Here is a 113276-nt window from a genome sequence, read left to right as displayed (position 1 = left end):
GGCGGGGGGCTGCGGCATCAGGGGGTGTCCTGCCTTCTGCTTGGTACGTGCATCCACTGGTACGTGGTCGGGCACTCGTCACTGTGCAGCGTGGCGGGGTGGCGTGTCTGCGTGCGCCGGCACGAAGTACGGGGTGGGGGTGCTGTGGGCCGCCACAAGGAACGGCGGACGGGCACGCGCGCGTGGTGCGTGCGCACGACAGTGGGTGGGCGGGCGTGGTGGCGAAGCACCATGCGGGCGATCGCGCGGGGGTTCACGGCAGCGGGATCAGCCCGGCCCGCCGCAGCCCGAGCTCGACCACGAGCCGTACGTCGGGATCGCCGAGGTCGAACCCGCCCAGCTCACGAGCCCGGCGCAGCCGGTACCGCAACGTATTCGCATGGATCCCCAGATACCGGGCCGTGGCCCCGGCGTCCCCGAAGAACGCCAGATGCGCGGCGACCGTGCGCGGCAGATCCGTCCCGTGCCGCTCGTCGTGCGCGAGGAGCGCCGCCACGGCGTCCCCGACCGACGGCACCTGCGCGGCGACGGCGTCCGACACCCGCAGCGCGTCCAGGGCGAACCGCACGTCGTCGGCGCCCGCCACCTCGGGCTCCCCGCGCTCGCACAGCACCCGCAACACCTCGCCGGCCCCGGCACGCGAGTCCACGGCATCCCTCAGCCCGCCGACGACCGGCCCCACGGCGACCAGCGGCTTGACCCCGGCGCCGCGCAGCACGGCGGCGAGGTCCTTGGCGAGCCGCTGGGCGGCGTCGGGCCGGGGGTCGCTGAGCAACACGTCGAACCGATCGGCATCACTTCCGGCCCCGCCGACGTCTGCATTTCCAGCCCCTGGGGCGCTTGAGGAGCGGGGCCCGGGGCGGAGCCCCGAGACCGGGCCACGGAGAGCCGCCCCGTACGCCGGGGCCAAGCCCCCCGCCACCCGATACGCAAACGCCGGCAGGCCATACGCGGCAACCCGCAACGCCACCGCCCGCAACGCCCTCTCCCGCACCTCCGGCGCCACCGCCCCCACGACCACGGCCGCCAGCACGGCACACGGCTGCCCCGGATCGACGCCGAGCGCGGCGCCCGCCGCGTCCACATCGGGCGACGGATCCTCGAACAGCGCCCGCACCGCGTGCCGACGCCGCCCCTCCGCCGACCGGGACCGCAGCCGGTGATGCAGCAGATGCGGCACGGCGATGGCGGCAGCCTGCCGCAACGCCTCCCGCGCCCCCGCCGGCAACGGCTCCCCGTCGGCAGCCGCCCACAGCGAACCGAGGACCTCCTCCCCCGCACGCACAGCGACAGCCAGCCGCTCGGGAAACCGCCCGTCCGCGGCCCGATGCACGACATCCCCCGCCCACAACGCCGCGAGGAACCCGCTCTCGGCCAGCTCCTCGACCCGCCACCGCGGCACCCGCCGCCCGAGGATGGTCAGCCGCCGCAACGGGTCGGCGGTGTCGGCGGTGGGCGAGTACGCCAGCACGTTGGACTCGGGGTCCTCGATGGTGATCGCGCCCCCGACGAGCGCGGCGAGCGCGGAGGCGAGGGCGGGCAGATCGCCGAGCCCCACGTCGACGCCGGGTTCGGGCACCCGCGCCCCACCCGCCGCGAGCGCGGCCCGCAGCAGCCCGATCAGCTCGCCCCAGTCCACCCACGGGGCACGGGCGAGCAACGCGGTGGACACGCCATCGGCGACCTCACCGAGCAGCGGCGCCACACCTTCAGCACCCCGCCGCACCACAAGCGCGGCAGCCCCGGCCCGATCGGCGGCACGCAACACCTCAGCAGCAGCGGGATCAGAGGTATCGACGCCCACGGCGATGAGCACCCGCCCCCGCTCCTGGAGGCTCTCGCCGGAGTCGAACACCCCGACCCCGCCCACGGCCACGTCCGTCCCGCACGGCGCCCGCACGACCTGCACGACGTCCCGCCCCACGACCTCGACGACCTGCGCCAACGTGGGGCCCGCGCCCGGAGCGGGATTCTCGGGCTGCGGCCTGCCGGACGCGGAAAACTCCATGCCCCCAGTCTCACCGATCACGTGCGGACCGCCGGATGTGACGAACAAGGCACCACAAAAGGTGCACTTGTGAGCAACAGCACCTGCCGCCCACGTCCAATCGACCTTCCACGCCCATACGTTGGACGGATGTCCCCTCTTGCCCGGGTGAGCGCGGCGTACGGCCCGCGCTTCGCCGAATTCGCCTTCGAGCCCGCCTTCCTGGCCGCGGTCGACCAGCACGTGGCGGAGCTCCGCGAACGCCTGGAGGCCGGCTCGGCCGACCTGCACCCACCGGCTCCCGACGCCGAAGTGCTCGCCGACTACTCACTCGGCTTCCTCGACGCGCTCACCGAGACCGGCTGGCTCGAACCCGTGGGCCACGACTACGCGGTGTGCCGCCTCACCGCCATCAGCTGGCTGGCGAGACGGCACAACCTGGCCTAGGTCACTGGTTGTCGAACCGCTCCCGCTCCTGCGCGGGCTGATTGGTCAGCGCGTCCTCACGCCCGGCCTGATAGGCACCGGCGCCACCGCCGAGGTTCCCCTTCGCCTTGGCGGTCTCCTCCTCGGCCATGTTCAGCCACCGCTCCCAGCGCTGCCGCATCGGCCCGATGAGCCCGCCGCCGACACCGACGATCAGGATCCCGGCCCCGGCCGCGAGACCGGCGATCAGCACCGGCTGCGTGACGGACGTGGCGATGCCCGCCTGCCCGAGCGCGGCGATGGCACCGAGGACCACGATGCAGGCCCACACGATGGTGCCGATGGTCTTCCCGTACGACACACCGGACAGGGCGTTGGTGACGATGTCACGCACCAGGTTGGCGACGGCCATGGCCACCACGATCAGGACGACCGCGACGATGCCGCGCGGCAGCCAGGCGACGATGCCGTTGATCATGTCGGACACGGGGTTGTCGCCGAAGACACCGAAGCCGAGCTGGAGCACGATCAGCATCAGGGCGACGTAGACGACCTTGCAGAGGATCGCGGTCGTGTCGTACTTCGACCCCTCGAGCATCTTCGCCGAACCGGCCCGCTCGGCGAGCCTCTCCGAGCCGATCTTCCTGAGCCCCCGGTCGAGGAGCTTGGTGATCATCTTGGCGATGAACCACCCGATGACCATGACGACGACGAAGCCGAGAAACTTCGGCACGAACTCGGCGACCTTCGACCACGCGTCGTTCAGCCCTTGAGTGAAGTCGACAGCGAGTGTGCTGGGGGCTGGGTTCTGGAGCATGAGTGGCCCTCCACTCAGTGGGGCCGGACACCACAACACGGCATCCGACGAGACGTGTCCCCCCTCGTTTCCCTACGTCCCTCCGGCTTAACAGCCCCAGCCGCCCCCGGCCGCCCCACATCCCCCATTGGCGTGACGCACGGCCACCCCCACACCCCGAACCCGATCCGCTACGCTGTTCACGCGCCTTCGTAGCTCAGGGGATAGAGCACCGCTCTCCTAAAGCGGGTGTCGCAGGTTCGAATCCTGCCGGGGGCACCAGCGCAAAGGCCCCGGACCGATCATGGTCCGGGGCCTTTGACATCTACAGCTGACATCAACGCGGGCGGTCACTGACGACCGCGACGGGTCCTGAGCAGCCGATCCATGTGGCTCATCGCCTCACGCTGGGTGTCCTGGACGACGTGCGTGTACACGTCCATGGTGATGCTGATCTGGCTGTGCCCGAGGATCTCCATCACGACACGGGGCGCGACTCCGGCCGCCGTGAGGAGGGTGGCCGTGCCGTGCCGGGCATCGTGGAGGCGGATGACGCGGATGCCGGCCGACTCGGCGACGCGCGTGAACGAGCGGTACAGGTTGCGCGGCTCGACCGGGCGGCCGTTGCGAGTGGCGAACACGTAGTCCGTTCCAGTAGCCCAGCTCTCCCCCGCCTTGGCGCGAGCAACTGCCTGCCGCATCCGGTGCCAGCGCAGGGGCGCGATGCAGAGGCCGGGCAGCGGGACGGCTCGACGGCGGCGGCTCTTGGGGTCGTCGTCGTACAGGACGCCACGACGGCGCTGCGTCTGCTGGCGCACGTAGAGGACGCGGTTTTCGAGGTCGAGGTCCGACCAGCGCAGGCCGACGATCTCTCCTCGGCGGAGGCCCATCGCGATGGCGAGGACGAAGGCCGCGTAGAGCGGGTCCTTCCGGGAGGCCGTGAGGAAGTCGAGGGTCTCGTCCAGAGTCCAGGGGTGCAGCTCTCGTGAGTCGGTCCGGGGCGGCTCGACGAGCTTTGCCACGTTGCGCGTGATCAGCTCCTCGCGGCAGGCGGAGGAGAGTGCCGAGCGCAGCACGCGGTGCGACTCCTTGGCAGTCGCGGCGGTGGTCTGCTTCTCCAGGCGGACGAGGAAGCGGCGCACGTCGGCGACGCCCAGGGATTCGAGCCGCTTCGCACCGAGGATCGGCGACAGGTAAAGCCGCGTGTGGGCCTCGTACTTGTCGTACGTGCTGAGCTTCCGGCGCGGCTTGATGACGTTGTCCAGCCAGTACGGCAGCCACTCGGAGAGCTTGGCCGAACGGGTCGGGACGGGCACGCCCTGGTCGACCTTGTCGAGCAGCTCCCGACGCTTCGTGTCGCACTCGGCCCAGGTCTTGCCGTAGGCGAACTTCCGGGCCCGCGTGCCGTCGGGCTGGAGGACGTACACCGCGCACTGGTAGCGGCCGTCCTTGCGCTTGGTGATCGTGCCAGCACCGTTGGGGTTGCGCTTGCGCTGACCGGCCATCAGGCGGCCTCCTCGATCTGCCCGAGGACGAAGTCCCGTACGGCGTCGGCCGGGATGCGTCGCGCGCCATCAATCTTGATCGAGACCAGGCGGTGCGAGCGGATCAGGTCGTAGACCTTGGAGCGTCCGAGCTTGAGACGCGTCATGACCTCGGGCACGGTCAGCAGTTCGGAAGCTGCGGTGGTCACGGGGTGGTTCCTTCCATGTCGAGTTGTGCGGGCAGTTCTTGGCGGGCGAGTTCGCGGTTCTGCTCGATGTCGCGGCGGACGTTGGCCGCCAGCCAGGACTCCCCGGGGGTGTGGCCGTGGCCGGCATAGGTCCAGTGGGCGAGCGTCAGCGTGGTCTCTTCCGGGATCTCGTCGGGGTCGGGCAGGCCGAGCGCGGCGCGGTGTTGGGCGGCGCGGTAGTCGGCGCGGACCTGGCGCAGGGCGCCGAGGGTGGTCGAGTAGCGGCGGGACTTGGTGGAGAAGTGGCCGCGGAAGCCGAGCATGTGCGCCCAGTCGCGCAGCTTGCGATCGGGGTAGGCGTCGTGAAGGTCGAGGCAGGCCTCGATGAGGCGGCGCGGGTGATCCGGCACATCGAGGAGCGTCAGCGCTTCCTTGTTGCCGATGCGGCGGTCCACAGTGCCGGTGGTCTCGGCCGCCTTGGTCGCGTACTTGGCCACGTACGAGGCGACCGCAGCCTCTGTGATCTCGGAGCCGTCGCCGAACGCCTTGATCTCTTGGATGTCCAGGCGGTCGCCCCAGCACAGGACGCGGGCGGGGTGGTCGCCGGAGGCGTCCAGGTCGACGCGGACGCGAGCAGCTGCGGCACGGATCGCGTCGGTGAGGAGGTCGACGGTTGCCCAGTGCGGTGGCGGGGAGTCCGGGCCTTCGGGGCCGTCGAAGCGGATCACGGCGTGGAAGTGGATGGCGCCGCGCTTTTGGTACTCGGCGACCTTGCCGAAGGAGAGCCGGGACTGTTCCTTGGCCGCCTTCTGCGTGAGCCCGGCGCGGGCGGCGATCTCGCGGCGCAGGTAGATCGTGAAGTAGCGCCACAGCTCGGAGGCGTGGTTGTTCCACAGGACCGCGCCCGCGTAGTCGTACGTGGCCGGGTCGAGCGGGGTGCCCAACTCGGGTGCGTCCTCCGGGTGTCGGGTGCCGCAGCGGCAGGGCCGGGTGCCGGGCCGGTTGTGGACCGGGCCGAAGCTCGGGGCGGTGAGCGTGGCGAAGACGCGGGGGTGTTCGCGCACGGTGGGCGGGGTGCCCTTGGCCGGGTCGCCGACGAGGCCCGCGCGGATCAGGTGGTAGGTGTCGCCCGCGTAGGTCCAGGCGCAGGCCGGGCAGCGCGAGGCGCGGCGGTTGCCGCAGGCGATCCGGAGTCTGCCGCCGGGCTCGTTGTCGGTCGAGTAGGAGTAGAGGGCCTGGCCGGTGGCGCGGTCGCGGGTGACGGTCGAGCCCTGGATGTGGATGGGGTCGGAGCAGCCGCCGGTGCGGCGGATCTGGTCTTGGATGCGGTCGAAGCCGGGGGACCCGGCCACCCTCAGCACGTCGGCGAGGGTGGCCGGGTCCAGGCCCGCCGTGGTGGCGGTGTTGGTCACGCGCTCACCTCGGCAGAGGTGGCCATGGTGTCGAGGATCTGCGCGGCCTCGTTGAGGCGGGCGGCCAGGTCCCGCAGCGCCTTGGACGTGTCGGGCGAGGCCAGCAAGCTGATTTCCACGTTGCTGCCGCCGACGCGGACGACGACGAAGTCATCGAAGGTGGCGAGCCGCGAAGCGCTGTCCGGCTCCATGTGGGCGGAAACGGTCAGGGACTTCATGCCGTCACCCCCACGCGGGCAAGGGTGCGGACGGACGTGACGCCGGAGCCCTTGCAGGTGCGGCAGGTGACCTTGATGACGTGCAGGTGTCCGGCATTGTCGCGGCCGAGGTCGGAGGATACGGCGACGGTCGGGAAGCCGTCGCAGTCTCGGCAGACGCGCGAGCGGGCAGGGGTGGGCTGGGCCATGATGAGACTTCCCTTTCGGGTCCGTGGGATCTGGAGGGGCGGAGCCGTCCGGGGCGGCGGAAGTTTGGCGACCGAGGCCGCCCCGGAGGGCGTTACTTGCGCTCTTGGTTGAGGACCGAGCGGACGACGAGTGCGACGATCGCGAGCGATCCAGCGGTGATCGCGACCGCGAGGAGCATGGAGACGAGCACGGTCCCGATGACGAGGACCGCGGCCGTTCCACCGCCGACGAGGAGCGCCAGCGAGCCGGGGGTGAGCTGCACCGTGGGCCGCGTGGGGGCGACCGGGGCGGGCGCCGGGACCTGGTGGTGCTCAACGGCGGCGCCGCTGAGCGGGATGGTCTGGCCGGTCGGCTGGTCGTTGACCGGGATCTTCGGCGTGAACACGAGCGGACTCCTTTCTGAAGTCGATCAGTTGACGAGGGAGCCGACGGCGGGGCCGAGGAAGCTGTGGGCTATGAGGTAGCCGCCGAGCAGGAGCAGGATCACGAGCCAGATCGGCGGCCGGGTGAGCTTGATGCCGAGGACTCCGACGACGATCACGGCGAGCCAGAGCGGGACGTCCACGAGGTCTCCTAGGCCGAGCAGCGGTGGGTTCGGGCGGCGAGTTCGGCGGCGGAGCGGTCGTTGTACTCCGTGGAGAAGTCGCAGCGGGGCGCGGTGCAGGCGGCCGTGTGGCGGTCGCGGCCGCGTCCGTCGTAGAAGGTGGCGACCTGGACCGGGCCGAACTTGCGGACGTTGCGGAAGCGCCGGTAAGCGGTCATGAGGGTGGTGCTCCTTCCTGGTCAGGTGAGTTGGAGTTGCGCGGCGATCGAGTCGACGACCGGTGCGGGCAGCCCGAGTTGGGCGCGCAGGCTCGCGGCCGGGAGCGGGGTGCCGGTGGTCGCGTGGTGCTTGTCGGCGAGCTTGCGGGCGTGGTCCAGGAGTGCCGGCGGAACGCTCACCGGGTCCGACTTCGGCTCCGGGGTCGGGGTCGGTTCGGCGACCGGGAGTTCGGCGGGCTCGGCCGGTTCCGGGCGCTCGTCGAGTTCGGGCGTGGGCTCGGCGCGGTGCACGTCGACCGGGGCCGGTTCCTCGGTCGGCTCCGGCGCAGACACCTCGGCCGGTGTGTGCACGAGGAGCGTGCCGCCGAGGAAGGCGAGCGCGGGCCATCCGGCGACGACGATGCGCAGCCAGGCCGGAACGTGGTCGAGGTCGAGGAGTCCGGCGGTCGCGATGTTGGCGCCGAGTGAGGCGAACAGCGCGATCACGAACCAGGCCCATGCGGCGCGGTCACCGCGAGCGGTGCGCAGTCGGCGCCAGGCCGCGACCAAGAGCAGGTCGACGCTGATCGGGTAGGCCCAGGCTTTCCAGCCGGACTGTCCGGCGGCTTCGGCCAGGTCGTGCAGGTGGGAGAAGGACAGGGCTCCGGCGATCACGGCTTGGATGAGCACGGCGTCCAGGCGGATCGAGCGGTTCACCGTCATCACCTCCTAGCGGGGGTCGGGCCCGGACAGGCGGTCAGCGGTTGCTGCGGGGGTAGCCGTGGCCGGGCGGCGGGTACATCGCGGGCTCGTAGGCGCCGTACAGGGCGACAGCCAGGCCGTACGCGGCGACCTCGACGAACTCGGGGTCGGCGTCCGGGGTGTTGGCGTAGTCGCTCAGATCGGAGATGAGGGCGGACGTGATGCTGAGGTCGGCGCAGGTCGAGCACATGAGTGTGGTTCCTCTCTCGGATCAGACATGGGCGGGGTAGGGACCTGGCGCGAGACGGTCACGCCAACCGGGGTTGAGGGAGCGTCAGCCGATCGCGGGGGCCGTGGTCGGCCGGGGCGGGATCGTCGACGCGGGAACCGGCGTACTCGCCGGGCGGAACGGATCGAGGGCCGGAAGGTCCGGTGCCAGGTGGGCGAACTCGCGGCACACGGCGACGGTTTCGTCCACGGTGGTCAGCGGGGTGCGGATGCGGCCCCAGCCTCCGGAGGAGTCCGCAGCGACGGCCTGTCCGGGCCGGTCGGCGGGGATGGTGCACGCCACCGGTACCGACTCCGGGGCCACGTCGTTCAGCCCCATCTCGGCCGTCTGCTTGTCGTTGACCCGGTGCACCACGCGGCCGGTGAGCTGAGCGCGGAGCATGGTCGCGCCCTTGCCCAGCTCGGAGCCGAACCGCTGCCCGCAGATCTCCAGGTAGAGCCCGACCGCGCGGGACAGTTGGGCCAACCGGATCAGGCCCGTGACGATCCGCTCGCGACGCTCCTCATCCTTCTTCGAGGAGATCAGGAACAGTTCGGCGATCTCGTCGACCAGGACCACGATCGGATCCGGACGCAGGTCCTCGGAAAGCTCCCACAGGTCCGAGACGCCGTGCTTGGCCAGCAGATCGAAGCGGTCCTCCATCTCCGCCACCAGTACATCGATCAGCGAGGCGGCGTCGTCGGGGTTGGTCGCCAGGGCGGACAGGCGCGGGGCGTAGCGGTTCTGCTCGACCCCGCGCTTGCAGTCGATGCCCACCAGGGCGACGGGCAGTTGGGCGAGTCCCTTGATCAGGTTGCGCTGGTACATGGACTTGCCGGACTGGTTCGCCCCGAGGGTGAGCGCCTGGGGGATCTCGCGGTAATTCCGCTCGTACACGGTCCCGTCGTCCCGGATCGCGACCGGCACCACGAGGCCGTGCGGCGCGGTCTTCTTCGGCATCTGCACCCGCTTGAGCAGGTCGAAGCCAGTCATGCGCAGTTCCACATATCCCGGCTTGGTCGGGCGGACGTGGACCGCGTGGACGCCCCAGGCGTGCCGCAGCCGCTCGGAGGCCGCCGCGATATCGGCGGGCTCCATGCCAGCAGGCAGACGAAGCGTGACCCGCAGGCCGGTCGAGGTGCCCCGCACCCGGCGGATCTTCGGCGCCACCGGCTGAACCTCACCACGGGCGATCCGGCGGGACATGAACGCCCGCAGGCCGGACGGCTGCACCGTCAGCCCGCACACGTCCATCGTGTTCTTGTACGAGAAGGAGAACCGGCCCCAGGCCATCGGCAGACCGATCGTCGCCCAGTACACGCGGGGCGCACGGACCTTGGCGTAGCCGACGCCACCAGCACCCGCTATGGCGCCCGTCGCCTCAAGCCACATGGTCAGGTCGGCCATGATCAGGCCACCGTGGTCAGCGCGGCCGCACGGAACGCGATCCCGTGCCGCTTCTCGCCGTTGAACGTGTTCTCCCAGTCGCGAGCCTTCAGGCCGATCACGCTCACCGGCATGCCCGGCGTCAGGCCCTCGGGAAGACCCGTCTCCGGGATGGTCACCTGGTAGAGGTTTCCATCGCCCTCGTCCGAGACCAGCAGGCCCACCGTCGACAGCGGCGCGTCCGTCTCCCGGTCCACGGCCCGCTCACCCGTCTTCTTGTTGACCAGCTTCGGCTCGGGGGTGGTCGCCACGAACACAACGGCAGTCGAAACGTCGATCTTGAAGGACGGCATTGCGTCTCCTCTAGTAGAGTTTCGCTCCTGCACTCATGTACAGGAGTTATGAGTACGAGAGTGCCCAACTCATGTACATGAGTCAAGCGCTAGAGGCCGAGAGCGTGTCGAGTTGGCCGAAAAAGAGGCCCGCTAGTCAGTCCCTCGCGGGGAACCGATAGTCGAGAACGAACTGGTCAGCGGCCATGATCGTGTCGCAGACCTCGACCACACGGCCACTGTCTGAAAATGCACTGCGGACGAGGTGAATCACCGGAGCACCGGGACTCAATGCCAAGGCCGTCCCCTCGGCCTTCGTCGCCAGACGGGCACTGACGGTTTCCGTGAACTCCGCGAGCTGGTGACCGTGCTCCTCAAGTCGCGCGTAGATTCCGCCGCCTCCGGGGTTCTCGGCGAACATCTCGGGGATGTCCTTCACCACGTCCCACGGCAGGTACGACGTCGCCTCCTCCGTGGGGGTGCCGTCGCGGAAGTACCGACGCTTGCGCGCGAGGACCTTCGAACCGGCCGGCACTTCGAGCCGTTCGGCGATCTCCTCCGGCGCATCGACCGGGCCGACGAGCAATACGTTCACCGAGGGGACGCCGCCGGACTGTTCGGCCTCAGCGAGGTACGCGGCCTTTCCGGCCTTGCGGTGCGCCCTCCGGAAGCGGTCGGAAGACTTGCGCTGAACCGGCGGACGCGAACGCACATAGGAGCCTCGGCCGTGGTGCGTCTCGACCAGCTGGGCCGCGCGGAGTTCCGCGATGGCCTTGCGGACCGTGCCGGAGGCGGCCCCGTACCGCTTCATGAGGTCGGTCTCACTGGGCACTGGGGCGCCGGGCGCCATCATGCCCGACTTGATCTGCGCGGCCAGGTCCTCCGCGATCTGTAGGTACTTCGCCTTGTCCGAAGACGACACGCTGCCACTCGCCATAGTCCTACAGTCTCTCCTATCCTCCTGTACATGAGTAACAGCGACGCCCAAAAGCCGTCAACGCCTCTCCACTCGGTATCCGTGGCAGGCGTCGTCGTGCGCGAGAACGGACGCGTGTTGGTGATCCGTCGCGCCGACAACGGGCGGTGGGAGCCGCCGGGCGGAGTGCTGGAGCGGGACGAGGCGATCGAGGATGGGGTGTGCCGCGAGGTCTTCGAGGAGACCGGGATCAAGGTGCACGTCGAGCGGCTGACCGGGGTCTACAAGAACATGACGGTCGGGGTCGTCGCGATGGTCTTCCGGTGCAGCCCGGAAGGCGGGACCGAACAGCTCTCGGACGAGTCGACCGCCGTCACCTGGCTTGCCCCGGACGAAGCCATGGCCGCGATGAGCGAGGCCTACAGCATCCGCATCGCAGACGCCCTCACCGACGACATGGCGCCCCACATCCGAACCCATGACGGCCGCAAGCTCACCGACCCGGCAGGCAACTAGTCCAACCGACCAGGGCTCAGGGGTTGTTACAGGTTTCTCTACCTCATCAAGCCCCGGCTGCGCTCCGCTCCGCCGGGCGCGCTTCCCGGCTCCACTGCCCTTCGCGCTCATGCCTTCGGCCCGCGCTACGGGCGCTGCGCCGACGCGCGCCCACGTGTGATTAGGCCGGGACCATGAGTCGAGCACCCGACACACACCGGCCACGGTCAAAGACGATGCCTCCGGCGGGGGATCGGCCGGCACCGGGGGCCGGGGGTAGCGCTGCCGAGTGCGGGCACGTCGTTGGTTGCGAGGAGCTCCCATCCCGTCCACCGTCGACCCAGGCAAAGCCGAGCAGACGTGGCCCCTGGTGTCCAGGTCGTTCGTACAGTGGCGCGCTCCACCTGGACACCAGGGGCCACGCCCGCTCCACTGCGTGTGGGTCGACGGCGGACGGGATGGGAGCTTGGGTTGGGTGGTGGGTTGGCTAGGCATGGGAGCTGCCAGTTACGCGAATGCGGGGGCTGGTCGCATGCCCGCGATCAGGAAACGCCGATGGCGCGCCCCAGGTCCCTAATCAGCTCAGCGGCGGCACCACCTGCTACGCCCATGACTGCTGGCCCTGCAGCCGCAGCCAACTGTGCCCATGCGCGGCGCAATCGCCCGACGTCCGGCGCGCGGTCTTCCCGGCGTGCTAGCTCCACCTCATCGTTCATATCGCGGAGCTGCACCAGCACCACGTTTCTTTCTGAGGCCGCATCTTCGGCGATAGGCGCCTGGCTAAGGACCTCCAATGAGCGCGAAATCAGCTCTTGTATTTGCAGGACGTCCGCGGTAGAGAGCCCTGTCCTGTTGTCTTGCAGATTATTGTCCCCCTGCTGGGCGTTGCCTTGGATCTCTTGGCGATCAATTCGCCAATTGCTCAATTCGTCCACCACCCAATTATCTTGTCGCCCGACCCGGCCGTGAGCCATTACGTTCATGGTGACGGTCGAAGCGTAGACACTCGCGGAAGCACGGTTGTGATCTGCGCTAACCCGTGCATCGTCGTGCACTTCGGAGACTTCCACTTCTCCGGAAACCGCGAGGACCTCATGCAGGCGAAGTCCCCACCGCTCAGCTCTGGGCTTGATCGCAGTCGTCACATCCGCAGCAAGTTGAGCGAGCGAAGCACGGTCTGGTTGAGTCGACAGCTTCGACAAGGCATGGCTGATTTCGTACAGTGTGTGCCGCTCCAGGGCTGCGATATAACTAGACACCCCGTACGTCGCCTTTTCCGGATCCTGGACACTGTATTGAACTACGAGTTCGACGGGAAGATTTGCGCCGTCACGAGCAGCGACAACTCGGACTGGGAAGGGGATTGTCTGCTCACGTAGGTCGAGACGATTCCGCAGGCTATCCGCAAACGGGATCGTAAAGTTAAGTCCCGCCTGTAGAGTGCGGTGATATCTGCCGAACCTTTCCACTACAGCAACTGACCCCTCGGGGACAACAAAGCAGTGCTCGCGGAAGGTGCGCAGAGCTGCAGCCCCGGCAGCCACCATGGCTCCCCTGACCCACAACTGGCGGCGCGTAACCACTAGATCCCCCGGGTGTACTCCACGACTCTCGGAGCGGCAAAACAGCAGGCTCAACTGTACGGTACGACTGCGCAGTTACCTCCAGGGAATGCGACTGCGTCTTCGAAACGGAGAGAGCAGGGCAGACGTAGGTGGCGCCCGACCGTACCGCAGCCGACCCCATCCGGCAGCGACCGTGGAGAGCCGTCGAGCAACGGCTTCGACCGTTGTCGTCCGTCCCACATAGAGCTACGGATCAGAAGGCTTCTGACATCCACGGCTGACATCAACGACGTCGGACAGGGGTGTACACGTACGCTCCTGCCCGGCCCTCAGAACGTCAGGATGCAGCTCAAGGTCCGCCCGCTGATCGAACTCCTAAAGCGGGTGTCGCAGGTTCGAATCCTGCCGGGGGCACCAGTCCAGAAGGGGCCCGCCTACGGTTTTCCGTAGGCGGGCCCCTTCTGGCATCGGGCAGTACTCTCCCGCCCATGACTGCATCACCAGCGGGACCCGATACAGTCCGCGTCCCGGTCGCCTTGCGCGGGGTCTCCTTGGCTTCGCTGGGGGTCTGCCTCATGAGCTGGGCGCTTTGCTGGGTGAACGCGTACGCCGTGAATGACGACCTGCCGAACACCAGTGGCGACCGGTTGGAACCGGCTACCGGGTTCGTGTGCGTGCCACACCACCCGCGCTCTTCCTCGCGTCCAGATGCGCAGTGATGCGCGTGATCGTCCGTGTGTTGTCCTCGAAGAGATGCGCCTGCATGCCCGCCGTCCGGGCCGCCTCGATGTTGGCTGGGACATCGTCGATGAACAGGCAGTCCTCCGGTCGCACGGTCAAGCCGGCGCATGCGGCGTCGAATGCGCGCAGGTCGGGCTTCTCGATGCCGATTTCGTGCGAGTAGACGATCTGCTCCACCAGTTCGTCGAAGTGGTACAGCGTCGTCTCGCGCTCGCGGGCGCCGACGAAACTGTTGCTCAGGATGCCCAGCCTGCAGGTCCCCCACAGCCCTCGTACGTAGTCGATGAGCTCGTCGTTCGGCGTCCCCAGGTACTCCGTCCAGAGATCCGCCATGAACGCTTCGGCCAGGGGGCCATCGAGCCCCAAGCGGGCCGACACCTGCTGCTGGACCTCTCGCTCGCTGATGCTCCCGACGCTCCCGGACCGCCAGACGTCGTGCATCCGCTCTGGCTAGAGCCGCCGGAAGTAGACAGTCACCGGGTTCGGGGTGCAGCCGAGTTGCTCGTAGAGGGCTCTGGCGGGTGCGTGGAAGGGGTCTCCGCCTGTGGCGATTTCGACGATCTCCGCTCCGAGCAGGCGCATCTGCTCGAAGGCGTGCTCGCACAGGGCCGTACCCACGGCGTGGCGGCGGTGCTGGGGCGAGACCGCGAGGATCACGACTTCGCCGTGTCCGCGGTCCGGGTCGACGACCCACGCCACGTAGCCGGCGATCACGCCTGCCACCTCGGCGACAGCGACGTACGAGTGGCGCTCGGGGGCGTGGAGTTCCGCGACCTGGTGTCGGTAGTCGTCGCGCCAATTGCCGTGCTGGACAGTGAAGATGACCTCGCCCATCAAGGGGCGGAAGACGTCCTCGAAGAACGGTCGGAACGTGTCGATGGTCAGGTCGGTGAGTGGAGCCAGGTCGTCGTGGGTGAATGCGCGGATTCGCATCGAGGTGTGTGCGCCTTTCGGGCCGGGGCTTGGGACCCAAGGGGAACTGGGCATGGGTCGGCCCGCTCCCGCCCGGAAGACCAGAAGAAGGGGCGGCGAGCCGGGCCCTCAGCCCCGCGTGCGCCCAGCGGCAAAGCACTCCATGCACCGGATCGTAGCCCCGCCGGATGGCGGGCCGCCCCCACCCGCTACGGCCGCTGCCGAAGTGACCCCACCGTCCGGAGCACACGGTCCGCTCGTTCCCGGAGTTCCGGGTGGGCGAGGACCGTGTTGCGGAGGCCGCGGACCGGGCGGCGCCAGAGGCGGTGGGCGGCTGCGGCGGGGTGGGGGCGGGTCGCGAAGCCCTCGGCCACCCGGAGTTCGCGGGTCTTGAGCCAGTCCTTGTACTCCTTCTCGCCGCGGCCCCAGTCCATCAGCCGGATGCCGTGCCGGCCCGCGGCCTCAACCATCCGCAGGTGCATGAGGAGGCCCGGCGAGTAGTAGGCGAACTCTGGGTCGTATGCGGTGAACCAGGCCGCGAAGACCGTCTTGGAGGTCGGGCCGAAGTGGGCCGCGACGGGGCGGTCGCCCGCGTAGATGACCGAGAGGACGCCCGTGAAGTGGTCCTCGCGGACCTGGAAGAGGTGGTCCGTGAGGTGGACGATCCAGGGGCGGGCGAAGCGGTCCATGCGGCCGGTGCGGCGGTACTGGGCCGATTTCCAGCGCATCAGCTGGCGCAGGACGGCCGGGTCGCGCTCGTCGTAGACGAAGCGCATCTCCCCCACGTTGCGGGTCAGGCGGCGCTCCTTCTTGAGCGTCGTCTTGGCCTGACCCGGATACGTCGCCTTCAGCCACTCCTCGTACGTCTCATGGCTGCCGTCCTTCAGGTCGAGGACGGGTGAGGCGAAGGTTCCGGTGACGTAGCGGCCGAAGGGTCTCTGTTCCTCGACGAGGTGGTCGAACTCGAAGACCGACAGGCCGCAGGCGCGCAGGAGTTGGCGGGTGTCCCAGGTGACTCCCGGGCGGTGCACCAGGCCCTGGCAGTCGGACAGGCCCATGCCGATGGCGCGGCCGATGCCCCCCGGCCCCTTCTCGTACGGGAAGAAACCGACAGGTTCGGACCCCTCCCGCAGCACCGCCACGTGCGCCCGGCCCTTGAACCTGGCGACGCCCTCCGCGAACTCCGGTGCCAGGAACGGGTTCTGGAAGTCCGGGGACTGCTCCATCGTCTCGTGCCAGGCCGTACGCAGGGACGCGCTGAGCTCGTCGGCTCTGTACGTCGTGATGTTCAACGTCGGTTCGACCGCCCTTCACCGCGGGTGCATGGGCCGGCGCTCGGACCGGTAACCGGACAGGTGCGTTGATACGCGAGCATGCAGCTCATGGGCCCCCCTCTTCCCCCATGGGGCTCAAAGGTCGCGAAACAGTACGCACGCTGTCAAGAGTCCATCGGGGCAAGTAGGGCACTCAACATGGGTATTCGGGCTACGAGTTGATCCGCGTGTGGACGTGCATGTCGTGCCAGCCGTCCGTGTGCAGCGCGGAGCTGCGGCGGGTGCCCTCCAGCGGGTAGTCGGCCTTGAGCGCGACCTTGCACGAGGGCTCGTTGCGGGTGGAGTGGAGGAGGTCGATGCGGTGGAAGCCGACATCGAGCGCCCAGTCGGTCATCGCCGCCAGCGCCCTGGGAGCGACGCCCAGGCCGCGGGCGGCCGGCAGCACCCAGTAGCCGACCTCGGCGACGCCCTCCATGAGGTTCATCTGGCGCAGCGCCATCCTGCCGAGCGGGGCCCCGTCGGCCGCCCTGGCCACGAACCACTGGGCGGCCGTCTCCTCCCGCCACCCCTCGTGCGTCGACGCCACCCAGTCGCGGGCCTCGTCCACGGACTCCATGCCGCGGATGTGCCAGTAGCGCAGGGTCGGGTCCTGGAAGGCGTCGTGGATCGCGGGGGCGTCGGTGAACTCGGGTGTGCGGAGGACGAGTTCACCGTCGGAGGAGTGGAGGGTCGGCTGGGGGCCCGACGCCAAGGTGCCCGGCTTGATGATGTGCGGGATGTCGATCGGCATGATCCGCATCATGGCCGGACGCGGTCGCGACGCGCATCCGGATAACGCTTCGGGACTCCGCCCCGGACCCCGCGCCTCAATCGCCGGCGGGGCTGGACTTGCGGACCGGCGCCGTCTCCGGAAGCCGCCACACGCACAGCGCGCTCGCGAGCCCCGCCAGCGCCATGTACCCGGCCAGGTACCACGGGCGGTCGCCACCCGCGTCGACCAGCAGCGTCGCCACGAAGGGCGAAGTCCCCGCGAAGATGACGCCGTTGATCTCACGGACGAAGACGAGCCCGCTGTAGCGGACCTCCGTCGGCAGCGACTCCGCGTAGAACGTGCCGGTGACCGCGAAGATCGAGTTGAGCATCAGCGCGAAGGCGACCGTGATCGCCAGGTAGATCAGCCACGGCTCGCGCGTGTCCACCAGCCAGAAGAACGGGTACGCGAAGAGCGTGATCGCCACCGCCCCGCCGATCATCACCGGCTTGCGCCCGACCCGGTCGGAGAGCGCGCCCGCCAGCGGAATCGTCAGGATCGAGACCGCCGAGGCGATCGTGATGCCGAGGACGGAGGTGCCGGAGGAGAGGCCCAGCTGGTTGGTGAGGTAGCTGGGCAGATAGCCCTGGATCGCGTACGAGGCGATGGCGGTGGCGCAGCCGGAGCCGATGAGCAGGGCGATCGCCTTCGGGCGGGCCTTGATCGCGGCCAGGACCGGGAGCTTCTCGCGCTTGCCGCTGTCCCGGGCCTCCTCGAACTGCTCGGTCTCGGGCGCCGCGTTGCGGATCAGCAGCGCGATCACGACCACGAAGGCGCTCGCCAGGAACGGGATGCGCCAGCCCCAGCTCAGGAAGTCGTCCTCGGGGAGGGTGGAGACGGCGGCGACCGCACCGGAGGCGATCACGACGCCGATGAACTCGCCCGCGCCGGGCAGCGAACCGTACAACCCGCGCTTGCCCTCCTCGGCCGCCTCCGTCGACATGACGTACGCGCCGCCGAGCTCCGCGCCGACGCCGAAGCCCTGCATCATCCGGCAGAGCACGAGGAGGACCGGGGCCCAGATGCCGATCGAGTGGTACGTCGGCAGGAAGCCGATGGCGAGAGTGCCGACGCCCATCAGGATCACGGTGAGGATCAGCACCGGTCGGCGGCCGATGCGGTCGCCGAGGTGGGCCAGGACGAGGCCACCGATGGGGCGCACGGCGAAGCCGAGCCCGAAGGTCGCGAAGGACGCGAGGGTCGCCGCGAACGGCGAGACGTCCGGGAAGAAGACCTTGTTGAAGACGAGCGCGGCCGACGCGCCGAAGAGGAAGAAGTCGTACCACTCGAGGATCGAGCCGACCACGCTCGCGGCGGCCGTGCGGCGCTGGCGGGTGCGCGCGCTCATCGCCGGTGGGGCGGAATCCTCGTGGGTGGATGTGCTCGTCGTCGGGCTCATCTCACTCCCTTTCACGCTGGTTCGGGCGGTTCACGACCCTGGTGTTGCAACATGTGCACGCCTGTTGCGCAAGGGCTGCTAATGTTCTTCATGGCCCCAGCGGGATGTCAATGGGATGTCATTGGAGGACGGCGAATGTCCGGTACGGCGGTCTGTCTCGGCGAGACGATGGCGCAGGTCACCCCCGCCGACGGCGAAGGACTCGAGCGGAGCCGGGAGCTGCGGCTCGCGGTCGCCGGCGCCGAGTCGACCGTGGCGCAGTACCTCGCGGACCTCGGGCACGAGGCCGCCTGGGTGAGCCGGGTCGGGGACGATCCGTTCGGGCGGCGGATCGTCGCGGCGGTCGCCTCGCGCGGCGTCCGCGTGGACGGGGTGCTCGCCGATCCGGCCGCCCCCACCGGCGTGTACTTCAAGGACCCGGGCCCCGACGGCACCCGCGTGCACTACTACCGGGCGGGCTCGGCCGCGTCCCGGATGACGCCGGCCGACGCGGACCGCGTGGACCTGGCGGGCGTACGGCTGCTGCACCTCACCGGGATCACACCGGCCCTTTCGGACGGCTGCGCCGAGCTCGTGGACACCCTCATGAAGCGGGCGGCGGACAGCGGTACGCGGGTGTCGTTCGACATCAACTACCGCCCGGCGTTGTGGAGTTCACGGGACGCGGCGGCCGTCGCACTGCGTGAACTCGCCCGCCGCGCCGACGTCGCACTCGTCGGGCGCGACGAGGCCGAGACACTGTGGGGCACCGCCACCGCCGAGGACGTACGGGAACACCTCGCGCCGCGCGGCATCCTCGTGGTGAAGGACGGGGACGTGGGGGCGACCGAATTCACCGACGGGGAGAGCGAGTTCGTGGCGGCGCCCGCCGTCGATGTCGTCGAGGCCGTGGGTGCCGGGGACGCCTTTGCCGCCGGGTATCTGAGCGGGCTGCTCAAGGGGGCGCCGCCACGCGAGCGGCTCGCGCTCGGGCACCGGCTGGCCGGGCGGACGCTGCGCAGCATCGAGGATTACGTTCCCGCCACCACACAGGAGCACTGACCCTCATGTCACAGACCGTCCGCCGCGCCATCGACATCCTCGAGTTCGTCGCCCGCCGCCCGCGCACCCAGACCGAGGTCGGCGAGCACCTGGGCGTGCACCGCTCGACCGCGCTGCGCATCCTGGAGTCCCTGACCGAGGGTGGCCTCGCACGCCGGCTCCCCGACGGCCGTTACGCGGTCGGGCACCGGCTCGCCGGGCTCGCCCACCTCGCCCTGGAACAGTTCGGGCTGAAGGACGTCGCGGGCGAACACCTGCGGCTGCTCGGCGAGCGCTGCGGGCACACCGTGCACCTCGCCGCCCTGGAGGGCGAGCGGATCGTGTACGTCGACAAGGTCGACCCCGTCGACGGGGTGCGCCTCTATTCGCAGATCGGCCGCCCGGTCACCCTGCACACCGCCGGAGTCGCCAAGGCGATCCTGGCGTACGTACCGCGCGAACGGGCCGACGCGCTGCTCGCCGACTGCGACTTCGCGCCGCACACCGGCACGACGATCACCTCCCCCGACGCCTACCGCGAGGCCCTCACCGAGGCCAGGGCCCGCGGCTGGGCCGTCGACGACGGCGAGTACGAGGACTTCGTGAACTGCGTCGCCGTACCCGTACGGGACAGCAGCGGCGAGGTCGTCGCCGCCGCGTCCGTGACCGCGCTCAAGGCCAAAGCGGACCTGGGCGCGCTCGAATCCGATGTCCTGCCCGACCTCATGACCACCGCCGACACGATCTCCAAGGAGCTGGGATGGCGTCCGTAACATTTGATGAGCTGTTCGCCGGGGCGCCCATTATGGCGATCCTGCGCGGCATGCCCGCCGACAGGTCCGTCGAACTCGCCGTACGGGCATGGGACTTGGGAATCGAGTGCGTCGAGGTCCCCGTGCAGACCGAGGAGGCGGCGGGAGTGCTGGCCGCCGTGGTCGCCGCGGGCCGGGAGCGCGGGAAGCCGGTCGGCGCGGGCACCGTCACCACGACCGAGCGGCTCGGGTGGGCGGTGGACGCGGGCGCCGCGTTCACGGTGGCCCCCGGGTTGAACGCGGAGGTGGCGCGGGCCAGTGTCACGGCGGGGCTGCCGCACCTGCCCGGCGTGGCCACCGCCACGGATGTGCAGGCCGCGCGGGGGCTCGGGTGCACGTGGCTGAAGGCGTTCCCGGCGAGCGTGCTCGGGACGGAGTGGTTCCGGGCGATGCGGGGGCCGTTCCCGGAGGTGCCGTTCGTTGCCACGGGTGGGATGGACGCGGGGAACGCGGCCGCGTATTTGGCGGCGGGGGCGAAGGTCGTTGCGGTGGGGTCGGCGTTGGAGGATCCGGCGCAACTTCCTTTGCTGGCCGAGCTGTTGCGGCCACAGGGGTGAACGTCGCGGGGCTCTGCCCCGGACCCCGCGCCTCAAACGCCGGCGGGGCTGAATTGAGCTCAATCGCCGCCAAAGCCTATGAGTAAGGATGCGCCATGAAGATCACTGCACTTACCACCTACCTTGTTGCTCCCCGTTGGCTGTTTCTGAAGGTTGAGACCGATGAAGGGGTCACCGGGTGGGGGGAGCCTGTCGTCGAGGGGCGGGCGCACACGGTTGCCGCTGCCGTCGACGAGCTGAGCGACTACCTCGTCGGGCAGGACCCGCTGCGGATCGAGGACCACTGGCAGGTCATGACGAAGGGCGGGTTCTACCGGGGCGGGCCCGTGCTGTCGTCCGCCGTGTCCGGGATCGACCAGGCCCTGTGGGACATCAAGGGCAAGTTCCACGGCGTCCCGGTGCACGATCTGCTGGGCGGCGCCGTCCGGGACCGGATGCGGATGTACTCGTGGATCGGCGGCGACGACCCGAGCGAGGCCGCCGAGCACGCGGCGCAGCGCCTCGAACAGGGCTACCGGGCCGTGAAGATGAACGTCGGCGGCCGGATGCGGCACCTGGAGACCTCGCGCGAGATCGACGCGGTCGTCGAGCGGGTCGCCTCCGTGCGGGACGTGCTGGGGCCCGACGGAGGCGTCGCCGTCGACTTCCACGGGCGTACGTCGCCGGCGCTGGCCAAGCAGCTCGCCCGCGCCCTCGAACCGCTGCGCCCGATGTTCATCGAGGAGCCGCTGCTCCCTGAACTCACGTCGCAGTACGGCGAGTTCACCGCGTCCACGTCCATTCCGGTCGCCACCGGTGAACGGCTGTACTCCCGCTGGGACTTCGACCCGGTGCTGCGTTCCGGCATCGCGCTCGCGCAGCCGGACCTGAGCCACGCGGGCGGCATCTCGGAGACCCGGCGGATCGCCGCGCAGGCCGAGGTGCACGGGGTGGGCCTGGCCCCGCACTGTCCGCTCGGGCCGATCGCGCTCGCGGCGTGCCTCCAGGTCGACTTCGCGTCGCCGAACGCGTTCATCCAGGAGACCAGCCTCGGCATCCACTACAACGTGGGCTCCGACCTCGGCGACTACCTCGTCGACCCGTCCGTCTTCGCCTTCGACTCCACGGACGGGCACATGGCGCGGCTGACCGGGCCCGGCCTCGGCATCGAGATCGACGAGCAGGCCGTCATCAAGGCGGCCGCCTCCGGCCACCGCTGGCACAACCCGGTGTGGCGCCACGCGGACGGCTCTTTCGCGGAGTGGTGATCACGCCCGATTAAGCCCCTGCGGCGATTGAGCAGGCGGCGCCGTGGCTGAGGCCTCGGGGCTCCGCCCCGGACCCCGCTGCTCAATCGCCGCAGGGGCTTGAAATGCCCACCCGACGGCGGGTTGCATCACTCAACTCCCGACGGCGGGTGAGTCACAATCAAGCCCCGCCGGCGATTGAGGCGCGGGGTCCGGGGCGGAGCCCCGCGGCGTCAACCGCGGGTCACCGCAACTCCTCCGGGCACGGCGTCCCCCGGGGCAACTGGTACGGCGCCGCAAGGCGATACGTGCCGGCCTTCGGGGCCAGCAGCTCCGTCCACGCGTCCCCCGCCTCGTCCTCCTCCGTCTCCGACAGACACCCGTGCACGTTCGCGTACCGCTTCGGGAGGGAGTCGTTCGCCTCCCGTGCCCGCTTCGACGCCTCCGTCTCCTTCGGCGCCCCCAGGCTCTTGCCCTCGGCGTCGACGACCGACAGCCACGGCGAGTACGGGACGCGGATCAGCACCCGCCCCGGCCGGGTCACCTCGATGGTCAGCTCGCCCTGCTCCGCCGCGTCGACGACCGCGTGCGGCTCGGCGAGCGGCGTCGGGTCGGTGACGGCGAACAGCTGCCAGTTGGCGTCGCCCCACACCTGCTTCAGATACGGCAGGCCCCGCCGCACCAGCTGCCGCTCGCGCTCCGCGCCCTTGCCGTCCGGCGGACCCTTGGGCAGCACCACGTAGTGCACCGCCCAACGCCGCAGCCACTCGCGGTAGTTCGCCGAGTTGAGGGTGTCGTCGTAGAAGAGCGGGTTGCGCTCCATGTCGGCCTGCCGGTTCCAGCCGCGCGCCAGGTTCACGTACGGGGCGAGCGCGGAGGCCTCGCGGTGCGAGCGGGCCGGCACCACCTCGACGCGGCCGTGCTCGGCCCTGACCTCCTGCAACTCGTTGACGAGCGGCGCCAGTTCACGCGCCCAGGAGGCGGCCGGGGTCGTACGCACGACGTCGTCGACCGACTTGAAGCCGATCCACGCGTTGAAGGCGACGAACGTGACCACGAGGACGTACCACTTGCGCGAGCGCTTCTGCGTGAACGGCAGCGCGGCGAGCAGCGCGACGCCCGCGAACAGCATCGGGAGCCGGGTGATGTTGGAGCCGATCTGCGAACTGATCAGCCACACCAGGAGGACGGACAGGGCGTAGACGGCGGACGTGATCCGGACCGTCACCCACTCCTTGGGCACGAGGACGTACGCGAGGACGCCGTACACCATCGGCAGCAGCGCCGACCAGAACGACATCGGCTGCGTACCGGAGAACGGGAACAGCCACGCCGAGAGCACGACGACGGCGGTCGGCGCGAGCCCCAGCGCGTACGCCCCGGGCCGCCGCTTCTGAAGGAAGAGCGCCACGGCGACGAGTCCGACGAAGAGCCCCGCCACCGGCGAACACGCGGTCGCGATGCCCGCGAGCGGCGCCGCCACGGCCGCCTTCGCCCAGCGCTTGTAGCGCCAGCGGTACGGCCAGCAGAACACCGCGGCCGTCGCCGCGAGCCCGAACATCATGCCGAGGCCGAACGTGACGCGCCCCGACGCGGCGTTGCAGAGCAGCGCGAAGACACCGGCGAGCGCCGGCCACAGGGGTTTGGCCACGACCCGCGTACGGATCAGGATCATCGTCAGCAGGGCGGCGGACAGCGTGCCCGCGCCCATCATCGTCGTGCGCACGCCGAACACGGACATCAGATACGGCGAGACCACGCTGTACGACACCGGGTGCATGCCGCCGTACCAGGCGAGGTTGTACGCGGAGTCGGGGTGCCGGCCGACGAACTCGGCCCAGGCGTCCTGCGCCGCGAGGTCCCCGCCACTGTTCGCGAACGTGAAGAACCAGATGAGGTGGAGGAGCGCGGCGACCGCTGTGGCGAGGGTGACGGGGTGCCGGACGAAGCGCTTGACGCCGGTACCGACGTTCGGTTCGTCGCCGGCCTTCCCTGTGGGCTGCTCGGGGACCCGTATCCGTGGGCGGCTCTTGCCCGCCCCGGGCTTCGCGTCGTCGTCGGCGCGCGTCGGCCTCGCTGTGGCCACTCCCTACACTCCCGTTTACCCGTGTGCCGTTGTGAATGAACGGGTGGGCGTCCCCCGCCTGCCCGGTCTCGCGACGCTAGCACGGCGGGCACGGACGGGCGCCGTGGGAGACCGAGGGGCATCGGTCTCCCACGAACGGGCCACGAGCGGACCGGGAGCGGTCCTTGGGCGGCCCTGGCGCGGCCCTGGGGCGGTCAGCCGACGCGGGTCAGCTTCGCGCCGAATCCGGGCTCGGTGAGGCTCTTCTGGAGGGCCACCGGCACCTCCACTGCGCCGCCCTCACCGTCGCCGACCTCCAGCACGCCGACCGTCTCGCCCGCCTTGCCGGTGTGCGGCACGGACTTGCCGTCCTGGTCGGCGAGTTGCAGGTGCACGGTCTTGCCGGCCCAGCCGACGGCCTTGACGTCCTTCGTGACCGTGACCGGGGTGTGCCCGCCGAGCTGGTCGTCGACGTAACCGACGACGTCGCCCTTCTTCAGGACCGTCGACGAGGTGACGGCGTCCTGGGCGGCGAGCATCGCGGTCTTGCTGACCGCGTTGACCGTGTCGATGATCGGCGCCTTGTGCTGGCCGAGGATCGCGCCGACGACCGTGACGGTCGAGCCGCCTGCGTCCTTGGTGGCGGCGAAGAGCAGGTTGCCGCCGGCCTTGGTCGTCGTGCCGGTCTTGATGCCGATGGCGCCGTCGTAGGGCACCAGGCGGTTGTAGTTGGTCCACTTCTTGCCGGACGGGTCGGTCCAGGTGGGCAACTTGGTGATGTCGGTGAGCGCCGGAATCTGCACCAGCTCGTTCCCGAGCTTCACCTGGTCCTCGGCGGTGGAGACGGTGCTCTCCTTCAGGCCGGAGGGGTCGGTGTAGGTGGTGTTCTTCATGCCCAGCTTCTTGGCGGTGGCGTTCATCTTCTTGACGAACGCCTCCTCGGAGCCGGCGTCCCAACGGGCCAGCAGGCGCGCGATGTTGTTCGCGGACGGGATCATGACTGCCGCGAGCGCGTCCTTCTGGGAGATCTTGTCGCCCTCCTTGACGGTGTTGAGCGTCGACTCGTTCTGCCCGTCGGCGTCGTAGCCGCCCTCCTTCTCGGCGGTGGCGTCGACGGTGATCGAGGGGCCGTCGTCGCCCGCCTTCAGCGGGTGGTCCTTGAGCACGATGTACGCGGTCATGGACTTGGCGACGGAACCGATCGGCACGGGCGTCTGCTTGCCGAAGTCGTCCATCGTGCCGATGCCCTGGACGTCCATCCAGCCCTGGCCCTCGTCCGGCCACGGCAGCGACGCCTTGTCTCCGTCGAAGCTGTACGTGGCGTCGCTGGTGAGCGTGAGGGACGGCGTCGGCAGCGGGCGCACGGCCTGCACGACCCCGAACACGATGACCAGCAGGATGACGAGCGGCGTCCACACCTTGACCCGTCGCACCGCGGTACGGACCCGGGTCTCCGGGGGCGGCGGGGTGTTGGTCAGCTCGGCGAGCAGGTCGAGCGGCGGCTTCGGCGGCAACGGCTGCTGGGTCGTCCGCTCGGCGGGTTCGACGGTGGGCTGCTCGGCCTCCGGCGGCAGCTCCTTGCCCGTGCCCTTGCCCGTGCCCTCATCGAGCCCCTTGAGCGGCACGAACTTACTGCTCTTCGCGGTCCCGGCCGCCTTGAGCGTGGTGGTCGGCTGATCCACGGGCTGCGGCAGGGCCTTGAACACGGCGGTGGGCTGATCCACGGGCCGATCGACCTTGCCATCCGCGGCACTCTCGGCCTTGGCGCCCGGCTCCGCGTCGGCCTTGGCGCCCGGCTTCCCGTCACCCTTGGCGTCCGGCTTCCCGTCGGCCTTGGCGCCGGGCTGGGCACCGCTCTTGGCTTCCGGCTTTCCGTCGGACTTGGTGCCAGGCTGGGCACCGCCCTTGGCGTCCGCGGCGCGGTCGGCCGCAGCAGCCGGCTTCCCGTCGGCCTCGGCGTTCGCAGTGCGGTCGGACTCGGCGTCCGGCTTTCCGTCGGACTTGGCGCCGCCCTTGGCGTCCGCGGGGCGGTCGACCTTGGCGTCCGACTTCCCATCGGCCTTGTCGGCCGGCTTGCGTGCGGCCTTGCCGTCCGGCTGCGCGCCGGACGTGGCGTCGGCCTTGGCACCGGCCTCGGCGGCCCGCTTCGCGCCGTCCTGAGCGCCGGACTTGGCGTCTGCCTCGCCGTCGCCGTCAGCATCGGCCTCGGCAGCCGACTGCGCGTCGGCCTCGGTGGCCGACTTCCCGTCGCCGCGGGCGCCGGACTTGGCGGCCGGCATGGGACCGGACTCACTGCCGGACTTACTGTCGCCCCCAGCGGCCGGCTTGGCATCGGCCTTGGCGTCCTCCGGAGCATCAGCCTCGGCGGCCGCGACCGGCTGCGCGTCGTCCTGAGCGCCGGACTTGGCGTCCGCCTCGCTGTCGGCCGCGTCGGTCGGCTTCCCGGCGCCCCGGGCGTCGGCCTCAGCGGCCGGCTTGGCGTCGTCCCCGGCGGCGGGCTTGCCGCCGCCCTTGGCGTCGGACCCGGCACCCGCCTTCGCCGCAGGCTTGTTGGCGTTCGTGGCGTCCGCCTTGTCGTCGTTCTCGGAGGCCGACGTCTTCGTGGACGCGTCCGTATCGGAGTTGGCGTCACCAGTGGAACCGGTGGCCGAGTTCGTGGGCTCGGCGCCCGCGTCGGCGTCGTCCGGATCCGCCGCGCCCGCGGAATCCGCCTCCCCGTCACCACCACCCGGATTTGCAATCGCAGACGCCCCGGCGGAGCCCTCGTCGCCTGCCACCCAGGCCGCCACGGCCGCCCGCAGGCGCTCGTCACCGGCGTCCGGATCCGGGGCCGAGGCGCCCGTATCCGGGTCCTCGCCCGCCGCGTCGCGGACCGAGAACACCGCCGTCTCCTGGTCCACGCCCCGCGACACCGCGAGACGCGGGTCCTCCGGAGCCGGGCCTCCCGACGCCTTGTGCTCTCCCGACTTGTCGGGGGTCCCCGCCACCGATGCCTCCTCGACCGAATGAACCACTCAACCACTTGTCGCCGGACAGACCAGCCCTGTCCGAACCATGTACCAGTGTCCTGTGTGGGGGCTTAACCCACGTGGTAGACGAGAACGACATACCTATAGGTTCCCGCCCAAACCCCCCACGCACTCTCGACAGACCAATGTGAGAGGGGTCACCCTGTCATTCATCCACGCGGGGAGGCATGGATGGGCAGGAGCCGCAGAACACTTCCGGAGGAGCTTCTGCTGCTCGCTCTGGACCCGGCCACGGGTACCACAGCGCAGCCGCAGTCGCTCGACCTAGGTCTGGCCGGAGCACAGCTAGTAGAGCTGGCGCTGGCCGGACGGATAGCCCCAGACGGGGATCGTATCGCCGTGGTGGCACCACGGCCGACCGGAGATCCGACTCTGGACTGCGCGTTGGAGTTGCTGCGAAGGCGTGGCGCTCCCGTACGGGCCGTCCACTGGATAGGCGGGCCACGCCTTGGCCTGCGACAGACCTACCTCTCGCATCTGGAGCGGTGCGGCATGGTGCATGCCGTGGCCGGACAGATGTGCGGAGTGCTGCCGACGACTCGCTACCAGGCGACGGAGTCGGCGGTCAGCCGGGAGATCAGGGCCCGGCTGGACAGCGCGATCCGCACCGGGGTCCCACCGGACCCACGGACCGCGGCGCTCGCCGCCCTGGCCCATGCGGTCGGACTCGGCAAGCACCTGTATCCGGGCAACGAGGGCAGGTCCTCACGCTCCCGGCTGCGGGACCTGATCAGGCACGACCCGATGGGCGGCCTCGTGGCGCACGCCGTGATGGACGTCCAGAACGGTGTGGCGGTACAGCCACGCCGCTCACCGGCCCCCTCGGCCGGTCGGGGCGCACCGGAGCCCGCTCGCGGCGTTCCGATGCAGCCACGCCGCGGTTCCATGGCCCGGGCCGTGGCCCACTAGGCGAACCGCAGCACCAGCACCACCCGTAGCACCACACAGCACCACCCGTAGCACCACAGCGCCGCACCGTAGTCCCCAAGAACCGGTCCGGGAGCCGCTGTACCGCGCGGGGTGATGCGCCGGGCGTGAGGACGACGCCCCGGCACGTCACCCCGCGCGGTCGCGTTTGTGCTGCGTAGGAGGCACGTGCAACCCGCATGTGCGTCCCGTGCACATCCGCCGTTTCCCAGCGCAGGGCCGCCCCGGGGTGGCAATCTGCTGAGCAGTAGACACGCAACGTATGCAGAACAAAGAAATGCACGTAGCCGGAGGTGCACGTCCGTGGCGTCCAACGTCAATCCCACCGTCAGGCGACGCCGGTTGGGCCAGGAGCTGCGCCGGCTCCGCGAACTCAAGGGCATGACCGCCGAAGAGGTCGCCGAGCGCCTGCTGGTGTCGCAGTCGAAGATCAGCCGCCTGGAGAACGGGCGGCGCAGCATCAGCCAGCGCGACGTACGCGATCTGTGCGGGGTGTACGAGGTCGAGGACCACAGGGTCATCGACTCGCTGATGCAAATGGCCAAGGATTCGCGCCAGCAAGGCTGGTGGCACTCCTTCGGCGACATTCCGTACAGCGTCTACATCGGCCTGGAGACCGACGCCGCTTCCCTGCGCGTGTACGAGTCCCAGTGCATCCCCGGGCTGCTTCAGACCCGCGGCTACGCGGAGGCGCTGATCCAGGGCGCGATGCCCGAGGCCTCGCTCACGGACGTCGAGAAGCGCGTCCAGGTCCGTATCCGCCGTCAGGAGCGGATCGACGACGAGGCCAACTCGCTGCGCCTGTGGGTGGTCCTGGACGAGGCGGCGCTGCGCCGCACCGTCGGCGGGTCCGCGGTGATGCGCGAGCAGCTGGAGCACCTCGCGGAGGTGTCCGGGCTCCCCCATGTCACCGTGCAGGTGCTGCCCTTCGAGATGGGCGCGCATCCGGGGATCACGGGGCAGTACGCGATCCTGGAGTTCCCCGACGCGGCGGACTCCAGCGTCGTCTACATCGAGGGCGTCACCAGCGACCTCTACCTGGAGAAGACGCAGGACGTGCAGAAGTACAGCGTCATGTACGAGCACCTGCGCGCCCAGGCGCTGAACGTGGAGCAGTCCCGGCAGTTCATCCTGGAAGCCGCGAAGCGCCACACTCGCTGAAGCGACGCACGCTCCGACGTCCAACTCGCGTAACGGACCGCAGAGTTCAGGCCCCCGATCCAGGCCCCGCCCGTGGGAAAGCCCCGCACGGTACACCTTTCCCACGGGCTCATGGAAGACCCACCTGGAATATGCCATCCGGTCGAGTGAATGGCCCCACCGCCGCCCCCGGTCGGCGAGTAGCGTCGATCACGCCAACAACCGACGTGGTGTTGGCGCAAAGCCGCAGCAAGTCCGCGGCTCAGCAAGGGATCAATGGCCAGACCGGAGCAGATCATGGCAATCACCAAGGGCGCACAGCCCACCTGGATCAAGTCCTCGTACTCCGCAGGGAACGGCGCGTGCGTGGAGATCAAGTCTCCCGCCGCCCACGCGGTGGACGTCCGCGACTCCAAGGACCCGCAGGGCCCGAACCTGGCGTTCGCGCCGGCTTCATGGAGCGCCTTCGTCACGGAGATGAGCCGGGTCGACAGCTGACCCCCAGCCAACTCCGTGAGACAACCGAACACGCAAGACAGCACTACGCAACACAGCACTACGCAACACAGCACTGCGCAACACAGCACTACGCAATACAGCTACATGCACGACAGCACCACGCAACACCGCACCACTGACAGAGCCCTCTCGACTGGTCCGCCGTCCTGGCCGAGGGGGCTCGGCGCTGTCCGGAGCAGGCCGGCCCGGGGTCAGCGCAGCTGATCCACGTACTGGTCCGTGCCCGGCACCGTCGGGATGAACGGGGCGACCAGTTCCACCCGGCCGAGCCCCGACGCCGCCACCGCCTCACCGAGGCCCGTGAAGTGGTCCTGCCAGCACTCGCGCGGGTCGGCCTGGAGGAACCAGAGCAGGGTGAGCCGGGTGTCGACGCCCTCGACCTGCTTCACGTACGTCATCTTGTCGCCCGGCAGCGGTGTCGGGCGGAAGACCGTGACCATCGCGGCGGGCGATCCCGCCACCCGCTCCGGCAGATGCTCGGTGCGCAGCCACTCCAGCAACTCCGCGCGCTGCTCGGGCCCTTCGGCGTCGATCACCTCGACGACGAGCCCCTGGTACGGGTGGTCGAGCGCGTGGAAGTCACGCGGCCCCTCGTCCCCGTCCCGGTAGACCGTCGCCTCGTGGTCCTGGAACGCCGTGAAGACGTGCGTGCGGTCCTGGTGGACGCGGTCGTCCCGGTTGAGCCGCTTGTTGATGCCGACGGTCCACTTCATGTGGTCGGCGTAGCGGCCCTCGGTGATCCAGTACGTGGAGATGTAGCAGCCCGCCGTGACCGGCTCGGCGACCGCCGACTTCTCGGGGTAGCGCAGGAGTTGGAGGTCACGGGTGGCGACCCAGCGGCGCCCCGCGTACATCCACGGCATGGCCATGGCGCCGGCGTAGTAGTGGTCGTCCTCGTACCAGCGGTTGTACGCGTGTTCATGGCCGGGGTGCGGTTCGACCATGGTGATCAGGGCGTGCCCCGGATGCACCCCGTACGGCCCGACGGCCGCCAGTTCCGCGTACGTCTCGCTGCGTGTGTCCTCCATGCCGCTCACACCTTCCATCTCCCGTTCGACGCCCATACTCTGACGCCCCGTCAGAAAGAAAGCCAGAGCCGGGAGGCGAACCGATGGTGAATGCGGAACTGCTTGCGGGGAAGACCGTGATCGTCTCCGGGGTCGGCGCGGGGCTCGGCCGCCAGGTGGTGGAGGCCGTGCTGCGCGACGGCGGGAACGCGGTGCTCGGGGCCCGCACCGAGGCCAATCTCGCGTCCTGCGCACAGGAGTTGGACCCGGAGGGCAAGCGGACCGCCTACCGCTCGACCGACATCGGCGACGAGACGCAGTGCGAGGCGCTCGCGGAGCTGGCGCGCGAGCGGTTCGGGGGCGTGGACGCGGTCGTCCACGTCGCGGCCTGGGACAGCTACTTCGGCGGCCTGGAGGATGCCGACTTCGAGACCTGGAGCAAGGTCGTCGACGTGAACCTGCTCGGCACGCTGCGGATGACCCGCGCGTGCCTGCCGGCCCTCAAGGAGCGCGGCGGCTCGGTCGTCTTCATCGGGACGCAGTCGGCGATCGCGGCGCCCTCCCAGGTCCGGCAGGCGGCGTACGCGGCGTCGAAGGGCGCCCTGACGAGCGCCATGTACTCGCTGGCGCGGGAGGTCGGGCCGCACCGGGTCCGGGTGAACACCGTGCTGCCCGGCTGGATGTGGGGCCCGCCCGTGCAGGCCTACGTACAGATCACCGCGCAGACCGAGGGCGTGCCCGAGGAGGAGGTGCTCGGGCGGCTCACCGAGCGGATGGCGCTGCCCGACCTCGCGACGGACGGGGACGTGGCGGACGCGGCGGTGTTCCTCGCCTCCGACCGGGCGCGCGCGATCACCGGCCAGCAGCTCCTGGTGAACGCCGGAGAACTCATGCGGTAGCCGACCGACTCGGGACACCTGCCGATACCGCAGGTCAGCCAGGGTGAACGGCTCCCTCCCCGAGTTTCGCCACGTTCTGAATTCTGTCCGGGGTTCATATCCATGACTGCAGAACCCTTGACCGGCCCCATGCGCGGAGGTTCAATCCCCCACGTCCCCAACACCCTTACCGGGGGCAACCGTTGTGCAGCGGAACCCCTGGAGGGGGCACATGAACAGTCTCGACTGGGTCGTGCTCATCGCCTACTTCGGCGTGATGGTCGCGATCGGCGTCTGGTCCCACAAGCGCGTCGACAACGTTTCCGACTTCTTCACCGCGGGCGGCAAGATGCCGTGGTGGCTGTCCGGCATCTCGCACCACATGTCCGGCTACAGCGCGGTGATGTTCACCGGGTACGCCGGTATCGCGTACACCTACGGCGTGACGTCCTTCGTCACCTGGTCCTTCCCGATCGCGCTCGGCATCGCCATCGGCGCCCGGCTGTTCGCGCCGCGCATCAACCGGCTGCGCTCGCGCCTGCACGTGGCCTCGCCGCTCGAATACCTCAAGAACCGCTACAACCTGGGCACCCAGCAGGCGCTCGCCTGGTCCGGGATGCTGCTGAAGATCGTCGACGTGGCCGCGAAGTGGGCGGCCATCGCCACTCTGTTGTCCGTGTTCACAGGTGTGTCCCTGAATCAGGGCATCCTCATCACCGGCGCCATCACCGCGGTCTACTGCACGATCGGCGGCCTGTGGGCGGACGCGCTCACCGAACTGGGCCAGTTCATCATCCAGTTGCTGGCCGGGGTCTCGATGTTCGTCGCGGTCGTCCTCAAGCTCAGCGACAAGCACATCGGCTTCTTCGACGCCTGGAGCCGGCCCGAGCTCCAGGGCCACGACAAGCCGCTGGTCGGCCCGTACGGCACGGTCTTCCTGCTCGCGTTCCTCTTCATCAAGCTCTTCGAGTACAACGGCGGCATGCTCAACCAGGCCCAGCGCTACATGGCGACGAGCAGCGGGCGCGAGGCCAAGCGGTCCGCCTACCTGTCGGCCACGCTCTGGCTGATCTGGCCGGTCGTCCTCTTCTTCCCGATGTGGATGTCGCCGCTGCTCGTACAGGCGCAGAAGCCGGACGGCTCGGACTCGTACGGCCTGATGACCGAACAGCTGCTGCCGCACGGCCTGTTGGGCCTGGTCATCGTCGGCTTCTTCTCGCACACGATGGCCATGTGCTCCTCCGACGCCAACGCGATCGCGGCGGTCTTCACGCGGGACGTGGCGCCCGCGCTCTCCTCGAAGGCGCGGCAGTGGGGCCCGCGGACGGGCCTGGTGGCGGCCCGGCTGACGACGGTGATCTTCCTGGCCCTGTCCATGGCGGTCGCCACGCAGGTCAACTCGCCCACGTTCAAGGACATCATCACGGTGGTCATCAAGTGGGTGGCCGGTCTGATGGGACCGATCGCGATCCCGATGATGCTCGGCCTGCTGCGCCAGTTCCGCCGCTCCGGGCCGACCGCCGCGCTCACCAGCTGGGGCATGGGCCTGTTCGCGTTCTGGCTGGTGAACTACCCGATCAGCTGGAACATCGAGGGCGGTGTGCCGCTCCAGTACCAGGTGTCGATCCCGCTCGCCGTCTCGCTGGTCCTCTACATCCTCATCGGCTACATCAAGCCCGAGGACACCCCGGAACGCGACGCGATCATCGCGACCATCAACTCCGACGACGACGGGGCCGCGGCGGCCGCGGTGCCGATGCCGGCGGGCGCGGCCGACGACGTACTCGGTTCGCGGGTGAAGGACTGACCGAAGGACTGACCACCGCTGGGCCGCACCTTCCGGGGTGCGGCCTACGCCCGCGGATACCGCGCCAACCACCCCGCCGAAGCCGACGCAGGACCATGCAGCGCAGCGCCCTGCGTCATCTCCATCGCGAAGTCGTCCGCGAGCTCCAGGATCGTGGGCCGCCCCTCGACCTCCGCCACCCACGCGGGCGGCAGCGCCGTCTCCCCGTGCAGCGCCCCGAGCAGTCCCCCGCACAACGCGCCGACCTGGGCGGAAGGCCCGTCGTGGTGCACGGCGAGGCCAAGCCCGTGCCGGATGTCGTCGCTGACGAGCGCGCAGTACACGGCGGCCGCGAGCACACCGGTCGCATCCCCTTCGCCCACCAGCTCCCCGACCCGCGCCGCGGTCGGCATCCCCTGCCGTACGGCGCCGAGCGCGTGCTTGAGCGCGTCCGCGACGGGCGGGTGCCCGGGGCGCGCGGCGAGCAGGGCGAGGGCGCGCTGCACGGCGGCGTCGAGGGAGTCGCCGCGCGCGAGGGCGTGCACGAGGACCGCGTACGCGCCCGCCGCCAGGTAGGCCTCCGCGGCGCCGTGCGTGTGCACGGCGCACTCGACGGAGAGCTGGAACACGAGCTGCGGCTCCCAGCCGACGAGGAGCCCGAACGGCGCGGAGCGGGTCGCCGCCTCGGCGCCGTCCGCGTCCAGGTTCTTGGGGCGGTCGAGCGTCCCCATGACGTCGTTGCCGAGCCCCAGCAGGCAGGCCTGCGCGGCGCCCCGCCGCGAGTACAGCCACTCCTCGCGGGCCAGCCAGCCGTCCTCCTTGCGGCGCAGGTCAGGACCCCAGTCGCGTTGGGTGGCCAGCCATCGCAGATAGGCGCGGTGCACATCGGTCGGCGGGTGCCAGGCGCCGGTGTCGCGGCGGACCTGGGCGCGGATGAGCCCGTCGACGGTGAACAGGGTCAGCTGGGTGGCGGCCGTGATGGCGCCCGTCCGCCCGTACACGGGCACCAGCTGCTTGAGCCCCTCGTCCCCGTGCTCGGCGTGGATCCCGTCGAGGGTGAGGCCGTCGAGCGGGGCGCCGAGGGTGTCACCGAGTGCGCCACCGAGCAGGGTCCCGCGCACTCTGCTGCGGAAGTCCTGCTGTTCTGCGCGGCCCCAGACGGCCGCCGCGTTGGGCGCTGCGCCCATGGGGCACTCCTCCTGTCACAACCCTCGACCCTTCGGCTTGCAGCACTGTAATCGACCGACGTCGACCAGGAATGTTCACGAAGTGATGGGATCGTGGACGCCTGCGTCCACACGGTCCGGGGCATGCGCTCGCCACCGCTTCGCCCACCGTTCATCGCCCGGTCGCGCCCCGGTTTCCGGCGCCCCGAAACATCCATCCCATGACCCACATCACCCCCGTACGTACTCGTGTCAGGTCCACGACTCCGGCTCTGGGAGCCCTGTCGGCGGCCGCGCTCCTCGTGGCCCTCGCCGCCCCGGCCGCCTCGGCCCACCCGGCCGCCCGGCCCTCCGCCCGCATACCGTTCACGCAGGCGACGGTGACGGCGGCCGGGACCCCGGGCACGTACAAGATCGCCTGGCAGGCGCCGGGCATCCGGCACGTGACGATCACGTCGGGCGGCCGCACGGTCGCGTCCGGCGGCTCGACCGGGCAGGTCACGGTCACCGGGCTCCCGGCGGACGCCGACCGCCAGTGGTTCACGCTGGCGCCCGACCACGGCAAGGGCCTGCGCCTCGCCGACCGCCTGATCAAGCTCGACGGAGCGGTCAACTTCCGTGACGCGGGCGGCTATCGGACCCGGGACGGCCACTGGGTGAAGATGGGTGAGATCTACCGCTCGGACGCGCTCGACAAGCTGACGGACGCGGACCTGGCGAAGCTCGGCCGGCTCGGCATCGACACGGACTACGACCTGCGGACGGCGTCCGAACGCTCATCGGCCCCGGACCGGGTGCCGTCCGGCACGCGGTACGTGGTCGCGGACGTCCTCGCGGGCTCCGACATGACGACCACGATGCCGAAGACGGAGGCCGGCGCCGTCGAGATGATGACGGACGGCGAGAAGTTCATGGTCAGCGGCGACACGGCCAAGGCGGCCTACCGGAAGGTCTTCTCGGGTGTCGCCGACGGCGACGACGCCCTGTTCCACTGCACCGCGGGCAAGGACCGCACGGGCTGGGCCAACGCGGCGCTCCTCACGGCCCTCGGCGTCCCCCGCGACATCGTGATGAAGGACTACCTCGCCTCCAACGACTACCGCGCCGAGGCGAACGAGGCGGCCCTCGCCTCGATGCCGCCTGAGCAGGCGAAGGTCTACAAGCCGATGCTGGACGTGCGGGCCGAGTACCTGAACTCGGGGTTCGACGAGGTCCGGGACAGGTTCGGTTCCTTCTCGACGTACGAGAAGCGGGCGCTGGGCCTGGACGCGGATGAACTCCGTTCCCTCAAGCGTGAGTTGTTGGCCTGACGGTTCAGGTGAACCCACAACGTCCCGGGCCCCTCTTCGTCGACTACCTGTCGGCCGGCCAGGGATCACCCCTAGGGCGTTCGCTCACGCCGCTTCGTGGTGCGGCGTGAGTTCGATGGTCAGCTCGGCGTCGAGCGCCCTGGCCAGTCGCTTCAGAAGCGGAATCGTGGGCACTGTGCCGCCGCCCTCGATCCGGGAGATCTGGGGCTGCTTCATCCCGCAACGCTCTGCCAGCTCAACCTGGGAGAGGCCGAGGGCGGTACGCCGGTCGTAGACCAGCTGGCCGAGGTCATGTGCGAGTTCGGCTTCCTCGTACATGCGGTCGTACTCCGCGTTCCCCTCCACCGACTCACCCAGAAGCTCGCGGTGTCGGCGGGTCCTCCACTCGGCGTGGTTCATGAGAGTTCCTCCTTCACAGGGCGGCTGTAGACCTCGTGCTCCGTAGCCGGTTCATGACGAGCCTCGCATTCGGCCTGAACAGCGCGAGCGCGGATCAGCTCCGCCGCCTCACGCATCTTCGTCTTACGGAAGACGGTCAGCAGCACGACACGGCGGTCCGGAGCAAGCCAGTACGTGATGCGCTGAGCAGTACCGCCGAGGTCGAAACGCAGTTCGCGGAGCTTGCCGCCGAGATGACGACTGAAGGGCTCGCCAAGGGTGGTGGCGTTCTCAGCGAGGCGGTCCACCTTCTGCTCCGCTATCACATAGTGGTGGGCGGGCAGATTCTCCAGCCAGAGGCGCACCTCGGGCTCGATCTCGATGGCATACCGCTCGCCGGACATAACACCGATGCTATATGGCACAGATGGTATGTGCCAGTGCGTGAAGCCATGCCCTCCAACCGGGCACCGATCCCTCGGGCAACCATCCGACCGCCCCGCACGTCGTACCCGGCGATCCGCCCGTCGGGCCGAGGAGGCCGTGCCGTGCTTCTCGTGCCCGGAGGCTCCGGCGGCGCGTCCTGGCCTGGGTGGTCGGGCCGTGAGGCCATGACGGACTTCGACGGCAACGGGCACGCGGACCTCGTCATGCCCGCCGCCTCCGCCGATGTCGCGGGCGAGCACGGCGCGGGGGCCATCGGCATCCAGTACGGCTCCCCTGCAGGACCCGATATCGGCAGGCAACAGGTGATCAGTCGCGCCACGCAGGGGCCGCTCGGTCAACTGGCCGCCGACACCGAGCACTTCGGCCGGGAGCCCGCCGCCGCGGGCGACGTCAACGGCGACGGCCACGACGACCTGGTGGCCTCCGCGCCCGGCACGAACGCGGACGCCGCGCTCGACACCGGCGCCGTCTGTCTGCTGATGGGCAACGCGAAGGGCCTGCTCGAAGGAGACACCACCGACGCCGAGGGCACCGGCGCACGCCCCCCACGCCCTCGCCTACCGGCAGGGCCTCGACGGCATCCCCGGCGTCGCCGAGTCGTACGACGGGTTCGGTTCGGCGCTGTGGCTGGGCGACATGGACGGCGACCATCGGGCGGACCTCGCGGTCGGCGCGTCCGGCGAGGACGGGCGGTTCCGCGACGCGGGAGCGGTGTGGGTGCTGCCGGGCACGCGGCTCGCGTTGGAGAGCAGCGCGCCGATGATGTCGTTCGGCCCGGCCACGCTGGGCATCCCCGAGCCCAGCCTGGCCGGAACCGAATTCGGCGCCGAGTTCGGCGCCAGTGCGCCGTAGTGCCTACGGCTCCAACACCGGCAGCAGCTCCGGCAGATGGCCGTCCGAGGACCGGGCCGCGGTCACTCGTTCCTCCGACACCTCGCCGTACAGGGTGGTGCGCGGGCGCGCCGGGCGGCCCGCAGCGTCCGCGACCGCGATCAGGTCCTTGACCGACTTGTACGAGCCGTAGGAGGAGCCCGCCATCCGGGAGATGGTCTCCTCCATGAGCGTGCCGCCGAGGTCGTTCGCGCCCGAGCGCAGCATCTCGGCCGCGCCCTCCGTGCCGAGCTTCACCCAGCTCGTCTGGATGTTGGGGATGTGCGGGTGGAGGAGGACGCGCGCCATCGCCGTGACCGCCCGGTTGTCGCGGGTCGTCGGGCCGGGGCGGGCGATGCCCGCCAGGTAGACCGGCGCGTTGGTGTGGATGAAGGGGAGCGTCACGAACTCCGTGAAGCCGCCGGTCTCCTGCTGGATCCCGGCGAGGGTGCGGAGGTGGCCGAGCCAGTGGCGGGGCTGGTCCACGTGCCCGTACATCATCGTCGAGGACGAGCGGATGCCCAGGTCGTGAGCCGTCTTGATGACCTCGATCCAGTCGGCCGCCGGGAGCTTGCCCTTGGTCAGGATCCAGCGGACCTCGTCGTCGAGGATCTCCGCCGCCGTGCCGGGGATGGAGTCGAGGCCGGCCTCCTTGGCCGCCGTGAGCCACTCGCGGATGGACATGCCCGTGCGCGACGCGCCGTTGACGACCTCCATCGGCGAGAAGGCGTGGACGTGCATGCCGGGCACGCGCTCCTTCACCGCCTTCGCGATGTCGAAGTACGCCGTGCCGGGCAGGTCCGGGTGGATGCCGCCCTGCATGCAGACCTCAACTGCACCGACGTCCCAGGCCTGTTGGGCCCGGTCCGCGACCTGGTCGAGGGAGAGCGTGTACGCGTCGGCGTCCGTGCGGCGCTGCGCGAAGGCGCAGAAGCGGCAGCCGGTGTAGCAGACGTTCGTGAAGTTGATGTTCCGCGTGACGATGTACGTGACGTCGTCGCCGACCACCGACTTGCGGATGTCGTCCGCGATGCCGCAGAGGGCGTCGAGGGCCGGTCCTTCCGCGTGGAGCAGGGCGAGGGCCTCGTCGTCGGTGAGCTTCGTCGGGTCGTCGGCCGCCTGCTTCAAGGCGGACCGTACGTCGCCGTCGATACGCGAAGGCTCCATGCCGGGGGCCGCCTGTTCGCGCAGCGCCTCCCAGTCGCCGTACACGACGTCGAAGTCGTCGCGGCGGTCGGACGTGCGGCCCTCGGTGTCGATGGTGCGGTGCAGGTCGGTGCGGCCGGACGACGCCACGTACCCCTCGTCGGGCTCCTGCCAGGGGCGGCCGACGACGGGGGCGTCCGCCACGGCCAGGCCGTCCGCGTCGGACAGGGCGTTGACGTGCGGGAGCAGGCGCGGGTCAAGCCACGGCTCGCCGCGCGTCACGAACTCCGGGTAGACACAAAGGCGTTCACGCAGTTCGAAGCCGACCTCCGCCGACTGCGCCGCCAGCTCCTCCAGCTTCGGCCACGGCTTCTCGGGGTTCACATGGTCGATCGTCACCGGGGAGACCCCGCCCCAGTCGTCGATTCCGGCCGCGATGAGCCGCGCGTACTCGCCGTCGACGAGGTTCGGCGGGGCCTGGATGTTGCCCGCCGGGCCCATGATGTGGCGGGCCACGGCGACCGTCGCGACGAGGTCGTCGAGCTCGGCGTCCGGCATTCCGCGCATCGCCGTGTCCGGCTTGGCGCGGAAGTTCTGGATGATGAGTTCCTGGATGGCGTGGTACGAGCGGGCGACGCGGCGCAGCGCGAACAGCGAGTCGGCGCGCTCCTCGTACGTCTCCCCGATCCCGATCAAAAGACCGCTGGTGAAGGGGACCGACGAGCGGCCGGCATCCTCCAACACCCGCAGTCGGACGGCCGGTTCCTTGTCGGGCGAGCCGTAGTGCGGCATACCGGGCTCGGACCACAGGCGCTCGGCGGTCGTCTCCAGCATCATGCCCATGGAGGGCGCCACCGGCTTGAGCCGCTGGAAGTCGGTCCACGACAGCACACCCGGGTTGAGGTGTGGCAGCAGCCCCGTCTCCTCCAGGATCCGGATCGATATGGCGCGCACGTACGCGATGGTGTCGTCGTAACCGTGCGCGTCGAGCCACTCGCGGGCCTCGGGCCAGCGGTCCTCCGGCTTGTCGCCGAGGGTGATGAGGGCTTCCTTGCAGCCCAGTTCGGCACCCTTGCGCGCGATGTCGAGGACCTCGTCGGGCGACATGAACATTCCGTGACCCTCGCGGCGCAGCTTGCCGGGGACCGTCACGAACGTGCAGTAGTGGCACTTGTCACGGCACAGCCGGGTGAGCGGGATGAACACGCTCTTGCTGTACGTGATGACACCCGGCCGGCCCGCCGCCTCCAGGCCCGCGTCGCGCACGCGGGCGGCGGACGTGGTGAGGTCGGCCAGGTCGTCGCCGCGCGCCTGAAGCAGCACGGCGGCCTCCGTGACATCGAGCGCCACACCGTCTCTGGCCCGTTTCAGTGCGCGGCGCATCGCGTTGGCGGTGGGACGTTCTGCCTCGGGGGGCTGCGGTACGGCGTCCTGATCACTCATGAACCGAGCATACGAGCGCCATCTGGACACCACGAGGGCGCCCGGCCGTGCCCTTTCCCGACGCCCGCGTCCTCCCCTACGCTCCCGGCATGCTTCTGCGCGCACGACCTACGACCGTACTGGTGCTGCTGGGCGGGCTGCTGCTCGGCGGTGTTCCGGCGACGGCATCCGCGTCCGCTCCCGCGACCGCGAGGGCCTCGACAGCGGCTGCTGTGATCAGCCAAGGAGGCACACAGGCCACCAGCAGGACGGTCGCCAAGCAGGCGGCTGCCAAGACAGTCAGCAAATCGATCGGCAAGAAGAGCAAGAAGAAAAAGAAGAAGAGCAAGTCGTTCGGGGTTCTCGGCCTGCTCCTGCTCGTGCTGGTCGTCATCGTCGTGCTGCTCGCCCTCACCCGGTTCCTCCGCGGCCGGAGGTCGTAGCCGCACGCAATCTGCCGCTCCCCTTCCCTTCGGGGGGAGTTCACGGCTCAATGCCAGGGTCACCCACGTCACGTCCGACACCCTGGGGAGCCGCAGCATGTGCATCGACGACACACCCGGCGACGAACACGGCATCGGCAGACGGGCCTTGCTCGTGACCGGCGCCGCGGGCGCGCTTACGCTCACCACCATGAGCTTCGCCAGCGCCGCCGACGGCGAACGGTCCACCAAGACGCTCAAGGGCACGCTGCCGCCCGGCGCACCGGACTACGTCTATCTCCCGGTCGACGTACCGGCCGGGGTACGGGAGATCCGGGTCTCGTACACGTACGAGAAGGCCACCGGGCTCCCCGCCGGCACCCAGAACAACGCCCTCGACATCGGCGTCTTCGACGAGCGCGGCACGGAGCTCGGCGGCAAGGGCTTCCGCGGCTGGTCCGGCGGCGCCCGCACCGAGTTCTTCATCCGCGCCGACGACGCGACGCCCGGCTACATCCCGGGCCCGGTCCGCCCCGGCACCTGGAACATCGCGCTCGGCCCGTACACGGTGGCGCCGGAGGGCCTCCCGTACGAGGTCACGGTGACGCTGACGCACGGCGCGTCCGGCGAGACACCCCGCCCGACGTATCCGCCGGAGCGCGCCCGCGGCCGGGGCCGCGCCTGGTACCGCGGCGACTGCCACATCCACTCCTGGTACTCGGACGGCCGCCGCACGCCGCAGGAGATCGGCGAACTGGCCCGCGCGGCCGGCCTGGACTTCATCAACACGTCCGACCACAACACGCACGCCGCGCACGCCCATTGGTCGGACGTGGCGGGCGACGACCTCCTCGTGCTGACCGGCGAGGAGATCACCACCCGCAACGGCCACGTGGTCGCCCTCGGCACCGACCCCGGCACGTTCGTCGACTGGCGCTACCGGGCCCGCGACAACCGCTGGGCGAAGTACGCGCAGCAGGTCCGGCGTGCGGGCGGCCTGGTCGTCCCCGCCCACCCGCACGCGACGTGCATCGGCTGCGGCTGGAAGTTCGGCTTCGGCGAGGCGGACGCGGTGGAGGTGTGGAACGGCCCGTACACCCCGGACGACGAGGTGTCCCTGGCGGACTGGGACAACACCCTGGTCGCGTACGCCCGTTCAAAGGGCCGCACGGGCTGGGTCCCCGCGATGGGCAACAGCGACGCCCACCGCGACCCGGACCGCATCGGCGGCCCCCAGACGGTGGTCCTGGCGGACGACCTGACCCGCGAGGCCATCCAGGCGGGCATCAAGGCCGGTCACTCATACGTGGCGGAGTCCTCGTCGGTCGAACTCACCTTCACGGCAACCGGCGGCAAGGGCAAGGTGGCAGGCATCGGCGACCGCCTGCCCGTCGCCCCCGACACCCCGATCACCATCACCCTGAAGGCCGAGACCCCCACCGACTGCACCCTCCACCTCGTCACGGACCAGGGCACCCTCTTCACATCAGCGCCCGGCGCCCCAACGGCAACCTGGACGACAACCGCGTCCTACGCGGCGTACGTCCGCGCAGAAATCCGCCACACCCCCACGACACAGGGCCTCCCGGGCCCCTTGGCTGCCTTCACAAACCCGATCTTCCTGGGATCGAACGCCTAGCCTGGCGGCCGACGCCCCCGGAACGCGCCGGAACGAAAAGGACGAGGCATGACGACGCAGGGCCCCGCCGGTGACACCACCACCGGTTACGTACGCTTCCAGTCGCCGCACCGGAACCGGCGGGGTCACTTCACCGGCCTGTTCGGACTCGTCAACAACCTGGCCCGGGACGGCCTGCTGACCGCCGAGCAGGAATCCTTCCGGCGCACCAACAACGACTGGTACGACGCTGCGTATCCGGACCCCTCCACCGTTGACCCCACGGTCTACGACCATGAGGTCAACCCGGGCGCGGCGGCCTGGTTCAAGCCGTCGGCCACGCATCTGCTCGACCGGGTCCCCGGCTACCTGGAGATCCTGGCCGCGCACGGCGTCGACTGCCACCTGGTGCGCTCGGCCGATCCGGGCCGGGTGCTCTACGAGGACGACGTACAGATCGTCGTGGTGCCGCACGCCGGCGACGCGCCCTACGGCTCCTCCACCACCAGCACCGGCGTCTGACGGTTCAGGATCTCGCCGCGGAAGAACGCCGGGCTGCGGCGGCCCATGACCAGCATGATGACCACGCCGACGAGCAGCAGGCCGACGCCGATCACGAAGACCGAGCCCACCCCGAACACCGAGGAGCCGCTGCCGTACGCGGGGTTCCACATGTCGACGAGGGTCTTGATGAAGACCGCCGACAGGAGCACGCCGCCGAGCAGCGGGAAGAGGCCCTTGAAGGTGAAGTCGCGGGCCGAGCGGCGCAGTTCCGCCTTGAAGTACCAGGCGCAGGCGAACGCCGTGAGCGCGTAGTAGAAGCAGATCATGAGGCCGAGCGCGTAGATCGTGTCGACGAGTACGTGCTCGGAGACCAGCGTCATGACCGTGTAGAAGACGGCCGTGGCGACGCCCGCCGTGACCGTCGCGCGGCCCGGCGTGCGGAACTTCGGGTGCACGCGCGCGTACGACGCCGGCAGCGCCTCGTACGTCGACATGGCGAGGACCGTGCGGGCGACCGGGATGAACGTCGTCTGGAGGCTCGCCGCGGCAGAGGCGAGGACGGCGATGAAGAGGAGGATGCCGAGGGTCGGACCCATCACCGGTCCGGCGAGCGCGGCGAAGACGTTGTCGGACGTTTCCGGGTTCGCCAACCCGAGGCCCTTGTCGCCCGAGCCGACGATCATCTGCGCCGCGACGCCCGTCGCCAGGTACGAGCCGACCAGGACCACCATCGCGATGAGCGCGGCACGCCCCGGCGTCTTGTCGCTGCCGATCGTCTCCTCGTTGGCGGTCAGGCAGGTGTCCCAGCCCCAGTACATGAAGATCGAGAGGGACAGGCCCGCCGTGAACGCCCCGAACGACTGCACCGAGAACGGGTTCAGCCACGACCACGAGAAGTCCACAGAGGTCCCCGCGAAGTCCGCGGAGCCCGCCTTGGCCACCGCCATCACGACGAAGACGGCGAGCACCACCAGCTGGAGTCCGACCAGCGTGTACTGCACGCCCTTCGTCGCGGTCATGCCGCGATAGCTGATCGCCGTCGCCGCCGCGATCAGGGCCAGGCACGTGAGGATGTGGACGGCTTTGTTGTCGTCGAGCGACGCGATCGAGGCGTTGTTGCTGATCTCGCCTGCGAGCAGCCAGAAGTACGAGGTCGCGACCCCCGCGAGGTTCGACAGGACGATGATCGTCGCGATCACCAGGCCCCAGCCGCACATCCACCCCACGCGCGGCCCGAACGCCTTCACGGTCCACGTGAAGGACGTGCCGCAGTCCGGCATGACCTTGTTGAGCTCCCGGTACGCGAAGGCCACGAGCAGCATCGGCAGGAAGCCCGCGAGGAACACCGCGGGCATCTGGAGTCCGACCTCGCCGGCCGTGGAGCCGAGCGTGGAGGTCAGGCAGTAGACCGGGGCGACCGTGGAGACGCCGATGACGGCGCTGCCGAGCAGCCCGACGGAGTTCCCGCCGAGGCCCTTGCCCCCGCCGCCCCCGGTGGTGTCTGCGGCCCGCCCCGTCGAGGGCCCTGCGTCCAACTGAGTCATGAACAGGACGTTAAGTCCTGCGGTTTCCACATCTAGTTGGATCTGGTGGGGATTGCCACAGCTGCGATGGCTGGGTATCCATGGGCAATTCGGGCGCATGACCCATCATTCACAGGGGTACGGCTCAGCCTACCGGCAGATCGCAAGGCAACGCGCCCGGCGTCCGATATTCGGTAATCGAAGCCGGGCCCGATTTCGCCCGATTCAAAATTTTCCCGTGCCGATTGCGTCACGCCCGTCCCGCCGGGCGGCCCCCTCCACGGAAACGGCCGACGGCGGTGGGCACCGCGTAGATCAGGGCGAGCGTGAGGAGCGCGAGGACCGCCATCAGCGCGGGCGTCCCGGTCGAGATGCAGAGGGCGAGCACGACCGCGGCCCCCAGACCGGCCCAGAACGCCAAGTACTCGCGGTCGTTGCCACCCCGCCGGGACAGCAGGACCGCCCTGCAGATCAGCACGACGACGGCTGCGCCGTCGATCAGCGCCGACACGTTGGGGAACTTCACCAGCGCGGCGAGCCCCGCGGGCACCAGCCACAGGAGACCGAGCAACGGACGCCCCGGCAGCCCGGGACCCCCGTCGTGCCGCGCGGCGGTGCCTCGCGGGGGCGGCCCCGACACCGGCCCGGCCCCGTACGCCGCGGGCTGCCGCTGCCCGTACGAGGAGGACCAGGCATCGACCGTCGACTGCTGAGCGCTGCCGTGGAACCCGGCGTGGCCCCCGTAGGGCGCACCGCCCGGCGGGGTCGAGTACGGCGTCGAGTGCGGGGCCGGGAACGGTGCCGGGGGCGGCGTCGAAGGCGGCGGCGGGGACGCGGGGCCGGCCCCCGGCCCCTGCGTGGCCGCGTCGTGGAAATCTCCACCGCTCGGCCCGAAGTCGTGGAAATCTCCACCGCCCGGCCCGAACGCGCCGCCCGCGTCCGGCCGCGTGGACCCGGGACCGGCGCCGACCCCGTGCATCACCGTGTCGGCCCGCGCCTCCAGGTTCAGGAGCTGCCCCGACGTGCGGGCGATCAGCGAGACGACCTGCGCGGGCAGCCACGTGTCGCTCGTGGCGTCGCGGGTGCGTGCCTGGGCGACGAGCTGCCCCGCGTCCGGCCGCCGCTCCGGCTCCGGGTCGAGACAGTGCCGGATGAGGTCGCGCAGCTCCTCGACCACGCCCGGGAGCTGCGGGTCGAGGCTGCCCCGGTGCGGCTGGACGCCGGTGGCGGCGAAGGCGAGCGTGAGCCCGTAGCTGTAGACGTCGGTCGCGGCGGTCACCTTCTCGCCGTACGCCTGCTCCGGCGACATGTAGGCGGGGGTGCCGATCCGCGCCCCGGTCGAGGTGAGGCCCGCCGTGGTGAGACCCGCGTCGAGCGCGGCGTGCACGATCCCGAAGTCGATGAGGCGCGGCCCGTCGGCCGACAGCAGCACGTTGGACGGCTTGAGGTCGCGGTGCACGAGCCGGTCGCGGTGCACATGCTCCAGGGTCTGCGCGAGATCGGCCGCGAGCCGCCACAACGATTCCGCGGGCAGCGGCCCGAACCGGTCCACCGACTCCTGGAGGGAGGGCCCCGACACGTACTCCGACGCGTACCAGGGGTGCCGCTCCTCCAGGCCGGTGTCGACGACCGGCACCGTCCCCGGCGCCCCGACCCGCCGCACGACGTCCGCCTCGCGCCGGAACCGCTCACGGAAGCCCGGCTGCGCCGCCATGTCGGCGTGGATGAACTTCAGCGCGACGGAGCGGCCTCCCGCGTTGCGGGCCAGATAGACCCGGCCCATGCCGCCCTCACCGATCCGCCCGAGCACCCGGTACGCACCGACCGTGCGCGGATCCTGCGCCTCCAGCGCCTGCATGGAACCCCCGGTTCCGCCGTAGTGACCATCCACAATTGCGCATTTGAACATGCCCAGTTGTAGACACGCACTAGGGCGGCCCGAGGGTTCCGTGGGGCTGGTGGTGCTGTTCACCCGGCCGATGGTGATGGTGCGCTATCCCGGCCAGACGATCGACTGCCACTCGCTGTACGCGTGCAGGGCGTACGAGCCGACGTCCCGGCCCACCCCGCTCTTCTTGAAGCCGCCGAACGGCGCCTCCATGTTCCGGCCGATGGTGTTCACGCCGACCCCGCCGGCCCGCAGCCGCCGCGCGACCCGGAAGGCCCGCGCGACATCGCCCGACCACACGTAGTCGATGAGGCCGTAGTCGGAGTCGTTCGCGAGCGCGACCGCCTCGTCCTCGTCGCCGTCGAAGGGGACCACGGCAACCACCGGGCCGAAGATCTCCTCGCGGACGACCCGCATGTCGTTGGTGCAGTCGGCGAGCAGGGTGGGAGCGACGTAGAACCCGGCCTCAAGAGAGGGCCGCTCACCACCGGCGACGACCGTCGCCCCCTCCTTCCGCCCCAACTCGACGTAGGACTCGACCCGTTCCCGATGCGCCGCCGAGATGACGGGCCCGACGACGGTCCCCTTCGCGCGCGGGTCGCCGACCTTCATGTAGCCGATGTACGCGGTGAGCCTGGCGACGAACTCGTCGTACACGGACCGGTGCACGATCGCCCGCGTCGGGGCCGTGCAGATCTGCCCGCTGTAGAAGGCGTACGTGGTGCCGATCCCGGCGACGGCCGAGTCCAGGTCGGCATCGTCGAGGACGATGGCCGCGCCCTTGCCGCCCAGCTCCATCAACTGCCGCTTCATGGACCGGCCGCACACCTCGCCGATGCGCTGCCCTACGGCGGTGGAGCCGGTGAAGGACACCATGTCGACGTCCGGGGAGTCGACGGCGGCCTCGCCGACGCCGACCTCGGACCCGCTGACGACGTTCACGACACCCGCCGGGACGCCCGCCTCCTCCAGGGCCGCCGCCATCCGGAACACGGACAGCGGATCCTGCGGCGCGGGCTTCACGACGACCGTGTTGCCCATGGCGAGCGCGGGGGCGACCTTGCCCGCCGGGTTGGCCCACGGGTTGTTGTAGGAGGTGATGCAGGTGACGACGCCGACCGGCTGGCGCACGGCGAGCGCGCCCGTCACGCCCGCCTTCCCCATCGGCCCGGCCTCGTTGATCTGCGGCGTCATCGCCTCCTCGACCGGTTCCAGGGCCCCCTTCGCGTACCGCCGGAACCGCGAGACGCCCACGGCGACCTGCATGCCGCGCGCGGTCCCGGTCGTCGCCCCGCTCTCCGCCTGCGCCAGTTCGGCATTGCCGGCGAAGTCCCGCTGCATGAGGTCGGCGGCCCGGCCGAGAATCGCGGCCCGCTCCTCCGGCTTCGTACGCGACCAGGTCCCGAAGGCGTCGCGGGCCGCGCGCGCGGCGTCGTACACCTGCTGCCGCGAGGCCTCGGGGGCGTGCCCGACGACGGACTCGCGCGCCGGATCGACGACGTCGTAGTGCCCGGCCTCGGGCTCGACCCACTCGCCCCCGATGAACAGCCCCTGGGATTCGCTCACTTGGTACTCACCGTCCGGGTGTCGGCACCCGACCGCAGCACCCTCCCGGGCACGGCACCACTCACGACATCCCCACGCATGGCCTCAACACCATTGACCCACACGGCCGTTACGCCAATGGCCTTGGAGTCGAGCCGCGGACTGTCGCCGGGCAGATCGTGCACGAGAGTCGCTTTGCCCGCGTCGATGGTCTCGGGGTCGAACAGCACGAGATCGGCGTGCCACCCTTCCTGGATCCGCCCCCGCTCCCGCAGCCCGAAGAGCTGCGCCGGATCATCGGTCAGCATCTTCACGGCCTGCTCGAGACCGACCAGCTTCCGCCCCCGCAGACAGTCCCCGATGAACCGGGTCGTGTACGGCGCCCCGCACATCCGGTCCAGGTGCGCGCCGGCGTCGGACCCGCCGAGCATGACGTCCTCGTGGTTCCAGGTCTCGGCCCGCAGCGCCCAGGAGTCGGGGTCGTTATCGGTCGGCATCGGCCACAGCACGGTCCGCAGCCCGTCATTGGCGCAGATCTCGACGAGACACTCGAAGGGCTCCTGCCCGCGCTCGGCGGCGATGTCATTGACGACGCGCCCGCTCAGCCCCTCATTCGCCTCGGAGTACGTGTCGCCGATGACGTAACGCCCGAAGTTCGCGAGCCGCCGGAAGACGCCGGCCTCCTTGCTGTCGGCGCGCCGCAGCATCTCGCCGCGCACCTCGGGATCACGCAGCTTGGCGATGCGTTCATCGATCGGAAGCCCCAGAATCTCCCCCCACCCGGGTATCAGATTGAGCGCGCAGAACGTCCCGAGGCTCATGTTCATCGGCGTCAGGATCGGCATGGTCAGCGCGACGATCCGCCCACCCGACTTCCGGGCCCGCTCGCTCGCCTCCAACTGCCGCGGCACGCGCTCGGGCACGGCGGCGTCGATGGTGAGCACGTTCCAGTTGAGCGGCCGGCCGGCAGCAGCGCTCATGTCCACGAACAACTCGATCTCATCATCACTGAACTGATCGAGACACCCCGCCACGATGGCCTCGATCTGCGTCCCCTCATGCTCGCCGACCGCCTTGCTGAGCGCGATCATCTCGGCGGGCTTCGCGTGCCGGGAGGCGACGGGCTCGCCGTCCCCGTCGGAGTGCGAGGACGACTGGGTGGTGGAGAGCCCCCAGGCACCGGCGTCCATGGCGTCCTTCAACAGCCCGACCATCCGGTCGAGTTGCTCGGGAGTCGGCTGCCCGCCGACGGCATCGGCCCCCATCACGTACCGCCGCAGGGCGCAGTGCCCCACCATGAACCCGGCGTTGACGGCGATCCGCCCGTCGAGGGCGCCCAGATAGTCCCCGAACGAATTCCACGTCCACGGAGCGCCCTCCTCCAGGGCGACCAGCGACATCCCCTCCACGCGGGACATCATCCGCCGGGTGTAGTCGGCGTCCCCGGGCTGCTCCGGGTTCAACGGAGCGAGCGTGAACCCACAGTTTCCCCCGGCGACAGTCGTCACCCCATGATTCAACGAGGGCGTGGCATACGGATCCCAGAACAGCTGGGCGTCGTAATGCGTGTGCGGATCGACGAACCCGGGCGCGAGCACGAGCCCCGAGGCGTCCTCGCTGCTGCGGGCGTCCTCGGAAACCCGTCCGGGCTCGGCGATGACGGCGACCCGCCCGTCCCGGATCCCGACATCGGCCGTGTAGCCGGGCGCACCGGTCCCGTCGACAACGGTGGCGCCCTTGATGAGGTGGTCGAGCATACGAGTTCGTCTCCCTTCGGACGGAGGTCATTCGGCGGTCATTTCGTTGAGGGGCGGAGCGATCCGCACAATCAATCCCGGCAAATCCAGCCCCGCTCTGGTGACGAGAGCCAGCGGGGTCCGGGGCAGAGCCCCGCGACGTCAACCACGCCACCCCCACCCCCGGAGGGCCCCGGCTCTCCCGTCCGGGAGGAGGAAAGCCGGGGCCGGTCCGAGAGGACTACGCGGCCGACCGGAACCTGGTCGTCCGGTGCACCGGATCCGTATCGATCTTCGGAATCACGTGCTCCCCGATCAGCTTGATCGAGTTGAGCGTGTCCTCGTGCGAGACCCCGATCGGCAACCCGAACGACAACTGGTCCGCCCCCGCCTGCTCCCACCGCTTGCACTGCTGCAGCACCTCGTCCGGGTCACCGCAGATCATCAGCTCCTCGGCGATGAGCAGCTCGATGATCTCCTCGGAGTAGTCCGGAAGCAGCTCAGGCCACTCCGGTATCCCCTCCGGCCGAGGAAACGTGTCGTGGTACCGGAACAGCAGCGACTGCAGGTAGTTGAGCCCGCCGCCGACCGCGATCTGCACCGCCTTCTCGTGCGTCTCGGCACAGATCGCCGTGGACGTCACCATGACGTTGTCGTTGACGAAGTCACCGATGGGGTCCGGGTCCTGGATGGCGGTCTTGTACTGCTCGAGCACCCACTCCATGTCGGAGACCTTCTGCACGCTGAAGCCCAGCACGCCGAGCCCCTTCTTGGCCGCCATGGCGTACGACGGCGGGGACCCGGCGGCGTACCACATGCCGGGGTGCGACTTCCCGTACGGCTTGGGCAGCACCTTGCGGGGCGGCAGCTCCCAGTGCTTGCCCTTGAACCCGACGTACTCGTCCTGGAGCCACATCTTCGGGAACTCGCGGATGGTCTCTTCCCAGATCTCCTTGGTGTAGTTCATGTCGGTGACCCCCGGCATGAACCCAAGAATCTCGTGGGAGCCGGCGCCGCGCCCGCTGCCGAACTCGAAGCGCCCCTCGCTGAGGTGGTCGAGCATGGCGACCTTCTCGGCGACCTTCACCGGGTGGTTGACCGGCGCCAGCGGGTTGAAGATGCCGGATCCGAGGTGGATCCGCTCGGTCGCGTGCGCCAGGTACCCGAGGAACACATCGTTCGCGGAAAGGTGCGAGTACTCCTCCAGGAAGTGGTGCTCGGACGCCCAGGCGTACTTGAAGCCGGACTTGTCCGCCTGGATGACGTACTCGGTCTCGTTCATGAGCGCGCGGTGCTCGGCCGTCGGGTCGGTCAGCGCCTTCTTGCCCAAGTATCCCTGTACAAAGAGCCCGAATTCCAAGGAGGTTCACCGTCCTCGTCAGTTTCTGACGCATCGTCAGATTGGTTGGATCGACTGTTCCACCGGACCCGCCCACCGTCAATACCTGACGCATCGTCAGGTACGGACGCAGGCAGGGTCACAGCACACTGACGCCCGCCAGCCACCCCCCGTCCACGACGAACGGCTGCCCGGTGATGTACGCCGAGTCCTCCTCGGAGCTGAGGAAGAGCGCGAGCCGCGCGACCTCCTCCGGCTTCCCGACCCGGCCGAGCGGCACGAGCTTGCGGTACAGGTCGTCGAGCGCCTGGGCCGCCTCCTCGGAGTCCGCCTCGGGGTCGAGCTGGGAGGGGTTGCTCATGGCGGTGTCGATGGCGCCGGGGCAGACGGCGTTGACGCGGATCTTCTGCGCGGCCAGCTCCAGCGCGGCGACCCGCGTGAGCCCCACGATGGCGTGCTTGGTGGCGGTGTACGCGCCGACGTACGCCATGCCCGTCACCCCCGTGTACGAGGAGGTGTTGACGATCGACCCGCCGCCCGCCGCGCCGATCTCGGGCGCGACGGTCTTGATCCCCAGGAACGCCCCCACCTGATTGACCTGGATGATCTGCTGAAACTCGTCCAGAGGCGTCGAGACGAGCTCGTTGAACCGCAAGATCCCCGCGTTGTTGACGAGCCCGTCGATCTTCCCGAAGGCGGCCTTCGCGGAGCCGACGGCGGCGACCCAGTCCTCCTCCTTGCTCACGTCCAGATGCACATAGACGGCGTTGCCGTTACCGAGATCCTTCGCGACCGCCTCGCCCTGGTCGTCGAGCACATCGGCCACGACGATCTTCGCGCCCTCCGAGGCGAAGAGCCGCGCCTCCTGCTCCCCCTGCCCGCGCGCCGCACCGGTGATGAGAACCACACGTCCGTCGAGCTTGCCCATACGTACAACTCCTTCTACGCAGTACCTAGTTGAGGTTGCTGAGGTGCGGAGCCACTTCGGCGGCGAAGGCCGCCATCTGGTCGGTGAGTTCGACACGGCTCCGGTTGCGGAACCGGATCTGGATCTGCTGCACGCCCATGGCGGCGTACGCACGCAGGGACTCGGCGATGCCCTCCCCGGCCCCCGACAGGGTGCGGCGCCCGACATCCCACGCCGGCTCGCCCACGTACAGCGGCTCGGTGATCGCGCCCACGGTGATCGGCGCCTCGATCCCGGCCTCGGCGCGCAGCCGCCGCAGCTTCTCGATCTGCTGCGGGAGCCGGTCCCTCGGGTCGCCCTGCGGCAGCCAGCCGTCACCCTTGAGCGCGGCGCGGCGCACGGCGGGGGCGGAGGAGCCGCCGACCCAGATCGGCACGCGCGCCTGGGTGGGCCTGGGCCGTTGCCCCAGCCCCTCGAACCGCCACAACTCCCCTTTATGCACGGGGAATTCCTCGGGCCCGAGCGCCGCCTTCACCGCATCAACACTCTCGTCGAGCACGGCGCCGCGCCGCGCGAAGTCGACGCCGAGCGCCTCGAACTCCTCCTGTACGTGCCCGGCCCCGACGCCCAGGACGAGCCGTCCGCCGCTGAGGTGGTCGAGGGTCGCGTACTGCTTGGCCGAGACGAGCGGATGCCGCAGGCCGACGACCGCGACGTGGCTGAGCAGCCGCACGCGCTCGGTGACGCCGGCCAGGTAGGCGAGCGTGGCGACGGGGTCGTACCAGGTCGTCGACATGGCGTCGGCGAGCCGGCGCGGGATGGCGACGTGGTCGCAGCTCGCGACGTAGTCGAACCCGCTCCGATCGGCGGTACGGGCGACCTCGGCCAGATCCTCCGGACCCGCACCGGCCTCCCAGGGCTCGGCGTAGATGGCGCTCTGGGACTGAACCGGGAGCTGCATCCCGTAGGCGAGCGTAGCCATGAGAACCCCTGCCACTAGGTTTCCTGACGGTCCGTCACATTCGGTGGACGCCAAACATCCTCACGTCTGACACACCGTCAGGCAACCCCGGGTGCACATCGGTTTCCTCCGAGCCCGGGATCGACCTCACCCCCTCGCCCGCCTCCCACCGACCACCGACCACCGACCACGGCAGCCGACGGCGATATGGCACGCATGGAAGCGTCGCGCCAAACGCGGCACCATATGTGGCATGACTCTCAAGCGAACCACCGTGTACGTGGACGCCGAGAACCTTCAAGTGATCAAGGAAGCCGCCGCCAAGGACGGCGTCTCGGAGGCCGAGATCATCCGCCAGGCCGTCCACAGGGCTGCCCTCGCCCGGAAGGCCTGGGACGAACCGTTCTTCGCCCGCACGTACCCACCCGTGTCCGGGAAGGTGACGGACACGGCCGAGGCCACGGAAGCCATGCGGGAGGAGAAGGCCCGGCACTACCGGGCCAGCAAGGGCGACACCGCGTGATCCTGCTGATCGCCGACACCTCCGGGCTCCCCGCCGCATGGGAAGAGGGCACCCCGCAGGGCCGGGCACGCGGGAGGCACTCGACAGGGCGAGCACCCTCGTGGTCTCCCCTGTCATCCTCAGCGAGCTCGATCACCTCGCCACCCGCGAGCTGGGCCGGCGGGCCGCCGTCGAGGCGGTCGACGACCTCTGCCGTCGCATGCGCTCTGGTCGCGCCGAAGCCGCACCCGTGACCGTATCGACGCTCGAGCAGGCACAGATGGTCCGCGCGCATTACGCGGCACTGGACCTGGACCTGACCGACGCGGTGAACGTGGTACTGGCCCGCGACTACGACACCAACGCCGTCCTGACGCTCGACCGCCGCGACTTCCGGGCAATCGCCCCACTCAGCCCCCACAAGGCGTTCCGCCTGCTGCCGGACGACCTCTGACCACCAAGCCCCGCACTGGGACGAGCGCCGGCGGGGCCCGGCACAGCGCCCCAAATCAACCCCCGCACTCGGACGAGAGCCAACGGGGCCCGAGGCAGAGCCCCGATCCTTTCCAGCCCCGCCAACGACCAAGGCGCGGCCCCCGGCGCAGGCAAATCAAGCCCCGCCGACGATTGAGACGCAGGGTCCGGCGCAGGCAAATCAAGCCCCGCCGACGATTGAGGCGCGGGGCCCGGGGCAGAGCCCCGATCTTTTCCAGCCCACCAGCGATCGAAACGCAGACCCCGGAGCAGAGCCCAAATCAAGCCCCGCCGGCGATTGAGGCGCGGGGCCCGGGGCAGAGCCCCGATCTTTTCCAGCCCACCAGCGATCGAAACGCAGACCCCGGAGCAGAGCCCAAATCAAGCCCCGCCGGCGATTGAGGCGCGGGGCCCGGGGCAGAGCCCCGCGACCGCAACCCCGCCTCCGGGCACCGAGCACCGGGCACCCACCACCCGGCCCCCGGCCCCCGCCACCCCACCCCCACCCGGCCCGATCAGGGCCTCCAGCACCCATCCCGGTCCAGACCGAGCAGGTCAATCGCATTGCCGCGGACCAGCCGGTCCACCACATCCGGCGCCAAGTGCCCCATCTGCGCCTCACCGACCTCCTTCGACTTGGGCCACGTCGAGTCCGAGTGCGGGTAGTCCGTCTCGTACAGCACGTTCCCGACCCCGATGGAATCGAGGTTCTTCAGCCCGAACGCGTCGTCGAAGAAGCAGCCGAAGACGTGGTCGGCGAAGTACTCCGACGGCGGCTTGCGCACCTTGTCGGCGACGCCGCCCCAGCCCCGGTTCTCCTCCCAGACCACGTCCGCCCGCTCGAGGATGTACGGGATCCACCCGATCTGCCCCTCGGCGTACATGATCTTCAACTCCGGGAACCGCTCGAACTTGCCGCTCATCAGCCAGTCCACCATCGAGAAACAGCAGTTGGCGAAGGTGATGGTCGACCCGACGGCCGGCGGCGCGTCCGGCGACGTCGATGGCATCTTGCTGCTGGACCCGATGTGCATGGCGATGACCGTCCCGGTCTCGGCGCACGCCGCGAGGAACGGATCCCACTCGTCCGTGTGGATGGACGGCAGCCCGAGATGCGGCGGAATCTCCGAGAACGCGACCGCCCGCACCCCGCGCGCGGCATTGCGCCGCACCTCGGCCGCCGCCAACTCGGCGTCCCACAGCGGCACCAGGGTGAGCGGTATGAGCCGCCCCTGCGCCTCGGGCCCGCACCACTCCTCCACCATCCAGTCGTTGTACGCCCGGACGCCGAGCAGCCCGAGCTCCCGGTCCTTGGCCTCGGTGAACGTCTGCCCGCAAAAGCGCGGGAACGTGGGGAAGCAGAGCGCGGACTGGACGTGGTTGACGTCCATGTCGGCGAGCCGCTCCGGGACGCTGAACGACCCGGGCCGCATCTGCTCGTACGTGATGACTTCGAGCCTGATCTCGTCCCTGTCGTAGCCGACGGCCGTGTCGAGCCTGGTCAGCGGCCGGTGCAGGTCCTCGTACACCCACCAGTCGCCGATCGGCCCTTCGTCGCCGGGCTCGCCCATGACCGGCGCGAACTTCCCGCCCAGGAAGGTCATTTCCTTCAGAGGGGCGCGGACGATACGGGGCCCGGTGTCGCGGAACTTCTTCGGCAGCCGGTCGGACCAGACGTTCGGCGGCTCCACCGTGTGGTCGTCGACGGAGATGATGCGCGGGAAGTCGGCCGATTCCAGGGGATTTTGAGCGTTTCGAGTGCTTTCTGTCTCCGTGGTCTCCATGCGCTCACGGTAGCGCTGATCTGACGACCCGTCAGCTATTGGGAGCCCAGTGGTTCCCAATGGCCCACGCGTGAGGTCTCTGTGATGGGTGCCCTCCATGGCTGACGTTTCCGCCAGGAACAAGGCAAACTGACGGGAGTTGTCTTTGATGTGCGCGCGACACGGCGCGCCGGTTGGACGGCGCGGCAGAATGATGTGCGGACGTGGCAGCAGGGAGCAGTGAAGATGGCCGGTGGACCGCGGGTACCGGAGCAGCGGCGTGCCGCCCCGCCCGAGGACCCCTCGGACGCGGCCCCGGCCGCCGGCGCCGACCTGCGCTTCAGCGTGCTCGGACCGGTGCGGGCCTGGCGCGGCGAAGACCCCCTGACCACCGGCTCCCCGCAGCAGCGCGCGCTCCTCGCCGCCCTCCTGCTCCGCCAGGGGCGCACGGCGACGGCGGCCGAACTCATCGACTCCGTATGGGGCGACGAGCCCCCGTCGCAGGCGCTGGCCGCGATCCGCACGTACGCCTCGCGGCTGCGCAAGATCCTCGGCCCCGGCGTCCTGGAGACCGAGGCGGGCGGCTACGCGCTGCGGATGGCGCGGCCCGACGCCCTCGACCTCGTGGCGGCCGAGGAGCTGGCGGCGCGGGCCGAGCGGGCGCGGCAGTCCGCCGACCTGTGCCGGGCGCGGACGCTGGTGAACGAGGCGCTCGACCTCTGGGACGGCGAACCGCTGGCCCACGTACCGGGCCCGCACGCGGAGACGGAGCGCACCCGCCTCGACGAATGGCGCCTCCAACTCCTGGAAACACGCCTGGACATGGACCTGGAGCAGGGCTGCCACGCGGAGGCGGTCTCGGCCCTCACCGCCCTCACCGCCGACCACCCCCTCCGCGAGCGCCTGCGCGAACTGCTGATGCTCGCGCTCTACCGCTCGGGCCGCCAGGCGGAGGCCCTCGCCGTCTACGCGGACACCCGCCGCCTCCTCGCCGACGAGCTGGGGGTGGACCCGCGCCCCGGTCTCTCGGAGCTCCAGCAGCGCATCCTCCAGGCGGACCCGTCCCTGTCGGAGCCCTCGGCGCAGCCGCCCGAGCCCTCGGCGACGCCGCAGCGTCCGGCCCAACTCCCGGCCACCGTCCCGGACTTCACGGGCCGAGCCTCCTTCGTGAAGGAACTCAGCGAGACGCTCGCCTCCGCGTCCTCCGAATCGGGCGCCGGCTCGGTGATGGCGGTCTCGGCGGTGGCGGGCATCGGCGGCGTCGGCAAGACCACCCTCGCCGTGCACGTGGCGCACGCGGCGCGGGCCGCGTTCCCCGACGGCCAGCTCTACGTGGACCTCCAGGGCACGAGTCCGCGCTGCGCCGAGCCCGAGACGGTCCTCGGCTCCTTCCTCCGCGCGCTCGGCGTCCCGGACTCGGCGGTCCCCGAGTCCCTGGAGGAGCGCTCGGCCCTGTTCCGCTCGACGCTCGACGGCCGCCGGACCCTGGTCCTCCTCGACAACGCGCGGGACGCGGCGCAGGTCAGGCCGCTGCTGCCCGGCACGGCGGGCTGCGCGGCGCTGATCACGGGCCGCGTCCGGATGGTCGACCTGGTGGGCGCGCACCTGGTCGACCTGGACGTCATGTCCCCCGACGAAGCACTCCTCCTCTTCACCCGCATCGTCGGCGAGGAACGCGTGACGTCGGAGCGCAAGGCGGCCCTCGACGTCGTCGCGGCCTGCGGCTTCCTCCCGCTGGCGATCCGCATCGCGGCCTCCCGCCTCGCGGCCCGCCGCACGTGGACGGTGTCGGTCCTCGCAGCGAAGCTCGCGGACGAGCGCCGCCGCCTCGACGAACTCCAGGCCGGAGACCTCGCGGTCAAGGCCACCTTCGAACTCGGCTACGGCCAACTGGAGTCGGCCCAGTCCCGCGCCTTCCGCCTCCTCGGCCTCGCGGACGGCCCCGACATCTCCCTGGCGGCCGCTGCCGCGGTCCTCGACCTCGACACCGAGTCGACGGAGGACGTCCTGGAGTCCCTGGTCGACACCTCCCTCCTGGAATCCGCCGCCCCGGGCCGCTACCGCTACCACGACCTCGTACGCCTCTACGCGCGTGCATGCGCGGAACGGGACGAGACGGGGTCGGACCGGGACGCGGCGCTCTCCCGCCTGCTGGACTTCTACCTAGCGACGGCGGCAGGGGTGTACTCGATCGAGCGTCCCGGCGACCGGCTGGTGGACCACCTGACGCCCACCGTCCATGCGGGACTCTCCTTCGACGACCGGCAGACGGGCCGGGACTGGCTCTACAACGAGGCGGTTCCGCTCCTCGCCTGCGCCCGGCAGGCGACCGGGAAGAGCACCCTGCACCGAGGCATCGACCTCTTGTGGGCGGCGGTCGATCTGGCCGAGTCGGGCGCCAACTCGAAGGAGTACGAGGCGACGGCCGCCCTGCTGCACGAGGCCTCCCAGGAGATGGCCGACGTCCGCGGCGAGGGCAGGGCCTGCGTGGTGCTGAGCAACGCACGGCTGTTCTCCGGCGCCTTCGACCGCTCCGAGCAGGAGGCGCACCAGGCGCTCGCCCTCGCCGAGACCCATGACGACCCGCTGGCCCGCTGCTGGGCGGCGAACATCCTGGGGAACATCGCCTTCTACCAAAGCCGCCACAACGATGCCGAGGTCTACTTCAACCGGGCCATAGAGGAGTTCACGGCGTGCGGGGACCTGGCCGGCTCGGCCAGCCCCCTGTGCAATCTGTCCCGGATCCACCTGGCCACCGGCCGGGCGGACTCCGCGGTCACCCTCGCCCGGCAGGGCACGGAGATCTACGAGCGGCTCGGCCACTCGCTCCGGGTCGCGAACGGGCGCTACGCGCTGGGCCTCGCGCTCGGCAGCACGGGCCAACACGCTGACGCCACCGAGCAGTTGGAGCGGGCGCTCGCCATCTTCCGGGACAGCCGCCAGCGGCTCTGGGAGGGCATGGCCCTGTGCCGGCTGGCCGAGGTGGACCTGAACGCCCACCGGCCGACGCGCGCCGCGAGCAACGCCGAATCGGCGCTGACGATGCTGCGCGGCATTGGCGGAGCGTGGCGCCGGGGCAATGTGCTCACCGTCCTCGGCAAGGCCCTCAGGGACCTCGGCCAATCGGGTCGAGCGGAGGTCTGCTGGCGCGAGGCCCTCGCCATCTACGAGGAACTGGGCTCGCCGGAGGCCGTTGACGTACGGTCACTCCTGGCGCCGGCCACGGCGTCGTAGCGAGCGGCGACTTCAGCCGCGACGCTCCTTCGGAGTGGTCCCCGGGACGTTCATCGTTCGTTTATCGCGAGGGTGCAGTCTCAATGTTGCCGGGCCGTCGCGTCGGGGGGCAGACGGACCGCCGGACGGGCCGCTTCACCTGAAGTCCGGGTGAGCGCCCGCGGTCCAACCGGCCGCCCACGGGGGAGCGGCCGGTTGGGCTCGTCCCAGTCCAGCCCAGCACGCCCACAGGGGAGGCATCACCATGAGCGAAGAACAAGACCCGGTCGTCGAGCCGAACAACACCCACGTCACGGGTGGTGAGGACGGCGAGGACATCCAGCCGCTGAACACCCACGTGACCAGCAAGCCGGCCGCTGTCGCGGCGGACGACGGCGAGCTCAAGCCGGACAACACCCACGTGACGTCCGAGCCCAGCTAGACCACCATCCCGACGGGGATCGGCCGCGGCGGACCGGAGGGGGAACCGCCGCGGCCGAGTCGTGCCCACCGCAGGTTGCGGACGCTCCTTGGCGCATTCCGTCCCGCAGGGCCGAACACGCGATGCACACGCCTCCAACATCACTCACCCACCTGCACCACCATGCGGTTACCAAGGAGTTGGCATGATGCGAACGAAGAAGGCCCTGGTCCTGGTCGCCATGGTGATCGGTGTTGCCGCCGGCGCCGCGACGCCCGCGATGGCGGACAGCCACATCTCCGAGACGCCCCAGGACAGCCACATTTCCGTGACGCCGCAGGACAGCCACATCTCGGTGTCGCCCCAGGACAGCCACATATCCTGAGACACGCTGGAAGAAGCGAAAGGGCCGGGCCCCGAGCCCGGCCCTTCGTCATGCCGCCCTCACACCAAGGCGGGACACGCCCTCCGCCTCGGACCTGTTGAGACCCCGCGCGGAGATCGAGTTCGTGGTCTTGCCGGAATTCTTCCGGCAAGAACCGCCCCGCGCACCCCGAAAACGTCAGTCCAGCTTGCGCGCCACTTCCGTAGCCCAATACGTAAGAATCGCACTCGCCCCGGCCCGCTTGATCCCGAGCAGCGACTCCATGATCGACTTGTCCCGCTCGATCCACCCCCGCTGCGCCGCCGCCTCGATCATCGCGTACTCGCCACTGATCTGGTACGCGGCGACCGGCACGTCCGACTCGTCGGCCACCCGAGCCAGGATGTCCAGGTACGGACCCGCCGGCTTCACCATCACCATGTCGGCGCCCTCTTCGAGGTCGAGCGCCAACTCCCGCAGCGACTCCCGGACGTTGGCCGAGTCCTGCTGGTACGTCTTGCGGTCGCCCTTGAGCGAGGACCCGACGGCCTCGCGGAACGGCCCGTAGAACGCGGAGGAGTACTTCACCGAGTACGCGAGCACGGCGACGTCCTCACGCCCGATCTGGTCCAACGCGTCCCGTACGACGCCGATCTGACCGTCCATCATGCCGCTCGGGCCGACGATGTGCGCGCCCGCGTCCGCCTGGACCTGCGCCATCTCCGCGTACCGCTCCAGCGTCGCGTCGTTGTCGATCCGGCCCTGCTCGTCGAGGACGCCACAGTGGCCGTGGTCCGTGAACTCGTCCAGGCACAGGTCGGACATGACGAGCAGGTCGTCACCGACCTCGGAGCGCACGTCGCGCAGCGCGAGCTGGAGGATGCCGTCGGGGTCGGTGCCGACCGTGCCCCGCCCGTCCTTCTTCTCGTCCAGCGGCACGCCGAACAGCATGATCCCGGAGATCCCCGCCTCGACGGCCTCGGCCGCGGCCTTCTTCAGGGAGTCACGGGTGTGCTGGTACACGCCCGGCATCGAGCCGATCTCCACCGGGGCGTCGATCCCCTCGCGCACGAACGCGGGGAGGATCAGGTCGGACGGATGCAGCCGCGTCTCGGCGACCATGCGCCGCATGGTGGGAGTCGTCCGCAGCCGCCGCGGCCGCGAACCGGGGAAAGAACCGTACCGAGTCACTGAACCTGCCACCTCTACCTACTACCTACGTGAAACCCGTGAACCAGAAGGGCGGGCACCCGGGCCCTCAAGCCCGAACGTGCCCGCCCCACACTCTTCCTTACGGAGCCGCGCGCCTGCGCCGCGACCCGGGTCGCCGCTCGCTTGGCCGGGTGACCGGGTCACCCGCCTCGATCGCGGCGACCCGCCGCTTGGTGCCGAAGTCGGCGAGCGCGGCCGCCAGCTTGAGCACCGACGGCTCCGGAGCCATCACGTCGACCCGCAGGCCGTGCTCCTCCGCCGTCTTGGCGGTCGCCGGGCCGATGCAGGCGATCACCGTCACGTTGTGCGGCTTGCCCGCGATGCCGACCAGGTTGCGCACCGTGCTCGACGACGTGAACAGAACGGCGTCGAAGCCACCGCCCTTGATCGCCTCACGCGTCTCCGCAGGCGGCGGCGACGCACGCACGGTCCGGTACGCCGTGACGTCGTCGACCTCCCAGCCCAGCTCGATGAGCCCGGCGACGAGGGTCTCGGTCGCGATGTCGGCCCGCGGCAGGAAGACACGGTCGATCGGGTCGAAGACCGGGTCGTACGGCGGCCAGTCCTCCAGGAGACCCGCGGCCGACTGCTCGCCGCTCGGCACCAGGTCCGGCTTCACGCCGAAGGCGATGAGGGCCTGCGCCGTCTGGTCGCCCACCGCCGCGACCTTGATCCCGGCGAAGGCGCGGGCGTCGAGCCCGTACTCCTCGAACTTCTCACGGACGGCCTTGACCGCGTTCACCGAGGTGAAGGCGATCCACTCGTAGCGGCCCGTCACCAGGCCCTTGACCGCGCGCTCCATCTGCTGCGGCGTGCGCGGCGGCTCGACCGCGATGGTCGGCACCTCGTGCGGCACGGCGCCGTAGGAACGAAGCTGGTCGGAGAGCGACGCCGCCTGCTCCTTCGTACGCGGGACGAGTACACGCCAGCCGAACAGCGGCTTCGACTCGAACCACGACAGCTGGTCGCGCTGGGCGGCTGCGGAACGCTCACCGACCACGGCTATCACCGGGCGGTTGCCCTCCGGCGACGGCAGCACCTTGGCCTGCTTCAGCGTCTGCGCGATCGTGCCGAGCGTCGCCGTCCAGGTCTTCTGGCGCGTCGTCGTACCGGCGACCGTGACGGACAGCGGGGTGTCGGGCTTGCGGCCCGCCGCCACCAGCTCACCGGCCGCGGCGCCCACCGAGTCGAGCGTCGTCGACACGACGACCGTGCCGTCGGACGCGCCGACCTCGGTCCAGCAGCGCTCGGAGGCGGTGGCCGCGTCCACGAAGCGGACGTCGGCACCCTGCTCGTCACGGAGCGGCACTCCGGCGTACGCGGGCACGCCCACGGCCGCCGCGATGCCGGGCACGACCTCGAAGGTGATGCCCTCGCTCGCGCAGGCGAGCATCTCCTCGGCCGCGTACGTGTCGAGGCCGGGGTCCCCGGTGACCGCACGCACGACCCGCTTGCCGCCCCGCGCGGCCTCCATGACAAGATTGGCCCAGTCCCTCAGAGCCGGGACCATGACGGCAGTTGACGAGCCGTCAGCGGTCGCCGCGCGCTCGGGGGCACCCGTGGCGTCGAGGACGGTCACGCCGGCCTTGGCATGCGTCCGCACGACGTCGAGCACTTCGGGCTCGGCGATCAGCACATCCGCTCGGGACAGGGCCTCCACGGCCCTGAGGGTCAGTAGTCCCGGATCTCCGGGACCCGCACCCAGGAAGGTGACGTGCCCAGGTGCACAGGCGGTCGATACAGCGGTGGTGGGGCTCATCGTGCTCGCTCCCCCATCAGACCGGCCGCACCCTTGGCCAGCATCTCGGCGGCGAGTTCCCGCCCGAGTGCCAGCGCCTCGTCCTCGGACGAGGGCACGGGACCGGTGGTGGTCAGCTGCACCAGCTCGGAGCCGTCGGTGGTACCGACGACGCCGCGCAGGCGCATTTCCTTGGCAGTCTGCCCGTCGGCCAGCAGGTCGGCCAGCGCCCCCACAGGTGCGCTGCAGCCGGCCTCCAGGGCGGCGAGCAGGGTTCGCTCGGCGGTCACGGCGGCCCGCGTGAACGGGTCGTCCAACTCGGCGAGCATGGCCACGAGTCCACCGTTGTCGGCGGCGCACTCGATGGCCAGTGCCCCCTGGCCGGGGGCGGGCAGAATCATGTCGGTCGGGAGGAACTCGGTGACTTCCCCGCTGCGACCGGTACGGCTGAGCCCCGCGGCCGCGAGGACCACCGCGTCCAGCTCGCCCTTCTCGACAAAGCCGATCCGGGTGTCGATGTTCCCACGGATCGGCACGGTCTCGATCCGTATGCCGTGGCTGCGCGCGTACGCGTTCAGCTGCGCCATGCGACGCGGCGAACCGGTACCCACGCGGGCACCCTCGGGGAGCTCGGTGAACTTCAGTCCGTCGCGCGCGATCAGCACGTCCCGCGGGTCCTCGCGCACCGGTACGGCGGCGAGGGCCAGCTCAGCGGGCTGCGCGGTCGGCAGGTCCTTGAGGGAGTGCACCGCGAAGTCGACCTCGCCCTTGGCGAGCGCGTCGCGCAGCGCGGTGACGAAGACTCCGGTGCCGCCGATCTGCGCGAGGTGCTCGCGGGAGGTGTCACCGTACGTGGTGATCTCCACAAGCTCGACCTCGCGGCCGGTCAACTGACGTACGGCTTCGGCCACTTGCCCGGACTGGGCCATGGCCAGCTTGCTGCGCCTGGTGCCCAGCCTCAGGGCTTTCTCGGCGGTCATGCCGGGCCTCGATTCTTGCCTTCTGCTTCGTGGGGGGTGGCCCGGGAGACGGCGGCGACCGTCTCCTGGTCCAGGTCGAACAGGGTCCGCAGGGCGTCCGCGTACCCGGCGCCGCCGGGCTCGGCGGCCAACTGCTTGACCCGTACGGTCGGCGCGTGCAGCAGCTTGTCCACCACGCGCCGCACGGTCTGGGTGATCTCCGCGCGCTGCTTCTCGTCCAGGCCCGGGAGCCTGCCGTCGAGCCGGGCGATCTCGCTCGCCACCACGTCCGCTGCCATCGTGCGCAGCGCGACGACGGTCGGGGTGATGTGCGCGGCCCGCTGCGCGGCACCGAACGCGGCGACCTCGTCGGCCACGATGGTCCGCACCAGGTCGACGTCGGCGGCCATGGGGGCGTCCGCGGAGGCGTCGGCGAGCGATTCGATGTCGACGAGGCGGACCCCGTCGATCCGGTGCGCGGCCGCGTCGACATCGCGCGGCATCGCCAGGTCGAGAAGGGCGAGCGCCACCTGTCGTACGGGCTCGGGGGTGCGCTCGCGGCGCATCTCCGGCACCCGTCCGGCGACGGCGAGGGCGGCGATGGTCTCGGCCTCGGAGAGGCGGACCTGCTCGCCGGGCGCGTTGTCGACCCAGGCGCCGTGCTGCTCAAGGGCGGCGGCGTCGAACCCGGCGACCGCGGCCTCACCCTCGACGGAGAAGCCACCGCGCACCGTCTCGACGGAGCGGCTGTCGCTTCCGGCCTTGCCGGCGGCGGGAGTCGAGGCGACGGGCACCTCGCTGCCCGCGGTCGGCGTACGGCCCGCGACCGCGGAACGTACTGCCTCGGCGGTCAGTACGAGACCGGTCGCACCGGTGCAGGAGATGGCGACGTCGGCACGTGTCAGTTCGTCCGCCACGGCGTCCATCGCGACGGCACGGGCCGCCGTACCGGACTCTCCCAAGATCTCTACGAGGCGGTCGGCACGCTCCATCGTCCGGTTGGCGACGACGACTTCGGCGACTCCGGCCCGCGCGAGCGTGGCCGCGGCGAGCGAGGACATCGATCCTGCGCCGATAACGAGCGCCCGCTTGCCCTGCGCCCACGCCTCTACCGGCTGCCCGGCGGCGAGCTGCTCCAGGCCGAAGGTGACGAGCGACTGCCCGGCACGGTCGATCCCGGTCTCCGAGTGGGCGCGCTTGCCCACCCGCAGGGCCTGCTGGAAAAGGTCGTTGAGGAGCTTGCCCGCGGAGTGCAGCTCCTGGGCGCGCGCGAGGGTGTCCTTGATCTGGCCGAGGATCTGGCCCTCGCCGACCACCATCGAGTCGAGCCCGCACGCCACCGAGAACAGGTGGTGCACCGCCCGGTCCTCGTAGTGCACATAAAGATAGGGAGTGAGCTCTTCGAGACCGACCCCGCTGTGCTGGGCCAGCAGCGTCGACAGCTCGGCGACACCGGCGTGGAACTTGTCCACGTCCGCGTACAGCTCGATGCGGTTGCAGGTCGCGAGCACCGCGGCCTCGGCGGCCGGCTCGGCGGCAAGCGTGTCCTGCAGCAGCTTGGCCTGGGTGTCCGCGTTCAGCGCGGCACGCTCCAGAACGCTGACGGGGGCGCTGCGGTGGCTCAGGCCTACGACGAGGAGGCTCATGCCGGCATCACGGCGGGAACGTCCCCGTCGGGTCCCTTGCGCTCGTCGTTGTTCTTCGCGGCGGCGGGCTTGGTGACCTTGGCGGCCGGGCCCTCGAGGCCCACCGCGCCCTCGGCCTCCTCCACGGGGCTCTCGCCGGCCTTGCGCTGCTCGTGGAAGGCGAGGATCTGGAGCTCGATGGAGAGGTCGACCTTGCGCACGTCGACGCCGTCGGGAACGGAGAGCACCGTCGGCGCGAAGTTCAGGATGGAGGTGATACCCGCGGCGACGAGCCGGTCGCACACCTGCTGCGCGGCACCGGCCGGGGTCGCGATGACGCCGATGGAGACGCCGTTCTCGTCGATGATCTTCTCGAGGTCGTCGGCGTGCTGCACGGCCATGCCCGCGACGGACTTGCCGGTCATCGCCGGATCGGCGTCGATCAGGGCCGCGACGCGGAAGCCGCGCGAGGCGAAACCACCGTAATTGGCAAGCGCCGCACCGAGGTTACCGATACCGACCATCACGATCGGCCAGTCCTGCGTCAGGCCCAGCTCGCGTGAGATCTGGTAGACGAGGTACTCGACGTCGTAGCCCACGCCGCGCGTTCCGTACGAACCGAGGTACGAGAAGTCCTTGCGCAGCTTCGCGGAGTTGACCCCCGCGGCGGCCGCGAGCTCCTCGGAGGAGACCGTGGGCACCGAGCGCTCCGACAGAGCGGTGAGGGCTCGGAGGTACAGCGGAAGCCTGGCGACGGTGGCCTCGGGAATTCCTCGGCTGCGGGTCGCCGGTCGGTGAGTTCGGCCAGTTGCCACGGTGCTCCTGCGGGTAGAGCGGGGCTGTGGGCGGCACCCTGCTACTCGACCGCCCCGTCGAATGCAGGCTATGTCTTTGTGAACGCGTGCACAAAGATGGTGTCCGATTTGCCCGGCCAACGTGACCGGGCTCACGCACGCCCCGCGCGCCTCCGTGGAACCGGCGCGCAGGTAGCTTCGTTGCTCACCTGTGGGGGCCAAAACGGCACACTCTCCTCAACGTTGCCAAGATCCACGCCCCCGAGACCAAAACCGCCCCCGATCCTAAGCGACTTTTGGGACCAGTTGGACTGGTCGGTCAGTGATGTGTGCGACCGGACCGCGACCGACCTGGGGCTTCGTTTGCGGACCGTCACCGAGTGAGCGCGTGCCGCAGCCGCTCCTCCTTCACGCGCCAGAAATCGTGCTGCGCTCCGTCGACGAGAACGACCGGGATCTGTTCCCAGTACTTGCGGTACAGCTCCTCGTCCTCGGTGATGTCCTTCTTCTCCCAGGACGCGCCGACCTCGGCGCACACCTTCTCGATCACCGACTGTGCGTCGTCGCACAGATGACAGCCGGGCTTCCCGATCAGCGTGACGATCCGCTCACGCGGATCCTTCTTCTCGCGGGTACGAAAAATGGGACTCATACCGGCCATTCTCGCCCCACACGCGGCCCTCCTGTCGCCGAGAATTCACGTGCGGACAGGCTCCCGAAACCCGCTCGACTCCGGAACCCCCGAACAGACTGGCTATGCTCACGACATGGCCGCTCTCGGATGGCTCACACCCCGTAGGCGCTCCGCCACCGCGCGGAGCGTGCTGGCAGGCGAGGCTTCGGCCGAGGCCGCCCGCAAGTCCTCCCAGGAGCTGGAGGACCAGGCCCCGCCGGTCGACGAGGACGCACAGGAACCGGAGTTCCCGGTCGCGGGCGACGACAAGGCCGCCGCCTTCTTCGACCTGGACAACACGGTGATGCAGGGCGCCGCGATCTTCCACTTCGGCCGCGGCCTCTACAAGCGGAAGTTCTTCGAGCGCCGCGAACTGACCCGATTCGCCTGGCAGCAGGCCTGGTTCAGGATCGCGGGCGTCGAGGACCCCGAGCACATGCAGGACGCACAGAACAGCGCCCTGTCCATCGTGAAGGGCCACCGCGTCGCCGAGCTGATGTCCATCGGCGAGGAGATCTACGACGAGTACCTGGCCGAGCGGATCTGGCCCGGCACCCGCGCCCTCGCCCAGGCCCACCTGGACGCGGGCCAGAAGGTGTGGCTGGTCACCGCCGCGCCCGTCGAGATCGCCACGGTCATCGCCCGCCGCCTCGGCCTGACCGGCGCGCTCGGCACGGTCGCCGAGTCCATCGGCGGCGTCTACACCGGCAGGCTCGTCGGCGAACCGCTGCACGGGCCCGCGAAGGCCGAGGCGGTCCGCGCGCTCGCCTCCGCCGAGGGCCTGGAGCTCGGCCGCTGCGCCGCGTACAGCGACTCGCACAACGACATCCCGATGCTCTCGCTCGTCGGCCACCCGTACGCGATCAACCCGGACGCGAAGCTGCGCAAGTACGCGCGCGAGCGCGACTGGCGCCTTCGGGACTACCGCACGGGCCGCAAGGCCGCGAAGGTCGGGATCCCCGCCGCGGCCGGCGTCGGCGCGGTCGCGGGCGGCACTGCCGCGGCGATCGCACTGCACCGGCGCCGTCGCTGACGGTCGATCGCCTACGGTCACCGAGCGGTCGAGGACGACATTCCGTACGTCTTACCCGTGTCCCGCTCCCGCCAGTCCCGCAAGTACCACTCGGCCACAACACGTCACCACCAGAGCCTGAACTTGAACGTAATCGATCAACAAGTGGTCACTCTCTGGTACTTGAAACGCCTTCGAGCGACTACAGAAGTGACGTAATCGGTGATTTGAGCAACTGGGTGTAGTCCTCCCTGCACGAAGCGTTATTCTCCTCAGACGCAAACCGGTACCCACGCGTCAGCACGACGGGTGAACGGTCCCGCACTGCACGTGATGGAAGCTCTGCCTCTGGGAGTCCCGTGTACCCACACGTCGGGGTTGACGCCTCGGGCCTGGCTACGCTGCACGCGACGGTCGTGGACCGCCTGCGCGGTTTCGTCCCCACCGCGTACGCCGTCCCCGCCCTCGCCGCTGCGGCGGCGTCGGCCGTGCCCGCCCCTGCCTCGCCATGTTTCGCCATGGCCGATTCGACCGCGGCCACCGTCGGCAGACGGGCCCGTTCCGGGTCCGCCGGCACCTCGGGCACCGCTGCCAGGTCGGCCACACCTACGGCCCGCCGTCCCGCGGCCGACAGCGACAGTGCCCGCATGATGGACCTGGTCGAGCGCGCCCAGGGGGGCGAGGCCGACGCGTTCGGCCGGCTCTACGACCAGTACAGCGACACCGTGTACCGCTATATCTATTACCGCGTCGGCGGGAAGGCGACCGCGGAGGACCTCACCAGCGAGACCTTCCTGCGCGCGCTGCGCCGCATCGGCACGTTCACCTGGCAGGGCCGCGACTTCGGCGCCTGGCTGGTCACGATCGCGCGCAACCTGGTCGCGGACCACTTCAAGTCGAGCCGCTTCCGCCTCGAGGTGACCACGGGCGAAATGCTCGATGCGAACGAGGTGGAGCGTTCCCCCGAGGACTCCGTCCTGGAGTCCCTCTCGAACGCGGCCCTGCTCGACGCCGTGCGCCGCCTCAACCCACAGCAGCAGGAGTGCGTCACGCTGCGCTTCCTGCAGGGCCTGTCCGTCGCCGAGACCGCTCGCGCGATGGGCAAGAACGAGGGCGCGATCAAGACCCTCCAGTACCGGGCGGTGCGCACCCTGGCGCGCCTTCTGCCGGACGACGCCCGCTGAGCCCGGGGGTCTCTTCTTCACCCCTGGGGCCGTTACTGCCCGCAGTCCCCAACTCACCTACGGTGAAAGCGAGATGGGATCGCGCCCGGATCATCTTTCGCGCGTAACCCAAGTACCGAGCCGCTCGTTGTGCGGGATGCAGGCTCCCTGTGGTCACTCCCGACCGGAATTCACTCACTCTTTGGTGTGTATCCGGACCGGGGGTGCAACCCCAGGACCCCCTGGGGAGTCGACCGTCATGATTGAGAGGAGGTGCCGCCAGTGATCGCGAACGTCTCGGCACACCGGCGGGCGAACGCCTTCGCCCAGGCCCTGGAGGACCAGTCCGACCAGGACCCGGCGGCGCAGCAACCGGAAGAAGAACCGGCCGCCCTGCGCAGCGATGCGGCGTCGGCCGAGGAGGGCGGGCTGCTGTCCCTGGCCGCGGCGCTCGGCGAGCTGCCGAAGCCGGAGTTCGATCCCGAGGTCAAGGTGGTGCAGCGGGCGCAGCTCGTCGCCGCCATGGAGGCCATGGTCCAGGAGGGCGGCGCGGCCACCTCCGTACCCAAGCAACGCCAGGGCAAGGGCGCCCACCGGGCGAGTCCGCTGCGCAAGCTGCGGCCCCGCTCCCGGCTGAGCAAGGGCATCGCGGCGGGCGGACTCACGGTCGGAGTGGCCGCGGGCGCGTTCAGCGGTGTGGCCGCGGCGTCGTCCAGCGCGCTGCCGGGCGACCACCTCTACGGCCTCAAGCGCGGCATGGAGGACCTCAAGCTGGGCATGGCGCACAGCGACTCCGACAAGGGGCAGGCCTACCTCGACCAGGCATCGACGCGGCTGAGCGAGGCGCGGCGGCTCATGGAGCGCGGCCGCACCGGACAGCTCGACCACGAGTCCGTGGGTGAGGTCAGGCGCGCGCTCTCCGGCGTGCAGTACGACGCCTCCGAGGGCCACAGGCTCCTCAGCGACGCGTACAAGCGCGACGGCGCCCTCGGCCCGATCCAGGCCCTGTCCGCCTTCTCCGACGCGCACAGGCAGAGCTGGACGGCCCTGAGCGACCGCCTGCCGGTCCAGCTCGGGGACGTACGGGATCAGGTCAGCTCGGTCTTCGACGCCATAGACGAAGAGGTCGGCCCGCTGCGCTCCCTGCTGCCGCGGACCCCGGACGAGAAGAACGGCGCGACGAGCCCGGGCAGCAGCCAGGACGGTACGTCGCCGGGGTCCCCGGACACCGGCGGCTCCACCCCGTCCGGTTCCGGCTCCGCCTCCGAGGACGACAAGACGTCGACGAAGCCGAAGCCGTCCACGTCCGACACCGGCAAGGACGAGGAGGGCCTGCTCGGTGAGAACACGGGCGGCCTCCTCGACCCGCCGAAGGACAAGACGACCCCGCCCTCCTCGGACGACAGCCCGGACTCCAACACCGGCACGGGTTCCCCGAAGCCGGACGTGACGGTGCCCCCGCTGCTCCCGGGCCTCCTGCCGGGCCTGGGCGTCGACGGCGAGGACGCGAAGTAGCGCACCGCGCAGCAAACAGGGCCCGAGGCTTGCCTCGGGCCCTGTCTCGTTCAGAAGAACGCCACTTCAGAAAACCACCGCTTCAGAAAAACACCGACCTGCGCTGCACCAACAGCTTGACCCCTTCCGTCTGCTGCCCTCGCACTGCTTCGCAGGCTTCGGACAGCCGCGCCGGACTCCGTCCGTCGGCCGGGCACAGCCGCACCGTCCGTCAGAAGAACACCGACCTGCGCTGCACCAGCAGCTTGTACAGCGTGTGCTGGATCTGTTCGCGGACCTGGTCCGTCAGGTTGAACATCAGCATCGGATCCTCCGCCGCCTCCGGCGGATAGCCGTCCGTCGGGATCGGCTCGCCGAACTGGATCGTCCACTTCGTCGGCAGCGGCACCGCCCCCAACGGCCCGAGCCACGGGAACGTGGGCGTGATCGGGAAGTACGGGAAGCCGAGGAGCCGCGCCAGGGTCTTGGCGTTGCCGACCATCGGGTAGATCTCCTCCGCCCCGACGATCGAGCACGGCACGATCGGCGTGCCGGCGCGCAGCGCGGTCGACACGAAGCCACCCCGCCCGAAGCGCTGCAGCTTGTACCGCTCGCTGAACGGCTTGCCGACGCCCTTGAAGCCCTCCGGCATGACGCCGACCAGCTCACCGCTCTCGAGCAGCCGCTGCGCGTCCTCCGCGCAGGCCAGCGTGTGCCCGGCCTTGCGCGCCAGCTCGTTGACCACCGGCAGCATGAACACCAAGTCGGCCGCGAGCAGCCGCAGGTGGCGGCCCGCCGGATGGTTGTCGTGCACGGCGACCTGCATCATCAGGCCGTCGAGCGGCAGCGTCCCGGAGTGGTTGGAGACGATCAGGGCCCCGCCCTCGGACGGGATGTTCTCGATGCCCTTCACGTCGACCCGGAAGTACTTCTCCGCGACCGGCCGGAGCAGCGACATCAGGACCTGGTCGGTGAGCTCCTCGTCGTAACCGAACTCGTCGACCTCGTAGTCTCCGGTGATCCGACGGCGCAGAAACGCGAGCCCACCCGCGATCTTCCGCTCCCAACCGCCGCCCTGCGACGGCTCGCCCGGCTCCTCGGGCCCCGGTTCGGGCGCGGGTTCGGACGGTGGCTGCTGCAAGGGCCGCACCTCCCGTACGGCCACGGGTTCGCCCTTGCGGCGCTTGCCGGCCCCCGGGCCCCGGCCGCGGCGCGCGGCACCCTTCGCCGCCGCCCCTCGCGACCTGTCGTCGTCGAACGGAATGACCTTGGCGTCCGCCATCGTTGATGCGCTCCTCAGTTGGCGCTCTGCGTCGGGGGGTGGCTGGGGCCTGTACGGGCACCGCCCAGGAAGGGCAGCGCGGCGATCCGGTCGACGGCCCCCGCGAGGGCCTGCGGCGGCAGCAGTCCCGGGCCCCGGCCGCGTACGAACTCCGCGAAGGCCTCCGCGGTCGTGTACTTGGGTTCAAAGCCCAGTGTGTCGCGCATCTGGACCGTCGACACCATCCGTCCGTGCGTGAGCAGCCGGATCTGCTCGGGCGAGAAGTCCGTCGCCCCCAGCGTACGCAGCGCGCCGCCCACCCAGGTCACGGCGGGCAGGAGAACCGGCACCGTCGGCCGGCCGAGCCGCCGCGAGCACTGCGACAGCAGCAGCACACCGTCACCGGCGATATTGAACGTGCCGCTGTTCAACGTGGCCCGGGCCGGCTCGTGCGAGGCGATCCGCAGCACCTCGATCACGTCGTCCTCGTGCACGAACTGCAGCCGCGGGTCGTAGCCGAACACGGTCGGCAGGACCGGCAGCGAAAAGTACTCGGCGAGCGGTGAATCGGCCGTCGGCCCAAGGATGTTGGCGAAGCGCAGCACGCACACCGCGACGTCGGGACGGCGCCGGGCGAACCCGCGCACATAGCCCTCGACCTCCACGGTGTCCTTGGCGAAGCCCCCGCTCGGCAGCGACTTCGGCGGCGTCGTCTCGGTGAAGACGGCCGGGTCGCGCGGCGCGGAGCCATAGACGTTCGTACTGGACTTCACCACCAGGCGCTTCACGTTCGGCGCCTTCTGGCACGCGCCGAGCAGCTGCATCGTGCCGATGACGTTGGTCTCCTTGACCGTGCCGCGGCCACCGCTCGCCAGCGGGGTCCCGGTCACGTCCATGTGCACGACCGTGTCCACGGCGTACTCGGCGAGCACCCGCGCGATGGTCGGCTGCCGGATGTCGGCCTGCAGGAAGTCGGCACCGCCCAGATGGTGCGCCGGCGGCACCGCGTCCACGCCGATGACCCGGTCGACTTCGGGGTCCCGCTGGATCCTGCGTACGAACCGGCCGCCCAGTTGTCGGGCCACCCCTGTCACGAGCACGACTTTGCCCAAGATCAGCGCCTACCTTCCGTCCCAGCCCCGCCGCGCTCCGCAATCACTGCTTGCGGGCCACGTTAGCGGTTCGATGTTGCGCTGTGATGTCTGCTCGATGCAGGAAGTGACGACAGCCACACTCGCAGGTAACGGGAGGTTCCGAAGTGAACAATTGCCTGTTCAAGGGACCTGTCCCCCGTGCCGCCCCCACCCGGTCCGACACGCGGTCCGCACAACGCAATGTGGCCCTCCCACCGGATGGTGGAAGGGCCACAAGGCGCGCTGTACAGCAGCTGCCGCTTACTTCTTGTTGCGACGCTGCACGCGGGTGCGCTTCAGCAGCTTGCGGTGCTTCTTCTTAGCCATCCGCTTACGCCGCTTCTTAATGACAGAGCCCACGACTACCCTCGCTCACTTCTCGGACAACCCCTGCGATGCAGGGACAATCACTCGGTGCGGGGCTGCATTGGGGCCCACACGACCTACGAGGGGCTAGCCTACCCCGCTCCGAGCGCCGAGCAGAAATCGAGGTCCGCGGGACCCCCTGGATCAGCCGGCGTCCACCCCCACGTAGGAGTCGCGGAGGTACTCATGAACCGCGTTCTCCGGGACTCGGAATGACCTCCCCACCCGGATCGCGGGCAGATGACCGCTGTGCACCAAGCGGTACACGGTCATCTTCGACACTCGCATCACCGCGGCGACCTCCGCCACGGTCAGGAACGCCACCTCGGATAGAGGCCTCTGGTCAGCAGCCATGACACACCTGAACCTTCCGCACTCGACGGCCACCGGCTTCCCCTTCCGGTGACTCAACGTCGTTGCGTGCTCACTCCCCAATGTAGAGGCGGGTGATGCGAGTGGGGAAGAGGAGCAGCGATCGGCCGCCTACTGTGACAGACACGCTCGATTGAGTACATAGCGAGTAAGCGGTCGGTAGTAATCAGACCGCACAGCGTCATCAAGTGGAACGACGACGGACACCTGCCCCTCGGCCTCACCGACGAACAGGGCGGGATCGTCCGTATCGGCCAGACCGATGGCGTCGAACCCCAACTGACCTGCACCGCAAACCCATCCGTGGTCCCCGATGACCAACTCGGGCAGCGGCTCGCCGGCCTCCGAGAGCGCCCCGAGCACCAGGCGAACCGGGAGTGGTGAGTGGGTGTGCGCGCCGGTCTCACTTCGCACCGGGTACGCGCCCGGTTCACGCACCAGCGCGACTCCTCGGTCGTAGTCGAGGTTGTACGTGCGTAGGCCGAACCGGGTCGTTATGTCGATACTCCGACCCTGCGCGGGGGTGAGGACGGGGCAGCCCACCGCCGACAGGGCGTCCGCCAACGCGGCGTAGAAACCGAGCAGTCGATGCGGATGCCCCGTCCCGAACAGCACCGGGGAACGGCTCTCGGCGGCCCGGCCGAGGCGCTCCGCAAACGCGTCGAGCGCGGCCAGGGTCCGTTCCGGATCGATGACATCGTGCCCCGTGCGGTGCCCCGGGTCCCCGGAGACCCCGCACTTGTCCGCCATCAGCGCGAGCAGATCGCGGTGCCCCCACGCCCACTCGGGGTCGAGCCCGAGCATCACCCGCGGATCCCGCGCCTCGAACAGGCGGTAGCTCCGCAGACTCTCCTCGCGGGAGGTCGCCACGGGCCCGGCAAGCCGAGCCGCCAACAGATGCGCCCGCAGGGCGCCGACGCTCAACACCCTTGCGATGTTGCGCCATTGCCCCGCCCCATTCCCCACTTTCCCCCAAACACCCCACGGTCGGAGTAACCCGTAACCCCACTCACGATCGCCCGACACCCGCCTCGGACAACGGCCCTCCGCCCCCGCCCCCCCCTCACGATCGACCGCACCCGCCTTACGGTCGACCGCACCCGCCCCGGACAACCGCCCACCGCCCCCGGCTCCCCACCCCTCACGATCGACCGCACCCGCCTTGGGCAATCTGCCGCCTTGGGCGGCAGGGTGGGCAAGGCGGCACCCCGGTGCAGGCCGCACCTACGGAAGGCGCCAACCCCGGCACCGCTCAAAGACCCCGGCGCCGCCCGCCGATCACGGCAACAGCCCCCGCAGGGGATACGCCGCCTTCCGCGTAGCCAGAACCGCCTGGTCGAGCCGGTCCGCGGGGTCGTACCCCGCCTCCCACCCCTGGTACGACACGGGCCACCGCCCATCCGTCATCCGCTGCGGAGCCAACTGCCGCGTACGGGCGAACACTTCCTGCCGCCACCCCTCAGGAATCACCGACTCGGGCGCGATCTCCCGCCCCGCCGCGATCCCCACGAGATGCGTCCACGACCGCGGCACCACATCCACCACGGCGTACCCGCCCCCACCCAGGGCCACCCACCGCCCGTCGGCGTACTCGTGCGCCCACTCGTGGCAAGCGACCTGCACGGCCCGCTGCGCGTCCAAGGAAACGGCCAAATGCGCCAACGGATCCTCGAAGTGCGTATCCGCCCCGTGCTGCGTCACAAGCACCTGCGGCCGGAACTCCGCCAACAACTCCGGCACCACCGCATGCAGCGCCCGCAGCCACCCCGCATCCCCGGTCCCCGCAGGCAACGCCACGTTCACGGCCGTCCCCTCACCGGCCCCGTCCGCCCCGGTCTCCTCGGGCCACCCGGTCTGCGGGAACAACGTACGGGGATGCTCGTGCAGCGAGATCGTCAGGACCCGCGGGTCCTCCCAGAACGCCGCCTGCACCCCGTCCCCGTGATGCACGTCCACATCCACGTACACGATCCGCTCGGCGCCCAGCTCCAGCAGTCGCGCGATCGCCAGCGCGGCATCGTTGTACACGCAGAACCCGGACGCCGCCCCGGGCATCGCATGGTGCAGGCCACCCGAGAAGTTCACGGCGTGCAGCGCGTCCCCCCGCCACACGCTCTCCGCGGCCCCCACCGACTGCCCGGCGATCAGCGCGGACACCTCGTGCATCCCGGCGAACGCCGGATCGTCCATGGTCCCGAGCCCGTACGCCGGATCGGCCGCCGCAGGATCGACGGACGCGGCCTTGACCGCCTCCACGTAGTCCTCGCGATGCACGAGCCGCAACGTCGACTCCCCGGCCGCCTTGGCCGCGACGACATCCAACTCCCGGTCGAGCCCGAACGCGTCCACCAGTCTCCGGGTCAGATCAAGCCTGACCGGATCCATCGGGTGTCCGGGCCCGAAGTCATACCCCGCTACCGCCGGGTCCCACATCAATTGCGCGCGGCCGCTCATGCCCGCCACCGTATCGGTCCCCCCTCTCCCGGAACGACGGGGCGTACACCAGCGTCATCAGCACCAACGCCATCGGCACGAGCATCGCCCCGCGGTAACTCCACGCGTCCCCGATGGCCCCCACAAGCGGCGAACCCACCAGAAAGCCCACGTAGTTGAAGATATTGAGCCGCGCCACCGCCGCATCGGACGCCTTCGGGAACAGCCTCCCCGCCGCGGCGAACGTCTGCGGCACGATCACGCACAACCCGAGCCCCAGCAGCGTGAACCCGAGGATCCCCACCCACTCCCCCGGCGCAAGCGCCACCACACCGAACCCGCCGGCAGCCACGACGGCCCCGAACCGCACCACGGCCACCGCCCCGAACCTCCGCACCCCCACGTCCCCGACGGACCGCCCCACCAGCGTCATCACCATGTAGACGTTGTACGGAACGGTCGACATCTGCTCCGAACTCCCCAGCACGTCCTGGAGATACTTTGCGCTCCAGTTCGAGACCGTCGAGTCCCCGATGTACGCGAAGGACATCACCAGGCAGAGCGGCAACAGCAGCTTGAAAACGATCCCGCCACCCTGCTCCTGCTCCCGCACCGCCTGCTCCGCGTCGGCCGCCCGCCCGTCCACGTACCACCGGCTCGCCACGAGACAGAGCGGCAACAGCACGCACGCCACCGGCAGATACGACACGAACAGCGTCAGATCCCAGTGCGCCCCGACCCACGCGAGCGACGCCCCGACGATCCCACCGAGGCTGTACGCGGCGTGGAACCCGAGCATGATGCTGCGCCCGTACGCCCGCTGCAGGCTGACGCCGAGCATGTTCATCGAGGCGTCCAGGGCCCCTACGGCGAGACCGAACGCGGCGAGCGCGACGGCCACTTCGGCCACCGAGTCCCCGGCCCCGACCCCGAGCAGCGCCAGGAGCACAACGGGCTGCGACCACCGCAGCACCCGGCTGGGCCGCACCCTCTTCACCAACTGCTCGGTGCCCACGCTCCCGACCCCGGCCAGCACCGGCACGGCAGCCAGGAACACGGGCAGCAGCGCGTCGGATATCCCGTACTGGTCCTGAATGGCGGGTATCCGGGTCACGAGCAGCGCGAAGGCGACACCCTGCGCGAAGAAGCTGAACCCCAGCGTCCCGCGACCCCACCGCAGCCGCCCACCCACCGTGCCGGCCGTCCCGGCTGTGCCATCGGTCATGGCGGCACAGCGTAGGCCTCCGCCCTACCCGTGGGTAGATGGATCACAAAACCATGGGCCGACCGTGACCTCGGCCGCAGTCAGCCGAGGAGCCGCGGCAACTCCCGCATGTCGTCGAAGAGTTCATCGGCACCGTCGAGTCGCTCGGCGGGCGTCATGGCGGTGAACCCGTACACATCCATCCCGGCGGCGACGGCAGCCTGCACACCGAGCGGGCTGTCCTCAACGACCAGGCACTTCTCCGGCGGCACCCCCATCCGCTCCGCCGCATACAGAAACAGATCGGGCGCCGGCTTCCCCCGCCCCACATCCTGCGAGCTGAAGATCCGCTCGTCCCCGAACCACTTGTCGAGCCCGGTCTTCCGATGCCCGACACGGATCCGCTCATGACTCCCGGAGGACGCCACGCAGAACGGCACCCCGTCGGCCGTCAGCTTCTCCAGCACCTCGACGACCCCGTCGACCGGCTCCAGCTCCCGCTCGAACGCCGCGAACACCCTCGCGTGGAAGACGTCATCGAAGTCCTCGGGAAGCCGCTGCCCGGTCCGCTCGAGAACCACATCGTGCACGCGGTGCATGGCGGCGCCCATGTAGTCCCGCAGGGATTCCTCGTACGAGGTCGGGTGCCCGAGCTCGGTGAGATAACCGGCCAGGAGCGTGTTGGAGATCGGTTCACTGTCGACGAGTACACCGTCGTTGTCGAAGATGACGAGGTCATAGCGCATGCCCATATCCTCGACCCTAAACGCAGAAAAGCCCCGGACCGTATCCCGGTCCGGGGCTTTTCTCTAAAAATAGTTCGGCGGCGTCCTACTCTCCCACAGGGTCCCCCCTGCAGTACCATCGGCGCTGTGAGGCTTAGCTTCCGGGTTCGGAATGTAACCGGGCGTTTCCCTCACGCTATGACCACCGAAACACTATGAAACTGTCAACCGGAGCCGTAGCCAATCGGCTTCGACGGTTGTTCATGGTTTCAGAACCAACACAGTGGACGCGAGCAACTGAGGACAAGCCCTCGGCCTATTAGTACCGGTCACCTCCACACCTTACGGTGCTTCCAGATCCGGCCTATCAACCCAGTCGTCTACTGGGAGCCTTAACCCCTCAAAGGGGGTGGGAATACTCATCTCGAAGCAGGCTTCCCGCTTAGATGCTTTCAGCGGTTATCCTTTCCGAACGTAGCCAACCAGCCATGCCCTTGGCAGGACAACTGGCACACCAGAGGTTCGTCCGTCCCGGTCCTCTCGTACTAGGGACAGCCCTTCTCAATATTCCTACGCGCACAGAGGATAGGGACCGAACTGTCTCACGACGTTCTAAACCCAGCTCGCGTACCGCTTTAATGGGCGAACAGCCCAACCCTTGGGACCGACTCCAGCCCCAGGATGCGACGAGCCGACATCGAGGTGCCAAACCATCCCGTCGATATGGACTCTTGGGGAAGATCAGCCTGTTATCCCCGGGGTACCTTTTATCCGTTGAGCGACGGCGCTTCCACAAGCCACCGCCGGATCACTAGTCCCGACTTTCGTCCCTGCTCGACCCGTCGGTCTCACAGTCAAGCTCCCTTGTGCACTTACACTCAACACCTGATTACCAACCAGGCTGAGGGAACCTTTGGGCGCCTCCGTTACTCTTTGGGAGGCAACCGCCCCAGTTAAACTACCCATCAGACACTGTCCCTGATCCGGATCACGGACCCAGGTTAGACATCCAGCACGACCAGAGTGGTATTTCAACGACGACTCCACAACCACTGGCGTGGCCGCTTCAAAGTCTCCCACCTATCCTACACAAGCCGAACCGAACACCAATATCAAACTGTAGTAAAGGTCCCGGGGTCTTTCCGTCCTTCTGCGCGAAACGAGCATCTTTACTCGTAGTGCAATTTCACCGGGCCTATGGTTGAGACAGTCGAGAAGTCGTTACGCCATTCGTGCAGGTCGGAACTTACCCGACAAGGAATTTCGCTACCTTAGGATGGTTATAGTTACCACCGCCGTTTACTGGCGCTTAAGTTCTCAGCTTCGCCACACCGAAATGTGACTAACCGGTCCCCTTAACGTTCCAGCACCGGGCAGGCGTCAGTCCGTATACATCGCCTTACGGCTTCGCACGGACCTGTGTTTTTAGTAAACAGTCGCTTCTCGCTGGTCTCTGCGGCCACCCCCAGCTCATGGAGCAAGTCCAATCACCAGGAATGGCCCCCCTTCTCCCGAAGTTACGGGGGCATTTTGCCGAGTTCCTTAACCATAGTTCACCCGAACGCCTCGGTATTCTCTACCTGACCACCTGAGTCGGTTTAGGGTACGGGCCGCCATGAAACTCGCTAGAGGCTTTTCTCGACAGCATAGGATCATCCACTTCACCACAATCGGCTCGGCATCAGGTCTCAGGCACAAGCTGTCCGGATTTACCTGGACAGCGCCCTACACCCTTACCCCGGGACTACCATCGCCCGGGCTGGACTACCTTCCTGCGTCACCCCATCGCTCACCTACTACCAGCTTGGGCCGGCGGCTCCACCACTTTCCATTCCCCGAAGGGTCCGGAACGGCTTCACGGCCTTAGCATCACTGGATTCGATGTCTTTCGCGTCACAGCGGGTACCGGAATATCAACCGGTTATCCATCGACTACGCCTGTCGGCCTCGCCTTAGGTCCCGACTTACCCTGGGCAGATCAGCTTGACCCAGGAACCCTTAGTCAATCGGCGCACACGTTTCTCACGTGTGTATCGCTACTCATGCCTGCATTCTCACTCGTGAACCGTCCACAACTACCTTCCGGTGCTGCTTCACCCGGCACACGACGCTCCCCTACCCATCACAGCCGCCGTTGGGCGTATATGCTGCAATGACACGACTTCGGCGGTACGCTTGAGCCCCGCTACATTGTCGGCGCGGAATCACTTGACCAGTGAGCTATTACGCACTCTTTCAAGGGTGGCTGCTTCTAAGCCAACCTCCTGGTTGTCTCTGCGACTCCACATCCTTTCCCACTTAGCGTACGCTTAGGGGCCTTAGTCGATGCTCTGGGCTGTTTCCCTCTCGACCATGGAGCTTATCCCCCACAGTCTCACTGCCGTGCTCTCACTTACCGGCATTCGGAGTTTGGCTAAGGTCAGTAACCCGGTAGGGCCCATCGCCTATCCAGTGCTCTACCTCCGGCAAGAAACACACGACGCTGCACCTAAATGCATTTCGGGGAGAACCAGCTATCACGGAGTTTGATTGGCCTTTCACCCCTAACCACAGGTCATCCCCCAGGTTTTCAACCCTGGTGGGTTCGGTCCTCCACGAAGTCTTACCTCCGCTTCAACCTGCCCATGGCTAGATCACTCCGCTTCGGGTCTTGAGCGCGCTACTAAATCGCCCTATTCGGACTCGCTTTCGCTACGGCTTCCCCACACGGGTTAACCTCGCAACACACCGCAAACTCGCAGGCTCATTCTTCAAAAGGCACGCAGTCACGACGCAAGGAACAAGTTCCTTGCGCGACGCTCCCACGGCTTGTAGGCACACGGTTTCAGGTACTATTTCACTCCGCTCCCGCGGTACTTTTCACCATTCCCTCACGGTACTATCCGCTATCGGTCACCAGGGAATATTTAGGCTTAACGGGTGGTCCCGCCAGATTCACACAGGATTTCTCGGGCCCCGTGCTACTTGGGTGTCTCTCAAACGAGCCGCTAATGTTTCGACTACGGGGGTCTTACCCTCTACGCCGGACCTTTCGCATGTCCTTCGCCTACATCAACGGTTTCTTACTCGTCTTACGGCCGGCAGACCGTAAAAGAGAGATCCCACAACCCCGTACACGCAACCCCTGCCGGGTCTCACACGTATACGGTTTGGCCTCATCCAGTTTCGCTCGCCACTACTCCCGGAATCACGGTTGTTTTCTCTTCCTGCGGGTACTGAGATGTTTCACTTCCCCGCGTTCCCTCCACACTGCCTATATATTCAGCAGCGGGTGACAGCCCATGACGACTGCCGGGTTTCCCCATTCGGAAACCCCCGGATCAAAGCCTGGTTGACGACTCCCCGGGGACTATCGTGGCCTCCCACGTCCTTCATCGGTTCCTGGTGCCAAGGCATCCACCGTGCGCCCTTAAAAACTTGGCCACAGATGCTCGCGTCCACTGTGCAGTTCTCAAACAACGACCAACCACCCATCACCCCGAACCAGCAGGTTCGAGTGTACTGGGGCCGGCACTGAAGGATCAGGCTCTACAGCCCGTACCTTCAGATACCCAACAGCGTGCCCGGCCCGACCTGTTCACTCTCACGTTCCACGCCGAAGCAGTACTAGTGAAGCCAACCGATCGTGCCGAATAATCAACGTTCCACCCATGAGCAACCACCGTCGAACGTTTGCCGACGTAATGGCCCTGGACCACCAAACAACGTTTGGCGGCCTAGATGCTCCTTAGAAAGGAGGTGATCCAGCCGCACCTTCCGGTACGGCTACCTTGTTACGACTTCGTCCCAATCGCCAGTCCCACCTTCGACAGCTCCCTCCCACAAGGGGTTGGGCCACCGGCTTCGGGTGTTACCGACTTTCGTGACGTGACGGGCGGTGTGTACAAGGCCCGGGAACGTATTCACCGCAGCAATGCTGATCTGCGATTACTAGCAACTCCAACTTCATGGGGTCGAGTTGCAGACCCCAATCCGAACTGAGACCGACTTTTTGAGATTCGCTCCACCTTGCGGTATCGCAGCTCATTGTATCGGCCATTGTAGCACGTGTGCAGCCCAAGACATAAGGGGCATGATGACTTGACGTCGTCCCCACCTTCCTCCGAGTTGACCCCGGCGGTCTCCTGTGAGTCCCCATCACCCCGAAGGGCATGCTGGCAACACAGAACAAGGGTTGCGCTCGTTGCGGGACTTAACCCAACATCTCACGACACGAGCTGACGACAGCCATGCACCACCTGTACACCGACCACAAGGGGGCGCCCATCTCTGGACGTTTCCGGTGTATGTCAAGCCTTGGTAAGGTTCTTCGCGTTGCGTCGAATTAAGCCACATGCTCCGCTGCTTGTGCGGGCCCCCGTCAATTCCTTTGAGTTTTAGCCTTGCGGCCGTACTCCCCAGGCGGGGCACTTAATGCGTTAGCTGCGGCGCGGACAACGTGGAATGTTGCCCACACCTAGTGCCCACCGTTTACGGCGTGGACTACCAGGGTATCTAATCCTGTTCGCTCCCCACGCTTTCGCTCCTCAGCGTCAGTAATGGCCCAGAGATCCGCCTTCGCCACCGGTGTTCCTCCTGATATCTGCGCATTTCACCGCTACACCAGGAATTCCGATCTCCCCTACCACACTCTAGCTAGCCCGTATCGACTGCAGACTCGGGGTTAAGCCCCGAGCTTTCACAATCGACGTGACAAGCCGCCTACGAGCTCTTTACGCCCAATAATTCCGGACAACGCTTGCGCCCTACGTATTACCGCGGCTGCTGGCACGTAGTTAGCCGGCGCTTCTTCTGCAGGTACCGTCACTTTCGCTTCTTCCCTGCTGAAAGAGGTTTACAACCCGAAGGCCGTCATCCCTCACGCGGCGTCGCTGCATCAGGCTTTCGCCCATTGTGCAATATTCCCCACTGCTGCCTCCCGTAGGAGTCTGGGCCGTGTCTCAGTCCCAGTGTGGCCGGTCGCCCTCTCAGGCCGGCTACCCGTCGTCGCCTTGGTGAGCCATTACCTCACCAACAAGCTGATAGGCCGCGGGCTCATCCTTCACCGCCGGAGCTTTTAACCCCCATCCAGGAGAATGGGAGTGTTATCCGGTATTAGACCTCGTTTCCAAGGCTTGTCCCAGAGTGAAGGGCAGATTGCCCACGTGTTACTCACCCGTTCGCCACTAATCCACCCCGAAGGGCTTCATCGTTCGACTTGCATGTGTTAAGCACGCCGCCAGCGTTCGTCCTGAGCCAGGATCAAACTCTCCGTGAATGTTTCCCCGTCATCGGGGTGACACCACGAGAGCGGAACAGTCGGAGGAATAATCCGACCGTTCACAGCGTCCTCGCTGTGCGCCTGCCGGTCAGAGACCTAAGCAGGACTTTTCAAAGGAACCTCGCCCCAGCAGATGCTGGAGACGGGGTATCAACATATCTGGCGTTGATTTTTGGCACGCTGTTGAGTTCTCAAGGAACGGACGCTTCCTTTGTACTCACCCTCTCGGGCTTTCCTCCGGGCGCTTCCCTTCGGTCTTGCTGTTTTGCGTTTCCGACTCTATCAGATCGTTTTCCGATCCGTTTTCCTCGGTCCCGCTTCGCTTTCCGGCCTTTCGGCTTTCCGGCGAGTCCGACTCTATCAGATCCTTTCGGGCCTGATTCCCAGTCAGGGGGGTTTGTCTTCCCGGGTGTTGGGCCGTTCCGACGAGTGAGACTTTAGCGGATTCCCGGCCCCCGAGCTAATCGGGGTCACGTCCTTTCGAACGTGGATTCCTCATTTCGCAAAGACGCACGTAAATGCAGACGACGACCGAGCAGAAGCCAGTCGTCGAGCGTTTAAGAGGTCTTGCGGAATGGTTGCCCGGGGACCGACCGGAGTCGGCGCTCACGGCGGACAACTCGGAGAACACTACGGACGGGCCCAGGGCGTGTCAACTTCACGCCCCGGGCTCGTACGCAGGTCAGTTGTTGTTGCCGGAGGCCAGTTCGCGGCTGCGGTCGCGGGCGGCTTCGAGGGCGGCGATGAGGGCGGCTCGTACGCCGTGGCTCTCGAGTTCGCGGATCGCGTTGATGGTCGTGCCGGCGGGGGACGTCACGTTCTCGCGGAGCTTGACCGGGTGTTCGCCGCTGTCGCGGAGCATCGTGGCCGCGCCGATGGCGGACTGGACGATGAGGTCGTGGGCCTTGTCGCGCGGGAGGCCGAGGAGGATGCCCGCGTCCGTCATGGCTTCCACCAGGAAGTAGAAGTAGGCCGGGCCCGAGCCGGAGAGGGCCGTGCAGGCGTCCTGCTGGGACTCGGGGACGCGGAGGGTCTTGCCGACCGAGCCGAAGAGTTCCTCGGCGTGCGACAGGTGGGCGCTCGTCGCGTGGGTGCCGGCGGAGATGACGGACATGGCCTCGTCGACCAGGGCCGGGGTGTTCGTCATGACGCGGACCACCGGGGTGCCCTCCGGGAGGCGCTCCTCGAAGAAGGTGGTGGGGATGCCGGCCGCGCCGCTGATCACCAGGCGGTCGGAGGGGACGTGCGGGGCCAGCTCGTCGAGGAGCGTGCCCATGTCCTGAGGCTTGACCGTGAGGATCAGGGTGTCGGCCTGCTTGGCCGCCTCCTGGTTGGTGACCGGGGTGACGCCGTAGCGGCTGCGGAGCTCATCGGCGCGTTCGGGGCGGCGGGTCGTGACCAGGAGGTCGCTCGGGGCCCAGCCGCCGCGGATCATTCCGCTGAGCAGGGCTTCGCCGATCTTGCCCGTGCCGAGTACGGCGACCTTGTGGCGGGTGTGCTGGCTCATGTGACTGTGGGCCTTCCGTGTGCGGCGTTCGTCCTCGTCCCGTCGTTCAGGGGCATCCTCGCATCGGGTGTGCCCGGCGTTCGCGGGTGTCCGGTGGGCGGAACGGGCGGGCGCCGGGGCTCAGGCCGTGCGGCGGCGCAGGGTCGCCGCGCCCAGGCCGAGGACCAGGACGGCGCAGCCGGCGACGATCACGACGTCGCGGAGGTAGGTGGCGGTGAGGTCGGTGTGCTTGAGGACCTCGTTCATGCCGTCGACCGCGTACGACATGGGGAGCACGTTGGAGATCCCCTCGAGGATCGGCTGCATCTGGTCGCGCGCGATGAACAGGCCGCAGAGCAGGAGCTGGGGGAAGATCACCGCTGGCATGAACTGGACCGCCTGGAACTCCGATGCCGCGAAGGCCGAGACGAAGAGGCCGAGGGCCGTGCCGAGCAGGGCGTCGAGGAGGGCGACCAGGAGGAGCAGCCAGGCCGATCCGGTGACGTCGAGATCGAGGACCCAGAGGGCGAGGCCCGTGGCGAGGAACGACTGGACGACGGCGACCGTGCCGAAGGCGAGGGCGTAGCCGCCGATCAGGTCGGCCTTGCCGAGGGGCATGGACAGGAGGCGTTCCAGGGTGCCGCTGGTGCGTTCGCGGAGGGTGGCGATGGACGTCACCAGGAACATCGTGATCAGCGGGAAGATGCCGAGGAGCGAGGCGCCGATGGAGTTGAAGGTGGCCTGGTTGCCGTCGAATACGTAGCGGAGAAGGAAGAGCATCACGCACGGGACGAGCAGCATCAGGGCGATCGAGCGCGGGTCGTGGCGGAGCTGGCGCAGGACGCGGAGCGCGGTGGCGGTGGTGCGGTACGTGTTCATGGCGGGTCCCGGGGGTCAGGGGCCGACGGGGCGGGCGGCGTTCGCCTCGTCGACCAGGTGGAGGAAGGCCTCTTCGACGGTGGGGGTGGCGGTGCGCTCGCGGAGGGCGTCGGGGGTGTCGTCGGCGAGCAGTTCGCCCTCGCGCATGAGGAGGAGGCGGTGGCAGCGCTCGGCCTCGTCCATGACGTGCGAGGAGACGAGGATCGTGGCGCCGCGGGCGGCCAGGTCGTGGAAGAGGTTCCACAGGTCGCGGCGGAGGACCGGGTCGAGGCCGACGGTCGGTTCGTCGAGGACCAGGAGTTCGGGGGTGCCGAGGAGGGCGACGGCCAGGGAGACGCGGCTGAGCTGGCCGCCGGAGAGGTTGCCGGCGAGGGCGTCTGCGTGAGAGGTGAGGTCTACGTCGGTGAGGACGCGGTCGACCTCGGTCCGGCGGTGGGTGGCGGCGGACCTGCCGGGGAGCAGGACGGATGCGAAGTAGGCGAGGTTCTGGCGGATGGTGAGGTCGAGGTAGACGGAGGGTGCCTGGGTCACGTAGCCGACGCGGGAGCGGAGCTTGGGGTGGCCTGCGGGGTGGTCGAGGACGGTGAGGGTGCCGGTGACCTTGGCCTGGGTGCCGACGACGGCGCGCATGAGGGTCGACTTGCCGCAGCCGGAGGGGCCGAGGAGGCCGGTGATCTGGCCGCGGGGGACGGTGAAGTTCAGGTTGCGCAGGACGGGGTGGGGGCCTCGGACGACTGTGAGGTCGGTGGCTTCGACGGCGGTTTGCGCGGTGGGTGACGGCGATTTATTCATCACACGATGAATAATCCTCCGGAGGGAGTGGGGCGTCAAGGTGTGGCTTGCGGTGGGGTGGGGGTGGGCCGGGGTTTCGGGGCGGCGGCGGGGGTGGGGCCGTCGGGTCGGCGGGCGGCGGGGTGCCGGGGCGGCGACGGGGGTATGGCCGTCGGATCGGCGCGCGGCAGCGGGGGTCCGGGGCGGCGGCGGGGCTGGAGCCGTCGCATGAGCGGGCGGCACCGGAGCTCCGGGGCGGCAGCGGGGCTGGAGCCCTCGTATCGGCACGCGGCAGCGGAGTTTCAGGGCGGCAGCGGGGCTGAGGCCGTCGTACCGGCGCGCCGCACCGGGGTGCCGCCTTGCCCACCCTGCCGCCCAAGGCGGCAGATTGCCCAAGTCGGCGACGGCCGACCGCAATGGGTGGGGAGCCGTGGTTGGCGGGGTTGCCCGAGGCGGGGCGGCGGCGACCGCAAACGGGTGGGGAGTCGGGGCCGCGGCCGGTCACCCCAGGCGGGAGCAGCGTCGACCGCGACCGGTGAGGAACCGTGGCTGCGGTCGGATCTCCCATGGCGGGGATCCCCTCACCGTTCCGGGCGGGGGGCCGCGGCTGCGGTCGGATCGCCCAAGGCGGTGGCGGCGCCCCGTCGGGCCGACGCCCCCGGAGGGGGCGGGTGGGTGGGTGGGAGATGGGCGGAAGCCGGGCGATCGCCTGCAGGTGGGCAATTTCAGCCCCTGCGGCGATTGAGCAGCGGGGTCCGGGGCGGAGCCCCGTGGCCGGAGGACGGTGCCGGTCCGCAAGCGGCACCCTCAGAGCAGGTGCCGCGGGGTCCCGGGCAGCGCCCCGAGGCCGTAACGGCGGTTCGGCACAATCAGCCCCGCCGGCGCTTGAGGCGCGGGGACCGGGGCGGAGCCCCGCGGCCGGAGGACCGTGCCGGTCGGCAAGCGGCGCCCTCAGGGCAGGTGCCCCGGGGCCGGTAGGGCAAGCGGCGGCCTCGGGCAAGGTGACCGGCGGGGGCTACCGGCGCTTCTTCTTGGCCGGGTTGCCGGCGCGGCGCGCTGTACGGCGGGCGTACTGGGCGCGAGCCGTCTCGTACTCCTCGCGGCGGAGCTTCTCGCCGGGGGCCTCGACCAGGCAGCGCAGGGCGTAGGCGACCAGGACGCCCACGAAACCGATCGCCAGGAAGCCGCGCAGCGACGCCTGCTTCTCGGGGTCGTGCCGCTCGGTGAAGCCGGTGCGGGTACGGGCGAAGGCGAGCGCGCTGCAGACCGCGAACATCGCGATGAGCAGCAGGTTCACGAGGGACCCGACGTCGGCGATCGCCAGCCCCTCGTAGGCGAAGCGCAGCACGAAGCAGCCGGCGGCGGCCAGGACCAGCGCGCCCACGCCGACCGCGGCCCGGCGCAGGCCGTAGTTGCCGCTGTGGTCGACCCAGGTCGTACCGAAGAAGCGGATCTCCTCGGGCTGGGGCCCCGGGGCCGGGGAGGTGCTGGGGGTGCCGGTTTCGTCGCTCACGCCCTCGATTATCACCGGACCCGGCCGCGGGACCCGCAGCCCGGCTCCCCCTGTCCCGCGCCCTGGCGCCCCGCCCCCTCGCCCGGCTCAGGCGCAGCGCGGCGCCACGTAACCGTCGCTGCCCGTCTTCACGTACGTATCGGAGACGTACTCGCCGACGCCGATGTTGTCCCAGATCCGCGACGTGCCGTACGGGCCCGCGACCGTCTCCCCCGGCTTCTGGCAGAAGATCGGCACCTTCGCGCCCAGCGGCAGCACCCGCACGACGCGGTACTGGGTACCGGGGCCGCTGCGGACGTTCACGTTGTAGCCCGGGGCCACCCGGTAGTACATCGCCGCTGCTGCCGCTTCCACGGACTGGCTGGACCGACTGGACTCGTTGGACTCGGCGGACTGTTCGTCTACTGCCATGGCGTTGCGTCTCCCCCGTCGGACGAAGCCCGTTCAGCGTTCATTGAGGGCCCGTTGAAATGTATGTGGTGAGCTTTCGAACACGCAGGCTAGCAAGGCTCGTTCGTCTCGTACGAACCATCGACTAGGCTCCGTGCGTCGCGCGCGCACGCAGATCGCGATGTCATCCACGGGGGTGGGCATGCCGTCACACAACAGCATCGGGACCGGCGCAGAAGCGGAACTTCCGGAGTACGCCGGGCACTACCGGCTCGAGGAGCGCCTGGGCGCGGGCGGCATGGGCGTCGTGCATCTGGCGCGGTCCGCGGCGGGGCTGCCGATCGCGGTGAAGGTGGTGCACGCCGAGTTCGCGGCGGACCCCGAGTTCAGGGGCCGGTTCCGGCAGGAGGTGGCGGCCGCGCGGCGGGTCAGCGGGGCCTTCACGGCGCCGGTCGTCGACGCCGACCCGGATGCCGAACTGCCGTGGATGGCAACGTTGTTCATCCCGGGCCCGACCCTCGCCGAGCACGTCAAACGGAACGGGCCACTGGCGCCCGCCCAGCTGCGGCACCTGACGGCCGGACTCGCTGAGGCGCTGCGCGACATCCACCGCGCCGGTGTCGTGCACCGCGATCTGAAGCCGAGCAATGTACTGCTCGCCGAGGACAGCCCGAAGGTCATCGACTTCGGGATCTCCCGGCCCAAGGACAGCGAACTGCGCACGGAGACCGGCAAGTTGATCGGTACGCCGCCGTTCATGGCGCCCGAGCAGTTCCGCCGCCCGCGCGAAGTCGGCCCGGCCGCCGACGTGTTCGCGCTCGGTTCGCTGCTCGTGCACGCCGCGACCGGGCGGGGGCCCTTCGACTCCGACAGCCCCTACCTGGTGGCGTACCAGGTGGTGCACGACGAACCGGATGTGTCCGGCGTCCCCGAGGATCTGGCGCCGCTGGTCCTCGCCTGCCTGGCGAAGGAGCCGGAGGAGCGGCCCACGCCGGACGAGCTGATGGCCCGGCTGCGGCACATCTCGGCGCGGTACGACACGCAGGCGTTCATACCCGCGCAACGGCAGCCGCCGGCCGAGCAGACCGACGTCAACTCCCTTGAAAACACGCCGAGTTCACCGGAACCGCAGAAGCGCCCCCGACCAAAACGCACCCGCACCCTCGTCACCCTCGCCGGCGTCCTCGCCCTGAGCGGCGCGCTCACCGTGCCTCTCCTGTGGGGCAGCGACTCCGACTCGGGCACCGGCACCCGGACCGCCCCGGCCGGCTCCCCCGCCACGTTCCACCCTTGGCAGCGGAAGCTCGGCTCCGGTGCCGTGCCCGCCTGCTCGTACGGGGCCGGGAGCCTGAACTGCGCCGTGCCCGGCGCGCTGGCCGTGTCGCTGGATCCGCGGGACGGCTCGGTGCGGTGGAAGCGGAAGGCGCCCGGGGGTTCTTCCAGCCGGGCGGCGCCGGTGATGTCGGGTGGGCTGGTGCACGCGCTCACCCCCGACGGGTCCCGGCTCGTCGCGATGGCGGCCGACACGGGCAAGTCCCGCTGGTCGATGGACATTTCGCGCTTCCAGGGGCAGGTGCGCCAGGCGGCGGGGCGGGTGCTTCTCGCGGCGCCCGACGGCACGCTCAGCGCGGTCGACAGTGCGACCGGGAGACCGGTGTGGCGCCACCGGCTCCCCGGGGCATCGACGACGCAGCCCGCCCTCTCGTACGTCGGTGGGGGCCTGGCCTATGCGACGACGCCCGCACCCGACGGGGCGAACACGCTGGTGAGCGCGGTGGATCCGGAGACGGGTGACGTCCGCTGGCAGCAGAGGTCGCCGGGCACAGCGACCCCGATCGGGGTGTCCGACGGGGTCGTCTGGTGCGCGGAGCGGGATGTCTCGAACGAGACCGTCGCGCTCGTCGGCCATCGCCTCACGGACGGGGCGGTGGCACGTCGCGTACGACTGTCACTACCGCTGCCCGCCGCGACGGTGGCGCTGCACGGCGACACCGCGTATCTGCTCGCGGCGGGCGGCGCGCTGGTGGCGCAGGACCTGGCGTCCGGCAAGCAGGTGTGGCGGTCGGAGACCTCGGTGAGCCGGGGCTCTGCGCCCGCCGTCGACACCGCCTCTGACCGGGTGTACGTGACGGCGCCCGACGGCCGGCTGCTCGCCGTGGACCGGCGCACTGGCCGTCCGGTCGGCCAGAGCAGTCCCCGGCCCGCGGGCCGCTCGGACCGGGTGGTGGCCGACATTCCGGCGCCGGTCGTGAGCGGCGGCCGGGTCTACGGGAGCGCGCCGGACGGCACCGTGTTCGGTGCCGCCACGGCGGACGATCCCTAGGGACTACCAGGAACCAGAGGAACTAGCCGAGCTTCGACACGTCGCGGACCGCGCCCTTGTCGGCGCTGGTGGCCATCGCGGCGTACGCGCGCAGAGCGGCCGAGACCTTGCGCTCGCGGGCCTTGGGAGCGTAGACGCCGCCCAGTGCCTCGCGGCGCGCGGCCAACTCCTCGTCGGAGACCAGGAGTTCGATGCCACGGTTCGGGATGTCGATGCGCACGCGGTCGCCGTCCTCGACGAGCGCGATGACGCCACCGGCGGCGGCCTCGGGCGAGGCGTGGCCGATGGACAGGCCCGACGTACCGCCGGAGAAGCGGCCGTCCGTGACGAGCGCGCAGGCCTTGCCGAGGCCGCGGCCCTTCAGGTACGAGGTCGGGTAGAGCATCTCCTGCATGCCGGGGCCGCCCTTGGGGCCCTCGTAGCGGATGACGACGACGTCGCCCTCCTTGACCTGCTTGAGCAGGATCTTCTCGACGGCCTCCTCCTGCGACTCGCAGACGACGGCCGGGCCCTCGAAGGTCCAGATGGACTCGTCGACGCCCGCCGTCTTCACGACGCAGCCGTCCTCGGCGAGGTTGCCCTTCAGGACGGCGAGGCCGCCGTCCTTCGAGTACGCGTGGGCGACATCGTGGATGCAGCCGCCCGCCGCGTCGGTGTCGAGGGTGTCCCAGCGCTCGGACTGCGAGAAGGCCTCGGCGGAGCGCTTGCAGCCGGGGGCCGCGTACCAGAGTTCCTTGGCCTCCTCGCTCGTCGAACCGCTGCGGATGTCCCAGGTGTCCAGCCATTCCTTCACGGAGGACGAGTGGACGGTGTTCACGTCGTCGTTGAGCAGACCGCCGCGGTACAGCTCACCGAGGATCGCGGGGATGCCGCCGGCGCGGTGCACGTCCTCCATGTAGTACGTCCTGGAGCCCGCGACGTTCGGCGCGACCTTGGCCAGGCACGGGACGCGGCGCGAGACGGCGTTGATGTGGTCGAGGTTGTAGTCGACCTCGGCCTCCTTGGCGGCGGCCAGGAGGTGCAGGATCGTGTTCGTGGAGCCGCCCATCGCGATGTCCAGCGCCATCGCGTTCTCGAACGCGGCGTGGGTGGCGATGTTGCGCGGCAGGACCGAGTCGTCGTCCTCGCCGTAGTAGCGGTTCGCCAGCTCGACGACCGTGGCGCCCGCGCGCTCGTACAGGCCCTTGCGGGCGGTGTGCGTGGCGAGCACCGAGCCGTTGCCCGGCAGGGCCAGGCCGATGGCCTCGGCGAGGCAGTTCATCGAGTTGGCGGTGAACATGCCGGAACACGAGCCGCAGGTCGGGCAGGCGTTCTCCTCGATGCGGAGGATGTCCTCGTCCGAGACCTTCTCGTTCACGGCCTCGGACATCGCGTCGACCAGGTCGAGCGTGCGGACCGTGCCGTCGACGAGGGTGGCACGGCCGGACTCCATCGGGCCGCCCGAGACGAAGATCGTCGGGATGTTGAGGCGGAGCGCCGCCATCAGCATGCCGGGGGTGATCTTGTCGCAGTTCGAGATGCAGATCAGCGCGTCCGCGCAGTGCGCCTCGACCATGTACTCGACCGAGTCCGCGATCAGGTCGCGGGAGGGCAGCGAGTAGAGCATGCCGCCGTGGCCCATCGCGATGCCGTCGTCGACGGCGATCGTGTTGAACTCTCGGGCGATGCCGCCCGCCTCGCGGATCGCGTCGCTCACGATGCGGCCGACCGGCGCCAGGTGCGTGTGCCCCGGCACGAACTCGGTGAACGAGTTGGCGACGGCGATGATCGGCTTCCGGCCGATGTCCGCACCGGGTACACCGGAGGCGCGCATAAGGGCGCGGGCGCCCGCCATGTTGCGGCCGTGGGTGACTGTGCGGGACCTCAGCTCGGGCATCGTCGCTCGCTCCTTCAGAGGGATAAAAAATCTGTCTCCCGAGCCTACGCCGCCGATCCGAGCCCTGGACAGAGTGTCCGCATAACGGGACGACTGTCTCACTAAGTGCTCACGGCGTGGGCGTCACGGGGTGCTCACGGCCGTGTCGTCGCTGGGTGCTCACGGTCCCGTCAGGTGGACCTGCACCACGGGGGCGATGCGCGCGATGACCCACTCCAGGTCCGCGGACGCCAGCGGCTCCACCTTGATCACGTAGCGGAGCATCGCCGTCCCCACGAGCTGCGCGGCGGCCAGCGACGCCCGCAGCTCGGCCTCGCCCTCCGGCAGGTCGAGCCGCTGGGCGATCCGTGCGAGCAGCTGCGAGGCGACAAGCCCGCGGAAGACGCCCGCGGCCACCTCGTTGTTCAGCGCGGACCGTACGATCGCGAGCAGCGGCGCCCGGGTCGCGGGCGCGTCCCACACACCGAAGAAGAAGCGCGTCATGCGCTCGCCGGCCCCGTCCAAGGGTCCGTCCACCAGAGCGGCAGGGGCCTCCAGGGCCGGTGCGAGGACCATCTCGATCGACGCGGCGAACACCTGCTCCTTGGTGCCGAAGTAGTGGTGCACCAGGGCCGGGTCCACGCCCGCGGCCTTGGCGATGCCGCGCACCGACGCCTTGTCGTAGCCGCGCTCGGCGAACTCCTCGCGGGCCACGTCCAGGATCCGCTCCCGCATGCCGGGACCGGCGTCCTGCTGCGCGCGCGGGGGCCGGCCCCTGCGGCGTACGGGCTCGGTCATGAACGCGGGACCCGCGCGGCCGACGCCAGGTGCAGGCGCGCGAAGGCGAGGGCCTCCGCCAGGTCGGCCTCGCGTTCGGCACTGGACATGGCGCGCCGCGTATTGACCTCGATGACGACGTGCCCGTCGAACCCGTTCACGGCGAGGCGGTCCAGGAGTTCGGCGCAGGGCTGCGTGCCACGGCCGGGGACGAGGTGCTCGTCCTTGCCCGATCCGCTGCCGTCGGCGAGGTGGACGTGGCCGAGACGGTCTCCCATCCGGTCGATCATCTGCATCGCGTCGGTACGGGCCGTCGCGGTGTGGCTGAGGTCGACCGTGAAGTGCCGGTAGTCGTCCTTGGTCACGTCCCAGTCGGGGGCGTACGCGAGCATCTCGCGGTCCCGGTAGCGCCACGGGTACATGTTCTCTACGGCGAACCGCACATCTGTTTCCCCCGCCATCCGCCAGATGCCTTGGACGAAGTCCCGTGCGTACTGGCGCTGCCAGCGGAACGGAGGGTGTACGACCACGGTCGACGCCCCCAGCTTCTCCGCGGCGGCCCGCGCGCGCTGCAGCTTCACCCACGGGTCCGTCGACCACACGCGCTGCGTGATCAGCAGACATGGCGCGTGAACGGCGAGGATCGGGATGCGGTGGTAGTCGGAGAGGCGGCGCAAAGCCTCTATGTCCTGGCTGACGGGGTCGGTCCAGACCATGACCTCGACACCGTCGTAGCCCAGGCGCGCGGCGATCTCGAAGGCCGTCGCCGTCGACTCCGGGTAGACGGAGGCCGTGGAGAGCGCGACCTTCGCATCCGGGATGCGCACCACTGGTTCTGCCACGGGGACAGGGTACGGCCCCCGTGTCGGGGCGGGGGCGCCCACCCGGATCATCGCGCCGTCCGGCGGCTCGGGGCCACCCGATCCCACGTCTCGGGGCGCTGCCCCGGGCCCCGCTGCTCAATCGCCGCAGGGGCTGGAAAGATCGGGGCTCTGCCCCGGACCCCGCGACTCAATCGCCGGCGGGGCTTAAATTGCCCACCCGGCGCACGGACCTGAGTCACTCACCAGCCGCACGGGCCGTCGCCGCAGGGGCTTGAATTGCCACCCGCCGCCGGAACTCGATTTGCCCGCCCGGCAAGGCCCTATTGCGTCGGCATGTGGTCCAGGCGGCGGAGGATGACGCCCTCGCGGAGGGCCCAGGGGCAGATTTCGAGGGTTTCGACGCCGAAGAGGTCCATCGCGCCCTCCGCCACCAGCGCTCCGGCGAGCAGCTGGCCCGCTCGGCCCTCGGAGACTCCCGGTAGTTCGGAGCGCTCCTGGACGGTCATCGCGGCGAGCTGCGGCACCCAGTCCTCCAGGGACTTCCGCTTCAACTCCCGTTGTACGTAGAGGCCTTCCGCCGACCGGGCCGCCCCGGCGAGGCGTGCGAGCTGCTTGAACGTCTTCGACGTGGCCACCACGTGGTCCGGCGCCCCGAACCGGGCGAACTCCCCCACCGTGCGCGCGATCTGCGCCCGCGCATGCCGCCGCAGCGCCTTCACGTCGTCCGGATCCGCCGGGTCCCCCGGCAGCCAGCCGGCCGTCAGCCGCCCCGCCCCGAGCGGCAGCGACACCGCGGCGTCGGGCTCCTCGTCGATGCCGTACGCGATCTCCAGGGAGCCGCCGCCGATGTCGAGCACCAGCAGCCTGCCCGCGGACCAGCCGAACCAGCGCCGCGCCGCAAGGAACGTGAGCCGCGCCTCTTCCTCGCCGCTGAGCACCCGCAGTTCGACGCCGGTGGCCTCCTTGACGCGCGCGAGGACGTCGTCCGCGTTGCTGGCCTCGCGCACCGCCGACGTCGCGAACGGCAGCAGGTCCTCGACGCCCTTGTCCTCCGCGGCCTCCAGGGCCTCTCTGACCGTCCCGATCAGCAGGTCCACGCCGTCCTGCCCGATCGCCCCGCGGTCGTCGAGGAGTTGGGCGAGGCGCAGTTCGGCCTTGTGCGAGTGCGCGGGCAGCGGGCGGGCGCCGGGGTGTGCGTCCACCACCAGCAGATGGACCGTATTCGAACCCACGTCGAGGACACCGAGTCTCATGTAGGGAACGCTACTGCTCTGTACGGCGTGCCCGTCCAGGAAGGTCCGGTGGAACGCGTCAACGCCCTTACTCTGGAACGGTGCCAAAGACGAAAAAGGCCAAGGCCGACAAGAGCGACAAGAAGACGAAGTCGGCAAAGCAGGAGCTGAAGAAGCAGAAGGACCAGCAGAAGGACCTCCAGAAGCAACCGAAGCAGCGGGCCAAGGCGGACGAGAAGCCCATCGACTTCCCGCGCGCGTGGGTCGAGTTCCCTGATCCGGCGGACGACGAGCAGATCTTCCGCTGCGATCTGACATGGCTGACCTCTCGTTGGAGCTGCATCTTCGGCAGCGGCTGCCAGGGCATCCAGGCGGGCCGCGCCGACGACGGCTGTTGCACGCTCGGCGCCCACTTCTCCGACGAGGACGACGAGAAGCGGGTGGCGGAGAACGTGGCACGCCTCACGCCGGACATCTGGCAGCACCACGACGTCGGCACCGAGACCGGCTGGGTGTCGACGGACGAGGACGGGGAGCGCCAGACCCGCCCGTACGAGGGCTCGTGCATCTTCCAGAACCGGCCGGGCTTCAAGGGCGGCGCGGGCTGCTCGCTGCACATCCTGGCGCTCAAGGAGGGCCGCGAGCCCCTGGAGACCAAGCCGGACGTCTGCTGGCAGCTTCCGGTCCGCCGTACGTACGAGTGGATCGAGCGGCCCGACGACACCAAGGTGCTCCAGGTCTCGATCGGCGAGTACGACCGCCGTGGCTGGGGCCCGGGCGGCCACGACCTGCACTGGTGGTGCACGTCGGCGACCTCGGCGCACGGCGCGGGCGACCCGGTCTACGTCAGTTACGGCCCCGAGCTCACCGAGCTGATGGGCAAGGCCGGCTACGACAAGCTGGTCGAGCTGTGCGAGGAGCGCCTCGCGGCCGCGCCCAAGGGCCTCCCGCTCATCGCCCCGCACCCGGCCGACCCGGCGTAACGCGCGCATCCGGGGTCCGGGGGCGGGCCTCAGGGAGTCCCTGAGGGAGACCCCGAACCCCCGGTCTCCGAGGGCGACCCCGGGTCGGACGGGGTCGCCGAGTCGGAGGGCTCCGGGTCGCTCGGGCTCGGCGTCGAGCTCTCGGTCGGCTCCGGCGTCGGGTCGGGCGAGGAGTGCGTCGGCGTGGGCGTCGGCCTCGGGTGGCTCGGGGACGACGGGACGGAGTGGGACGGCGAGGGCCGCGAAGTGCCACCGCCGGAGCCGGAACCCCCGTACCCCTCAAGGGAGATGATCGCCCCGGAGGGGTCGATCCCGACGTGCGCCGTCCAGTGCCCGCGCGGCTCCCGGTACTCGTTCACGTACACGTGGATGGTGAGCGACTCGCCGGGGCGCAGCGTGCCCGCGGCCTGGCTCAGGTACAGCCATGACGCGTCCGTGGAGGCGGTCCAGTCGACGGGCGAGCGGCCCGAGGCGGTGAGCGTGATCGCCGTCGAGTTCCCGCTGGGCTGCGCCTCCACGGTGATGCGGCCGGGGCCGCGCCCCGCGCGCGTGGGCGGCGAAGTGACCTCTACGGAGACGTCGGGCGAGCGGCTGCCCGCGGTGAAGCTCGGGTCGGGGCTCGTCCGCGCGTTCCCCGCGTTCTCGTACGCGCCGCCGGTCCGCTCGCCGTCGAGGCTGTCGGCCGTGCCGTCCTCGCTGGCCGTCACGGAGCGCCCGTCCGCCGCCTCGCCGGTCAGCGGGGCGCCCCGATAGGCGGCCCACAGGGCGAGCACCGGGGCGGCGACCACGGTGGCGACCACGGTCGTCGTCACGGCACGCGAGCGCAGCCGGTCGCGGCGGGCCGCCCGGTCCTTGGGATCCATCGGGTAGCCGCGCCGGTCGAAGCGCGGGGCGCCCGTGGGCCGGCCGTGCATCGCGTGGTGCAGGGCCGCCCGCGGGGCCTCCACCAGGGGCAGCGCGGCCGGTGTCACCGTGGTGCCCGGCCAGGCGCGGGGCGCGGCGCGCTCGGCGGTGCGGCGGCAGCGCGGGCAGTCGTCGACGTGCCGGACCAGCTCGCGGCGCAGGGCGGCCGAGAGGAGCACCTGGTTGTCCCCCGTGAGGCGGGCGACGCTGGGACAGGTGCCGGTCTCGACGACGGCGAGGGCGGCGCGCGTCCGCTCGACCTCGCAGGCCGCGGCCGAGAGCAGCTCGCGGGTGGCGGTGGGGTCGGTGCCGAGGACGGCGGCGACCTCGCGCGCCGACAGTTGGTGGCGCACCGCCAGCTCCAGGGCCTCGCGCTGCTCCGGGGTCGTGCCCGCGGCTTCCGGCCAGGCGAGCTGGGCGAGCTGCCGCCTGCGCTCCTCCTGGAGGAGACCGTCCTGGGGGCGGCCGCCCTCCTGCGCGCTCTGACGCCGCCGATTGGCCTCGGCCAGACGGCGCAGGCAGGACCAGCGGGCCAGCGCGTAGAGCCAGGCCCTGCGCTCGGCCGGCGAGTCACCGGCGGGGGCGCGGGAGCCGCGTCGCTCCGCGAGCGCGAGGGCGTCACCGAGCGCCGATGTCGCCTCGTCGTGATCGCAGAGCACGGAGAGGCAGTAGGTGAACAGGCCGTCCAGACAGGACTCGTAGCGGGCGGGCGGGCGCTGCGGGGCGGTGCGCGGCTCCTGCCGCCTCGCCCCGGCGCGGTGCGCCCGGTGTGCGCCGGTGGTCTGTGTGGGAGTTTCCGGCCTGCTGCTCATCACCGTGCGACCGTAGGCTCACCACGCGGGGGCTTCCTCCCCCTTGAGCACATTTAATCCTTACGGGTGAAACGATCCCTCAAAAGAGGACAGGAACCCGTCATTCCGTGGCCAGCGCGGCTACGCGGGGCGACTTGGCGACGGTGGCCACGGGCCGCGCCCACCCTCGGACCACGGGCCGCGCACCCGTTGTCAGTCCTGCCCGCTACGGTTTCGTTCATGGCTGCCCGTACGAAATCCAAGGACCGTCCGTCCTACCGCTGCACGGAATGCGGCTGGCAGACGGCCAAGTGGCTGGGCCGCTGCCCCGAGTGCCAGGCGTGGGGGACGATCGACGAGTACGGCGCGCCCACCGTGCGCACCACCGCACCGGGCCGCGTCACCACGTCGGCGCTGCCCATCGGCCAGGTCGACGGCAAGCAGGCGACGGCCAGGACCACCGGCGTGCCCGAGCTCGACCGGGTGCTCGGCGGCGGCCTGGTGCCCGGCGCCGTCGTGCTGGTCGCGGGCGAGCCGGGCGTCGGCAAGTCCACGCTGCTGCTCGACGTGGCGGCCAAGGCGGCCAGTGACGAGCACAAGACCCTCTACGTGACGGGCGAGGAGTCGGCCTCCCAGGTCCGCCTGCGCGCCGACCGGATCCACGCGATCGACGACCACCTGTACCTGGCCGCCGAGACCGATCTGTCCACCGTCCTCGGCCACTTGGACGCGGTGAAGCCGTCGCTGCTCATCCTGGACTCCGTACAGACGATCGCGTCCGGGGAGATCGACGGGGCGCCCGGTGGGGTGTCGCAGGTGCGCGAGGTCGCGGGCGCGCTCATCCGCGCCTCCAAGGAGCGCGGCATGTCCACGCTCCTCGTCGGCCACGTCACCAAGGAAGGCACGATCGCGGGACCGCGCCTCCTGGAGCACCTGGTGGACGTCGTCCTCAGCTTCGAGGGCGATCGGCACGCGCGCCTGCGCCTCGTACGCGGCGTCAAGAACCGCTACGGGACGACGGACGAGGTCGGCTGCTTCGAGCTGCACGACGAGGGCATCACGGGCCTCGCCGACCCCAGCGGCCTGTTCCTGACCCGGCGCGCCGAGCCGGTGCCCGGCACCTGTCTGACCGTCACCCTGGAGGGCCGCCGCCCGCTGGTCGCCGAGGTCCAGGCGCTCACCGTCGACTCCCAGATCCCCTCGCCCCGCCGCACCACGTCCGGCCTGGAGACCTCCCGCGTCTCGATGATGCTCGCCGTGCTCGAACAGCGCGGGAAGATCAGCGCGTTGGGCAAGCGGGACATCTATTCCGCGACGGTCGGCGGCGTGAAGCTGACCGAGCCCTCGGCCGACCTGGCCGTGGCGCTCGCCCTCGCCTCCGCCGCGAGCGACACCCCGCTGCCCAAGAACCTTGTGGCGATCGGAGAAGTGGGCCTCGCGGGCGAGGTCAGGCGGGTCACGGGCGTGCAGCGCCGGCTCGCCGAGGCGCACCGGCTCGGGTTCACACACGCGCTCGTTCCGGCCGATCCGGGAAAGGTCCCGGCCGGTATGAAGGTCCTGGAAGTCGCCGATATAGGGGACGCTCTGCGGGTGCTGCCGAAGGGTCGTCGTCGAGAGGCCCCACGGGAGCCGGAGCAGCGCCGGTAGACTTTGCCCTGGTCTCGCCCGTGCGTGCGAACGCGCGGGGCGTGGGCCCCGAGCCCCAGGGCACCCCAAAGTCTGCGATCCGGAGGAGTGCAGTGGCAGCCAATGACCGGGCGGCAACTCCCGGCAAGTCCGGCGGAAGCTCCGGTGCGGACAGTCTGATGCGCGCCGCGCTGAGCGCCGTCGCGCCCGGAACCGCCCTGCGCGACGGCCTGGAGCGCATCCTCCGCGGCAACACCGGAGGCCTGATCGTCCTCGGCTCCGACAAAACGGTCGAGTCGATGTGCACGGGCGGCTTCATCCTCGACGTGGAGTTCACGGCGACGCGCCTGCGCGAGCTGTGCAAGCTCGACGGCGGCATCGTCGTCTCCTCGAACCTCGACAAGATCCTGCGGGCCGGCGTCCAGTTGGTGCCGGACCCGACGATCCCCACGGAGGAGACCGGCACCCGCCACCGCACGGCGGACCGGGTCTCCAAGCAGGTCGGCTACACCGTCGTCTCGGTGTCCCAGTCGATGCGCCTCATCGCGCTGTACGTGGACGGGCAGCGCCGCGTCCTGGAGGACTCGGCGGCGATCCTGTCCCGGGCCAACCAGGCCCTCGCGACCCTGGAGCGCTACAAGCTGCGCCTGGACGAGGTGGCGGGCACGCTCTCCGCCCTGGAGATCGAGGACCTGGTCACGGTCCGGGACGTCTCGGCGGTCGCACAGCGCCTTGAGATGGTGCGCCGCATCGCCACGGAGATCGCCGAGTACGTCGTCGAGTTGGGCACGGACGGCCGGCTTCTGGCGCTGCAGCTCGACGAGTTGATCGCGGGCGTCGAGCCGGAGCGCGAGCTGGTCGCGCGGGACTACGTGCCCGAGCCCACGGCCAAGCGTTCCCGCACGGTCCCGGAGGCGCTGGTCGAGCTGGACGCGCTCAGCCACGCGGAACTGCTCGAACTGCCGATAGTGGCAAGGGCCCTGGGCTACACCGGCTCCCCCGAGGCGCTCGACTCGGCGGTCTCGCCGCGCGGCTTCCGCCTCCTCGCCAAGGTGCCGCGCCTTCCCGGCGCCATCATCGACCGCCTCGTGGAGCACTTCGGTGGCCTTCAGAAGTTGCTGGCCGCGAGCGTGGACGACCTTCAGACGGTCGACGGGGTCGGCGAGGCGCGGGCGCGGAGTGTTCGTGAGGGCCTGTCGCGGTTGGCGGAGTCGTCGATCCTCGAGCGGTACGTATAGCTCCGCTGGTCATGCCACCCGGCGCGCGGTCTCGGGGCTCTGCCCCGGACCCCGCTGCTCAATCGCCGCAGGGGCTTAATTGCCTCAGGGGCTTGAGTGGCTCAGTCCTTCTTGAGGACGAACGACGTCTGCGCCTCGGGGAGTTGCGCCGCCTTCACCTCGACCAGGTAGGTCCCCGGCCCCGCCGCTCCCGCCGAGGGCGTCGCGCACTGGGGCGCGCTCGGCCGCAGATCCCACGTGTAGTCCCGCTGCACCGTGCCGCCCGCGGGGGCCCGCAGCACCATGCTGCCCGCCCCGGCCGGGCAGTCGTCGGAGGACCAGAACGGCTTGTCGGCCTCCGCCTTGGTGATCGTGACCACCGCGGTCTTCGGCCCGAGGTCGACCTTGCAGGACTTGTCCGCCGTGTTCTTGGCGACGAGTTGGAGCTTCGGCTTGTCCCCGGGCGCGTACGAGTTGTGGACGCTGCGCACCTTCAGGGTCACGCCGCCCGCCGTGCAGTCCGGGAGGCTGGAGCCGGCCGGGACCTGGTCCCCGGAGGACGTACCCCCGCTGCCACCGCCGCTGCCGCCGCCGTCACCGGAATCGCCGCCCGCGGCATCGTCCGAACCGCCGGACCCGGCACCCGAACCACCGGAACCGCCGGAACCAGAGCCGGAGCCCGAGCCGCCGGAACCGCCCGACTCGTCGCGTCCGCCCGGGTGTTCACTGATCGCGGGCCCCGTGCCGGAGGGTCCCGGCGTGATGGACTCCGTCGGATTCTTGCCGCCTGGGCCGCCGGCGCCGTTGTTCCCGCCGCCACCGCCCAAGGTGACGATCCATACGATCAGCAGCGCGAGCAGCGCCACCACGGACAGCAGAACAGCCCTCCGTCGCCAATAGATGGAGGAGGGGAGCGGCCCGATCGGATTGCGCAGAGATCCCACGGCTCAAACCTTACGAGAGATCGGGCCGTTGTCCGGCGCTACCCGCCGCCTCGCACACCAAGTTTTCCGGATCATCATCACGCGCGGGCCGCCGAACGGGCTCCGGGACCCCTGTCGATCGTCAGGTGGGGCCCGGGACCATCGCTGGATGTGACAAGCCTTGGGTATTGCATACTGTCCGTCACCATGGGAACCATCGACTCCGACCTGTATCGCGGCATCACCGATTTCGCCCACGACACCCCTTCGTGGTTTCAGCACCTCATGGAGGTGTGGACGGAACTGGGTCTGCTGCTGTTCGCCGTGCTCTTCGTCGTCGCCTGGTGGCGGGCGCGGGCCAACGACCCGAAGGCCTTCGCCGTCGCGGTGCTCGCGCCGCTGGCCACCGCGGTCGCGTACGTGATCAGCGAGGTGGTCAAGTCGGGGATCGACGAGGAGCGGCCCTGCCGCGCCGTCTCGGGCGCCCTGCCGTCCCTGATCGACTGCCCGGTCTACGGAGACTGGTCCTTCCCCTCCAACCACGCCACGATCGCCGCGGCCGCTGCCGTGGGCCTCGCGCTGGCCTGGCCGAAGGTGGGCTGGTTCACGGTGCCGATGGCGCTCCTCATGGCGTTCTCGCGCGTCTTCGTGGGCGTGCACTACCCGCACGACGTCGCGGTGGGCCTGCTCCTCGGCACGCTGGTCGCATTCCTCGTCGTACGCCTTCTGACGCGGCCGGGAGCGCGGGTGACCGAGGCGATGCGGGGGTCCGGGAACGGGCTCGTGCGGTGGTTCGCCGGGCCGGGCCCTGCCGGGTCCGGATACGGTTCGACGCCCGACGGCCGCTCGCGGCGTGGGGCGCACCGGCGCTGAACCTTCTGAAGACAGACGTAGCGGGCCCCGAAGATGATCGGGGCCCGCTACGTCTGTCGGCCTCCGGAACCGCTACGTCAGCAGCCCCGCCTCGTACGCCACGATGGCCGCCTGCACGCGGTTCTTGACCTCGAGGCGCTCCAGGACCGCGCTGACGTACGCCTTCACCGTCCCCTCCACGAGGTGCAGCCGGTCGGCGATCTCCGGGTTCGACAGGCCGGCGCCGACCAGGCCGAGCACCTCGCGCTCGCGCGGGGTGAGCGCCTCGACGCGCTGCCGGGCGGCGGCCTCGCGGGTCAGCCGGCCGCCGCCGAGCCCGTCGATGACATGCCGAGCCACTTTCGGCGACAGGAACGCGGCGCCGTCCGCCACCGCCCGTACGCCCGCCATCAGTTCGTGCGGATCGCCGGACTTGAGCAGAAAGCCGGTCGCGCCGCCGCCGAGCGCCCGCGCCACGTACGCTTCCTCGGAGAACGTGGTCAGCATCGCCACGGCCGTGCCGGGCACCGTCGCCGTGATCTCCTCCGCCGCCGCGAGGCCGTCCAGGCGCGGCATCCGGATGTCGAGGAGCGCCACGTCCGGGCGGTGGGCCTGGGCGAGGCGCACGGCCTCCCGCCCGTCGGCCGCCTCCGCGACGATCTCGAAGTCGCCGCCCGCCGCGAGGATCGCGCCGACCCCGGCCCGGATCATCGCCTCGTCGTCGGCGAGCAGCACCCTGATCCGTCGGCCGGCGGCCGGTTCGCTCAGCGCGCCCATTCACGCTCCTCCTCCTTCACTTGGTCGGCGGTGCCCGCCTTCGGGATCACCGCCTTGTCGACGAGGGTGTGCGCCGCGTCGTCGGCGAAGCAGAGCCTGAAGTGCTCGACGGTCACGAACAGTTCACCGCTCGCCCGGTAGTAGCGGCAGTCCGCGTGCGCGGGCGGTGGCGTGGGCGCGCGCTCGACGGGCGGGTCGCTGATCGTGCGCTCGGGCAGCCGGGACTCGACGTCGGCGAGGGGCGCGCCGACACGCAGCTGCGCGTACGCCTGCGGGGTGAGGACGGCATGCGTCTTCGTGTACGCGTACCAGGTGAACGCCCCGCCGATCAGGACGGTTCCCGCGACCGCGGCCGCTCCGAAGGCCAGGCCCACGCGGCGTCTGGCGGTGCGGCGGGCGTGCCCGAAGCCGGCGTCGGCGGGCTGGAGGTGTGGGGCGCCGGGCGCGGGAAGGCGGGCGGTCACCCGGAATCCGCCGTCGTGCGGGCCGGCGTCGAAGCTGCCGCCGAGCGCGGTGATCCGGGCCCGCAGGCCGAGCAGTCCGGTGCCGCTGCCGGGCGGCGCGGCGGGCGCGTCGGCCGGGCGGGCGTTGGTGACGGTGACGGTCGTGCCGGTGCCGTCCTGCCGCGCCTCTACGGTGACGGGGGCGCCCGGCGCGTACTTGGCGGCGTTGGTCAGAGCTTCCTGGACGACGCGGTAGGCAGTGCGGTCCTCTGTGCCGTGTGTGCTCTCGGGGGTGCTCACCAGGTGCACCGGGAGGCCCGATTCGGCGGCCCGCTCGACGAGTTCGGCGACGGTCTCGCCGGGCGGGGCGAGCGGGGCCTGCTCGTCGTCCTCCTCGCGGAGCAGGCCGATGATCCCGTGCAGCCGGTCGGTGGCGTCGGAGGCGGCGGAGCGCAGGTCGGCGGCGGCCGTGCGGTGCTGGTCGGCGAGGTCGGGTGCGACCTGGAGGGCGCCTGCGCGCAGTGCGATGAGGCTGAGTTCATGGCCCAGGGAGTCGTGCATGTCCTGCGCGATCCGGGCCCGTTCGCGCAGCCGGGCGCGGTCCGCGACGATCCGGTGCTCGCGCTCCAACTGCTCGGCCCTGGCCCAGCCGGCGGCGGTCAGCTCCCCGCTCTGCCGCCAGTACCGCCCGATGAGCCAGGGGAAGACGGCGCCGAACAGCAGCGTCCCCATGAGCACGAGCCACTCGGCGGCCGGGTCGACCTGCCGGACGCTGATCTTGACGGTGCCGGCGACGGCGAGCGCCCCGAAGGCGAGGAGCGAGGGACGTACGGCCGGCGACCGCAGCCCCATGAGGTACGCGAAGACGGCGAGCGCGCCCCCGTACGAGAGCGTGAACAGGGACGAGGCGACGGCGAGGCCAGGGGCTGCCGCGAGCAGGAAGGCGGTGGCGGGGAGCCGGCGGTGCAGCGCGGTGGCGGCGCCGAGCGCGGCGATTCCGGTGAGCTGCTGCCAGGTGCTGTCCGGTTCGTGCAGATGCAGCCACTCGACGGCGAGCACCGGAAGGGCGAGCACACCCCAGAGCGACAGCCCGACCAGCAAGATACGTCGTCGATCCTCCACCCCTTTGACGCTACAAGCGAGCCGCCCCCTTCCGCCCCTGCCGATCGTCAGGTCTCCGCGCCCCACCCCCGCACAACACACCACGCTCCCCCACCCCCGCCCCCACCCATGGCAGGATCGGAGGTGCCATGACTGCGCTCACGAAGAATCCCGAGAACGCCGCGAACACCGATCTCCACGCACCGGTCATCGACTGGTTCACCGAGCACGCCCGCGACCTCCCCTGGCGCCGCCGCGACGCGGGCCCGTGGGGCGTGATGGTCAGCGAGTTCATGCTCCAGCAGACGCCCGTCAACCGCGTGCTCCCGGTGTACGAGCAGTGGCTCGCCCGCTGGCCCCGCCCCGCCGACCTCGCCGCCGAGGCTCCCGGCGAGGCCGTCCGCGCCTGGGGCCGGCTCGGCTACCCGCGGCGCGCCCTGCGTCTGCACGGCGCCGCCGTCGCCATAGCGGAACGCCACGGCGGCGACGTACCCACCAGCCACGCGCAGCTCCTCGCGCTGCCCGGCATCGGCGAGTACACGGCGGCCGCCGTCGCCTCGTTCGCGTACGGCCAGCGGCACGCGGTCCTCGACACGAACGTGCGCCGGGTGTTCGCCCGCGCCGTCGCCGGCGTGCAGTACCCGCCGAACGCGACGACCGCCGCCGAGCGGAAGCTGGCCCGCGCGCTGCTGCCCGAGGAGGAGGACACCGCCGCCAAGTGGGCTGCCGCCTCCATGGAGTTGGGCGCCCTGGTGTGCACCGCCAAGAACGAGGAGTGCCACCGCTGCCCGATCGCCGCGATGTGCGCGTGGCGGCTCTCCGGGAAGCCCGCGCACGAGGGCCCGCCGCGGCGCGGCCAGACGTACGCGGGCACCGACCGCCAGGTCCGCGGCAAGCTGCTCGCCGTGCTGCGGGACGCCGTCGCCCCGGTGCCGCAGTCGGCGCTCGACCGCGTGTGGGACGAGCCGGTGCAGCGGGCCAGGGCCCTGGACGGCCTGGTCGACGACGGTTTGGTGGAGCCCCTCGCCGGCGGCCTCTACCGGCTTCCGCAGGGCTGAGCCGGGCGCGGAGCCCCACCCGGCCCCCTTCGTTACACAACCGACGGGTAGTCGTGCGTTCGCCGCTGGCCGGAACGGACAACGCCGTGACAACTCCTCCGTAACTTCTTCCTCGTAACCGCACACAACCTGTGCGGACCACGGGGATTGCGGGAAGCGGGAGGCAGTTGATCATGGCGCACGCCGGTGAGGTGCTCGGGTTCGAAGAGTACGTGCGGACGCGGCAGGACGCTCTGCTGCGCAGCGCCCGGCGTCTCGTGCCCGACCCGGTCGACGCCCAGGACCTGCTGCAGACCGCGCTCGTGCGGACGTACGGGCGGTGGGACGGCATAGCGGACAAGCGCCTGGCCGACGCGTATCTGCGCCGCGTCATGATCAACACGCGGACCGAGTGGTGGCGGGCGCGCAAGCTGGAGGAAGTGCCCACCGAGCAGCTGCCCGAGTCCTCGATCGACGACTCGACGGAGCAGCACGCGGACCGCGCCCTGCTGATGGACGTCATGAAGGTGCTGGCTCCGAAGCAGCGCAGCGTCGTGGTGCTGCGACACTGGGAGCAGATGTCCACAGAGGAGACGGCCGCCGCTCTCGGAATGTCGGCCGGAACCGTGAAGAGCACGCTGCACCGGGCCCTCGCCCGGCTCCGTGAGGAGCTGGAGAAGCGGGAGCGCGAGGAACTGGCCGGCCGCGCGCTCGAACGTGAGGAGCGGGAGCGTTGCGCGGCCTAGGCATACGTGCCTCTGGGATTCGTACGGCCCTGATGTCAGGGCGGTCCGCCCTGAAGCGGGGAATGAAGGCGGGGGGCGCGGCGATCGCCGGGCTCGCCGCCCTCGGGCTGTTCGCCGGGGGCCTCGCGGCGTGCTCGACCGGAGGCACCGGCGCCCGTGACGAGGGCCCCGCCCGCACGGACCCGGTCGGATCGACGGCGGCGGGCAGCGCGAGCCCCTCGGCCTCCGCCTCCCCGAGCGCCCCGAGCTCCGCCGAAGCGGTCCGGATGGTGAAGCGGGACCCGAAGGTCGGCGCGGACATCAAGCGCGACCTGAAGCCGTGCGTGGCGGACGAGTACCCGGTCGACGTGAGCTACGGAACACTGACCGGCAGCTCCCGCAGCGACGTCGTCGTCAACGTGATGACCTGCGGTGACGCGGTCGGCATCGGCACGTACGTGTACCGCGACGAGGGCGGCACGTACAAGAATGTCTTCAGGGACGAAGAACCCCCGGTGTACGCGGAGATCGACCGGGGTGATCTCGTGGTAACCAAGCAGGTGTACGAGAAGGGCGACTCGGTCGCCTCACCGTCCGGCGAGGAGATCCTCACGTACCGGTGGAGCGGGCACGGATTCGCCCAGGAGAGCCGCACGCACAACGATTACAGCAACGCGGTGGACGGGACGAGCCCCGCGCCTTCGGACGACGGCGGCTGAGTGACGAAGGCTGAGTGCTGAGACACGTGGTGGAGGAGAGAACGGATGGCGGGCATGGGCGGTGAGCGCAAGGGCGAGCCGACGCACGTCCTGTTCGTCGAGGACGACGACGTCATCCGCGAGGCCACCCAGCTGGCCCTGGAGCGCGACGGCTTCGTGGTCACCGCGATGCCGGACGGGCTCGCGGGCCTGGAGGCGTTCCGGTCGAACCGGCCGGACATCGCGCTGCTCGACGTGATGGTGCCGGGGCTCGACGGGGTCTCCCTGTGCCGCCGCATCCGCGACGAGTCGACGGTTCCGGTGATCATGCTCTCCGCGCGCGCCGACTCCATCGACGTCGTGCTCGGCCTGGAGGCCGGGGCCGACGACTACGTGACGAAGCCGTTCGACGGGGCGGTGCTCGTGGCCAGGATCCGCGCCGTGCTGCGCCGCTTCGGGCACGCGGGCGGCGCCTCGGCGGCCTCCGGCGCGGCCGAGGAGAGCCCCGCGCCCGACCACGGAGCGCTGCGCTTCGGCGACCTGGAGATCGACACGGACGGCATGGAGGTCAGGAAGGGCGGGGAGCCGGTGGCCCTGACGCCCACCGAGATGCGCCTGCTGCTCGAGTTCTCCTCCGCGCCCGGCTCCGTACTCTCCCGCGACAAGCTCCTCGAGCGTGTGTGGGACTACGGCTGGGGCGGCGACACCCGCGTCGTCGACGTCCATGTGCAGCGGCTGCGTACGAAGATCGGCCAGGACCGGATCGAGACGGTCCGCGGCTTCGGCTACAAGCTCAAGGCCTGACCGGGCTGATGGGACCTGAGCGTATGAGGAGGGGCACGACGAGGACCGGCTCGGCAACCGCCGCGTCGGCGTCCGCCGTCCCGGCGCCACGCGTCACGGGTGGCACGGGTGCCGCAGGCGCCACAGGTGCCGCGAAGAAGCCGGCCGCCGCCGGGACGTCGGCCGGCGCCCGGAAATCCGCCCGCTCCTGGATCCCGCACGGACTGCGGACCGGCGTGCGCTGGAAGATCAGCGTCGCCATCGCCTTCGTGGGCGCGCTCGTCGCCGTGGCGCTCAGCCTCGTCGTGCACAACGCGGCCCGTGTCTCGATGCTGGACAACGCGCGGGACGTGCAGGACGAGCGGATCCAGTTCGTGCAGCGCCAGTACGAGGCCCGCGGCGGCAATCTGCCCGTCGGCTTCAAGGTGGACGACCCGGCGCTCCCGCCCGACCTGCGCGCGAAGGCACGCGAGGGCCGCCGTGTCACGTACGTGTCGGAGTCGGCCAGCGGCGTCCCCGACATCTGGGCCGCGGTCCCGCTCAGCAACGGCGGGATCCTCTCGGTGCACACCCGGTTCGCCGACCGCAGCGCCACCGTGATGAAGGACCTCGACAAGGCGCTGCTCATCGGCTCGATCTCCGTCGTGCTCGGCGGCAGCGCGCTCGGCGTCCTCATCGGCGGCCAGCTCTCCCGCCGGCTGCGCAAGGCGGCGAGCGCGGCCCGCGATGTCGCGGCAGGGCAGAGCGACGTCCGCGTCCGCGGCGCCATCGGCGGTGTCGTACTCGACGAGACGGACGATCTCGCGCAGGCCGTCGACGCGATGGCCGACGCCCTGAAGCAGCGCCTGGAGGCCGAGCGCCGGGTCACCGCCGACATCGCGCACGAGCTGCGCACTCCGGTCACCGGGCTGCTCACCGCCGCCGAACTGCTGCCTCCCGGGCGGCCCAGCGAACTCGTCAAGGACCGCGCGCAGGCGATGCGTACGCTCGTCGAGGACGTCCTGGAAGTGGCCCGGCTCGACAGCGCCGCCGAGCGGGCGGAGCTGCAGGACATCATGCTCGGGGAGTTCGTGGAGCGCCGGATCGCGGCCCGCGCGGGCGACGGCGTCACCGTCCGGGTGATCCACGAGTCCGAGGTGACGACGGACCCGCGCCGCCTGGAGCGCATCCTCCTCAACCTGCTGGCCAACGCCTCCAAGCACGCCCGCCCGCCCATCGAGGTCAGCGTCGAGGGCCGGGTGCTCCGGGTACGCGACCACGGCCCCGGTTTCCCGGAGGAGCTCCTGGAGGAGGGGCCGAGCCGCTTCCGCACCGGCGCCGCCGACCGCGCGGGCCACGGCCACGGCCTGGGCCTGACGATCGCGGCGGGCCAGGCCCGGGTGCTCGGCGCCCGCCTCACGTTCCGCAACATCCGCCCCCAGGGCGCGGACCAGGACGCCCCCGCCGAGGGCGCCGTGGCGGTGCTGTGGCTCCCGGAACACGCACCGACGAACACGGGAAGCTTCCCGATGGTGCGGCTGCCATCCGGCGATTGAGGTCCCGCGCCAAGCCCCGTCGTCGGCACCGTCCTCCGCCCCGGGGCTCCGCCCCAGACCCCGCTCCTCAATCGCCGGAGGGGCTTGATTTGCCCACCCGTCCTCAGTCGCCCACAGGGCTCGGGTTCTCGGCCCCCCGCAGGACGACCTCCTTGACGAAGACCGCCGCGAGCAGCGAGCCGAGCGCCACCACGGAGCCCAGCAGGAACGCGGAGTGCGTGCCGGAGGAGACGGCGAACTGGTAGGCCTCCCGCGCCTGTTCCGGCAGCTTCGCCAGGCTCGCCGCGTCCAGCTGCGCCGACTGCTCGGTGACCTTCCCGCCGAGCGCCCCCGCCTTCTCCGCCATGACGTCCTGCACCCGGTTGTTGAACAGCGCGCCCATGATGGCGACGCCGAACGAGGACCCGAGCGTCCGGAACAGGGTCGTCGACGAGGACGCGACGCCCATGTCCTTCATCTCCACGCTGTTCTGCGCGACCAGCATCGTGATCTGCATCAGACAGCCCATCCCGGCGCCGAGCACGGCCATGTAGAGCCCGGACGTGAACCGTGAGGTCTGGGTGTCCATCTGCGCGAGCAGGAACAGACCGGCGATCATCAGGACGCTGCCCGCCACCGGGAACACCTTGTACTTGCCGGTGTTGGTGGTGACCCGGCCCGCGATCAGCGAGACGACCATCATCGCGAGCAGCATCGGAAGCAGCAGCAGACCGGAGTTGGTCGCGGACGCGCCCTGCACGGACTGCTGGTACAGCGGCAGGAAGAGCACCGCGCCGAACATCACGAAGCCGGTGATGAAGCCGATCACGGACATCAGCGTGAAGTTGCGGTTGCGGAAGATGTGCAGCGGCACGATCGGCTCGGCCGCCTTGGTCTGCGAGAACACGAACCCGACGAGCGCGGCGACGCCGATCCCGATCAGCTCCATGATCACGGCGGAGTCCCAGGCGTACTCGCTCCCGCCCCACGTGGTCACGAGCACGATCGAGGTGATGCCGACGGTGAGCAGCGCGGCGCCCAGATAGTCGATGGACCCCCCGGACCGCTTCTTCGGCAGATGCAGCACGGCGGTGATCGCCACGAGGGCGAGGATGCCGAGCGGCACGTTGATGTAGAAGGCCCAGCGCCAGCCGAGGTGGTCGGTGATGGTGCCGCCGACGAGCGGCCCGCCGATCATGGCCAGCGCCATCACGCCGGCCATCATGCCCTGGTACTTGCCCCGCTCACGGGGCGGGATCAGATCGCCGATGATGGCCATGACCCCGACCATCAGCCCACCGGCGCCGAGGCCTTGAACGGCCCGGAAGCCGATCAGCTGCCCCATGTCCTGGGCCATTCCGCTGAGCACGGAGCCGAGCAGGAAGATCACGATGGAGGTCAGGAAGGCGCCCTTCCTGCCGTACATGTCGCCGATCTTCCCCCAGATCGGCGTGGAGGCGGCGGTCGCGAGCGTGTACGCGGTGACGACCCACGACAGGTGCTCGAGGCCGCCCAGCTCGCCGACGATGGTGGGCATCGCGGTGCCCACGATCATGTTGTCGAGCATGGCCAGCAACATGGCGAGCATCAGCGCGAGCAGCACGACCCGTACGCTGCGCGGCTGTTTCACCGACGACTGATCCGGTTGATCCGATATCGCGGGCTGCGCCGCCGCCTGTGCCATGGTCCCCACTCCCCCTGCGTCACCCGGGACTTACTTGTCGCCCGGCTAGTTACCTACAATGGGGAAAGTAGAGCGCCAACTAGCCGGGCGTCAAGTAAGTTTTTTCCCAAGGGCTCGACAAGGGCACGAGAGGCAGCGAGCGATGGTCACGGGCAGCAGTAAGCCGCAGCAGCGCCGCGGGGACACCCGCCAGCGCATTCAGGACGTGACCTTGGAGCTCATCGCCGAGCAGGGCTACGAGAAGACGTCGCTGCGGGAGATCTCCGAGCGCCTCGGTGTGACGAAGGCCGCGCTCTACTACCACTTCAAGACCAAGGAAGACATCGTCGTCAGTCTGTTCACGGACCTGATGAGGCCGATCGACGACGTGATCGCGTGGGCCGCCGAGCAGCCGTCGACGCTGGAGGTCAAGCTCGAGATCCTCGGCCACTACTCGGACGCGCTGGCCCACGCCGCCCCGCTCTTCCGCTTCATGCAGGAGAACCAGGCGACGATGCGCGAGCTCAGCATCGGCGAGAACTTCAAGGAGCGGATGACGTCGCTCCTCGACCATCTGCTCCCCGAGGACGTCACACTGACCGACCGGGTCCGCTGCTTCAGCGCGCTGTTCTCGATGCACGCCGGAATGTTCGTCCTCAAAGACGTCGAAGGCGACCCCGAGGAGAAGCGCAAGGCCATCCTCGAGGTCGCCTCCGACCTGGTCACCCGGGCCCATCAGGGCTGACGGGCCGGTGCGGTGGGCGTCGTCAGACGCTCACGCCCTCCTTCTTCAGGAAGGAGACGGGGTTGACCGCCGAGCCGTAGTCCGCCGTCGTGCGGATCTCGAAGTGCAGGTGCGGGCCGCTGGAGTTGCCGGTGTCGCCGGACTTCGCGATGTGGCTGCCCGTGGAGACGGTGTCACCGACCTTCACGTCGATCCGCGACAGGTGCGCGTACTGCGAGTACGTGCCGTCGCTGTGCTTGATGACGATGGCGTTGCCGTACGCGGCGCCGTCACCGGCGCCGTTGCCGCCGGCCTTGACGACGGTGCCGCCGTGCACGGCCATCACGTCGGTGCCGACCGGGACGGCGAAGTCCTGGCCGGAGTGGTGGCCGCTGGCCCACATGGCGCCGCCCTGCGAGTAACCGGCGGAGAGCTCGTAGTCCTTGACCGGGTCGATCCAGGACTTGGCCTTCTTCTCCTGGGCCGCCTTCTTCTTGGCCTCGGCGGCCTTCTTCTTCGCCTCGGCCTCCTTCTTCGCCTTCGCGGCGTTGTCGGCGGCCTTGGCCTGGGCGGTGGCCTGGGCCTCGACGGAGGAGGCGGAGATACCGGGGAGGGCGGTGGCGTCTGCGGAGTCGGCGACCGCGGCCCCGGTCCCGAGCAGCGCCGACACTCCGAACCCGGCGGCCACGACGGCGGCACGCTTGCGGAGCATCGACGTACCGGGGCGGTGGGACTGGGTGCGCTTCGACATATGGGCAGACCTCTCGAACTGGGACATGGAGGGGCCCGGCGCACTGCCTCGTGCTGCCGGGCCGGCCATCCCTTGGTAACCCCACCTCCCATCGCCACCCAAAACGCCCATCTACGACATGTCCTCGTAGACCCACCCCGAGAGTCGTCCGGATCGAACCACCGCCGAGCCGGGACGAAAGTAGCCCGATTTATGCCCTCATCCCTGGTTTAACCCCACTTCATCGCCGCACACCCGGACCGGGCGGGCACACCTCCCCCACCAAACAGACAAATCACCAGAACCCCTCAACCATGTAACGACCCACCCAGACCCCCCTCATCCCACTATTTCCGTTAGTACGTGACGCACGTCCTGTGCGGCAAGTCACCGACCGGCAAGATCCAACCCCTCGCGGATGTGACCGGGGCTACGCTCCCGAACCATGGATCCCGCTGCCCTCGGCACCCGTCTGGCATCGAGCGTGATCGCCCCGGCGCTCAAGAAACTCCTCGTCCAGGAGGGCCCTGGAGCGGGCCTGACGGACAAGCCGGTACGCATCTCCGGCCTGGTCTCCTTCCGGGGCGAGAAGCGCACGCTCACGGAGGCGGACCTCGAACGGCTCGCCCGCAAGCTGGTCGACGCGGCGGTTGCCGGGCCCGGCGAACCCCCGTTCCCGTACGAGGAGCGGGAACCGGTCGTCCTCGCCCTGACCCGCACCCTGCACGCGCTCGGCGACCTGACCATGGACGACGTCCAGGCGGTCCGCCTGGGCCCGCGCGCCCTGGCCCAGGCCCTGCGCCGCGCGGCCCCCGCACCGGAGCTCTCGGCCGACGCGACCTACTTCCTCGACTCGCTCACGGAGTGGTCCTGCGTCCACATCCTGCACTTCTTCACGCAGCGGTCGACCTTCGTGGCGCGGACGCTGGTGGAGCAGAGCCGGGGGCAGGCCGAGCTGCTCGCCAAGACGGACGAGTTGATCGCCCGCACGCCGCCCGCCGACGCGGCCGACACCGCCTTCGAGGAGCGCTATGCCCGGTACATCGCCGACCGCCACCGGCATCTGACCATCTACGGAATCGACCTGCTCGAGGCCCCCGAGCGCTGGCCCCTGGACGTGGCGTATCTGAGCCTGGAGGCGACCGCCGCGTCGGCCGAGGCCTTCGACACGGATCCGGACCGGGG

General features: G+C 69.9%; 101 protein-coding genes, 1 tRNA gene, 3 rRNA genes and 2 pseudogenes (2 of these 107 running past the window's edge). 38 read left to right on the top strand and 69 right to left on the bottom strand.

What is annotated here, in order from left to right; genetic code table 11:
- Positions 1-18, bottom strand: partial view of a type III PLP-dependent enzyme domain-containing protein gene (locus tag ACOKM3_RS24010; RefSeq protein WP_426903095.1) — the 5' end (the start) only. The gene continues 1341 nt to the left of window position 1, outside the view; the window shows 18 of its 1359 coding nt (coding positions 1-18); the start codon lies at positions 16-18; its stop codon lies off the left edge, out of view.
- A gap of 235 nt (positions 19-253) precedes the next feature.
- Positions 254-2008, bottom strand: a complete 1755-nt coding sequence (locus tag ACOKM3_RS24005; RefSeq protein ID WP_426903094.1) for a PucR family transcriptional regulator — start codon at positions 2006-2008, stop codon at positions 254-256.
- 129 nt (positions 2009-2137) lie between these two features.
- Between ACOKM3_RS24005 and ACOKM3_RS24000 the strand changes: the two genes are divergently transcribed.
- A complete protein-coding gene (locus ACOKM3_RS24000; protein WP_426903093.1) occupies positions 2138-2434 on the top strand; it encodes a DUF6401 family natural product biosynthesis protein in 297 nt (98 codons plus the stop codon).
- Position 2435: 1 nt separating this feature from the next.
- On the opposite strand, the gene ACOKM3_RS23995 is transcribed toward ACOKM3_RS24000, so the two are convergent.
- Positions 2436-3230, bottom strand: coding sequence for a mechanosensitive ion channel family protein (locus ACOKM3_RS23995; protein ID WP_426903092.1), 795 nt, complete (start codon positions 3228-3230; stop codon positions 2436-2438).
- Positions 3231-3415: 185 nt separating this feature from the next.
- On the opposite strand from ACOKM3_RS23995, the gene ACOKM3_RS23990 reads away from it, so the two are divergent.
- Positions 3416-3491 (top strand) — tRNA-Arg (locus ACOKM3_RS23990).
- Between the two features lie 68 nt (positions 3492-3559).
- Here the strand turns inward: ACOKM3_RS23990 and ACOKM3_RS23985 are convergent.
- The 13 genes from ACOKM3_RS23985 to ACOKM3_RS23925 all read right to left on the bottom strand — a co-directional run bounded on the left by ACOKM3_RS23985 (position 3560) and on the right by ACOKM3_RS23925 (position 11066).
- Complete coding sequence (locus tag ACOKM3_RS23985; protein ID WP_426903091.1) at positions 3560-4714, bottom strand: tyrosine-type recombinase/integrase; 1155 nt, start codon at positions 4712-4714, stop codon at positions 3560-3562.
- Positions 4714-4902, bottom strand: coding sequence for a helix-turn-helix domain-containing protein (locus ACOKM3_RS23980; protein ID WP_426903090.1), 189 nt, complete (start codon positions 4900-4902; stop codon positions 4714-4716). Before ACOKM3_RS23980 ends, ACOKM3_RS23985 begins: the two co-directional genes overlap by 1 nt.
- Complete coding sequence (gene repSA / locus ACOKM3_RS23975) at positions 4899-6293, bottom strand: replication initiator protein RepSA (protein WP_426903089.1); 1395 nt, start codon at positions 6291-6293, stop codon at positions 4899-4901. Before repSA ends, ACOKM3_RS23980 begins: the two co-directional genes overlap by 4 nt.
- On the bottom strand, positions 6290-6511 hold the full coding sequence (locus ACOKM3_RS23970) for a hypothetical protein (RefSeq protein ID WP_426903088.1): 222 nt from the start codon (positions 6509-6511) through the stop codon (positions 6290-6292). The genes repSA and ACOKM3_RS23970 overlap by 4 nt, the downstream gene beginning before the upstream one ends.
- Positions 6508-6699 (bottom strand): hypothetical protein, encoded by a 192-nt coding sequence (locus ACOKM3_RS23965; RefSeq protein ID WP_426903087.1) that lies wholly within the window; start codon positions 6697-6699, stop codon positions 6508-6510. The genes ACOKM3_RS23970 and ACOKM3_RS23965 overlap by 4 nt, the downstream gene beginning before the upstream one ends.
- A gap of 92 nt (positions 6700-6791) precedes the next feature.
- A complete protein-coding gene (locus ACOKM3_RS23960) occupies positions 6792-7085 on the bottom strand; it encodes a SpdD-like protein (protein WP_426903086.1) in 294 nt (97 codons plus the stop codon).
- A gap of 24 nt (positions 7086-7109) precedes the next feature.
- Complete coding sequence (locus tag ACOKM3_RS23955) at positions 7110-7265, bottom strand: hypothetical protein (protein ID WP_426903085.1); 156 nt, start codon at positions 7263-7265, stop codon at positions 7110-7112.
- Positions 7266-7273: 8 nt separating this feature from the next.
- On the bottom strand, positions 7274-7462 hold the full coding sequence (locus ACOKM3_RS23950; protein WP_389282122.1) for a mobile element transfer protein: 189 nt from the start codon (positions 7460-7462) through the stop codon (positions 7274-7276).
- A gap of 21 nt (positions 7463-7483) precedes the next feature.
- Positions 7484-8158, bottom strand: a complete 675-nt coding sequence (locus ACOKM3_RS23945) for a DUF2637 domain-containing protein (protein WP_426903084.1) — start codon at positions 8156-8158, stop codon at positions 7484-7486.
- A 40-nt stretch (positions 8159-8198) separates the two neighbouring features.
- Positions 8199-8393, bottom strand: a complete 195-nt coding sequence (locus ACOKM3_RS23940) for a hypothetical protein (RefSeq protein ID WP_426903083.1) — start codon at positions 8391-8393, stop codon at positions 8199-8201.
- A gap of 84 nt (positions 8394-8477) precedes the next feature.
- On the bottom strand, positions 8478-9818 hold the full coding sequence (locus ACOKM3_RS23935; protein ID WP_426903082.1) for an FtsK/SpoIIIE domain-containing protein: 1341 nt from the start codon (positions 9816-9818) through the stop codon (positions 8478-8480).
- Positions 9819-9820: 2 nt separating this feature from the next.
- Positions 9821-10150 (bottom strand): SCO3933 family regulatory protein, encoded by a 330-nt coding sequence (locus tag ACOKM3_RS23930; protein WP_426903081.1) that lies wholly within the window; start codon positions 10148-10150, stop codon positions 9821-9823.
- Positions 10151-10286: 136 nt separating this feature from the next.
- Positions 10287-11066 carry a GntR family transcriptional regulator gene (locus ACOKM3_RS23925; RefSeq protein WP_426903080.1) on the bottom strand — a complete coding sequence of 260 codons (780 nt, stop codon included), beginning with the start codon at positions 11064-11066 and terminating at the stop codon, positions 10287-10289.
- Between the two features lie 30 nt (positions 11067-11096).
- Between ACOKM3_RS23925 and ACOKM3_RS23920 the strand changes: the two genes are divergently transcribed.
- On the top strand, positions 11097-11561 hold the full coding sequence (locus tag ACOKM3_RS23920) for an NUDIX hydrolase (RefSeq protein ID WP_426903079.1): 465 nt from the start codon (positions 11097-11099) through the stop codon (positions 11559-11561).
- A 521-nt stretch (positions 11562-12082) separates the two neighbouring features.
- On the opposite strand, the gene ACOKM3_RS23915 is transcribed toward ACOKM3_RS23920, so the two are convergent.
- From ACOKM3_RS23915 to ACOKM3_RS23890, 6 genes and pseudogenes are all read right to left on the bottom strand, one after another.
- Positions 12083-13087 (bottom strand): SPFH domain-containing protein, encoded by a 1005-nt coding sequence (locus ACOKM3_RS23915; protein ID WP_426903078.1) that lies wholly within the window; start codon positions 13085-13087, stop codon positions 12083-12085.
- Positions 13088-13762: 675 nt separating this feature from the next.
- A pseudogene (locus tag ACOKM3_RS23910) lies at positions 13763-14293 on the bottom strand (HAD-IA family hydrolase); the annotation flags it as partial.
- A 3-nt stretch (positions 14294-14296) separates the two neighbouring features.
- Positions 14297-14779 (bottom strand): GNAT family N-acetyltransferase, encoded by a 483-nt coding sequence (locus tag ACOKM3_RS23905; RefSeq protein ID WP_426903077.1) that lies wholly within the window; start codon positions 14777-14779, stop codon positions 14297-14299.
- Between the two features lie 188 nt (positions 14780-14967).
- Positions 14968-16050 carry a GNAT family N-acetyltransferase gene (locus ACOKM3_RS23900; RefSeq protein ID WP_426903076.1) on the bottom strand — a complete coding sequence of 361 codons (1083 nt, stop codon included), beginning with the start codon at positions 16048-16050 and terminating at the stop codon, positions 14968-14970.
- A gap of 193 nt (positions 16051-16243) precedes the next feature.
- Entirely contained in the window at positions 16244-16822 is a 579-nt protein-coding gene (locus tag ACOKM3_RS23895; protein WP_426903075.1) for a GNAT family N-acetyltransferase, read from the bottom strand.
- 76 nt (positions 16823-16898) lie between these two features.
- On the bottom strand, positions 16899-18242 hold the full coding sequence (locus ACOKM3_RS23890; protein WP_426903074.1) for an MFS transporter: 1344 nt from the start codon (positions 18240-18242) through the stop codon (positions 16899-16901).
- Between the two features lie 135 nt (positions 18243-18377).
- Here ACOKM3_RS23890 and ACOKM3_RS23885 point away from each other — a divergent pair, with 135 nt between their 5' ends.
- The 4 genes from ACOKM3_RS23885 to dgoD all read left to right on the top strand — a co-directional run bounded on the left by ACOKM3_RS23885 (position 18378) and on the right by dgoD (position 21878).
- Entirely contained in the window at positions 18378-19283 is a 906-nt protein-coding gene (locus ACOKM3_RS23885; RefSeq protein ID WP_426903073.1) for a sugar kinase, read from the top strand.
- Between the two features lie 5 nt (positions 19284-19288).
- On the top strand, positions 19289-20035 hold the full coding sequence (locus ACOKM3_RS23880; RefSeq protein WP_426903072.1) for an IclR family transcriptional regulator: 747 nt from the start codon (positions 19289-19291) through the stop codon (positions 20033-20035).
- Complete coding sequence (locus tag ACOKM3_RS23875; protein ID WP_426903071.1) at positions 20023-20631, top strand: bifunctional 4-hydroxy-2-oxoglutarate aldolase/2-dehydro-3-deoxy-phosphogluconate aldolase; 609 nt, start codon at positions 20023-20025, stop codon at positions 20629-20631. The genes ACOKM3_RS23880 and ACOKM3_RS23875 overlap by 13 nt, the downstream gene beginning before the upstream one ends.
- A gap of 95 nt (positions 20632-20726) precedes the next feature.
- Positions 20727-21878 carry a galactonate dehydratase gene (gene dgoD / locus ACOKM3_RS23870; RefSeq protein ID WP_267070103.1) on the top strand — a complete coding sequence of 384 codons (1152 nt, stop codon included), beginning with the start codon at positions 20727-20729 and terminating at the stop codon, positions 21876-21878.
- Positions 21879-22101: 223 nt separating this feature from the next.
- Here the strand turns inward: dgoD and ACOKM3_RS23865 are convergent, their stop codons facing one another.
- Positions 22102-23943 (bottom strand): MFS transporter, encoded by a 1842-nt coding sequence (locus ACOKM3_RS23865; RefSeq protein WP_426903070.1) that lies wholly within the window; start codon positions 23941-23943, stop codon positions 22102-22104.
- Positions 23944-24137: 194 nt separating this feature from the next.
- Positions 24138-26909, bottom strand: a complete 2772-nt coding sequence (locus ACOKM3_RS23860; RefSeq protein ID WP_426903069.1) for a D-alanyl-D-alanine carboxypeptidase family protein — start codon at positions 26907-26909, stop codon at positions 24138-24140.
- Positions 26910-27122: 213 nt separating this feature from the next.
- Here ACOKM3_RS23860 and ACOKM3_RS23855 point away from each other — a divergent pair, with 213 nt between their 5' ends.
- The 3 genes from ACOKM3_RS23855 (at position 27123) to ACOKM3_RS23845 (ending at position 29516) form a co-directional block, all read left to right on the top strand.
- Positions 27123-27860: a GOLPH3/VPS74 family protein gene (locus ACOKM3_RS23855; protein ID WP_266711240.1), complete on the top strand. Its 738-nt coding sequence runs from the start codon at positions 27123-27125 to the stop codon at positions 27858-27860.
- A 321-nt stretch (positions 27861-28181) separates the two neighbouring features.
- Positions 28182-29039 (top strand): helix-turn-helix domain-containing protein, encoded by an 858-nt coding sequence (locus tag ACOKM3_RS23850; protein WP_426903068.1) that lies wholly within the window; start codon positions 28182-28184, stop codon positions 29037-29039.
- 276 nt (positions 29040-29315) lie between these two features.
- Positions 29316-29516, top strand: a complete 201-nt coding sequence (locus tag ACOKM3_RS23845) for a DUF397 domain-containing protein (protein WP_327662890.1) — start codon at positions 29316-29318, stop codon at positions 29514-29516.
- Between the two features lie 212 nt (positions 29517-29728).
- Here the strand turns inward: ACOKM3_RS23845 and ACOKM3_RS23840 are convergent, their stop codons facing one another.
- Positions 29729-30565, bottom strand: coding sequence for a hypothetical protein (locus ACOKM3_RS23840; protein ID WP_426903067.1), 837 nt, complete (start codon positions 30563-30565; stop codon positions 29729-29731).
- Between the two features lie 83 nt (positions 30566-30648).
- Between ACOKM3_RS23840 and ACOKM3_RS23835 the strand changes: the two genes are divergently transcribed.
- Together ACOKM3_RS23835 and ACOKM3_RS23830 are read left to right on the top strand one after the other, a co-directional pair.
- The gene (locus ACOKM3_RS23835; protein WP_426903066.1) at positions 30649-31443 is read left to right on the top strand and encodes an SDR family oxidoreductase; all 795 of its coding nucleotides are present in this window, start codon (positions 30649-30651) and stop codon (positions 31441-31443) included.
- 211 nt (positions 31444-31654) lie between these two features.
- On the top strand, positions 31655-33229 hold the full coding sequence (locus ACOKM3_RS23830; protein ID WP_426903065.1) for a sodium:solute symporter family protein: 1575 nt from the start codon (positions 31655-31657) through the stop codon (positions 33227-33229).
- A 44-nt stretch (positions 33230-33273) separates the two neighbouring features.
- Here the strand turns inward: ACOKM3_RS23830 and ACOKM3_RS23825 are convergent, their stop codons facing one another.
- Positions 33274-34395, bottom strand: a complete 1122-nt coding sequence (locus ACOKM3_RS23825; protein WP_426903064.1) for an ADP-ribosylglycohydrolase family protein — start codon at positions 34393-34395, stop codon at positions 33274-33276.
- Positions 34396-34595: 200 nt separating this feature from the next.
- Between ACOKM3_RS23825 and ACOKM3_RS23820 the strand changes: the two genes are divergently transcribed.
- Complete coding sequence (locus tag ACOKM3_RS23820) at positions 34596-35684, top strand: tyrosine-protein phosphatase (RefSeq protein ID WP_426903063.1); 1089 nt, start codon at positions 34596-34598, stop codon at positions 35682-35684.
- An 84-nt stretch (positions 35685-35768) separates the two neighbouring features.
- Here ACOKM3_RS23820 and ACOKM3_RS23815 read toward each other — a convergent pair whose 3' ends face one another.
- Positions 35769-36083 (bottom strand): helix-turn-helix domain-containing protein, encoded by a 315-nt coding sequence (locus ACOKM3_RS23815; RefSeq protein ID WP_426903062.1) that lies wholly within the window; start codon positions 36081-36083, stop codon positions 35769-35771.
- Entirely contained in the window at positions 36080-36466 is a 387-nt protein-coding gene (locus ACOKM3_RS23810; RefSeq protein ID WP_426903061.1) for a type II toxin-antitoxin system RelE/ParE family toxin, read from the bottom strand. The genes ACOKM3_RS23815 and ACOKM3_RS23810 overlap by 4 nt, the downstream gene beginning before the upstream one ends.
- Positions 36467-36514: 48 nt before the next feature.
- Here ACOKM3_RS23810 and ACOKM3_RS23805 point away from each other — a divergent pair.
- Together ACOKM3_RS23805 and ACOKM3_RS23800 are read left to right on the top strand one after the other, a co-directional pair.
- Positions 36515-36952, top strand: a pseudogene (locus ACOKM3_RS23805) (FG-GAP repeat protein); the annotation flags it as partial.
- A 136-nt stretch (positions 36953-37088) separates the two neighbouring features.
- Positions 37089-37361 (top strand): FG-GAP repeat protein, encoded by a 273-nt coding sequence (locus ACOKM3_RS23800; protein WP_426906881.1) that lies wholly within the window; start codon positions 37089-37091, stop codon positions 37359-37361.
- 3 nt (positions 37362-37364) lie between these two features.
- Here ACOKM3_RS23800 and ACOKM3_RS23795 read toward each other — a convergent pair whose 3' ends face one another.
- The gene (locus tag ACOKM3_RS23795; RefSeq protein ID WP_426903060.1) at positions 37365-39968 is read right to left on the bottom strand and encodes a bifunctional FO biosynthesis protein CofGH; all 2604 of its coding nucleotides are present in this window, start codon (positions 39966-39968) and stop codon (positions 37365-37367) included.
- An 89-nt stretch (positions 39969-40057) separates the two neighbouring features.
- Between ACOKM3_RS23795 and ACOKM3_RS23790 the strand changes: the two genes are divergently transcribed.
- From ACOKM3_RS23790 to ACOKM3_RS23780, 3 genes are all read left to right on the top strand, one after another.
- Positions 40058-40390, top strand: a complete 333-nt coding sequence (locus tag ACOKM3_RS23790; protein ID WP_426903059.1) for a hypothetical protein — start codon at positions 40058-40060, stop codon at positions 40388-40390.
- A gap of 97 nt (positions 40391-40487) precedes the next feature.
- On the top strand, positions 40488-42008 hold the full coding sequence (locus ACOKM3_RS23785; RefSeq protein WP_426903058.1) for a CehA/McbA family metallohydrolase: 1521 nt from the start codon (positions 40488-40490) through the stop codon (positions 42006-42008).
- 48 nt (positions 42009-42056) lie between these two features.
- Positions 42057-42509 (top strand): hypothetical protein, encoded by a 453-nt coding sequence (locus ACOKM3_RS23780; protein WP_426903057.1) that lies wholly within the window; start codon positions 42057-42059, stop codon positions 42507-42509.
- Here the strand turns inward: ACOKM3_RS23780 and ACOKM3_RS23775 are convergent.
- The 7 genes from ACOKM3_RS23775 to ACOKM3_RS23745 all read right to left on the bottom strand — a co-directional run bounded on the left by ACOKM3_RS23775 (position 42476) and on the right by ACOKM3_RS23745 (position 52411).
- Positions 42476-44035 (bottom strand): APC family permease, encoded by a 1560-nt coding sequence (locus ACOKM3_RS23775; protein WP_426903056.1) that lies wholly within the window; start codon positions 44033-44035, stop codon positions 42476-42478. The two genes, ACOKM3_RS23780 and ACOKM3_RS23775, sit on opposite strands and share 34 nt — an antisense overlap.
- Positions 44036-44264: 229 nt before the next feature.
- Positions 44265-45872, bottom strand: coding sequence for a serine/threonine-protein kinase (locus ACOKM3_RS23770; protein ID WP_426903055.1), 1608 nt, complete (start codon positions 45870-45872; stop codon positions 44265-44267).
- A 135-nt stretch (positions 45873-46007) separates the two neighbouring features.
- Positions 46008-47468: an aldehyde dehydrogenase family protein gene (locus tag ACOKM3_RS23765; protein ID WP_426903054.1), complete on the bottom strand. Its 1461-nt coding sequence runs from the start codon at positions 47466-47468 to the stop codon at positions 46008-46010.
- Entirely contained in the window at positions 47465-49204 is a 1740-nt protein-coding gene (locus ACOKM3_RS23760) for an N-acyl-D-amino-acid deacylase family protein (RefSeq protein WP_426903053.1), read from the bottom strand. Before ACOKM3_RS23760 ends, ACOKM3_RS23765 begins: the two co-directional genes overlap by 4 nt.
- 220 nt (positions 49205-49424) lie before the next feature.
- Complete coding sequence (locus ACOKM3_RS23755) at positions 49425-50543, bottom strand: LLM class flavin-dependent oxidoreductase (RefSeq protein ID WP_426903052.1); 1119 nt, start codon at positions 50541-50543, stop codon at positions 49425-49427.
- 118 nt (positions 50544-50661) lie between these two features.
- On the bottom strand, positions 50662-51450 hold the full coding sequence (locus tag ACOKM3_RS23750; RefSeq protein WP_426903051.1) for an SDR family NAD(P)-dependent oxidoreductase: 789 nt from the start codon (positions 51448-51450) through the stop codon (positions 50662-50664).
- 25 nt (positions 51451-51475) lie between these two features.
- Entirely contained in the window at positions 51476-52411 is a 936-nt protein-coding gene (locus ACOKM3_RS23745) for an LLM class F420-dependent oxidoreductase (protein ID WP_426903050.1), read from the bottom strand.
- Positions 52412-52643: 232 nt separating this feature from the next.
- On the opposite strand from ACOKM3_RS23745, the gene ACOKM3_RS23740 reads away from it, so the two are divergent.
- The gene (locus tag ACOKM3_RS23740) at positions 52644-52913 is read left to right on the top strand and encodes a ribbon-helix-helix domain-containing protein (protein ID WP_426903049.1); all 270 of its coding nucleotides are present in this window, start codon (positions 52644-52646) and stop codon (positions 52911-52913) included.
- Between the two features lie 37 nt (positions 52914-52950).
- The gene (locus ACOKM3_RS23735) at positions 52951-53346 is read left to right on the top strand and encodes a PIN domain-containing protein (RefSeq protein WP_426903048.1); all 396 of its coding nucleotides are present in this window, start codon (positions 52951-52953) and stop codon (positions 53344-53346) included.
- Positions 53347-53881: 535 nt separating this feature from the next.
- Here the strand turns inward: ACOKM3_RS23735 and ACOKM3_RS23730 are convergent.
- Positions 53882-55150, bottom strand: a complete 1269-nt coding sequence (locus ACOKM3_RS23730; RefSeq protein ID WP_426903047.1) for an amidohydrolase family protein — start codon at positions 55148-55150, stop codon at positions 53882-53884.
- Between the two features lie 225 nt (positions 55151-55375).
- Between ACOKM3_RS23730 and ACOKM3_RS23725 the strand changes: the two genes are divergently transcribed.
- From ACOKM3_RS23725 to ACOKM3_RS23715, 3 genes are all read left to right on the top strand, one after another.
- Positions 55376-58363, top strand: a complete 2988-nt coding sequence (locus tag ACOKM3_RS23725) for an AfsR/SARP family transcriptional regulator (protein WP_426903046.1) — start codon at positions 55376-55378, stop codon at positions 58361-58363.
- A 244-nt stretch (positions 58364-58607) separates the two neighbouring features.
- On the top strand, positions 58608-58784 hold the full coding sequence (locus ACOKM3_RS23720) for a hypothetical protein (RefSeq protein WP_426903045.1): 177 nt from the start codon (positions 58608-58610) through the stop codon (positions 58782-58784).
- A 184-nt stretch (positions 58785-58968) separates the two neighbouring features.
- On the top strand, positions 58969-59148 hold the full coding sequence (locus ACOKM3_RS23715; protein ID WP_426903044.1) for a hypothetical protein: 180 nt from the start codon (positions 58969-58971) through the stop codon (positions 59146-59148).
- A gap of 177 nt (positions 59149-59325) precedes the next feature.
- Here ACOKM3_RS23715 and hemB read toward each other — a convergent pair whose 3' ends face one another.
- The 6 genes from hemB to ACOKM3_RS23685 all read right to left on the bottom strand — a co-directional run bounded on the left by hemB (position 59326) and on the right by ACOKM3_RS23685 (position 66116).
- Positions 59326-60318, bottom strand: a complete 993-nt coding sequence (gene hemB / locus ACOKM3_RS23710) for a porphobilinogen synthase (RefSeq protein ID WP_426903043.1) — start codon at positions 60316-60318, stop codon at positions 59326-59328.
- Positions 60319-60418: 100 nt separating this feature from the next.
- Positions 60419-62098: a bifunctional uroporphyrinogen-III C-methyltransferase/uroporphyrinogen-III synthase gene (locus tag ACOKM3_RS23705; protein ID WP_426903042.1), complete on the bottom strand. Its 1680-nt coding sequence runs from the start codon at positions 62096-62098 to the stop codon at positions 60419-60421.
- Positions 62095-63057: a hydroxymethylbilane synthase gene (gene hemC / locus ACOKM3_RS23700; protein WP_426903041.1), complete on the bottom strand. Its 963-nt coding sequence runs from the start codon at positions 63055-63057 to the stop codon at positions 62095-62097. The genes ACOKM3_RS23705 and hemC overlap by 4 nt, the downstream gene beginning before the upstream one ends.
- Positions 63054-64682, bottom strand: a complete 1629-nt coding sequence (locus ACOKM3_RS23695) for a glutamyl-tRNA reductase (RefSeq protein WP_426903040.1) — start codon at positions 64680-64682, stop codon at positions 63054-63056. Before ACOKM3_RS23695 ends, hemC begins: the two co-directional genes overlap by 4 nt.
- Positions 64679-65476: a redox-sensing transcriptional repressor Rex gene (locus tag ACOKM3_RS23690; RefSeq protein WP_426903039.1), complete on the bottom strand. Its 798-nt coding sequence runs from the start codon at positions 65474-65476 to the stop codon at positions 64679-64681. Before ACOKM3_RS23690 ends, ACOKM3_RS23695 begins: the two co-directional genes overlap by 4 nt.
- Before the next feature lie 352 nt (positions 65477-65828).
- Positions 65829-66116 carry a glutaredoxin family protein gene (locus ACOKM3_RS23685; protein ID WP_426903038.1) on the bottom strand — a complete coding sequence of 96 codons (288 nt, stop codon included), beginning with the start codon at positions 66114-66116 and terminating at the stop codon, positions 65829-65831.
- A gap of 106 nt (positions 66117-66222) precedes the next feature.
- On the opposite strand from ACOKM3_RS23685, the gene ACOKM3_RS23680 reads away from it, so the two are divergent.
- From ACOKM3_RS23680 to ACOKM3_RS23670, 3 genes are all read left to right on the top strand, one after another.
- Positions 66223-67161 carry an HAD family hydrolase gene (locus ACOKM3_RS23680; RefSeq protein WP_426903037.1) on the top strand — a complete coding sequence of 313 codons (939 nt, stop codon included), beginning with the start codon at positions 66223-66225 and terminating at the stop codon, positions 67159-67161.
- Between the two features lie 338 nt (positions 67162-67499).
- Positions 67500-68324 (top strand): ECF subfamily RNA polymerase sigma factor, BldN family, encoded by an 825-nt coding sequence (locus ACOKM3_RS23675; protein WP_426903036.1) that lies wholly within the window; start codon positions 67500-67502, stop codon positions 68322-68324.
- A gap of 261 nt (positions 68325-68585) precedes the next feature.
- Positions 68586-69818 (top strand): DUF5667 domain-containing protein, encoded by a 1233-nt coding sequence (locus ACOKM3_RS23670; protein ID WP_426903035.1) that lies wholly within the window; start codon positions 68586-68588, stop codon positions 69816-69818.
- A 211-nt stretch (positions 69819-70029) separates the two neighbouring features.
- Here ACOKM3_RS23670 and ACOKM3_RS23665 read toward each other — a convergent pair whose 3' ends face one another.
- The 16 genes from ACOKM3_RS23665 to ACOKM3_RS23590 all read right to left on the bottom strand — a co-directional run bounded on the left by ACOKM3_RS23665 (position 70030) and on the right by ACOKM3_RS23590 (position 87611).
- Positions 70030-71079: a lysophospholipid acyltransferase family protein gene (locus ACOKM3_RS23665; protein ID WP_426903034.1), complete on the bottom strand. Its 1050-nt coding sequence runs from the start codon at positions 71077-71079 to the stop codon at positions 70030-70032.
- 14 nt (positions 71080-71093) lie between these two features.
- Positions 71094-72170: an NAD-dependent epimerase/dehydratase family protein gene (locus tag ACOKM3_RS23660; protein ID WP_426903033.1), complete on the bottom strand. Its 1077-nt coding sequence runs from the start codon at positions 72168-72170 to the stop codon at positions 71094-71096.
- Positions 72171-72452: 282 nt separating this feature from the next.
- Complete coding sequence (locus tag ACOKM3_RS23655; RefSeq protein WP_003948845.1) at positions 72453-72551, bottom strand: 30S ribosomal protein bS22; 99 nt, start codon at positions 72549-72551, stop codon at positions 72453-72455.
- Positions 72552-72701: 150 nt separating this feature from the next.
- Entirely contained in the window at positions 72702-72911 is a 210-nt protein-coding gene (locus tag ACOKM3_RS23650) for a helix-turn-helix domain-containing protein (RefSeq protein WP_266711274.1), read from the bottom strand.
- Between the two features lie 129 nt (positions 72912-73040).
- Positions 73041-73856, bottom strand: coding sequence for a phosphatase (locus ACOKM3_RS23645; protein ID WP_266711275.1), 816 nt, complete (start codon positions 73854-73856; stop codon positions 73041-73043).
- A 351-nt stretch (positions 73857-74207) separates the two neighbouring features.
- Complete coding sequence (locus tag ACOKM3_RS23640; RefSeq protein WP_426903032.1) at positions 74208-75383, bottom strand: acetoin utilization protein AcuC; 1176 nt, start codon at positions 75381-75383, stop codon at positions 74208-74210.
- Positions 75334-76587: an MFS transporter gene (locus ACOKM3_RS23635; RefSeq protein ID WP_426903031.1), complete on the bottom strand. Its 1254-nt coding sequence runs from the start codon at positions 76585-76587 to the stop codon at positions 75334-75336. The genes ACOKM3_RS23640 and ACOKM3_RS23635 overlap by 50 nt, the downstream gene beginning before the upstream one ends.
- 80 nt (positions 76588-76667) lie before the next feature.
- The gene (locus ACOKM3_RS23630) at positions 76668-77312 is read right to left on the bottom strand and encodes an HAD family hydrolase (RefSeq protein ID WP_426903030.1); all 645 of its coding nucleotides are present in this window, start codon (positions 77310-77312) and stop codon (positions 76668-76670) included.
- A 72-nt stretch (positions 77313-77384) separates the two neighbouring features.
- Positions 77385-77501: ribosomal RNA gene (rrf, locus tag ACOKM3_RS23625) — 5S ribosomal RNA — on the bottom strand.
- Between the two features lie 89 nt (positions 77502-77590).
- A 23S ribosomal RNA gene (locus ACOKM3_RS23620) occupies positions 77591-80714 on the bottom strand.
- A 308-nt stretch (positions 80715-81022) separates the two neighbouring features.
- A 16S ribosomal RNA gene (locus ACOKM3_RS23615) occupies positions 81023-82548 on the bottom strand.
- Together the 16S, 23S and 5S rRNA genes form the textbook arrangement of a ribosomal RNA operon.
- Before the next feature lie 685 nt (positions 82549-83233).
- A complete protein-coding gene (gene proC, locus ACOKM3_RS23610) occupies positions 83234-84058 on the bottom strand; it encodes a pyrroline-5-carboxylate reductase (RefSeq protein ID WP_426903029.1) in 825 nt (274 codons plus the stop codon).
- Between the two features lie 120 nt (positions 84059-84178).
- Positions 84179-84916 carry an ABC transporter permease gene (locus ACOKM3_RS23605; RefSeq protein ID WP_426903028.1) on the bottom strand — a complete coding sequence of 246 codons (738 nt, stop codon included), beginning with the start codon at positions 84914-84916 and terminating at the stop codon, positions 84179-84181.
- Between the two features lie 15 nt (positions 84917-84931).
- The gene (locus ACOKM3_RS23600) at positions 84932-85708 is read right to left on the bottom strand and encodes an ABC transporter ATP-binding protein (RefSeq protein ID WP_426903027.1); all 777 of its coding nucleotides are present in this window, start codon (positions 85706-85708) and stop codon (positions 84932-84934) included.
- A 994-nt stretch (positions 85709-86702) separates the two neighbouring features.
- Positions 86703-87200, bottom strand: a complete 498-nt coding sequence (locus ACOKM3_RS23595; RefSeq protein WP_426903026.1) for an EamA/RhaT family transporter — start codon at positions 87198-87200, stop codon at positions 86703-86705.
- A gap of 87 nt (positions 87201-87287) precedes the next feature.
- Entirely contained in the window at positions 87288-87611 is a 324-nt protein-coding gene (locus ACOKM3_RS23590) for an SH3 domain-containing protein (RefSeq protein ID WP_426903025.1), read from the bottom strand.
- Positions 87612-87792: 181 nt separating this feature from the next.
- On the opposite strand from ACOKM3_RS23590, the gene ACOKM3_RS23585 reads away from it, so the two are divergent.
- A complete protein-coding gene (locus ACOKM3_RS23585; RefSeq protein WP_426903024.1) occupies positions 87793-89913 on the top strand; it encodes a protein kinase domain-containing protein in 2121 nt (706 codons plus the stop codon).
- 22 nt (positions 89914-89935) lie between these two features.
- Here the strand turns inward: ACOKM3_RS23585 and ilvD are convergent, their stop codons facing one another.
- The 4 genes from ilvD to ACOKM3_RS23565 form a co-directional block, all read right to left on the bottom strand.
- Positions 89936-91789 (bottom strand): dihydroxy-acid dehydratase, encoded by a 1854-nt coding sequence (gene ilvD, locus ACOKM3_RS23580; protein WP_426903023.1) that lies wholly within the window; start codon positions 91787-91789, stop codon positions 89936-89938.
- A gap of 159 nt (positions 91790-91948) precedes the next feature.
- The gene (locus ACOKM3_RS23575; RefSeq protein WP_426903022.1) at positions 91949-92566 is read right to left on the bottom strand and encodes a TetR/AcrR family transcriptional regulator; all 618 of its coding nucleotides are present in this window, start codon (positions 92564-92566) and stop codon (positions 91949-91951) included.
- On the bottom strand, positions 92563-93387 hold the full coding sequence (locus ACOKM3_RS23570) for a sugar phosphate isomerase/epimerase family protein (RefSeq protein ID WP_426903021.1): 825 nt from the start codon (positions 93385-93387) through the stop codon (positions 92563-92565). The genes ACOKM3_RS23575 and ACOKM3_RS23570 overlap by 4 nt, the downstream gene beginning before the upstream one ends.
- Before the next feature lie 302 nt (positions 93388-93689).
- The gene (locus ACOKM3_RS23565) at positions 93690-94622 is read right to left on the bottom strand and encodes a Ppx/GppA family phosphatase (RefSeq protein WP_426903020.1); all 933 of its coding nucleotides are present in this window, start codon (positions 94620-94622) and stop codon (positions 93690-93692) included.
- Positions 94623-94702: 80 nt separating this feature from the next.
- Between ACOKM3_RS23565 and ACOKM3_RS23560 the strand changes: the two genes are divergently transcribed.
- On the top strand, positions 94703-95584 hold the full coding sequence (locus ACOKM3_RS23560) for a hypothetical protein (protein ID WP_426903019.1): 882 nt from the start codon (positions 94703-94705) through the stop codon (positions 95582-95584).
- Between the two features lie 29 nt (positions 95585-95613).
- Here the strand turns inward: ACOKM3_RS23560 and ACOKM3_RS23555 are convergent, their stop codons facing one another.
- On the bottom strand, positions 95614-97302 hold the full coding sequence (locus ACOKM3_RS23555; RefSeq protein ID WP_426903018.1) for a BACON domain-containing protein: 1689 nt from the start codon (positions 97300-97302) through the stop codon (positions 95614-95616).
- 216 nt (positions 97303-97518) lie between these two features.
- Here ACOKM3_RS23555 and radA point away from each other — a divergent pair, with 216 nt between their 5' ends.
- Both radA and disA read left to right on the top strand, forming a co-directional pair.
- Positions 97519-98925, top strand: coding sequence for a DNA repair protein RadA (gene radA / locus ACOKM3_RS23550; RefSeq protein WP_426903017.1), 1407 nt, complete (start codon positions 97519-97521; stop codon positions 98923-98925).
- Between the two features lie 92 nt (positions 98926-99017).
- Positions 99018-100142 carry a DNA integrity scanning diadenylate cyclase DisA gene (disA, locus tag ACOKM3_RS23545; RefSeq protein ID WP_266711290.1) on the top strand — a complete coding sequence of 375 codons (1125 nt, stop codon included), beginning with the start codon at positions 99018-99020 and terminating at the stop codon, positions 100140-100142.
- Positions 100143-100243: 101 nt separating this feature from the next.
- Here the strand turns inward: disA and ACOKM3_RS23540 are convergent, their stop codons facing one another.
- Entirely contained in the window at positions 100244-101065 is an 822-nt protein-coding gene (locus tag ACOKM3_RS23540) for a hypothetical protein (RefSeq protein ID WP_426903016.1), read from the bottom strand.
- Between the two features lie 186 nt (positions 101066-101251).
- Here ACOKM3_RS23540 and ACOKM3_RS23535 point away from each other — a divergent pair, with 186 nt between their 5' ends.
- Positions 101252-101917 (top strand): phosphatase PAP2 family protein, encoded by a 666-nt coding sequence (locus tag ACOKM3_RS23535; protein WP_426903015.1) that lies wholly within the window; start codon positions 101252-101254, stop codon positions 101915-101917.
- 72 nt (positions 101918-101989) lie between these two features.
- On the opposite strand, the gene ACOKM3_RS23530 is transcribed toward ACOKM3_RS23535, so the two are convergent.
- Both ACOKM3_RS23530 and ACOKM3_RS23525 read right to left on the bottom strand, forming a co-directional pair.
- Positions 101990-102673, bottom strand: coding sequence for a response regulator (locus tag ACOKM3_RS23530; protein ID WP_426903014.1), 684 nt, complete (start codon positions 102671-102673; stop codon positions 101990-101992).
- Positions 102661-104238 (bottom strand): sensor histidine kinase, encoded by a 1578-nt coding sequence (locus tag ACOKM3_RS23525; RefSeq protein ID WP_426903013.1) that lies wholly within the window; start codon positions 104236-104238, stop codon positions 102661-102663. Before ACOKM3_RS23525 ends, ACOKM3_RS23530 begins: the two co-directional genes overlap by 13 nt.
- A gap of 128 nt (positions 104239-104366) precedes the next feature.
- Between ACOKM3_RS23525 and ACOKM3_RS23520 the strand changes: the two genes are divergently transcribed.
- From ACOKM3_RS23520 to cseC, 5 genes are all read left to right on the top strand, one after another.
- Positions 104367-105275 (top strand): HhH-GPD family protein, encoded by a 909-nt coding sequence (locus tag ACOKM3_RS23520; protein WP_426903012.1) that lies wholly within the window; start codon positions 104367-104369, stop codon positions 105273-105275.
- A gap of 173 nt (positions 105276-105448) precedes the next feature.
- On the top strand, positions 105449-106000 hold the full coding sequence (locus tag ACOKM3_RS23515) for a SigE family RNA polymerase sigma factor (protein ID WP_267070076.1): 552 nt from the start codon (positions 105449-105451) through the stop codon (positions 105998-106000).
- 62 nt (positions 106001-106062) lie between these two features.
- Positions 106063-106698: a hypothetical protein gene (locus ACOKM3_RS23510; protein WP_426903011.1), complete on the top strand. Its 636-nt coding sequence runs from the start codon at positions 106063-106065 to the stop codon at positions 106696-106698.
- A gap of 54 nt (positions 106699-106752) precedes the next feature.
- Positions 106753-107481, top strand: a complete 729-nt coding sequence (gene cseB, locus ACOKM3_RS23505; protein WP_426906880.1) for a two-component system response regulator CseB — start codon at positions 106753-106755, stop codon at positions 107479-107481.
- Positions 107482-107504: 23 nt separating this feature from the next.
- Complete coding sequence (gene cseC / locus ACOKM3_RS23500) at positions 107505-108995, top strand: two-component system sensor histidine kinase CseC (RefSeq protein WP_426903010.1); 1491 nt, start codon at positions 107505-107507, stop codon at positions 108993-108995.
- 103 nt (positions 108996-109098) lie between these two features.
- On the opposite strand, the gene ACOKM3_RS23495 is transcribed toward cseC, so the two are convergent.
- A complete protein-coding gene (locus tag ACOKM3_RS23495; protein WP_426903009.1) occupies positions 109099-110658 on the bottom strand; it encodes an MDR family MFS transporter in 1560 nt (519 codons plus the stop codon).
- A gap of 142 nt (positions 110659-110800) precedes the next feature.
- Between ACOKM3_RS23495 and ACOKM3_RS23490 the strand changes: the two genes are divergently transcribed.
- Positions 110801-111382, top strand: a complete 582-nt coding sequence (locus tag ACOKM3_RS23490) for a TetR/AcrR family transcriptional regulator (RefSeq protein ID WP_426903008.1) — start codon at positions 110801-110803, stop codon at positions 111380-111382.
- Between the two features lie 22 nt (positions 111383-111404).
- On the opposite strand, the gene ACOKM3_RS23485 is transcribed toward ACOKM3_RS23490, so the two are convergent.
- Positions 111405-112112 (bottom strand): M23 family metallopeptidase, encoded by a 708-nt coding sequence (locus ACOKM3_RS23485; RefSeq protein WP_426903007.1) that lies wholly within the window; start codon positions 112110-112112, stop codon positions 111405-111407.
- Positions 112113-112536: 424 nt separating this feature from the next.
- Here ACOKM3_RS23485 and ACOKM3_RS23480 point away from each other — a divergent pair, with 424 nt between their 5' ends.
- On the top strand, positions 112537-113276 hold the 5' end (the start) of the coding sequence (locus ACOKM3_RS23480) for an NACHT domain-containing protein (protein ID WP_426903006.1). 2251 nt of this gene lie beyond the right edge of the window; only the first 740 of its 2991 coding nucleotides appear in the window; its start codon is at positions 112537-112539; its stop codon lies off the right edge, out of view.

This window comes from Streptomyces nidicola (assembly GCF_050106155.1).
GTDB lineage: Bacteria > Actinomycetota > Actinomycetes > Streptomycetales > Streptomycetaceae > Streptomyces.
Note: the sequence above shows the minus strand (reverse complement) of the source record. Positions and strands in the feature narration are given on the sequence as shown.

What these genes read in the sequence shown, in the direction of transcription:
- ACOKM3_RS23845 (WP_327662890.1), top strand. Translation starts at nt 29,316, where the DNA reads ATGGCAATCACCAAGGGCGCACAGCCCACCTGGATCAAGTCCTCGTAC.
- hemC (WP_426903041.1), bottom strand. Translation starts at nt 63,057, where the DNA reads ATGACCGCCGAGAAAGCCCTGAGGCTGGGCACCAGGCGCAGCAAGCTG.
- ACOKM3_RS23640 (WP_426903032.1), bottom strand. Translation starts at nt 75,383, where the DNA reads ATGAGCGGCCGCGCGCAATTGATGTGGGACCCGGCGGTAGCGGGGTAT.
- ilvD (WP_426903023.1), bottom strand. Translation starts at nt 91,789, where the DNA reads ATGCCCGAGCTGAGGTCCCGCACAGTCACCCACGGCCGCAACATGGCG.
- ACOKM3_RS23495 (WP_426903009.1), bottom strand. Translation starts at nt 110,658, where the DNA reads ATGGCACAGGCGGCGGCGCAGCCCGCGATATCGGATCAACCGGATCAG.
- ACOKM3_RS23630 (WP_426903030.1), bottom strand. Translation starts at nt 77,312, where the DNA reads ATGCGCTATGACCTCGTCATCTTCGACAACGACGGTGTACTCGTCGAC.
- ACOKM3_RS23835 (WP_426903066.1), top strand. Translation starts at nt 30,649, where the DNA reads ATGGTGAATGCGGAACTGCTTGCGGGGAAGACCGTGATCGTCTCCGGG.
- ACOKM3_RS23750 (WP_426903051.1), bottom strand. Translation starts at nt 51,450, where the DNA reads ATGGGCAAGCTCGACGGACGTGTGGTTCTCATCACCGGTGCGGCGCGC.
- ACOKM3_RS23490 (WP_426903008.1), top strand. Translation starts at nt 110,801, where the DNA reads ATGGTCACGGGCAGCAGTAAGCCGCAGCAGCGCCGCGGGGACACCCGC.
- ACOKM3_RS23735 (WP_426903048.1), top strand. Translation starts at nt 52,951, where the DNA reads ATGGGAAGAGGGCACCCCGCAGGGCCGGGCACGCGGGAGGCACTCGAC.
- ACOKM3_RS23855 (WP_266711240.1), top strand. Translation starts at nt 27,123, where the DNA reads ATGGGCAGGAGCCGCAGAACACTTCCGGAGGAGCTTCTGCTGCTCGCT.
- ACOKM3_RS23520 (WP_426903012.1), top strand. Translation starts at nt 104,367, where the DNA reads ATGACTGCGCTCACGAAGAATCCCGAGAACGCCGCGAACACCGATCTC.
- ACOKM3_RS23770 (WP_426903055.1), bottom strand. Translation starts at nt 45,872, where the DNA reads ATGCAGGCGCTGGAGGCGCAGGATCCGCGCACGGTCGGTGCGTACCGG.
- ACOKM3_RS23985 (WP_426903091.1), bottom strand. Translation starts at nt 4,714, where the DNA reads ATGGCCGGTCAGCGCAAGCGCAACCCCAACGGTGCTGGCACGATCACC.
- ACOKM3_RS23485 (WP_426903007.1), bottom strand. Translation starts at nt 112,112, where the DNA reads ATGTCGAAGCGCACCCAGTCCCACCGCCCCGGTACGTCGATGCTCCGC.
- ACOKM3_RS23740 (WP_426903049.1), top strand. Translation starts at nt 52,644, where the DNA reads ATGACTCTCAAGCGAACCACCGTGTACGTGGACGCCGAGAACCTTCAA.
- ACOKM3_RS24005 (WP_426903094.1), bottom strand. Translation starts at nt 2,008, where the DNA reads ATGGAGTTTTCCGCGTCCGGCAGGCCGCAGCCCGAGAATCCCGCTCCG.
- ACOKM3_RS23905 (WP_426903077.1), bottom strand. Translation starts at nt 14,779, where the DNA reads ATGCGAATCCGCGCATTCACCCACGACGACCTGGCTCCACTCACCGAC.
- ACOKM3_RS23760 (WP_426903053.1), bottom strand. Translation starts at nt 49,204, where the DNA reads ATGCTCGACCACCTCATCAAGGGCGCCACCGTTGTCGACGGGACCGGT.
- ACOKM3_RS23705 (WP_426903042.1), bottom strand. Translation starts at nt 62,098, where the DNA reads ATGAGCCCCACCACCGCTGTATCGACCGCCTGTGCACCTGGGCACGTC.
- ACOKM3_RS23795 (WP_426903060.1), bottom strand. Translation starts at nt 39,968, where the DNA reads ATGAGTGATCAGGACGCCGTACCGCAGCCCCCCGAGGCAGAACGTCCC.
- ACOKM3_RS23635 (WP_426903031.1), bottom strand. Translation starts at nt 76,587, where the DNA reads ATGACCGATGGCACAGCCGGGACGGCCGGCACGGTGGGTGGGCGGCTG.
- ACOKM3_RS23810 (WP_426903061.1), bottom strand. Translation starts at nt 36,466, where the DNA reads ATGTCCGGCGAGCGGTATGCCATCGAGATCGAGCCCGAGGTGCGCCTC.
- ACOKM3_RS23605 (WP_426903028.1), bottom strand. Translation starts at nt 84,916, where the DNA reads ATGAACACGTACCGCACCACCGCCACCGCGCTCCGCGTCCTGCGCCAG.
- ACOKM3_RS23720 (WP_426903045.1), top strand. Translation starts at nt 58,608, where the DNA reads ATGAGCGAAGAACAAGACCCGGTCGTCGAGCCGAACAACACCCACGTC.
- ACOKM3_RS23995 (WP_426903092.1), bottom strand. Translation starts at nt 3,230, where the DNA reads ATGCTCCAGAACCCAGCCCCCAGCACACTCGCTGTCGACTTCACTCAA.
- ACOKM3_RS23730 (WP_426903047.1), bottom strand. Translation starts at nt 55,150, where the DNA reads ATGGAGACCACGGAGACAGAAAGCACTCGAAACGCTCAAAATCCCCTG.
- ACOKM3_RS23665 (WP_426903034.1), bottom strand. Translation starts at nt 71,079, where the DNA reads ATGGCGGACGCCAAGGTCATTCCGTTCGACGACGACAGGTCGCGAGGG.
- ACOKM3_RS23680 (WP_426903037.1), top strand. Translation starts at nt 66,223, where the DNA reads ATGGCCGCTCTCGGATGGCTCACACCCCGTAGGCGCTCCGCCACCGCG.
- ACOKM3_RS23940 (WP_426903083.1), bottom strand. Translation starts at nt 8,393, where the DNA reads ATGTGCTCGACCTGCGCCGACCTCAGCATCACGTCCGCCCTCATCTCC.
- ACOKM3_RS23745 (WP_426903050.1), bottom strand. Translation starts at nt 52,411, where the DNA reads ATGGCTACGCTCGCCTACGGGATGCAGCTCCCGGTTCAGTCCCAGAGC.
- proC (WP_426903029.1), bottom strand. Translation starts at nt 84,058, where the DNA reads ATGAGCCAGCACACCCGCCACAAGGTCGCCGTACTCGGCACGGGCAAG.
- ACOKM3_RS23590 (WP_426903025.1), bottom strand. Translation starts at nt 87,611, where the DNA reads ATGGCAGTAGACGAACAGTCCGCCGAGTCCAACGAGTCCAGTCGGTCC.
- ACOKM3_RS23510 (WP_426903011.1), top strand. Translation starts at nt 106,063, where the DNA reads ATGAAGGCGGGGGGCGCGGCGATCGCCGGGCTCGCCGCCCTCGGGCTG.
- ACOKM3_RS23815 (WP_426903062.1), bottom strand. Translation starts at nt 36,083, where the DNA reads ATGAACCACGCCGAGTGGAGGACCCGCCGACACCGCGAGCTTCTGGGT.
- ACOKM3_RS23895 (WP_426903075.1), bottom strand. Translation starts at nt 16,822, where the DNA reads ATGCCGATCGACATCCCGCACATCATCAAGCCGGGCACCTTGGCGTCG.
- ACOKM3_RS23825 (WP_426903064.1), bottom strand. Translation starts at nt 34,395, where the DNA reads ATGGGCGCAGCGCCCAACGCGGCGGCCGTCTGGGGCCGCGCAGAACAG.
- cseB (WP_426906880.1), top strand. Translation starts at nt 106,753, where the DNA reads ATGGGCGGTGAGCGCAAGGGCGAGCCGACGCACGTCCTGTTCGTCGAG.
- ACOKM3_RS23915 (WP_426903078.1), bottom strand. Translation starts at nt 13,087, where the DNA reads ATGGTGGCTGCCGGGGCTGCAGCTCTGCGCACCTTCCGCGAGCACTGC.
- ACOKM3_RS23830 (WP_426903065.1), top strand. Translation starts at nt 31,655, where the DNA reads ATGAACAGTCTCGACTGGGTCGTGCTCATCGCCTACTTCGGCGTGATG.
- ACOKM3_RS23600 (WP_426903027.1), bottom strand. Translation starts at nt 85,708, where the DNA reads ATGAATAAATCGCCGTCACCCACCGCGCAAACCGCCGTCGAAGCCACC.
- ACOKM3_RS23535 (WP_426903015.1), top strand. Translation starts at nt 101,252, where the DNA reads ATGGGAACCATCGACTCCGACCTGTATCGCGGCATCACCGATTTCGCC.
- ACOKM3_RS23685 (WP_426903038.1), bottom strand. Translation starts at nt 66,116, where the DNA reads ATGGCCGGTATGAGTCCCATTTTTCGTACCCGCGAGAAGAAGGATCCG.
- ACOKM3_RS23890 (WP_426903074.1), bottom strand. Translation starts at nt 18,242, where the DNA reads ATGAGCCCGACGACGAGCACATCCACCCACGAGGATTCCGCCCCACCG.
- ACOKM3_RS24000 (WP_426903093.1), top strand. Translation starts at nt 2,138, where the DNA reads ATGTCCCCTCTTGCCCGGGTGAGCGCGGCGTACGGCCCGCGCTTCGCC.
- ACOKM3_RS23925 (WP_426903080.1), bottom strand. Translation starts at nt 11,066, where the DNA reads ATGGCGAGTGGCAGCGTGTCGTCTTCGGACAAGGCGAAGTACCTACAG.
- ACOKM3_RS23930 (WP_426903081.1), bottom strand. Translation starts at nt 10,150, where the DNA reads ATGCCGTCCTTCAAGATCGACGTTTCGACTGCCGTTGTGTTCGTGGCG.
- ACOKM3_RS23820 (WP_426903063.1), top strand. Translation starts at nt 34,596, where the DNA reads ATGACCCACATCACCCCCGTACGTACTCGTGTCAGGTCCACGACTCCG.
- ACOKM3_RS23965 (WP_426903087.1), bottom strand. Translation starts at nt 6,699, where the DNA reads ATGGCCCAGCCCACCCCTGCCCGCTCGCGCGTCTGCCGAGACTGCGAC.
- ACOKM3_RS23920 (WP_426903079.1), top strand. Translation starts at nt 11,097, where the DNA reads ATGAGTAACAGCGACGCCCAAAAGCCGTCAACGCCTCTCCACTCGGTA.
- dgoD (WP_267070103.1), top strand. Translation starts at nt 20,727, where the DNA reads ATGAAGATCACTGCACTTACCACCTACCTTGTTGCTCCCCGTTGGCTG.
- ACOKM3_RS23785 (WP_426903058.1), top strand. Translation starts at nt 40,488, where the DNA reads ATGTGCATCGACGACACACCCGGCGACGAACACGGCATCGGCAGACGG.
- ACOKM3_RS23950 (WP_389282122.1), bottom strand. Translation starts at nt 7,462, where the DNA reads ATGACCGCTTACCGGCGCTTCCGCAACGTCCGCAAGTTCGGCCCGGTC.
- ACOKM3_RS23565 (WP_426903020.1), bottom strand. Translation starts at nt 94,622, where the DNA reads ATGAGACTCGGTGTCCTCGACGTGGGTTCGAATACGGTCCATCTGCTG.
- cseC (WP_426903010.1), top strand. Translation starts at nt 107,505, where the DNA reads ATGAGGAGGGGCACGACGAGGACCGGCTCGGCAACCGCCGCGTCGGCG.
- ACOKM3_RS23840 (WP_426903067.1), bottom strand. Translation starts at nt 30,565, where the DNA reads ATGGAGGACACACGCAGCGAGACGTACGCGGAACTGGCGGCCGTCGGG.
- radA (WP_426903017.1), top strand. Translation starts at nt 97,519, where the DNA reads ATGGCTGCCCGTACGAAATCCAAGGACCGTCCGTCCTACCGCTGCACG.
- ACOKM3_RS23585 (WP_426903024.1), top strand. Translation starts at nt 87,793, where the DNA reads ATGCCGTCACACAACAGCATCGGGACCGGCGCAGAAGCGGAACTTCCG.
- ACOKM3_RS23780 (WP_426903057.1), top strand. Translation starts at nt 42,057, where the DNA reads ATGACGACGCAGGGCCCCGCCGGTGACACCACCACCGGTTACGTACGC.
- ACOKM3_RS23970 (WP_426903088.1), bottom strand. Translation starts at nt 6,511, where the DNA reads ATGAAGTCCCTGACCGTTTCCGCCCACATGGAGCCGGACAGCGCTTCG.
- ACOKM3_RS23650 (WP_266711274.1), bottom strand. Translation starts at nt 72,911, where the DNA reads ATGGCTGCTGACCAGAGGCCTCTATCCGAGGTGGCGTTCCTGACCGTG.
- ACOKM3_RS23790 (WP_426903059.1), top strand. Translation starts at nt 40,058, where the DNA reads ATGCTTCTGCGCGCACGACCTACGACCGTACTGGTGCTGCTGGGCGGG.
- ACOKM3_RS23695 (WP_426903040.1), bottom strand. Translation starts at nt 64,682, where the DNA reads ATGAGCCTCCTCGTCGTAGGCCTGAGCCACCGCAGCGCCCCCGTCAGC.
- ACOKM3_RS23530 (WP_426903014.1), bottom strand. Translation starts at nt 102,673, where the DNA reads ATGGGCGCGCTGAGCGAACCGGCCGCCGGCCGACGGATCAGGGTGCTG.
- ACOKM3_RS23875 (WP_426903071.1), top strand. Translation starts at nt 20,023, where the DNA reads ATGGCGTCCGTAACATTTGATGAGCTGTTCGCCGGGGCGCCCATTATG.
- ACOKM3_RS23715 (WP_426903044.1), top strand. Translation starts at nt 58,969, where the DNA reads ATGATGCGAACGAAGAAGGCCCTGGTCCTGGTCGCCATGGTGATCGGT.
- ACOKM3_RS23515 (WP_267070076.1), top strand. Translation starts at nt 105,449, where the DNA reads ATGGCGCACGCCGGTGAGGTGCTCGGGTTCGAAGAGTACGTGCGGACG.
- ACOKM3_RS23775 (WP_426903056.1), bottom strand. Translation starts at nt 44,035, where the DNA reads ATGACTCAGTTGGACGCAGGGCCCTCGACGGGGCGGGCCGCAGACACC.
- ACOKM3_RS23880 (WP_426903072.1), top strand. Translation starts at nt 19,289, where the DNA reads ATGTCACAGACCGTCCGCCGCGCCATCGACATCCTCGAGTTCGTCGCC.
- ACOKM3_RS23725 (WP_426903046.1), top strand. Translation starts at nt 55,376, where the DNA reads ATGGCCGGTGGACCGCGGGTACCGGAGCAGCGGCGTGCCGCCCCGCCC.
- ACOKM3_RS23575 (WP_426903022.1), bottom strand. Translation starts at nt 92,566, where the DNA reads ATGACCGAGCCCGTACGCCGCAGGGGCCGGCCCCCGCGCGCGCAGCAG.
- ACOKM3_RS23935 (WP_426903082.1), bottom strand. Translation starts at nt 9,818, where the DNA reads ATGGCCGACCTGACCATGTGGCTTGAGGCGACGGGCGCCATAGCGGGT.
- ACOKM3_RS23885 (WP_426903073.1), top strand. Translation starts at nt 18,378, where the DNA reads ATGTCCGGTACGGCGGTCTGTCTCGGCGAGACGATGGCGCAGGTCACC.